We start from the raw sequence: 115,343 nt of genomic DNA on the forward strand, positions 1-115,343 counted from the left end.
AAGTAACCGCTCACGATGTGGATATTTTTGACCGAGAAAAAGCCTTCCTCGATACAGTGCTTGCTCCTATTGTTAATGATTTCCCAAATCTGAAAATAGTGTTAGAACACATCACCACCGCCGATGCTGCCGAGTTTGTACAAAATGCGAACCAGAATGTAGCGGCAACGATCACGGCGCATCATCTACTGTATAACCGTAATCACATGCTTGCTGGTGGTATTCGCCCTCATTTTTACTGTTTGCCAATCCTTAAGCGCAACACGCACCAGCTTGCGCTGATTCAGGCAGCGACATCGGGCAATAAGAAATTTTTCTTGGGTACTGATTCTGCGCCTCATGCCAAAGGCAAAAAAGAAGCCGCTTGCGGCTGCGCTGGATCGTACACAGCGCACGCAGCCTTGGAGTTATACGCAGAGGTGTTTGAGCAAGTTGGTAAAATTGGCAACCTTGAAGCGTTTGCCAGTCACAATGGCCCTGATTTTTACGGCCTACCCCGTAATAACGACACCGTTACTTTGGTCAAAGAAGAGTGGCCAGTTGCTGAAAGTATGCCATTTGGCTCAGATATTGTGGTGCCGATCCGCGCCGGTGAAACGGTCGCGTGGGCAGTAAAATAACCCATTAATGCATCAAAAAGGGAAGCCGCGGCTTCCCTCTCTTTATCATTTTTGCACCACACAGCGCTTATCTCGGCTTAGGCTGACGCTCTAACAGCACCATCACTTCGCTATGATCGGTATGTGGAAACATATCAAACCATTGCAGTTTTTTGGGTAAGTAGCCCAACATACCTTGCATATCAGTGATTAGCGTTTGCGGGTTACAGCTTGAGTAAATGATGTGTTTGGGTGATAAAGCCACCAATCGCTCAACTAATTCAGCTCCTAAACCACGACGCGGAGGGTTGACTAGCACCAGCTCAGGCGCGATTGATTGAGCCTGTGAGAATTGGGCAGAATCCAGCGCAGCAAAGTCTAAATTGGTAATGCCCATCGTCTTGGCAGAGCGTTTAGCACTGGCGATCGCTTCTGGTTCAATTTCAATGCCTGTGACTGTCGTAGTTGGACTGGCACAATGTAGGGCAAAACCGCCCACGCCACAAAACAGATCCCACATGTGACTTGGGTTTATCTCTCTCACCCAATCACGCGCCGCCGCGTACAACTGCTTCGCTACATGCGGGTTGGTTTGGAAAAAACTTTTCGGGCGGATAACCATAGGCACCTGATTAAACTGCTCAATCAAATACTCACACTCGGTTAAAAAAATCTCTTCTTCACCTTCTAGGCGCGCCATGTGGATGGGTTGAAGGTTAACTGAGACGACGCGAATGGTTGGAAACTGCGCCTGAAGCCGCGCGAGGTTTTGCTCAACTCGGCCTAAAGCTTCGCGGCTTCTCAATACGAAACGCAGCATAAACTCACCTGAATATTCGCTGCGTGTGAGCAATATGTATTTGAGTTCGCCTTTCTTCTTGGCTTTATTATAGGGAGGAATGCCCGAGCTACGGATCCAATCTTGTAGATAAGTTAATAGCGCTTGTGTCTCTTGTGGGTAGAGAGCACATTGTACTAACGACACGGGCGTTGATAGCCCATCAACCATGGATTCAACACCCAAAATCGGTGCATGAGCCGCACCAAGAGCCACCATTTTCGCTTTGTTACGAAAACCCGTCTCTTCACTTATGACAGGTTCTAGCCACTGCTGTGGCATCTGCGTTGAAAACAGCGCTTTTAGTGCCAAATCTTTGCGCTTCACCTGCTCTGAATAAGAAACCGCGCAATGAGTACAAGAACGGCACAGCTGTTGATCAAAAAACGCACACTGCATAATGGGAACTGCCAAAAATGAAAAGCGCTAGTCTATTCGTCTGCGGGCAAATCACCATTCAATATGATTATCATCACCATAAAAAAAATTAATGGGACGGTTTCAATTTACTCACCATCCCCCACACTGCAACCACAGCCAGCCCGGCGAGTAAGCCAACGAAACCATTAAGCAAGGTTGGCATCACTACTGCTAATAAAGAGAGTTCAGCAACGGCTGCAATCACAGGTTCAAGCACGTGGTGAATAAAAGGGACGTTGTGCACCACAATGCCACCGCCCACTAAAAACATCGCGGCGGTACCCACTACAGTTAATGCTTTCATGAGCTTAGGCGCGAAACTGATCAACCTTTTACCAAAGCGAGCACGCAGCCCTGCGCCATCTGAAGTGCGCTCTAGGTAGAAACCTAAATCGTCCAATTTCACAATGCCTGCCACCAAACCATAAACACCGATGGTCATGACCACTGCAATCAAACTCACCACCAAAATTTGTGTCACCATGCTATGGCCTTGCACTGTCCCCAACGCAATCACGATGATCTCGGCCGATAAAATAAAATCGGTCCGAATCGCCCCAGCGACTTTACGTTTTTCATAGTCATCAATCGATACGTCAGTGAGCATGCGCTCATCCGCGTCAGCGGTGCTGTGATGGTTGGTATGAAACACTTTTTCTAAGATTTTTTCTGCCCCTTCAAAGCAGAGAAAAAGTCCACCGACTAACAAGAGCGGCATTATCAGCCAAGGGGCTAATGAGCTCATCAGCAAGGCAGCGGGAACCAAAATTAATTTGTTGCGAAATGAGCCTTTAGCCACTGCCCACACCACTGGGATCTCTCGTTCAGCGGCAACACCAGACACCTGCTGAGCATTGAGCGCCAAGTCATCCCCCAATACGCCTGCCGTTTTTTTCGCGGCCATTTTTGACATCAACGCCACATCATCGAGCACGGTTGCAATATCATCAAGAAGGGTAAGTAAGCTCGCGCCTGCCATGCAAATTCTCTCTTATTCATTTTTATTATTCAAAGCGTGACAAAATGTAACACCAAGCGCTGATGAAGGGAAACACAGCGATGAGAATCCCACCAACAGCGCTGATGCTTCAAGTAGCAAAGCAGTAAAGAACACTAGCTCAGTGACTGAGTATATTCGGCTGGCAATTGAGCCAGAGCGCTCTGTAACGCGGCGAAGCAGTCAGGATCAATGGCAGTATGTAGATTCTCTTGCATGATCAAAAGTGCTTTATCAATTGGCATCGCGGAGCGATAAGGGCGTTCCGCGCTGAGAGCATCAAAAATATCGGCCGTCGTGATGATTCGAGTCATCACGCTGATCTCATCACCGTTTGCACCACGCGGATAGCCAGTACCATCGAGTTTCTCATGATGTGCCCCTGCCATACGTGCCAACGTCTTAAAGGGCGATAATTTCTGCAAGATTTGTTCAGTAAACGCGGCATGTGCCTGAACGGCTTTCCACTCCATATCGTCTAACTTACCGAGTTTATCTAAAATGGCATTACTGACCCCTAACTTACCAATGTCGTGCAGTAATGCCGCGCGTCTCAACCAAGATCGATCAGTTTCCGAAATGGCTAATTGTCGTGCGATTAAATCAGTATACACAGCCACTCGTTCACTGTGCCCTGCGGTATAGGGGCTTTTTGCATCAACAATTTTGCCAAATGCCGTGACGATACAGTCTAAATACGCTTCATCCAAAGGCTGATGCGCTTGTGCCGGTGGTAAATGCATCACTCGTTGGCTGATATCAGAGGCTTTGAGGCTGGCCACAAAGTGCGGGTTATCCACCAACTGTTCAATAATCTCAACCAGTTGTGGGTCAAACCATCCACCACTACGCTCTGTAACCTCGCGTATTGCTTCGTCCAAATCATGTTCCATTTGAAAAACATCAAATACTTGAGCTAATAACGCAATCCGCGAGAAAAGGGGGATAGCTTCACCTTTTAGCTGTTGAGGACGCCCTTGACCATTCCAATGTTCATCCAGTGAGTGGATCCCATGCGCGACGACTTCGCTAAATCGCAACTCTCGCGCCACATCAGCCCCACGAGTACAACGAGTTTGAATAAGCTCTTGTGCATAATCATTACCATTTTTCAAAATGTCGATGGTAGTTAAAATACGTTCTGCCCAGCTCTGCTCTGAACCGGTATTTTTGACGATAAAGTTAATAACACTCGATAGACTGGTTCCGACGGTTTTATAACGCCGTTTGAAAGCGAGATCATCAGTGGCATACAACTCGCAAATTCGCGCGGCGTTGCTACTGCAGCCCGCATCTTTCAATAGCAAGGTAAAAAACAGATCATGCAGCTCAGCCTGATCGAGCTCTAATTGCATGCCAATATGCATACCAACCCAGCAACAACGAATGCAGTGCTCCGGTGGTTGGCCTTCCGTCATGTCTAAGGCGGTCGTTAGCGAAATCATTAGTTCAGAAAGGGGGAAACTATTCTCCAATCGTGTTCTCACTCAATTGCATTAGTCTGGTTGCAGTTTAGATGTGACCGTTCGGTTTAGCCAATGATTTACCTCAGTTATCAGGCCAGAGTTGGACTATTTCCTTGCTCTAACAAACCTGCATTGCCCAAAAACAGGTTGAGGTAATGAACCCTGTTAACGGGCTCTGGTAAATCCAGCTTGGTATTTTTGATTGCTCTTGACACTCACACCTCTTACTCTGTGGGCAACTAGTCAGAAAGGAACCCTCATGTACTCTGTTTATACTTATCCTATCGGTACGCCAGGCACACCTTGGCAAGCAGCAGAACGCGAAGCGTGGCTCGCGCAAACGACGATTAAACGAGAATATCAGCAAGAAGTCGTGCCGAAAATTAACGCTTTGGCAACGGATTTTGAGATAGAGCAATACGGTGCACTATCAATAGACAAAGATCGCTACCCATTATTTGCCTTAAAAAGTCGCTCATGGAACCCTGACAAACCAACGGTGTTGATCACAGGTGGCGTACACGGTTACGAAACCAGCGGAGTGCACGGCGCGTTGCAGTTTTTAGCGACTCAAGCACAGCAGTATCAATCTCATTTCAACATTGCCGTTGCCCCGTGCGTAAGCCCTTGGGGCTATGAAACGATCAATCGTTGGAACCCATCAGCGCTTGACCCTAATCGCTCATTTTACGCCAATAGCCCAGCCGAAGAGTCGGCAAGCTTAATACGCTGGGTCGCAAGCTTAGGTGACGTGCTGGTGCATATTGATTTGCATGAAACTACAGACAGTGATGAAAGCGAGTTTCGCCCTGCACTAGCAGCGCGCGATGGGATTAGATATGAAGCCGATACGATTCCCGATGGGTTTTATACTGTCGGCGATACGGAAAATCCGCAGCCAGAATTCCAAGCAGCCATTATTGAATCGGTACGTAAAGTCACGCACATTGCACCAGCCGATAGTAAAGGCGAGATCATCGGCTCTCCCATCACTCAAGAGGGAGTAATTAACTACTCCATGAAAGCGTTAGGGTTATGCGGTGGCATCACAAATTGCTACTTCGGCACCACCACCGAAGTGTACCCAGATAGCCCAAAAGTCACAGCGCAAGAGTGTAATGACGCACAAGTCGCCGCCATTGTTGGCGCTTTGGACTACGTGTGCCGCTAAAACGATAAAACACCCAACCACCTATGTCATGGATTCATGAGTAATAGACGTTGTAAAAAATTACCAAATTAAGTCTAAGGCACTTCTTTATAGTTTGATCAGGATGAAGTGCCTCCTACATACGCTTAAGCAATATTATAACAAGCGATTTTTATACTGTTCCGGCGTTTGGCCGGAGTATTTTTTAAACATGGTAATAAAAGGACTGGCTTGGTTGTAGCCAAGAGTTAATGCTACCTCTTTCACTGAATGCCCTGTGCGCAGTAAATCCATGGAATAGAGATAGCGTACTCTTAATCGCCATTCGGTAAAACTCATCCCTAGTTCCGTTTGGCAATGCCGCGCTAATGTTCGCTCTGTGGTATGTACTTTTTCAGCCCACAAAGCCAATGTCGTATCATCGGTCGGGTTTTCTTCTACCGCCGCTAAAATCGGGGCTAAATATTTGTGATTAGTGGAAGGCAAAAAATGATGCTGCGTTTCTTGCGTTGCCAATTGGTCGAGCAATACTTGAACTAAACGTTTATCTTGCGCGTTTTGAGCCACACTGATTTCACGCGATCGAAAATCCTCAATGATGGCAGAAACGATGGGCGTCACTTTTATCAAACTGGTGTGCCTGGGAAAACCATGGGTGAGAGCCCGATCAATATTGAGCGAACAATATTCAATTGGCTTACGATTATAGCTGCAGTGTTTCACCCCCGCAGGAACCCAAATCGCGAGATGAGGCGGTGCGAGAAATCGCGTTTCTTGCGCTTCCATTTCCAAAATCCCGCCGGAAATTAGCTGCACTTGTCCCCATGGATGGCTATGAGTTCGCGTTTCTGTGTTTGACAAAAACGCATCGAAATTCATAAAGACATCCGATGGCGCACTGTCAATCGATAGTGAAGGGTGAAGATTTCTGGGCGCTTTTTTCAAACTTGTCTTCCTATCGCTCGCAATGTCGTTTTGGAGATATATATAATTATAGAGACCTGCCACACTATACTTCAAAGCACAATTTGCGACGAGGCTCACATGGTATATCTTCTTCCACTATTCACGGTTCTAATTTGGGGTGGTAACTCTATCATCAACAAGCTCGCCGCAGAAACCATTGAGCCAAGTGCGATGAGTTTTTATCGCTGGTTTGTCGCGATGCTGTTGCTAACCCCCTTTTGCTTACCTACCGTGATCCGCCAATGGGTAACCATCAAGCCCCATTTAACTAAACTGGCTTTTTTAGCCATGTTAGGCATGGTACTGAATCAGTCTCTTGGCTATTACGCAGGGCTAACGACTACTGCATCAAATATGTCGTTGATCACTTCGCTGGTACCGCTGCTCAGTGTGTTCATCAGCGTCCCTCTACTCCATAAGCGCATTTCAGCTTTGAGTGTTGTAGGAGGGATCCTCTCTCTCGCAGGGCTTGCTTTTATGCTAGGTCAAGGCGATATGAGCTTCTTCTTGCATCAAGATATTACACATGGTGATGCGTTAATGGTGGTGGCTGCAACCGTTTACGCACTTTATTGTGTGTTACTTAAACGGTGGAAAATGCCGCTAAGCAATTGGACGCTTATTTATATGCAAGGGTTGTTTGCTGTCTTAATGCTGACACCATTATGGTTGACCAGTGAACATCTCCTGCCCACGGAAGGCTCACTGCCCCTAATCGCTTACGCTTCTGTCGCTGCATCCTTATTGGCTCCGTGGATGTGGGTAAAAGCGATCGATTTAATTGGTGCAGACTCTAGTGCGATGTTTATGAATTTGTTACCTGTAGTGGCGGTTTCGCTTGCCACAACCCTGTTAGGTGAAACAGTGCAAAACTACCATCTTTTAGGTGGAACGATGGTAATTTCCGGGGTTATTTTATCCCAAATAAAACTGACAAAAAGCCGTACAACAGCTATCGAGGGCGTAATACAACCATAAAATTGAGCATCTAGCATCGATTCGAGCTATGTTTATGGAAGAAGAATAAAAATAAACAAAAATGAAATGTATTGAGGGATCCTTTACGTCAGATCCGTTAGGCAACCTAGCAAATTTGGTGGCCAGATAATGATTCTTGATAACATCGAAGATGTGTATAGCAATAATTTGTTTGCCTTGCATGAGCTTGTTTTAAACGAGCTCGGTTCATACGTGTTCGTAAAAAACCGTCAAGGTGAGTATCTGTATGCAAATCAGCTAACACTAAAACTGTTCGGCACAACTTTGGAAGAACTCAGAGGCAAAACTGATCATGATTTTTTTCAAGATGACCTACTCGCCGATATTTTACACAGCGATCAAATGGTATTTGATACCAAATCAGTGAAGAACGTGCACAAGCAAAATTTGATACCAAAGTACGCGTCTACCGCGCAATAAAGAAACCGATTCTAAGTACACAAACCGGTGAAGTGATTGGCCTTATCGGTGTTTCTACTGAGATTACCGATATTGTTGAACTGCAAGAGCAACTACACACTCTGGCCAATACCGATGACTTAACGCAGCTCTACAATCGCCGCAAGTTGTGGCGAGAAGCGTGTAATGAATTTACGTTGGCTCAGCGTGATCATTATCCGATAAGTTGTATCGCGATTGATATCGACAACTTCAAGTTAGTAAACGATACCTATGGCCACCAGCGAGGAGATGATGTGATTTGGCAGTTAGCAGAGATAGCGAGAAAGCACACACGCCATGGCGATGCCTGCGGTAGAATTGGTGGTGAAGAGTTTCTGATTGTTCTGCATAAGGCGAATGCGCATGAGGCCTTTCAAGTGGCAGATCGTTTACGTAAAGAATTTTATGCATACGCATTTTTTGACAACGGCGCACACTTTAGTATCAGTTGCGGTATCTCTGAAATTGCGGGCAACGATGCCGATTTTTTCGAAATTTATCGCCGCTCAGACAAAGCACTTTATAAAGCCAAGCTCGCTGGACGGAATCAATGTGCCACATTCCAAGAAACATAACTATGTTCCATAAAGGGCCTATAATGTTCGTTTAATGTGAATTATCACTTAAAACGAGCAAATACTCGCGTATCCCATTCACTAATGATTGAATTTGGTCGATTAAACCGTACACTCACAAAGTCGTAGTGCCTTACGCACAATAAGCATTCAAGGTATTGGCCTATTTAAGCTTCAATGAATAAGGATATTTAAGGTGAAAGCAGTTAAACGCCATCAAGAAATTATCGAATTAGTTCAAACACACGGATTTGTGAGTACTGATGATTTAGTCGAGCGATTCAATGTCAGTCCACAAACCATCCGCCGAGATCTCAACGAACTTGCAGATGCCAATAAGTTACGACGCAATCACGGCGGCGCCACCATCGCGTCTAGTTCTGAAAACTCCTCTTACCACACTCGCCAAGTAACTTATCAGCAAGAAAAAGAGAAAGTGGCTGCCGAGCTAGTCAAACACATTCCCGATGGCGCAACGCTCTTTATCGACATAGGTACGACACCTGAAGCTATCGCTCGGGCATTAATGCTCAATCACGAAAATCTGCGCATTGTCACCAACAACATTAACGTGGCGACGATTTTAATGGCCAAACCGGATTTCAATGTCATCTTAGCGGGCGGTGAAGTGCGCAATAAAGACGGTGGCGTGACGGGTGAAGCCACTTTGGATTTCATTTCACAATTTCGTCTCGATTTCGGTATTTTAGGGATTAGCGGCATTGACTATGATGGCTCACTTTTAGATTTCGATTATCACGAAGTGAGAGTCAAACGGGCGATCATCGAAAATAGTCGCTGTGTTTATCTCGGTGTCGACCACAGCAAATTCGGACGTAATGCCATGGTTAAGCTAGGCACAATTGCCGACGTAGATTTGATCATTACCAATGCTCAACCACCAGAAGAAATTGATGCATTCGCTCGTGAAAATGAAGTAACCATTCAGGTGGTATAGATAGATTGAGGCCAAAACCGACATTTGAACTAGATTTTCCCGCCAAATAGATAAACTATTTCATTATTTGCTCGTACTGTTACGGTTTTTTTTGATATAAATGCCAATATAGTACGACGCAATCTAGAACTTTCGGCTTATGTACAAAATTCTGAGACTGATCCAAGAGAACCAACAAATCACTAGCCACGATGATTTGGAAAATGTACTCAATGGGCTCAATAACTTAATTGATCATGAATTTTTCCTCTTTGGCCTCTCTTTTCAACCCACGTTAAAAACCAGTGAAACGCTTGTCACGGACAATTACCCCAATAGCTGGCGACAGCAATATGATGAATCCGGCTTCATGCATATCGATCCAATTGTCAAATACAGTATTACCAATTTTTTGCCCATTCGCTGGGATGACGCTAAGCGGGTCAATGATGATGGACGAGTCATTTTCGAAGAGGCGCGTTGCAATGGACTCAAAGCGGGATTTAGCATTCCAATCCATGGGCTTAGGGGGGAATTTGGCATGGTAAGTTTTGCAACCTCAGATACCAAGTCTTACGATTTGAATCAACAAAGTATCCATACCTCACAGCTCATTGTACCGTTACTGGCTCATAATATTGGCAACATCACCCGTTACCATAAAGACGCAAAACCGAGAGCGGTGCTCACCGCACGTGAAGTACAATGCTTAGCTTGGGCGGCCGAAGGCAAAAGCGCATGGGAAATTGCCACGATTATTAATACGTCAGAACGTACCGTGAAGTTCCATTTCAGTAATGCTTGTAAAAAGCTTGGCGCGACGAATCGCTACCAAGCGATCACTAAAGCTATTTTAGGTGGCTATATCAATCCCTATTTATAAGGCTTATGCATTGACACTTGCACGATATGCTTCATTCATTGGAATATGCAAAGCGACAGAACGTGTACTTCCCAAAAGATGCACTTTTTTATCACCGAGTCTTTCGCATGGGATCCCCATTCGCTTAATCAATTTTTCCACACTGGCCGATGTGACCGTTACATAGGCATTGATGTGATATTGCTGGGCGTGATGATACAGCGACTGAAACATCTGCAGCGTAACATTACTCACGCCGCCCAATTGCGCCGAATGATCTTTATCGACCGCAAAACGACTCAGCTCATAAATCTCCTTTGCTTTGGGTGCTTGCTGCACACCGAGTAATTCCGAAAAAGTATCTTTAAGCATATAACGCGACGTCGTTGGCAAAATTCGCCAACACCCCACTAAATGACCCTGTTCCTCTTTGGCATACAAATAGTGTGCTTCTGGGACGTCGTACTCATCAGTCTCCATTCCTCGATTTGTTTTTAGCTCCCACTGCAAGCGTTGCGAAAAAACTTTATAGCGTAACTTCAGCAATGACACATAATCAGCTTGAGGGACACTTTGAAAGGTATGTGAATAAATTGAAATAGTCATGTGACTTCTCCTTAGGTTATTGGAGAAATCACGCTAAACAATCTCATCAGAGATAGAACCTGTTCGATCGAACAGTTACGTCGAAATACTGTTTAAACTATTATTAACGCAACTGAATAACTAACGCTCAGTTGGCTCAATAAGGTACAACATAAAGTAAATAACTCGTACCACTCGGCTTTAAAAATCCTCTTAGGCAACTAAGAGGATTTTTTATATCTGCTGCATTCAAAATAATATTGCAGTTTGGTTAACGCTTTGTTATTTATGATTCCGTTAATAAAAACAAGGATTCCCCAATGAGTAGTGGCCAACGTGCAATAACTTTGCGTTTTTTAGCAGAGCCCGGTGATGTGAATTTTGGTGGTAAAGTCCACGGTGGTGCTGTCATGAAATGGATAGATCTAGCGGCCTATGCGTGCTCAGCAGGCTGGAGTGGTAAATATTGCATCACCGCTTATGCTGGAGGGATCCGCTTTGTCGCTCCTATCCACGTAGGGAACCTCGTTGAAGTCAGCGCAAAAGTTATTTATACGGGAACGAGCTCAATGCATATTGCCATTGATGTGCAAGCGAGCGATCCAAAAGAGTTGAAAAACCAGCTGACTACCCATTGTATTGTCATCATGGTGGCTGTCGATGGGCAAGGCAAGCCTACCCCTATACCCGAATGGGTGCCGCAAACAGCAGAAGATATTGCCCTACGCCAATCAGCGATACGCTTAATGAACATGCGTAAAGAGATAGGGGAAGAGATGGAAGCTCACGTTAAGTACTTAAAATAACCACCTATGATACGCTCAGTTGTCATTTTTTCTTCATCTTTATCTGCTTAAATCGAGCCCTCTGAAATTTTGCATCGATGATAGGAAAAGACTTTGACTCTCAGAGAGATTACCTTGAGCGAATCGACGTTAGTCGACCCAAAGTCAATTGAGTATCACTGGGTCCGAACGCTTTACGTTGAAGGCTACCAGCCCCAAGAAATTAACCACTATATCCGTGCCTGCTTTGGCGGAGATGATACCTTCGCCGATTTGTTTCGCCGCGTTGCGCTGCAGCAAGAGAGTTTGTATGTCCTTTTGCAATACTTAGGCTGCGCCCCTTCTAGCCGTGAGTTCTGATTTTTTAGCCTTCCTTTACGACGTTACACAAAGATTTCAGATGTGGGTCGCATCCAAACACCATTTCACTTTTGAGACATTCAATTCATCATATACTGCATGTGCATTACCAATAGCACCCTTTAATACAGATATAAAAAAACCCAAGCAATGCTCGGGTCTTGGTTACAAAAACTGTTAGTTTGTTGGATAGTAAGGAATAAAGCTAACAGCCAGCTATGCGTAACGCCAGATTTGCATATTACTTAACTGATCGGCGGCCAAACCAAATACGTTAAGCTAATACAATATGGGCGACCTCACGGTCGCCCTATCGTTATTATCCTTTCACACCACCGGCCGTAAGTCCTCCGACTAACCAGCGCTGTGCAAGCAAAAAGACGACAGTGATAGGTAAAGCAGACAACACTGCTGCTGCTGCAAAATCTCCCCACAAATAGTTCTGAGGATAAAGATACTGCTGCATACCCACCGCTAATGTATATGAGTTTACATCAGAAAGTAGCAAAGATGCCACTGGTACTTCACCAACCACCCCAATAAACGAGAGAATAAACACAACCGCAAGAATCGGCACAGAGAGTGGTAGCAGCACCAGTCTAAAGGCTTGCCATGGTGTAGCTCCATCTAAAGCAGCCGCTTCTTCTAATGAGTTATCTATCGTTTCAAAATAGCCTTTGATCGTCCATACGTGCAGTGCGATACCACCTAGGTAGGAGAAAATTAAACCACCATGCGTATTTAAGCCAAGAAATGGGATGTATTGACCTAATTTGTCAAACAGTGCATACATCGCAACCAGTGCCAGTACCGCTGGGAACATTTGAAAAATCATCATCGCTTTTAAGATGGTGTCTTTACCTTTAAAACGCATGCGCGCAAAGGCATAAGCAGACGTTGTCGATAGGGCCACAATGAGCACTGAAGTAATGCCTGCTACTTTCACTGAATTCCATAACCAAGTCAGAACCGGAAATGGCGGCGGTGTAACAGAGCCATCAGCATTAGTGACAGCAAAACCTAATGCCAATTTCCAGTGTTCTAGAGATGGGTTATCTGGGATCAAACTGCCCGTGGCAAAGTTCCCTTCACGAAATGAAATCGCAATGACCATCAATAGTGGAAAAATGATCAGCGATAAAAATGCCCACAGAGCAACATGAGTCGCCCATAAGCGATATTTGAGAGATTGACCTTGTACCATCGCCATAACGATTACTCCTTAATTCTGTGACAGCTTCGTAAAACGTAAGTTGAGTAGTGCTAACCCACCAACCAGTAAGAAGATCAAGGTTGCGATGGCACTAGCCAAACCGAAGTCTTGACCACCAGCTCCTTCAAACGCAATACGATAGGTATAGCTTACGAGTAAATCGGTGTAGCCGGCTGGCTCTGAAGTACCAATCATATTCGGGCCACCTTGTGTCAGAAGTTGAATCATCACAAAGTTGTTAAAGTTAAACGCAAAGCTCGCAATAAGTAACGGAGTCATTGGTTTGATCATGAGCGGCAATGTGATACGGGTGAAGTTGTGTAAAAAGCCTGCACCATCAATCGCCGATGCTTCATATAAATCCTCTGGAATCGCTTTCAAAAGACCCATACACAAAATCATCATGTAAGGAAAACCAAGCCAAGTATTGACGATCAGCACCATACTTTTAGCGAGAAAGGGATCTGAGAACCAGCTAGGACTAATGCCAAAAATACTGTTGAGCACCATATTGATCTCACCAAAGCTTTGGTTGAACAAGCCTTTGAAGATCAAAATAGAAATAAAAGCAGGAACAGCATAAGGCAGGATTAATAGCACTCGGTAAACGGCGCGGCCTTTAAGCTCTTCCCATTGCACAACACTAGCCAACACTAGCCCTATCATAAGAGTGAAAATCACGGTTAAGGTTGAGAAAACGACCGTCCAGATAAAGATATTGATGAAAGGCTCTTTAATACCGTCATCTTTCCATACACGCTCAAAGTTATGTGTACCAATTTTCACTACAAAACCAGGCGATACTGTCACACCGATAAACTGACCACTTTCGTCCACTGGTTGATAAAAGCCAACATCCATATTCGGCCGTAGTATTTCGCCTGTTTGATTATTGACCAGCGTTTCGCCATCATCTTGCATGGTGTAAAGCGGCGATACGGCGGCAAACTTGCGCAAGCCACTCATACGTACATCTTCACCACTAGGGAAATGCAGATCAATTGAGCTCAACGTAGCACGGTGATTAATAATGGTTTTAATCGGCTCTTTGGTGCCCTCAATACCCTCAATAGGTTGAAGATCCATATCGGTCACCGATAAACCCGTTAAGGAAAATACGTCGGTAGCGAGCGTCTGCTCTCCATCTTCGATTGCAATTCGATAGCCACTTTCCGTTTTGTATAGAGTGAAAGGATAGCTTTCCCCGCCCTGATAAGTTCGATCCAACAGCACGGTTTGTGCACGTTCTAAAGAGAGTTGGTTTTTAGCACTGTAGTTAGTAAAAGCCAGACCAACGGTGTAGGCCAAAGGAAAGAGGATGAATAAGATCATTCCCGCGATACCCGGATAAATATAGCGGTGTGCGTAAGTATGTTTACTGCCGAAAATATAAAGGGCCAGAGCGGTAAGAATGAGAGTAAGCAGCGCAAAGGCGAGCTCACCGCGAGAATACATAAGAATAGTGGCGTAACCGTTAACGATACCAACCGTACCTAATAATGCCCATTTAATGAGCACATTTTTACTGGAAGGAAGTGCCGTTTCGGGTGCTGACAAAGCATCTGTACCTTGAACTGACTGCATAGAAGAACCTGCTAGCGATATAAACGTAAAATGAAGGAGAGGTTACCCTCTCCTTAAGGGCTTGACCAAAACCGAATTATTTAGTCATTTGTTTTTCTGCATCAGCCAGTGCGGCATCGACAGTTTGGCGGCCATCTACAATATTGATAATTGCACTTTTCGCGCTGCCCCAAAATGCATTCATCTGAGGGATGTTCGGCATAATTTCGCCATTCATTGCGTTATCCATTGTCGCGGCGATGCGTGTATCTGCATCAAGCTCACGTTGGAAAGAGTTAAGAGCCACCGCGCCAAGAGGTTTGTCATTATTGACCATGCGCAGACCATCATTGGTGAGTAAGTAGTTTTCGATAAACTCAATCGCGAGATCTTTATTTGGAGAAGCGGTGCTGATACCAGCCGTCAATACGCCCACGAACGGCTTGGAAGATTGCCCGTTAAATTTAGGTAATGTCGTCACACCGTAGTTAATGCCTGATTTTTCAATGTTGCCCCAAGCCCACGGACCGTTGATCGTCATTGCCGTTTTACCTTGGTTAAACGCAGCTTCAGAAACAGAGTAGTCCATATCCGGAGAGATCACGCCTTTGTCCACTAAGCCTTTCACGAAGTTCATCGCGTCTTTTACGCCTTTATTCGCGATACCCGCATCTTTCACATCATAACCATCAATCGTATATTTGAATGCGTAACCGCCATCAGCCGCCATAAGAGGCCATGTGAAATACGGTTCTTTCAAGTTCCACATGATGGCTGTTTTGCCCTCTTTCTTAAGTTTGGCGTTCAACGCTTCCACTTCTTCCCAGCTTTTCGGTGGGTTTGGCACAAGATCTTTGTTATAGATGAGAGACAAGGATTCTACCGCGACTGGGTAGCCGATGATTTTACCGTTGTATTTCACCGCATCCCAGGCAAAATCCACGATACCCTCTTGAATCGCTTTTGAAGGTTTAATTTCAGCCAGCAAGCCAGCTTCTGCATAACCACCAAAACGGTCATGAGCCCAGAACACAATATCAGGTCCATCACCCGTTGCTGCGGTTTGTGGGAATTTATCTTGAAGTGCGTCAGGGTGGGCCACGGTCACTTTGATACCCGTGTCCGCCTCAAATTTCTTACCCACTTCAGCCAAACCGTTATAGCCTTTATCACCATTAATCCAAATGGTGAGTTGTCCTTCTTCAATAGCAGCATGTGCACCAAACGAACCAAGAGCAACTAGAGTACTTAGCGCGACTGTGCTTAGGGCGTTTTTCATGTTCATATCCTTTTTATTTTTGTGTTGTAGGGCTCACCAACAGGTTTCGCCGTATTTCGTCATATATAATCAGAGAAAACCTAACTTGACTCATCCTCCTACGCCCTACGCCCTCGATATTATGGACTATTTTCGTGATCATCATCGCTCAAGGTTAGAGAGCTCAATCACAAAAAAATACCTTTTTGTGACATGCTTCCACTTAACAGCCATTAATTATTTGAACTGGATCTAACTCAGCCCTTAAACCCCTCCTCCATCGCATCCATCGCTACTCCCCCCTATAAAAAACTCAATTAGGAGGATGTATCAAACACACACATCACACAAAATACAGTCATCCCAGAGTGGATAGTAAGAGCCTTTTCCAGTAACTCATCGTTTACTGGCTTACATCGCTAGATTGGTTTGCTGTCATAAATGAGCGTTCGTGGTAATTGATTTTATAACGGGGGAGACGCTCAATGTGCAGGGGAAGTGAACTAAATCATTGGCATGGATGGGTGATGCTTTCTTCAAACTCCCTTAATTTGAAGACATCACCCTTTTTCTTACATTATTAACCACCTTACCCAATTCCTGCTGTCATTGCCTGCAAGAAAACTCATATAATGATGGGCAGTGATTTATAAAAAATATTGATCGAGGACGAGCTCTATGGCGAGTGTCACGTTAAAAAATGTATGTAAAGCATACGGTGATGTATTAATTTCTAAAAATGTCGACTTAGAAATTCAAGAAGGCGAATTTGTCGTCTTTGTCGGTCCGTCAGGTTGTGGGAAATCCACCCTACTGCGTTGCATCGCAGGCCTAGAAGATATCACCTCGGGTGACTTGTTTATTGGCGATAAGCGAATGAATGATGTTGAACCTTCTAAACGTGGCGTCGGCATGGTATTTCAATCCTATGCGCTCTACCCGCACCTTAATCTTTTCGACAACATGTCTTTTGGCCTAAAGTTGGCCAAAGCCGATAAAAAGGAGATCGAGCAACGTGTTGAGCACGCCGCCGATATTCTCCAGCTCAGCCATTTGCTTGAACGTCAACCTAAGTCTCTTTCAGGTGGCCAACGTCAGCGTGTCGCGATTGGGCGTACTTTAGTCTCACAACCGAATGTATTTTTGCTTGATGAGCCGCTGTCTAACCTAGATGCAGCGCTGCGCGTACAGATGCGTTCAGAGATAACCAAACTGCAACGCAAATTGGGCTGCACTATGATTTACGTTACCCATGACCAAGTCGAAGCAATGACAATGGCTGACAAAATCGTGGTCTTGGATGCTGGTTTCGTATCACAAGTAGGTAAACCACTTGAGTTGTATCATTACCCAGAAAATCGTTTCGTCGCAGGCTTCATCGGTTCTCCTAAAATGAACTTCATGAGCGTATTCATCGAAGATGTCGAAGCCGAACGCGTGAAAGTTCAACTCTCTAATGGAACCTCATTTTGGATTTTGGTCGATGGCACCACGATCACTCGCGGCGAGCGTATGTCATTAGGTGTGCGTCCAGAGCACTTGCTGAGCGCTGAAGATGGCGACGCGAAAATTGAAGGCAAGGTGATGATGGTTGAGAAACTCGGTAATGAAACACAAGTCTACATGAACTTGAAAGGCTCTGATTCTGATGTAATTTACCGCCAGCCTGATACTTTGGGCGTTGAAACAGGTGATACATTGACAATTGGTATTCCTGGGCATCGCTGCCACCTCTTCCACAGCGATGGACGTGCATGCCGCCGCCTTTACAAAGAAAAAGGCATCGAAGCCGAATAAAAAGAAATTCAGTTAAGAAAATAAGACAGCCCCTATCAAAGGGGCTGTCTTATTTAAAAATAAATAAAATTTAATTAAACTCTTCAATACCAATATTATCTTTTGCCCATAATAATGCCTGAAGTCTATTTTTAGCATTTATCTTTTTAAATACATTATGTAAATGTGTTTTTACTGTATTTTCACTTACAAACAACTCATCTGCAATTTGCATATTAGATGCACCACAGCCAAGTAGCTTAATTATTTGCTGCTCTCTTTTCGTTAATTTAGCATAAGCTTGAGAGGTAATAGATGAATTACCTGCACGATAATGCTGTATATATTCCTGAGCCAATTTTCGATTAAACCACATTTCATCATCAAGCACTTTTTCCATGCCCTTAACTAAAGATTCAAGCTGATCATTGGTATAAAATACACCCACAAGATTCTGCCATTTAAAGAGCATTTTAGGTTCAATATCTAGCGGGCAATTAATAAGCACTTCTTTTGCATCAGGGCAGGATAAGCGTTTAAATGCTGAGTAATCAGCAAAATTATTTTCATCAACGCGAGAATAGTCGATAATAACCAATTGAATTTTATAGGATGATAGACTGTTATCATTCATCCACGTATCGCAAAGCGGAGAGATATCAATACTAATCGGCAACTTTGACTCTAGCGAATCTTTAAGTAAGCGAGACTGCATACAAACATCAGAAAGCAATCGAACGTTAATTTTTTTTTCTTCACTCATTTTAAACTCCTAGATCATACCGCTCACTTGATAAAACTAACGTTAAGCGACTATAAGTCAATATCTCAAAATAACCCGCTCTCATTTTAATAAAAAACCTAATGAATAAATCCATTTAATTCATGAAGTTATTGTGCATTCTTATTTATGAGAACAAATGACTGTTTTATTTATATACCTTACTACTTGAAGTGGTTTGGGTGTAGTAGGCCATTCTATAAAAGGTAATGGAATAAAAAGATAAAGAATCGAGTGTCATTCCTGACGAATGAAAAGCACCACGCACTTCTGGTTTTGAGAAAAAGCGTGGCATTCACTGCTCATTGGTTATTACTTTAAAAATCAACGTCGATGAGAAAATCACCCTATTGAGGCTAGGTCCGATATAGAACTTTTACAACATGCCAACCAAACTTGGTTTTCACCAAATGAGGTGTCAGTACCTCTCCAGTGAAACAGATTTTATCAAATTGAGGGACCATCTGCCCCTGACGAAACTCACCCAGATCGCCCCCTTTTTTACCCGAAGGGCAGGTAGAATATTTTCTGGCTAATGTTTGAAATTTCGCTCCCTTTTTTAACTGAGCGATAATATCTTCAGCTTGTTCTTTATGCTTCACTAAAATGTGAAGAGCCGCTGCCGTTCTTGCCATCATTTTTCTCAATAAATTTGCTACTGCAAATAGTGTAACGGATGCTTTTCAAGAGTCCAACCCCAATGTAAGAGTGCAAAAGATCAATAAACATACGGTTATACTGTTTATTTGCATTTAACGCATTGCCGTCAGTAAGAGATCGTTTAGTATTAAGCATAAGAAACAACGTTGAGTAAGGTGTTATGGCTAAAACCCCCAGTAAGGCAAACCAATCCCAAGGCATGTTGATGTTCACATTGAACACTCAGAAACAGCTTTTTGCTATCGGGACTCTGAAAGTACGAGAGATTGTCCCTTACATGCCAATGACACAAATCCCATATTCTCATCACCATGTGATCGGAACGGTGACTATCCGTAACTTGACGGTACCTGTCATTGATATGGCTGCCGCCATTGGCTTTAGAGCAATTCAACCTAGCGAATATAAACAATGCTACTTAATCGTGACGGACTGCCTGCGAACCGTAGTTGCGTTTATGGTACGTAGCATTGAAAAAATCATCGAGTGTGACTGGCGAACAATCGAGTCTTCACCTGCAGTGGCGGGAAAAGACGTTTTTGTCACTGGCATAACCCGCTATCAAAAACAGATTGTGCAGTTACTTGACGTCGAATTATTACTTTCAAAAATTTATCCACAGTATGAATCAACTAAGATCCCGATGCTGACTGATATTGAACGTGAACGATTAAAAGCACTGCGTATTTTACTGGTGGATGATTCATCTATTGCACGTAAACAATTGTCAGATGCCTTAGACAGTATCAACATCCCTTACCAAATCTGTAAAAATGGGCTTGATGCCATTGAGCTGATGCGTCAAGACGCTCAACATCAACGTGCGATCGATTTGCTGGTCAGTGATATTGAAATGCCGGGCCTTGATGGATATGAACTGGCCTTTGAGGTTCAAAATGATCCAATGCTGAGCCATGCTTATTGTATTCTTCACACCTCGCTTTCCAGTGAGATCTGTTTGGATAGAGCTCACCAAGTCGGAGCCCACGAAGCTTTGGAAAAATTTAACGCGACAGAATTGATAGAAGCGATGCTGCGTGGCGCAAAAAAACTGGAACAACGTAAGGATACCGCTTAATCAAGTTTTGCTTGCACAAACAGAGCCTGAAGCGCTTCTCTATCTGATTTTTTCAGTTTACTCACTACAAGCTGATAAGAGCGTTCACATAATTCCTGTAACATCATCTGGTCCACATCTCCGTTTAACTTAACGGAGATCCAGTGTCTTTTATTCATATGATAACCAGGACGAATAGCGGAAAAGGCACTGGTCAGAACTTCACCATCTTCGGGAGTGCACTTCAATGTCACAAACGGCTCTTCTCTCGACTGAGAAGTATAGGCAAACATTTTACCGCGAATTTTGAAAACCAACGCGTCAGGACCAAACGGATAGCTACTTTCTACCTGAGGTAAAATATCCAAAAACGATTCAATATCATACATCTCCATCTATTACTCCTTGATTCAGTAACCAACTTATTTTAATCATTCAGCGATTCAATATATAAAAAACCCCCTACTATGTCTGTCTATTGTGTTTGATCTACATCAAGAATCGATTGTTCACCGTAAATAAAAATTCAACTTCAAACTTTAGTTGCATTTTTTTAGCGCATAACTTTGGGATATCCGCTAATCTTAGCGGTATGAATATCTGTGACTGTCTATTAATTTTACGATAATGACCAGCGACGACTTTAAGAGATCTACAGCCAATTTAAAAAAAGCAGTACCGTTGATGATGAAAAATCATGTGGCGGCGACACCTGCTAACTATGCACTTTGGTATACCTATGTTGACAATGCCATACCTCAACTCAATCGAGAACTCGATTCTGTATTGGAAAACTTTGGCCTTTGTCCTCCCGCGGCAAGCTCTCAACTCTATAACAGCTATGTCGCATCGCGCTCTGAAACCAGTTTAAGCACGCTACGCAACAATATTGAAGTGTTAGTCAATGAAGTCGCAAGTTCAATGTCAGATACCCTAACCGATACCAGCGAATTTGCCAGAGTGATTGATAAAAGTTTTAGTGAATTAGAACGAGTCGAAAACGATGATTTATCGATCGAAGAGGTGATGAAAGTGGTTCGCCAATTGGTCACTGAATCGCGAGATATTCGCCATTCAACTCAGTTTTTAAATGGTCAACTTAATAGTGCCAGTAAAGAAATTCATCGACTGAAAGAGCAGCTTGCCGAGGTGCAAAAAGAGGCTTTATTCGATGGATTGTCCGGTTTATATAACCGCCGTTCGTTCAATGATGATCTCTTTACCCTAATAAGCGCGCAGCAACCAATAAGCCTGATCTTATTAGATATCGATCACTTCAAATCTTTTAATGACAATTACGGCCACCTATTTGGTGACACCGTCATCAAAGGCATCGCTAAAAAGCTTCAGAGTAGCTGTCGAGATGGCATTACCGCCTACCGATTTGGCGGCGAAGAGTTTGTTTTAATTGTTCCAAATAAAACACTGCGCATTGCCAGACAGTTTGCAGAATCACTGCGCCGTTCGATAGAAAAAATGAGCGTGAAGGATCGCCGCTCAGGAAACCAAGTTGGTAATATTACCGCCTCTTTTGGTGTGACAGAGTTACAACTAGGTGATACGTCCGAGTCTTTGATAGAAAGAACCGATAAACTGCTCTATGAAGCAAAACAATTAGGCCGCAACCGTGTTATGCCACTTTAATCGCTTCAACCTCTTATGGGTAGCTGAAAAGCAATCACAATTTCCATAAACCTCAATTTATGGATAGAAAAGTAAAAGGGGCGCCACGCCCCATTTAATCCCAATACGCATCTATAACCTAAGCAAGGTTAAAACTGTAGTTTAAGTAATAGTCTTCACCATCTTTTGCGGTGTACTCCTTATCTTCACTACAAGCTTGAGGCTTACCCTTTTCATCACCTTTGACTAGGCTTACCCAGTGGCGCATTGCGGCGCTGGGCATTTCTTCCACCGATTGGGTAAATGTGGTACACGTTTCTAACTGAATATCATTAATCTCTATCAGTTCAACGCGCCCAGTCCCTTTAGTGCAGCCTAACATCACTTCAACATGGCTACCACTTCCATCACGGAACAAGATCGAACATGGTGACTCCTTTTCACCATTGAAGGCAACAAAATGTTTGGGGTGCTTCAAACCACTATGACGCCCATCCTTGAAATAAGCCAACACATGTCGGTAATCGATCACATAACTGGTCACATCTTGATGAGAGCCCGTCGCCAAAGGGAACAATCTATCGAGTAGTTGCTTCGCTCTACTCTGCTTTTCATTTTGTTGATTAGCACTGATAGTCTCGACGGCGAAGACGGCTTCAGCGATAAAGGGTTTATCTAGTTTTTGGATTTCTGTTTTATCGAATGTCAGCATATTCATCGTCTTTTCCTTATAGGTAACTCAACATTTTGTGTTCTAGAGCAATTATTCCAAACTTGCGTTTAACCTTTGTGCAAATTTGTGACCTTGCTTACTTGGTAGAGTAACCAATTTTTTACTACAATTTCACAACAAAAATTTTACAGTGTGAATTTTACAAAATGGCCTTATCAAAAAGCTTAGTTCGTCAGTCACATTTCTTAGGGACAAAAGTCAGAAACTTAAGAAAGCGTAATCACCTAACGATGGAAGACTTATCGGCACGCTGTATTCGTATCAACCCAGAATACGCCCCCTCCGTTTCATACCTTTCGATGATTGAGCGTGGAAAACGGGTGCCTAGTGTTGATATGTTGGAGGTCATTGCCCAAGTTTTCCAAAAAGATCCCGCTTGGTTTTTAGATGATGAACCAGGTCAAACGGATATTACTCCTGACAAGGGTAACAGAGGTGGGATCAGCGGTATGGCTCTTGAACCTAGCTTTTTATTCTCAAATGATATTTTACAAATCGCGATCCCAGAGATGCTTTCCCAAACCGGGATCACTGGCAAACAGTTTGCTCATCTATTGATCCGTGCTCACCAAGAGAGTTTACAAAACCACTTCCCAGATCTTGAGCGAGCAGCAGAAGAAGTGGGTTTAAAACGCTTAAACTTAGCTGTTGAAGATCTTATCGACATCGCCAAAAGCCTTGGTTTGGTTATCCGCTGGGTCACGAGAACCCCGCAAGATGTTGTTGATGAGCTTGGTGTTAGCGCCAAACAACTTATTACCTCTTTTTTTGAACCACCATGCACGATCTACCTCAATCAAATTCTACGTGAGTACCCAACTCGCCTAAAGTACGACCTCGCGGTGTATATTGGCCACAATATTCTGCACAGCAAAGAGGGACTAAAAAGTGTCTTAACGGTTGGCCACACAAACAGTTGGGAAGAAACGCCTGATGCCACCGCCACCTGTGAATTAAATTCCCAAGATATCCTTCAGGCATGGCGAGATTTTGAATCGAGTTTTTTTGCTGGCGCACTACTGTGCCCCAAAGTGCCTTATCGACAACTTCTTGATCGCAGCGGCTACGAAATCGATGTACATTTGAAAGCAGGGGTTTCTCCTTCTGTTGCGATGAGACGCATGACGGTCGTGTCACCCTATCCGCATTGGCACTATTTCGATGCTTATGGTGAAGGCAAATTAAAAGCGGTTTATCGTGGCAATGGGATCCCTCTACCGTGGGGGAATATGCGTAAAGTGAATGACCCTTGCCAGCATTGGGCCGTGTTTAGACGTCTTTCAGAGCCGCAAAGTGGCAGCTCTGCGCAAATTTCGATTTTGAATGTAGGTGATGAGCCGAGAATATATTGCTGTGAATCCGTCAATATGATCGATCCAGCAGGCAATAATCGAGTGCTATGCGCAGGAATAGATTTGAATCCAGCCATCAATGCACAAGGTGGGGATGCTCACTCAATTGCTGAGGAGCTCAAAGCGTTATGCGTCAGCAACGGCGGAAGCTCTCTTATTCCAAGACATATTAAAAAAGATCTCACGACTATTGCTAAAATTCTTAATATTAATTGGATTGAACGCGGAATTGAAAATAATGCGCGCTTAATCTGCTCACGCGGTGCTGTCTGTCCAAGAAAACCAAGCTGCTATGAGAAATGTGCTGGCTAGTTGCAGAGCGTAAAAATAAAAAAAGCCAATCACAAAAAGTATGATTGGCTATTAATAAGTGTGAACAAAAATAAGGTTCACTAACAACGTCAGTTGGCTAGGTGACCCTCGGCTTAGAAGGGTCACTTACTATATAGCAGGATGCATGCCAACTTTAAAACTGCCAAAAAACACCTTATCTGTCTACTTTATGAGCGGTTTCATTACAACGTGTCGCATAATAAATTTGCATTTTGCAATTAAATTTCAAAATGCAAATCTGAATAAATAATTTAGTAGTACTGCTGCCTCTTTTCTTGATACATCCGCTCATCAGCCAGTTTCAACATCGCATCCACATTATCAAATTCTGGGCTAAATGCGGCTGCGCCTACACTGACATGTAGGTTAATTAAGTGCTGCTCATAAATGACTGGCGCATTACACAACGCACTTTTTATTTTGAGACTGATCCGCTCAATATCATCGTTGTCCGATACTCGAGACAGCAAAACCAGAAACTCATCACCGCCAATACGTGCAACTAAATCCGAAGAACGCAATACGCTTTTCACTCGCTCCGCACAAGCAATCAACACCTTGTCACCCGCCGCATGCCCATAGGTGTCATTGATCGATTTGAACTTATCAATATCAATGTTGAGGATGACAAAACCAGCCGATTGGTCCATTTTTATAGCCTGCTCAAAATATCGATCAAGCGTATACATGAAGTACCGACGGTTAGGAAGCTGAGTTAATTCATCATGAAGTGCTCTTTCATTAGCAATAGAGTACAAGCGATATATCGTAATAAACGCCGCAACCAACAAGATTAAGATCGGATAACCTAACAGCCGTACAATGTGAACCTGATACCAAGGCACTTGACCTAAAACATCGCTTTTCTGCGCAACAGCAATTTCCCAGCCGCCATAGGGAAAATGAACACTTTGTTTTGCAAAAGCTTTCGTGAACACCTCTTGTTCACCAAAAAATACCTCGCCTTCCGAACCAGTACTGTCTACCCCACGTATCGCCAAATTAAAGCGGTGAGTAAAACGTTCAACGCCAGTGGAAAGTAATAACGAATCTAAATCGATCACGACACTGCATACTCCCCAATATTGTTGGTTATCAGGAGGGTCAGTAAATATAGGAATCCGAGCAACAAGGCCTCGCCCACCTTGAACTAGGTTCACAGGGCCTGCAATGAAGATCTCTTGGATCTCCCTTGCTTTTAAGATCGTGGCCCATTGTTTGGGAACGGTACGGTAATCTAAGCCTATCGTTTTGTGATTTCCGCTCAATGGATAGGTGTAACGAATCACATCATCAGGCGCAAGCCCAATCACGCGCAAATGTCTACCTTCATGTAAAATATTAGCCGCAATCTTTTCCCAATCTTCGAACTGAGAATGGGCGTTAATCGCAATTAAACTGGTTAACCCATTTGCTACATAGATGTCAGACAAAATGGCAGCTTCTAACTGAGCTCGAATAATCGAAAGCTCTTCCTTTGCTCTGGTTTGAAGATTATCTCGGATAAAACTTCGTTGATTGAAATTGATAATTTCGATCAACCCTCCACAAAAAATGATGAAGGCAACGAGAAGCAAATTGACAGACCACTGTTTGCCTGAGATATGTCTCATGCAACTCTCCCTCACTAGCCTGTAGCGATCACTACATGTGTATGGTTTTACTTGCTCTATTTAGAATAGTGCTTCTTACTTAAGATTAACGTAATTAATGGGGGAATACCCAAATTAATTACAAATTTGTTGATATAACCAAATGAACTCGTAGCTTTTTGCTAACATAGCAATATTTTGATTCATCAATTTGCATAGCGTAAAAAGCACAATCAGCTAAACGCATTATCCTAACGACGGCTCAAAGCGGTCATTTTACGCACACCTGACATATCACCAACAATAATAAATCTATGAAATGCTAATATTATTATGAATATTAGCTTAGAGGTGTGTTTTCATCATGTTATTAAAAAAGAGTGGCCTATTTCTGGGATTAGCTATTGCATTGTGGTTGCCTGCTTCTGGCTATGCAGAGCCGGCGTCAACAACGAATAACACTTTTTCTGAATCTGCGGAGCTTATTCGTCAAACCTATGAAGAGCAACTTTTCACATTGCCGGCATTCAAAGAGGGGCACTATGGGTTACGGATGTATCGCCAAACTCTAGACCCTAAATATTCAGCAGCGGTGTGGAGTGATCTTGCTCGCGTAGCAAGCCGACTTAATCAATTTTCCGCAGAAGTTTCAACTGCTGAACAGGTTTTTCTCTACTCTGAGCAACGTTTGGCTGGATACCTCGATGACGAAGATGAACGCAGCCAATTACGCTATATCGCCACTAAACATATGCCAGAATACCTCTACTTAGGCGTCGACCTATTAGGCTCTATGGCCCGTGCCAACGAATATGGTTTGAAACATAAAGAAGATCAGCTTTTGCGCCAAGTGATCCGCCGTTATGATTTTACTAAGTACGCCACTGATGAAGAAATGATTAAAGCGTGGGCCGCACAACTTGCTAACCAAGTCTATTGGTTACGCCAGTTAGGTGAACAAGATGTCGTACAACCATTCATTGATAGCTTTAGGAAAACATACCCAGATTCTGCTGATAAAGCACTCTCCGCGCAACAATATGGCAATAAGCTGTATGGCATGACACACATTATTTTTGCCGATTCGGAATACTATCAAAATCCCATTAAAGAGCAGCAGCATCAATGGATCTTCGACTACTTTCGCAATAATATCGATACCATTTTGCTAAGAGCGAAGGAAGATGTGGTTGCTGAAGTTGGGATCACTTTTCTACTCGCAGGTTTAGAAAAGGATCCTGTTGTAGAAAAAACTCGCCTCGCAATTCAACAAGCGATTGATAAAAAGAAAGGGATGATCCCCTCTACCTCAGGTGTGTTTGACCTTGCCGACGGAGAGCACCGCAATGTACTTGCCATTATGTTACTTGACTGGCAGAAAATCAACCAAGCGCCCACAGTGAAAAATAATCCTAAGGTATTTTCTAGCCTGCCTTATGGGCTCATCAGACAGTAGCAATAAGCGGGTTAAGCTGATTTAAGCTGGTTTGACGATACTGAGGATTTAAATAGCTTCGGGATAAGAATTCCGGTAAAAGTTGCCATCACAATCAAGCCCAATCCTACCATTTGTGTTGGCAAGTACTGTACATTAAAAAACAACTGTTGCCATAAAGCGGTAAAAAGCAAATTGGTAAAAATTAACGGAGCGAGCTGCGAGCCAGAGTGTGCCAGACGGTAGGCTTTGGCTCGAAAAATTTGAGTGTTAATGACTAATATAGAGACTCCGATCAAGGCAATAACCACAGCTAACTGCTGCAAGCTGCCCCAGGTTTGTTGGAGTACATTCGCGTCTACGGTAGGAAGAAATAACAAAGGCAGTAATAAGATTGATGCACACACAAACGTCCAAGCATTGATATCAATAGATCGCATATCACTTTTCGTCGCTCGATATAAGCTTAACTGCGATCCCGCATTCAGCGCTCCCGCAAGTAAACCGACCAATAACTCCATCCGTAAATGGATGCCCGAAACATCGCCAGCCAGCAGTAACACCCCGATAAATGTAATGGCCAAGCTCACAACCGTGCCTGCTTTCATCACTACACCAAATATTAATTTTTCTAACAAAGGAATAAACAGTGGACCAGTGCTAAACAATACAACACTTTCCACCAAAGAAAGATGCTGAAGTGAGTAAATAAAACAGAGCTGACAGCCTGCAATACATACTGAGCGAACCCACAGAGCCCGTTTCATACCTTTGGGAGGAAAACGGAAATGAGTTAAGCTCATTACTCCCAACAATATGAGCGCGGGGAGTAAAAATCGGAGAAAACTGAGACTTTGTAGCGGTATCTCATGTGCAAGAAACTTAGACAGTAGCCCTGTCAATGACAAGCTAAATGTGGAGGACAACATAAATAATGGAGCCAAAATTCGTGGGTTCATACAACTCTCCTCTAGTACAGCCATCATAGAACAATGACGAAAGGAAAAATAACGAGTAATATTAACCAAACCTGTAAGAGAAACTTACCAATGCGAAAACTACCTCCGCTCAAGTCACTCTACTCATTTATTGCCGTAGCAGAAACGGGCAGCATGACGGATGCAGCAAAGCACCTTAATGTTAGTCATTCAGCCGTCAGTCAATCAATAAAAGCATTAGAGAACCAGCTAAACCAGCCGCTATTCAATCGCGTTGGGCGTCACGTCGTACTCAATAATACTGGTCAAAAATACTATCGGAGCATTGCGCCTGCTTTGGAGCAAATCGTTGAAGCAACTGAAGTGCTTATAAAAGATGAGCGCCATAACCGACTGACACTCAACATGGTCAACTCATTAGCGCTGCACTGGTGGATACCACGAGTTAACCGCTTTCAAGAGCATGCGCCACATATAGACGTGAGAATATCGAGTTTAACAGGCACTTTTTCTCTAACATCAGAGAACGTTGATATCGCGATTGTTCATGGTAAACAAGATGAGTGGCAAGACTACTATTGTGAGAAACTTGCCGAAGATGAATTGGTGCTGGTATGCAGCCCTGAACTCATAAAACCTGACCTCATAAAGCAAGGTGATAAGCAGACGCTTTCATCCATACTTAAATGCCACCCAGCGATTATCGCTGTGAACGAGCGCCGCAAAAAAGACTGGCAAATTTGGTGCGATGCTTATCAACTTACCATGCCAGCAAGTCGCAAAAACCTATCATTTGTCTCTTCAGCACAAGCTGTACAAGCTACTATCCGCCAATTAGGTATTTTCGTTACCCATCGCCTCTTTGTAAAAGATGACATCAAGTTAGGCCTACTACAAGAACTCGGTTCCGCAGTGACTAATCCCTATCAAGACTACTACTTCGTTTGTGCCAAAGAGCAACTGAAACAAGAGAGTATCTTAGTGTTAAGAAGTTGGATCAAAAAAGAATTTGTGATGTGACTAAATTTGCGATGTAACTACAGGATGGCTTAGATTTTTTTGCTATATCCACATTTGCTTATATTCATTTTTTTATAAAAAAATAATGGCTTAAATAATGGCTTATTTGAACAACGTTAAAATAATCGACAAAACATGCTGATAATACAACAAGTTATAAGACCATTGATCACCGATTATTAATAGCCTAATGACTTAACGAAAACGCCAAATGATTAGCCATTGTATTTTTCAACTTACTCCATGCACTTCGTCCGCAAAACTCTGTTATTTATTCTAGACTTAACTCGGTATCTAATACTTTAGGATAGCATCGAGATCGAGTATGACTGAACTGGTAGGTAGACATTTAGAAGAGATGGCCAATATGCGAGCGTCACGCAAGCGTAGGGTCGTTGCCTTATGCTCGTTTGTGTCTGTGCTACTTTTCGCCTTTTATGGCATTCTTCATTTTCTTGAACAGCAATATTACCTGAGCACTTTTAATTTATTATGCTTGATCGCCATTGCCTCTAATTACCTTTATTTCTACCATCACTCTGATAACACCTCCTATGCCGATTTATTCCTCAGTGCCATCTTGTTAACAAAAGGGGTCATATTACTACTATATGGACAGCATATGGTCGGCAATGTGCTGTGGTTGTTTCCAATTATTGCGGCGGTGATCTTCATTAATGACTTTCGAATAGGCTTAGTTTTTAGCTGTAGTTTCTTTATGCTAATTGGCGTCTCAGTACAACTCTCCGGTGCCGATATTCTTCCTCAATATCTCCCCATAGATCGGTTTTTTCTCAGTCTCATCGCACTCTGTTGCATGTGTCATATTTCCTCTTACTACTACAACAAAGCGGTTTGCTATATCCAGCATCTTTATCAAGAGGGAATTGAAGACCTTGCCTACACCGACCAACTGACTGGGCTCGCCAATCGTTGGAGTTTCGAAACTTGGGCACGTGAAAAACTCTCCCAGCAGACTGATAAAAAAACCATCACCGCACTCGTCTTTCTAGACATTGATAATTTCAAGTCCATTAATGACAGCTACGGACATGAGGTCGGGGATCGAGTCTTGCAATATTTCGCCAATCGTTTAAAAAACAACGTCCGAAATAAAGACCGGAAGACCGATAAACACGATTACTCCATCGCGAGATTTGCCGGAGATGAGTTCGTGCTACTACTTTACGATATCAAAACGGTTAAGGATTTGGATGGCGTTCTCAACCGGATTTGTTATCTGTTTGAGGATAAATATCAAGGCTCAGAAATGATCAATAACCTCACCGTCAGCATCGGCGCTGCTTTGTTTCCTTCTGATGCTGATAACTTGGCCGAGCTGACTCGGTGCGCAGACAAAGCGATGTACGCAGCAAAACACAACGGCAAAAATCAATATCAGTATTACCAACATATTTCACTTGACCATACTGACGCATCTACTGCAACCCATTCAGCAACAGTGACACCAATAAAGAAAGCTAGCGAGTCATATACATAATCCACAAACCTACTGCACATACCACCACCATCCATGCGGCGTAGCGTGCTGTATTAGGTTTATTTGGTTTAGGGTGAATCACTGGCCTCATTGCCGCACGCCTTGCTGCTTCAACAATGGAAACGTCTTTATCACTGAGCTGTTCAAGCGTATCGCGATTTTTCTGCGCTTGATTAGCCACCTTGGTAAATCGGTGCATCTGCTCAAGCGTAAAATCCTCTTTGGGATCATAATGCGGATTCTGATCTTCATGTTTGGGCAACATAGACATTGGGCATCCTCCTCGTGATCCAACCTACTCTAATTATAGCCCCCCTCAAGATATGTTCGAATTTCTCGACGAAGACCTTCAAAACACAGCGCTCTTCTTTATCAGCACCTTGTCTTAGACTGATGTTATACCGACAAGGAGAATCATTATGCTAACGCAACGTGAAATAAAACAGATAATCCCCGCACAACCCACTTCGGATGGAGATGGCGTAAAAATTAGCCGCGTTGCTGGCTTTAATAACGCTAATTTTTCACCATTTTTAATGCTCGATGAATTTAAATCTGATCAAAAAGCCGATTATATTGGCGGATTCCCTCCTCATCCACACCGAGGAATCGAAACTCTCACTTATATGCTAAATGGGCATTTCCAACATCAAGATCATATGGGTAATGTCGGTGAATTACGCTCTGGTGGTGCCCAATGGATGGCCGCAGGAAGAGGTGTTATTCATAGCGAGATGCCAATCATGACTGAAGGTCAGTTGCACGGTTTTCAGATTTGGATCAATCAGCCTGCTAGCCAAAAAATGGCGCCAGCGCAATACCACGACTTTCAACCCGAAACCATTACCGAATACCACTCCCAAGAGACTGGCCTGCTGAGAGTACTCGCGGGTGATGTCACTTGTGGCAACCAGATAGTAACAGGCCCATTAACAAAAACGGGCGTTAAATTGAGTGTGGCCGACTGGCAAGCAACACCGGGTAGCAAATTAGAGATCGTCACTCCGAATCACTTTAATGCCATGGCATTTACCTACAAAGGCAATGCACAGCTAGGCAGTAAAGTGTTGGAGCAAGGCGAGCTAGCGTTGCTCTCAAAAGGTGAGTTCTTAACATTAACAGCCAATGATACGAGCGGAGTATTGTTGCTAATGGGGCAACCCATTGATGAACCTGTCGTGCATTATGGGCCGTTTGTAATGAACTCATTTTCTGAGATAGAACAAGCAATTAAAGACTACAACTCAGGTCTGTTTGAACAGTATTAATCATAGGGTAGCCATCCGGCTGATCTTAAGTGTCATTTTGGGGTTCTCAGAAAGTTTGCCTATACTCAAGTAGTAAATTTGACGAGAGGCACGAAATATGTGGGTATTGACTAGAAATATTCTCATTTCATTGGCAGCAGTGCTGATCAGCTCAACGCTTTTTGCTAACACCCTTAAAGCTGATTTTAGGCATCGACCACCAGAAATGGTGATCAGTCCAGATGGTCAAAAAATCAGCGGTCCATTAAAGGAAATCATTGAAGAAGCAGCAAAAAATATAGGCTTCGATATCGAGTGGCGAAACATTCCATTTCCTCGCAGCCTTGCTACTTTAGAAAATGGTACTGTTGACATTGTTCCACGTGTCATACGAACAACAGACAGAGAAGCATTTGTTCGCTTTATCGGTCCTATAAGTGAGCAAACACGGAATATTGTTTTTGTCACTCGCAGTGATGGGCCAGCAATCAACAATTATCAAGATTTACGAGAGCTGAATGTCGGTGTGAAAAGAGGTACCGCTTATTTCGAAGCGTTTGATCAAGACAAAGAGATAAATAGAACGGTTGTTAATGATGACTTCAACCTAGCAAGAATGCTAGAGGCAAAGAGAATAGATACCGTTATCGTATTGGATTTACCTGCGCTAGAAGTGGAATTAAAAACAATCAATTTTAGTAACTACCAAGTAGCAACCTACTACTATCCAAACACTATCGGCAACTATTACGGTATGCCTAAAAACCATCCACAAGCGGATGCATTACAAAACGCTCTGTCTGAAATGGTAAAAAGTGGAAGGATCGAAGCTATCTATGCAAAATTTGGCTTAACAGCTCAATAAGAAATAGGGCTTTTAAGCCCTATTTCAACTACAAATATTCGCACAAATAAGCTGTTGCTTCGGCAACTTTCAAATCAAAGGACGAATTCTCAGCGACTTCAAAAGATTCATTCGCTTTAAATGTAGACCAATGTTCATCCCCTAAACGCTTTATCGTTAACGAACCTTTGATGACTGTCATACGCTCAGGAGCGGCCGTGCCAAAGGTGTATTCGCCAGGAGCCATTACTCCCACCGAACTGTCACCACTTTGGTGAGCAAAACCTAAAGATTTAACAGCCCCATCGAAGTATGTGTTTTCTTTGATCATTTCTCTTCCTTGTAAAATAAACCACCAAAATATGGTGAATAACACGTTTGTAAGCCGTTTTATCTGAAATCGTAAAAATACACAAGTGGCAATTGGGATTAAACAAATAGTGAAACGCGACCTATACTGATCGGTAAGTCAACAAAATTCATGATGCAATGTTCATCTTGTCATCCATTAGTACTGGTTTTGGAAAAAAGATCATATTTTCCAGTGTGACATTTGCTAAACCACACGACATATTCCACTCTCTAACCTTGTTTTAATTGGTTAGCCTTATCGGTACTAGTCGCTGATTGCTTACGTTATGGAGTGGGAATGGCAGTTAAGGGTTTCACGCATGCAAATAAAGACTCTTCAGGTCACCCCATGAAAAAAAAATGGGTATTAAAAAGTCTTTTTTGGATAGTGCTGTTCACTATCGCTGCTGGTTTTGCCACTTTACTTTTAGTGAGCTATCAAGAGTATACAAGCCCCAAAAATGTCTATGGTTCATGGATCGAAATCGGTACACCCAGTTATAGCACTGAGGTTCTAACTCTCAATTCAAATGGCGTGTTTCGAAATAATCGCTTAGTCAGCACTCAGTTTGAATATGATGGGGATAAAATTGTGATTAACACTGGTAGTGGCGTGACCATTTACCAACTTGCTGGGACAACAAACTCCCCTCAACTGAAGCGCATTGAACCTGTCATGCCTTTACAACGCTTTATCAAACAAGGCTATGAAAGCACTGTAGAAAACGATGAAAACGGCGACCCAAGTAAAAATCGTCGTTCAGCATTATCTGAGCACTTTTCACAACCATAGTGCTTAAAGTGACGCGATCAGAGTTTAGTCTAAGCCTAAATAGAAAAGCCCCCAAATCGGGAGCTCTGTTGATACTTTATATTATAGAGTGACGCCATATTTAGCGTGCGCGACGCGCCTCTACGGCACCAGCCAACTGACGCAATACCACTTCAGTGTCATCCCAGCCAATACATGCATCCGTAATCGATTGACCATAAGTGGCCGCACAACCATCCACGAGATCCTGACGTCCTTCAACGAGATGAGACTCAATCATCACACCAAAAATAGCATGTTCACCCGATGCAATCTGCTCGCTCACATCTTGTGATACCACAAGTTGACGCTGGTACTGTTTAGAGCTGTTTGCGTGGCTAAAGTCAATCATCACTTTTTGTGGTAAACCGGAGATTTCTAGTTCCTGCTTGATAGCCGCGACATGTTGAGCGTTGTAGTTTGGCTCTTTACCACCTCGTAGAATGATATGGCAATCAGGGTTGCCTGCCGTTTGAATGATGGCCGAATGACCATACTTAGTGACCGACAAGAAATGGTGCGATGCACTGGCAGAGCGAATCGCATCAGAAGCGATTTTGATATTGCCATCTGTCCCATTTTTGAACCCAACCGGACAAGATAGACCCGATGCGAGCTCACGGTGAACTTGAGATTCTGTTGTACGAGCACCAATAGCACCCCAACTGATAAGGTCAGCCACATACTGCGGTGTGATCATATCCAAAAATTCGCTCGCTGTCGGCATCCCCATATCGGTCAAATCAAGCAGTAACTTACGCGCCATGCGTAAACCATCGTTAATTTTATAGGTATCATTTAAATAAGGGTCGTTAATGAGCCCTTTCCATCCGACGGTTGTACGAGGTTTTTCAAAATAGACACGCATGACAATTTCAAGGCGATCACCTAGTTCATCACGTAACACTTTAAGACGTTTTCCATATTCAACAGCCGCTTGAGGATCATGAATTGAACATGGGCCAATGATCACCAATAAGCGATCATCTTTATCTTGTAGAATATTATGAATGGCTTCTCGAGCCTGAAATGTGGTTGAAGAAGCAACTTCTGTTGCTGGAAACTTCTCTAGAACCGCAACAGGGGGTAATAACTCTTTAACTCGTTTAATTTTTACATCATCAGTCTGAAACATTGCTTACTTCTTCCTTATTCTTTTCTACTGCCTACCGAACAATGGACAGGTTGGATCTATACGCAGCCTTGCTTTCGGCTCTCCCCTGTAACTTATCTACTAAAAACCACAACTTCAATCATTATTTTCAACAAAAGGCAATATTGGCTACTTTTTTACAAAATTATCATTGCGTAAAAAAATAGTTACACCCTTGAGCTGGAACCCACAAATTAACGCTAATATGAGCTTCGTAGGTGCATTATCTCGTTGATATTGCTAAGGTAGGTGATAACAAAATAGCAACAAGATATTCAACCATGAATGCGATAGAGTTTGAAAAAGTAAACAAGTGGTACAATAATTTTCACGCTTTGAAAGACATTACTCTTCAGGTTCGTCGAGGGGAAATCTTAGTCGTTTGTGGCCCTTCAGGCTCAGGAAAATCAACATTAATCCGAACGGTCAATGGGTTAGAAGCTATCACCGCGGGCAAGATCACCCTGAACTCTAACCATTCCGACATCACACAGCCTGCCGGAAAAATCGGTATGGTTTTCCAGCATTTCAACCTTTTCCCTCACTTGACGGTGATTGAAAACCTTATTTTAGCTCCAATTCGTACACTGAAATTGAGTAAGCAAGCCGCAAGACAAAGAGCGAGCCATTTTTTACAGCGAGTGAATATTCTTGACCAAGCTGACAAATATCCGGTGCAATTATCTGGCGGTCAGCAACAGCGTGTTGCCATTGCACGCTCACTCTGTATGCAACCAGAAATTTTATTGTTTGATGAACCCACTTCAGCTCTCGATCCTGAAACCATCCAGGAGGTGCTGGATGTCATGGTAGATCTTGCTCAAGATGGCATCACCATGATGTGCGTCACTCATGAAATGGGTTTTGCCCGAAAAGTAGCGGATCGCGTCATTTTTATGGATGAAGGAAGAATTCTCGAGATCGCTACGCCGGAAGAGATATTTCGTCAGCCAAAACACCCAAGAACTCAACAGTTTCTCAACCAAATATTGAGCCATTGATGATAAAAGTACTGATAAAACCGATCTTCTCCGCTCTAGTACAGATAGTTCTATTGCTTGCGGGGATGGTATGGCTACTTGATTCTGGCGCACATGCTATGGGTTACCAGTGGCAATGGTATCGTGTGCCTGATTTCATCGCTTTTTACGACGAGGGTGAATGGTGGCCCGCGGAACTGCTCGAAGGGTTAGCCGTTACGGTGCAAATCTCAACGGTCAGCCTATTTTTTACGCTGGTCATTGGCTTAACAACCGCTTTGTTGAAGCTTTCCAATTCAGTGGTAGGGCGTTGGTTGGCCAATATTTATATTGAGCTTATCCGCAACACGCCGCTACTGGTGCAGATATACCTGCTCTATTTTGTGTTTGGCCCAGTGCTGGGCTTAGATCGCTTCTCTACTGCCATTTTAGCTTTGGCACTGTTTCAAGGCGCTTATACTGCCGAAGTGTTTCGTGGTGGTTTAAACAGCATTCCGAAGGGACAGTTTGAAGCGGCACGAACATTAGGGCTTTCTCGTTTTTATACCTATGTTGATGTGATCTTACCGCAACTTATCCAACGTACATTACCTCCACTGACCAATGAAGTCGTGTCATTAATTAAAAACTCGTCTATCGTCAGTGTGATGGCTATTTTTGACTTAACCACTCAAGGTAGAAATATTGTCTCAGAAACGGCGATGCCATTTGAAATATGGTTTACCGTCGCTGCAATTTATTTACTGTTAACTCTTTCTTTATCAGGGTTTTCAGCATGGTTAGAACACAAACTCGGGGCGCAATGGCGCGCTCAATAATCATCCTTAAAAGGAGAACATCATGCAGCAATCTGCACCAAAAGCGTGGCAACGCGCTGGGTTGAAGGCTATCGCCGCTCTATCGCTCGGGTTAACCATGTTACTAGGGATAACCATTTCCATACCCGCCTTTGCCAGTGAAACGCCTAGCCTTGATAAAATCACTGAACGAGGCACATTGCGTGTGGGTATGTCTACGTTTGTGCCTTGGGCAATGCGCAACAAGCAAGGCGACCTAATTGGCTTTGAAATTGATGTTGCCAAACGTCTTGCTGAAGATTCAGGTTGGAAAGTGGAATTTGTACCTACCGCGTGGGATGGCATTATTCCAGCACTCTTAGCACAGAAATTTGATGTCATTATCGGCGGCATGTCTATCACGCCAGAGCGCTCGAAAAGCGTGCTCTTTACCACCCCCTACTCACATTCAGGCGTGCAGCTTGCTGCCAATCAATCCTTAGCTAATGGCTTTTCCACCATTGAAGACTTCAACTCTCGTCGAGTGACTATCGCAGCGCGACGCGGAGCATTTACCGTTCAAGTCGCTCGTGAAACCTTCCCCAAAGCCAAAATTCTGCAATTTGATGACGATGCACAAGCCTTTCAAGAAGTATTAAACGGCCAAGCACACGCCGTGATTGCGTCAAGCCCTAAACCTGAACATGAAACAGTGAAACACAGTGACAAACTGTTCATTCCTTTCAATGAACGGTTGTCCAAAGGGAACGAAGCGTTTGCCGTTCGCTTAGGTGAGGAGGACAAAAAAGCCTTTTTTGATCAATGGATTATTGAACGAACCAATGACGGCTGGTTAAGTGAACGCTACGAATATTGGTTCTCAACGCTAGATTGGCAAAACCAAATCGTCTCAGGGCAATAGCCTGAGGGGCGGATGTGAATAGAACAAAAACCGTACTGTATGAAAAACGGAGCCTTAAACCATGGCTACGATTATCGCTCAATAAGCTCGATTATGCGTTACTCGTAGCACTGTTAGGCTTTGTTATTTGGTTAACGCACCGAGCCGAGCTTGGGGTGAATTATAATTGGCGTTGGCAAGAAGCTTTTGCTCTGATTTTCACCCCAACGAGCCATGGTGCTATCCCTTATTTCTTTCAGGGGTTAGTTGCTACTTTGCGCTTAAGTGTCTGGGCGATGGTGCTGGCCCTTGTGTTAGGCACACTGCTTGGCGTAGCACGCCACTCTCAGTTTTCGTGGTTCAGAATTCCGGCTAACGCTTTTGTGCAATTAGTTAGGAACATTCCGCCGCTGGTTTTCGTGTTCATTTTTTATTTTTTTGTCTCCAATCAACTGATCCCGTTGTTGGGCCTAGAAAACCTACTACGGGAACACCATGAGCCAACCAATGTCATTCAGCATTGGCTGTTTGGTCCTTCTCATCTATGGGAAAATTTGTTCTCTGGAATTGTGTGTATTGGGATGCTTTCATCGGCCTACATCGCTGAAGTTGTTCGTTCAGGTTTGGCCGGAATCGCTCAAGGTCAATGGGAAGCAGCGCACTCTTTAGGGCTGTCTCGATGGGTAAAATACCGATACGTCATTGCCCCTCAAGTATTGGCGGCGATCACGCCAGCTTTAGCTGGGCAAGCGATTTCTTTGGTCAAAGATTCTTCGATTGTATCGCTAATTTCAATTCAAGAAATGACGTTTGTTGGCACAGAAATCGCTAACTCTTCTGGGCTTATTTTTGAAATATGGTTGTTAGTGGGCGGTGCATACTTGGGTTTATGTTTAAGCCTCTCTTTACTGTTTAGGCGGCTCGAGCTACGCAGTTTACGCCATCTCTCGCTTCATCACTCTAACTAGATAACACGGAGTTTGTCAGCGTCAGTTGCGCAACCAATCAAAGAGAAGCAACACGTGATGAGAAACAAAATAAGAACGATGTTTAGCGATTGCGCCCCCATTATTGAGAATGAATATCAGTTAGAATCAATTCAACATGAATGTAAGAAGGTGAAACCATGATGCAACACGTTTCCGAATGGTTAGAAAAAGATCCCGATCCTAAAACTCGCCAAGAACTACAAGCACTAGTCGATCAGCATCAGTTAGATGAGATAAAAGATCGCTTTCAATCACGCCTTGAGTTCGGCACCGCAGGTTTACGCGGCATGGTGGGATGCGGCCCTAATCGTATGAACCGTCTGGTAATTCAAGAAACGGCAACGGGTTTAGGGCACTACCTCATTCAACAAGTCAGCAATGCCAAAACACGTGGGGTGGTGATTGGCTATGATGGCCGGCCAGATTCTCAGCAATTTGCACATGATACCGCCTCCGTACTCGCCGCGCTGGGGATCAAAGTGTATCTCACGCATAAAGTGGCACCGACCCCAGTAGTCGCTTTTGGGGTAAAACACTTTAATGCCGCCGCCGCAGTCGTAGTCACCGCCAGTCACAACCCACCCGAATACAATGGCTTTAAGGTGTACTGGGAAAATGGTGCACAGATTATCCCGCCCCACGATTCTGGTATTGCAGCAGAAATCGACTTAGCGGCAACGCGAGCTATTTCTCTGATGCCGTTAGACAACGCGCACCAACAAGGCCTTTTGCAATGGCTAACAGAAGAGTATTACCAAACTTACCGTCGTACCCTCAACCAAAGCCCATTGTTGAGCCACCACACTGATCCGCAATGCCTTACCATTGCGTATACCGCGATGCATGGTGTCGGCGCTGAGATGGCTGAAACTTTGCTGCATGACGCTGGGTTTACCCATGTCATCAGTGTGAAAGAACAACGCGAACCAGATGGCCGTTTCCCGACCGTCAACTTCCCGAACCCTGAAGAGCCGGGGGCGATGGATATGGTTATCGCGTTAGCCCATGCCCAAAATGCCCAGTTGGCCTGCGCCAACGACCCAGATGCCGACCGATTTGCCATTGCCGTACAACGCGCGGATGGTCAATACCAAATGCTGACTGGCGATCAAGTTGGCACACTATTTGGGGACTATTTGCTCTCCAAAACCGATGCCTCAAAACAGTTGGTTGGCAACACCATCGTCTCATCCAGTTTACTCGGTAATATTGCGCAGGCAAAAGGTGCAAAATACTACCAAACCTTGACTGGCTTTAAATGGTTGACCAACGTGGCGATGCAACAACAAAGCGATGAACAGCAGTTCTTATTCGCCTATGAAGAAGCATTGGGTTACACCATAGGGCAAACCGTTTGGGATAAAGATGGCCTTTCGGCCATGGTGGCATTTGCACAACTAGCGGCCGAATTATACAGCCAAGGTAAGACTATTTGGGATCAACTCGAAACCATTTACCGTCAGCACGGTTTTTACATTAATGCACAACGTAGCATTAAGTTAGACCCTAACTCACCGCCGATCGGTGACAAGCTTCGCGCCACACCACCAACGGAAATCGCCGGTAGAAAAGTGCTCATGACCGACGATCTCAAATCACTCACACGTTATATTGCCGATGGAACAACGCAAGCGATTCAACTTCCTGCTAGCGATGTATTGACCTATCACTTGGAAGGCGGAGCGAGAGTGATTGTGCGCCCGTCGGGCACTGAGCCTAAATTGAAATGCTATTACGAGGTCGTCGGAGCCTTCGAAGCAGAAGAAGATTTTGCCAGCGCCGAGAAAAAAGCCGACGAGCAAATGGCGATGCTCATCGCAGAACACCAACACAGCTTGTAGCGCTCATTGCCGGACAAGCACAGCGAAATAACAGGCCGTCTTCAGTTCATTGTTGGCGGCATTTTTATTTCATCTGTTTAGGTGAACAATGCCTGCGACTACAACGCTCTTTTCCCTTCAGTGGATGACAGTTGTATGCGCAATTTTGTACAATCGCTTGACCCAACCTTGTGGCTTGATAGATTCATCACTTCCAGCAAAGGAATTACTATGGATAGCACACTATTGAACCACGTACATTTGGAACCTCGAGGTCGCCTCTTTGGGCAAGGCGCACTGGCCATGCTACCGCTGAGTATTGCCGTTTTACCATGGGGCTTATTGGCAGGATCATTTGCGATTGAAAGTGGCCTGACCGTATTAGAGAGCCAAGCACTCTCTGCGGTTTTATTTGCAGGCTCAGCGCAACTCGTCGCCACGGGGATGTTTAAAACAGGTGCAGGGCTGTTGACTCTGCTGATCACCACATTTTTCATCACTTCTCGCCATTTTCTCTACAGCGTTTCCATGCGCAGCAAAATCAGCCCACTCCCGACACGTTGGCGTTTAATTCTGGGTTTTCTGCTCACTGATGAGCTGTTTGCGGTCTGCGGACAACAAAATGAAAAACAGTTTAACCGTTGGTACGCGCTTGGTGCGGGTTTAAGCTTCTATTTAGTTTGGAATTTGGCCACACTGGTCGGCATTATTGCAGGCAGCTACATCCCCGCTTTAAACGAGTTGGGGTTGGAATTTGCAGTCGCGGCTACTTTTATCGCCATTGTCATTCCGAACATTAAAAACATACCGATACTCGTTGCTGTCATCAGTGCCCTAGTGTTATCGGTAAGCCTGACTCTTTGGCAAGTTGAAGGTAGCTTAATGCTAGCAAGCATTGGCGCAATGTGTGCAGGTTATGTTTCTGAAGTTTTACTCTGTTCGAGCAGGAGGAACCAACGATGATTCTGCTTTCTATCCTCGCCATGACCGCTTTGGTCTTTATGAGCCGTTATCTGTTCTTAGAGCCTAAATTACCGCTGCGTCTCAACCCAGTTATCCAGCGCTTACTCACTTATTCTAGCCCTGCTGTATTAACTGCTATTTGGGCTCCGATTGTGTTCCTGCCAGAGCAAACACTTTGGCTTGATCGCCATAATCCCTACTTGTGGGCCGCAGCATTAGCGGGGCTGATTGCATGGAAAACCAAGAATGTCCTGCTGACCACGATCATCAGCATGGCGACTTTCTTTTTGCTAAATTTAACGCTCTTAGCCCATTAAAGACAGAGGCTGCGGTGAATACTGATAATAACCGCAGCCCGAATAGCGCAAATCAGTTTTATTGCGCTAGCCATTCAATCTCGATTAAGGTCTGCTCTCCACATTTAAGACGCCCTAAAAAGAGATCGCCACAATGCACTTCTCCAACTCCTTGTGGCGTTCCGGTCATCACAACGTCACCATCACGCAGCGATGTGTAAGATTTCAGCTCTTCTAAAATGATGGCGGGTGAATAGATCATTTGGTTTACACCGCCGCACTGAACCCGAACACAGTTGATGAATAGCTCTAACTGCAACTTATTGATATCGATACCATGCAGTGGCACAAATCGGCTAAGTACAGCCGAACCATCAAATGCTTTCGCCCGCTCCCAAGGTAAACCTTTTGCTTTAAGCTGAGATTGCAGTACCCGCTTAGTCAGATCTAACCCCAAACCAACCGCGCTATATTGACCTTTTTTGATCAAAAAACAAATTTCAGCTTCATAGTGAAGCGTCTCTTGGTGAAACGAGGATAGAGTGGTTGTGATGCTCGTATTGGGTTTATTAAATACCACCATTTGTTCTGGTATTGTGTTATTAAGCTCTTGAATATGTTCAATATAGTTCCGACCAACACACAACACTTTAGACGGGGTTATCTTCTGTTTATCCAAACGAACCGAATACATATACTCTTCCTTGAGATGACTAAGATCGTCGAGTTTACCTCATCTACAGCACGAGTGAATGGATTTGCATCTTCATTAGATAAAAGTAAGATCTTCGACTCAAAATTCATGGCACCTTGACTATTTTGAACATCACTACATAACATTCTCTTTAATAAATCATCAATAAAAACAACATGTAAACATCATGAATCAGTAATTAAACATTCATTTAAAACATCTACTTTACTCACATCAAACCGTTCGAGCACTGAAGCTCATTGATTATGGATAAGGTAAATAAAATGAAAAAAGCAACAATCGCAACCGCAATTCTTACAGCATTGGTATCAGGTTCTTCTTTTGCTGCGACCGTTTACAAAGCGGATGGAAATGAGCTTAAAGTTGGTGGACGTGCAGAATTTCGTGGCGATTTCGGTGGTGATGACAAAGGCAAAGAAATTGAAGGCACGATGAAAAACAAAAGCCGTGCGCGTTTGAACATTACAGGCTCAACAGAAATCTCTGACTCTTTGAAAGGTTTTGCAACCTATGAAGCAGAGCAAACGGTTAATTCCTCCGCCAGCAACGATAAGAATTCTGATTTCAACCAACGTTACCTATTTGCAGGTTTACAAGCTGATTTTGGTGCTATTTCTGTCGGCCGCCAAGATACGGCTGGCGTGCAAATTTCTCAAATGTCAGACATCGGTATTTATACTGGCGCTCAAAAAGAGTTCATCAACGCAGGTAATGAGCAAATCAACAACACCTTCCTCTACGCAGCTACATTTGATGCCCTCAATGTGAAAGCAAGCTTTATTGCAGGCGAAGAAAAAGACACCGATGGCTTTGGTCTTTCTGCAATTTATAACTTACCTATCGGCCTTGGTTTAGGCTTGGGCTACGCAAGCAACGATAATGGCACAGGCCAAGGTGCGGCGAATCAAATTATTGCCGGTGTAAATTACACGTTGGACGATTTGTACTTAGGCCTGACCTATACACAAGGGGATTTGGACGATAAAGCGAAGAGCGAATTCAACGGGATTGAATTTGCTGCGCAATACAAAATCACAAGTAACTTCCGCTTGATTGGGGTGTATCAAAAAACGGAAAATGAAACTGCAAACGTCACAACGACGAAAAGTGATTTTGCTGAGTTGACAGGGCGTTATGATTTCAATAAATCAATCTACACTTACGTTGCCTACAAAATGAACAACCTCGATAAAAAAGACCTCGGCACTGCGTATGATGCAAAAGACTCTATTCGCCTAGGCCTACGTTACAACTTCTAATTTCAATCATACGAACGCATATACTCCCTAAGGATATCATCCTTTTGGCCAAGCACTCGCTTGGCCTTTTTTATTTGACGGCATTGCACCACGATAAAACACATTGCACTAGGCTAGACCATCCCTCATAGAGCCAAAAATATAATTTCACTATTTTTCAATAAGTTAAATGTGGCACACAACCTGCTATAGAATAAGTACAAATGCATGGCAGCGTTTGTGCTTCTTTTCAGTGCTAAGGCAGAGCACTGGCCGTTCATGTTCTTTCGCCCTCTTTTTAGGGGGCTTTTTTTATCCCATCACCACAGCCCATACGCAAAATGTTTGGCGTTTCAGACAAGTGGGAATCAGCAGGGATAACACTTGCTCAAATTTATTGAACCACTCCATTCATTTCAGAGATTGGTTTAACGCTGATAAGTCAGTATGATTCAACGACTTTTTCTATAACCCTCTTCTCTATGACCAAAATACTTCACCACCCAATCCAAGGGGCAAGTTGGATGCTAATCGCAGGCCTCGCCTTTGCGATAGTCAATAGCCTTGCTCAAGTCGCCAGTATCAATTATGGCCTGTCATCTACCACGGTGGCGCTGGTTCAATATGCCATCGCGTTAGTCGTTATTTTGCCGTATTTATCAACGTTAGGGATCCGCTACTCGCTGCGCACCGAGCATTTAAGCATGCATATTTTCCGTGTGTTTTTATCTGTGATTGGCATACAACTCTGGTTATGGGCACTCGCCTATCCCGTACCCATTTGGCAAGGTATTGCACTGCTGATGACCTCTCCTCTGTTTGCCACGATTGGCTCAGGCCTTTTTTTAAAAGAGAAAGTGGGTACAGCGCGCTGGGGAGCAACATTAACTGGCTTTGTCGGGGCGATGATCATCCTTGAACCTTGGGCTGACGATTTCAACTGGGCATCGTTGCTGCCTGTTGGCGCGGCATTTTTTTGGGCTTGTTACTCTTTGATGGTGAAAAAACTGTCTGCCCATGACTCACCGTCTACTATGGTGGTCTACCTTTTGGTACTGATCACACCGTTCAATCTACTGCTCGCTTTACCAGATTGGCAAACACCTCAAGGGAGCACTCTATGGCTCATATTGCTTTTTGCGGGTGCGATGACAGCATTGGCTCAATGGGCGATCGTTAAAGCCTATGCGGTGGCAGATGCGTCTTTTGTGCAACCTTTTGATCACGCGAAGCTGCCACTGAATGTTTTGGCGGGTTGGTTAGTGTTTGGCTGGGCACCACCCGGGCGATTATGGCTTGGCGCTGCCATCATTATCGCTTCAGTGGCCTTTATTACTCACTGGGAAACAAAAAAATCTTCGCGTTGAAATAAAAAGTCACTCAACTCTTTCCTATTCTCTAAGCAATGCTTCTTGAGGAAAACACGATGGCAAAACCGATAAAAATCACACTATACCGATGGGCTGGAAGTTGGGGCCCATTTAAAGTCACCATCCCTTGCGGCGAGTGTACGCTCACCAAGGACATTTTGACTGACACCTTCAACAGTGAACTGGAGGGCATTCCCATCGAGTTAGAAGTCAAAGACTGGCTATCGTACTGGTGGGAACCCTTGAAACTTGGCGCATGGCACGCCCCAATATTGGTCGTTGAAGGTAAAGTGATCAGCCAAGGAGAAGCGTTAAATCGAGGTGTTTTGGTTCAATCGGTGATCAAAGAGTGGGCACAACGTGACGAGTTAACTGGCAATATTGTGTATGGAAAAGCCACTTGCCCATACTGCGTCAAAGCAAAGAAATTGCTGGATGAAGCGGGAATTCAATACACCTATCATGATGTCGTCAAAGAAAGTGCGGCGCTGTACCGGATGATCCCAGAAGTTAAAGCCATCATCGGTCAAAAAACGCCCGTCACCGTGCCACAAATTTGGCTAGAAAGCCGCTATATCGGCGGGTGTGATAAATTGGAAGATTGGCTAACCAAAAAAAGTCAGTAGTGCCCCAGAGCATCTGGTTACTTTAGAAGAAAAAGTACTGACGCCTCAGAAACCGCCGACTCTTTAGTCAGTAATGGTATACGGGCTCTTTGTGGACGAATGGTGGACGAATTTGCACCGTCATTTTTACCCCAGTAAATAAAGCAAAGCCCCAGCTTGTTACCAAGCTAGGGCTTTTTGATTCTTAGGCATTCACTATTTGCTGAATTTCTTCACTAGCGTTTTAATGAAAGACTTTTTCTTTGCTTGTGGTTTGCCATGCATTGCATCATACATCGCTTTTTTTGCGATCAATTGACCAACGTAAGCACCACCTAATTCATAACCCATGAATCACCTCAACATGTAATTTATTTACCTGACGAGGTTTATATTAGTCTAAAAAAGAACAAAAACAAGACTTGAGTCACAAAATAAAGTAATTAATTTTCAGTTAACCGCGTTTAGGCTGCTTATAGGTTTTACCAGCAGCCAAGTAAGTTTTTTTCTGCTTAACTTCAAACATAGTTTCAAAAAACCAAGCAACAAACTTAATAACGTCATCGCCTTCATTCATAATGTGTTCGACAAACTCTTCTTCTTCACCTTGCTCATTTTCTTGCAACACGACGTGGTAAATGCGTTGCTCCCCATCCACTTCGGCTAAAGCAAACTGACCCACTAGCGATAAGGCTGCTTCAGCAATATCTTGATCTTCACATACTTTCAGCATATCTAACGCTTGAGGAAGTGTTTTTTGCTCGCACAAGCTCTTGACTAATGCTTGAAATTCATCTTGTTGCATTGATTTTTCCGTCGAATTAATGTCGCCGAGATTATACCTCAAATTATTTCTCTTGTGCCGACATGTACGATGTAAATGCACCACTAGACTTAAACCGCTTCAAACCGGAAGGGTATAAACAGCATTAAGCGAATTTGGTTTGACGTAAGCGATAGGAAGAACACAACACCAAAAACATAGCGCAACTGGTTGCTAAATAGAACCAGCCTAGCGACATCTGACTCGTGATCCATCTTTCCACCAAGTATCCTCCTAAGAATCCAGCTAAGCACATTTGAATGGAGCCAGATAGAGCCGCAACGGAGCCCGCTTGAGTTTTGTGTGGCCCGAGCAGCATGCTGGTGGATAATGGAAATGAGATACCTTGCGCAATCGTTAACCAAGTAAATCCCCACACTAAATTGAACACGCTCATCGGTGTTATCAGTAACCAAACACCGGCAAAAGCCATAATGACAATTGCCAAAGCAAGTAAACGTTGGGATGAAAAACGATCATTGAGTAAGTTAACGGCAACACTGCCTATCATCAAACCCGCGGAAGGGACGATCATTACGGTTCCATAATCGGCAGCCGTTAACCCCAACTTGTTTTGTAAAAGAAAAGGCAGCACAGACAGAGTCACTAAGCTAGATAAATAGCTGATCCAGTTGTAACTGGCGCTGGTCAGCACTTGGGAATTTTTCAAGAGTAGCAAGTAGTTATGCAATACGGCCTTCGGTTGAAACCGATGTTTCGCGTATGGCAACGTTTCTGGCAATATCCACCAACCTAAAATAAAAATGGTACAGATATACACTAATACGAACACAAACACGGACTGCCAACTTAAATGAAAGGCAAGCCACCCACCGAGCACAGGGGCAATAATTGGCATAATTGAGGCGGTGATGGCGATGTAAGAAAGCGCCTTTGTTAATTGCAGACCATCATAACTGTCACGCAGCACACTGCGGCCAAGAACAGAAGCACTTCCCGCGCCAAGCCCTTGCAGTAGGCGACCAGCAGCCAACGCATGAAAATTATCCGAAAAACAGACACACAATACTGTACCGGCCAAGTAGATCCCCTGCCCGAGTAAAAATGTCGGGCGTCTACCAACCGCATCAGACAATGGCCCGTAAAAAAGCTGTGACATTCCAAACGCCACTAAAAAAAGCGTGACGAGCCATTGAATACTGGCTTGGTCAACCATTAAGTCTCGGCTGATCAACGGCAGTGCAGGTAAATAGATGCTCACCCCAACTTGGCCCGTGGCAATGATCATCATCGCCAATAACATCGGCGTCTTTTTAAATGGTGTGCTAGCGAGAGTTTTCATGGGTTGCTAAGTGAGCTCTTATCGTCGGTAGATGTGGTGTCAAAATACGTTTTCAGTATATATTGGCAACTCAGATTTGATAATAATGCACTCAGGAAATGAATTAGTTCCAATGAGGAATGAGTAGGGTAACGATGGATTGGATACAAAATGTAAAAACATACATGCGAGTGGTTGAAGAAGGCAGCTTTAACGGCGCGGCACGTAAGCTCAATACCACCAGCTCAGCCATCAGTAAACGAGTACATTGGCTGGAAGAGAAAATTGGCGTGCAGTTACTTAAGCGCACCACACGAACGGTGACACAAACCGAAGCGGGTGCTCTCTTTTATGAGCGAGCAAAAGCACAACTTGAAAGTTGGCAATCGGTGGTTGATGAAACACGATCTGTCAGCCAAACTCCCGCTGGCCTGCTAAAAATTGGGGCGACACTCTCTGTGGGCTCAAAATTTTTGGTGCAGTATTTAGATGAATTTCTACACCGCTACCCTGACATTCGAATCCAACTGACCACAACAACTCCGGGGCAATTGCCCGAACTTCACCTTGATTTATTCATCAGCCGAGAAATTGACCAACTCAACTCCCTCAGTTTTAAAGCCTCACCCCTATTTGAACATAAGGCCGGCTTTTATGCTTCTCCTAACTATATTGAAAAATATGGTATGCCCAAATCTGCCGAACAGCTTCAACAGCACAATGTCTTGATTTGGGGAGAACACACAACGCGCGAATTAAAAACCTCAACAGGCAAACGCCTAGCGTTATCGGGTAATTTCGCGACAACAAATCCAGAAGCACTTTTCTATGCAGGCAAAAATGGCATGGGAGTGATTGTCACCAACGACGTGATGGTCAAAGAAGAGCTACGTTTGGGCAATCTGGTACGTTTGCTACCCGATATCACCGTTGATCAAGCAACGGTTTACGCTTATTACCCTAAACTTGATTATCAACACACTCGAACTCATTTATTTCTCAACTACTTAAAAGAAAAATTAACGAATGAAGCTAGGTAACTAAATTGGGGTTACGTCTATTTCCATCACAAAATTGTCCACCAGAGCAAATTTACCCTAGACAAAAAAGTACTCATAAAACTCTGCAACTAAGCCGCTGAATAACCAATATTTTATTTTTTTACGTCTCAAGTACCCATCATTGCGAGTGGCAAAACTGCGCAATGTCGACCATAGTCACTAAGTGCATATTCTAAAAAAACAGAGTACGACATATGACTAAAACATCATTGGCTAGGGATGCAGTTAGTCTAAACACCATTAACGAGCTCATGCTGCTCGATGGCTCTGAGTTACATGATCGGGCCACATTGGTGCTGCATACACATTTTCAAACCTGCTGTACATGCATCGTCGAGTTAGACAAATGGCATTACAGAGCTCACACCTTATCTCATGCTGGTGAGACGCCAGACAACAACGACACGGGTTATCCGCTCAGGGGAACACCGTGTGAGCAAGTGTGGAAATCAAAACAGGAATACTGTCTGTTTCCATCACAAGTGACCAAAATTTTTCCTGATGACAAGTTTCTAATTGAAAATAAGATTGATGCCTATATCGGTATTCCCCTACGTGCCAAGAATGGCGAAATACTCGGAATGCTCGTGTCTACCTTCTATTCTCCCATCGAAGATGAGGAATTCGTGATTGGCTACCACCGAATCATTGCGAACATAGTCGTTCACAGCCTGCGTAATAAGTGGTTGAGCGAACGCTCTGACAGCTTGGTTAATCAACTTAGCTATGAAGTTTCTCACGACAACCTGACTGATTTAATGAACCGCAGTTATCTAGCTGACAAATTAGAACGCTTAGTTGAAACAACCAATGAACCGTTCACTCTTGCTTATTTAGACATCGATAATTTTAAATCGATCAATGACTTATATGGGCACTATATTGGCGACCAAATCATTAAGTTTGTGGCTAATGCCATCATTAAAAGCGTTCCGGAAGAGAATTTGGCATTTCGAATCGCAGGGGATGAATATGCGTTTATCACCTTCTCTAATGATCCGTTGCAAATCTGCCGCTGTATATTGGATAAGCTAAATACAGGTTATGTCGATGCATCACATCGCATTAAAATTAGCTTAAGCATTGGCATTTCAAGGAAAACTCAAGAGACAATCACGGCCGATCAACTGATACTCAATGCCTGTTTAGCACTCAAAGAGTGTAAGCAAACTCGCGGCAGTAATATCCGTTGCTATGATACCCATCTGAGTGACCAATACCATCGTCAAACCCAAATCACAGAAGCTCTACGCCGTGAACTCAATAAGTTAACCAGTAAAAATAGTGAGCTATTTGTGGTGGCGCAACCGATCGTCAGTCGTCACCAAGAACAGTGGAACTATTTTGAGATTCTCACTCGCTGGAATAGCGAAACTCTGGGTGCGATTTCACCGATTGAGTTTATCGATACTGCTGAGCAGTCAGGTTTAATTGTGGAATTAGGAGAACGCATTGTTGAGCTGGCATGCCTAGCAAAAGTTGAGCTAGAGGAGGGCTTAGGCTACAAGGTAAAATTAGGACTTAACTGTTCGGCACATGAACTGATCAACTCCAAGCGCTATCTCGAACACTTAATGCAAACCATTACTCAATACGGCTTTGAGCCTAATGAATTTACAATTGAGCTCACCGAAACAGTACTACTTTCACAAACCAGTGAAGTTAGATACATCTTAGATAAGCTCAGACTACTTGGTTTTACCATCGCGCTTGATGACTTTGGCACTGGCTATTCGAGCTTGAATTACATCCATAGCTACCCCATCGATTGCATTAAAATTGATGCCACTTTTATCAAAAACATGGTGTGTAACGAAACAGCGGAGCGCGTAGTTTGGTTGATTATTCAATTAGCAAATCAACTTCGAGTTGATCTCGTCGCAGAAGGGGTGGAGAACCAAGAAGCTCTGGAGAAACTCTATGCTATGGGCTGTGAACAGATCCAAGGTTACTATTTTTCAAAGCCAGAAACACCGCACTCTATCGTGACTCACTGGAACAACATGAGCCATGTACGGCGCGCATAAAAAACCCTCACTCTGAAAGTGAGGGATTACTAATATCCATTATGCTATCACATTAAGACTCTTGGTCAGCCGAAGACTCACTGGTGGCATACCGCAGTTCTTGCTGCTGAAGCATAGAATCGAGTTCATTACGCCTTGCAACAAACCCCGCCATCTCTTTTTTAGGCACTGAGTTTGCCATTGGTATGTTGGCGGTCATGGCATTCACTGCGCGATCTCGAACCATCAGCTCATAATGCAGATGAGGCCCAGTGACTCGGCCCGATTGCCCAGATAAACCGATCCGCTCACCTCGCGATACTTTCTGACCTTTACGCACTAAAATTTTACTCAAATGCAAATAGCGTGTTTTGTAAGTACTGCCATGTTGTATTACCACGTAATTACCCGCATAAGGGTGCTTACGCGTCATGATCACCGTACCATCGCCAGTCGAGAATACCGGAGTACCGACTGGTACACCAAAATCAGTACCATTGTGCGGAGCCACTCTTTTTGTGACTGGGTGCAGGCGATGCGCATCAAAGTTAGAGGTAATGCGTTTATTTGTCGTCGGATAGCGTTGAAATGCGCGCTGTAAACTATCGCCATTTTTGTCATAGTACTGCCCATCACGGTGTAAATAAGCAGAAACGTCTTTGCCTCGGCTGTAGATTTTAATCGCTTGGATTTCACGATTGCCCGTCAATTTCTCACCGACAAATTGACGAGATTGAACCACTTCAAATCGATCGCCAACCCTAAGATCACGAGAGAAATTGAGTTTATCTTTAAGTAAAGAGACGATCTGTTCTATCTCAGCGCTGCCTAACCCTATCGAATTGACCGACTGAGAAAAGCTGCCTTGGATCTCGCCAACCATGGCGAACTCTTTCCATACACCCGGTATTTTAACATCTTGAAACTCATAGGTACCATCATCTAAACGTGAATATACCGCGCGCTCGACTAGGCTAAATTCTAGCTCCATTTTGGAAAGCGCATTTCCATTTTGCGCTTTCCAAAACCTGAGGATGTTGCCAGGTTTTAACGTATCCAGTGCGAGGTAGTTTAAATCGGTTTCCATAATCTTCATCAAGTCTTGGTAACCAAAGCCAAGTTGATTAAAGATAGTACTTAAATTGTCACCAGATTTAATCTCATATTCAAAATCCGGAAGATTTTTTACCTCAATAGCATCAGATAAAATCGACTGAACAATTTGAGTTTCGGTAATAGAGAGCTCAATTTGGCGCTGTAAGGAGCTATCCTGAATAGACGAGGAAAATGCGATGGCCGCGACAATCGGTAGGCCAATAATCGACGCTTTTTTTGGAAGTGAAAGCTCAGAAAAGCGCAGAATGAGAGAACGAGGAAGCACTATCTATCCTGTGGATTAAGTCAAAAGAGCCTCAAGATTAAGACTTTCTGTTTCAAAAGTCACCTATATCGTGTGATTCTATGGTCAAAAAAGGCACCGGAGTGCCTTATAACAAATCAACAATTACACGTAAAAATGAGTACTGTCCTAATCATATTTCACGCTTTCACAAGATTTATCAACAACCTATTGATAAGTCGTCACTAGGCTATTTTCCTCGCCAAAACCATTGGCAATGTACTGGTCAGCGCTAGGATCGTTAACCCATTGTTGGTCATCCAACAAGTAACGAAATTGAAATTCAGCATCTTTAGGTAAACGGGTTTTAAATTTAAAACTATTACTTTTCGCCACCTTTTTCATCGGTTCTGGTTGCCAGTCAAGAAAGTCCGCTACTATCGCAACATTGCCAGCCGTATCTGGGACGTCCACTTCAAAGGTCACTTCGACTTCTTCTTTTGTTTTAAAAAAACGTTTATTGATCATCACAAACTCCATCTCTGTATAAAAAACATCCTACCTAATGAATCATAAGAAAATAGACTCACATCCACAACTCTAAATAGTAAAAATTCCGCCGCCGAACCACTATATTTATAACCTCAGTTGAATATTCACCCCTCTTTACAGCATTTTAAATGAGCGTAGAATCCACCGCGCTTTCTATTTTCCCCTATTTTCAATAAGGTTATCAATTATGTTTGCCGTATATGAATCCTATAAAGCCGGTCTGCTACGACCAAAACAGTGGCTAAATAATATCAGTGCAGGTTTGATTGTAGGGGTTGTCGCTCTGCCACTGGCGATGGCATTTGCTATTGCTTCTGGCGTGAAACCGGAGCAAGGGATATACACCGCCATTATTGCAGGCATTATCGTTTCACTGTTTGGCGGCTCGCGAGTGCAGATAGCTGGCCCAACGGGTGCTTTCATCGTGATACTTGCTGGAATTGTTAGCCAGTATGGGGTCAGCGGGTTGCAGATAGCCACTATGATGGCCGGTGTGATTCTATTGGTTCTGGGGGTCGCAAAACTCGGTAGCATCATCCGCTATATTCCTGACCCCGTAATCGTCGGCTTCACCAGCGGTATCGGTGTCATCATCTGGGTTGGGCAATGGCAAGAATTCTTCGGCCTCCCCAAGATCGAAGGTGAGCATTTTCATCAAAAATTAGTGTCTATTTTCCATGCCTTTCCGCAGATGGATTGGGCCACCACAAGCCTTGCATTATTTTCACTCACGCTGGTTATCTTCGGCCCTAAGATCCCGAAACTCTCGAACGTACCAGGGCCGCTGCTTGCTCTCGTCACCGTTACCGTGTTGCAATATTTTGTTGGCTTTGAAGGGATCCGCACGATTGGATCGGCTTTTGGAGGCATACCTCAAGGACTGCCAGAGTTTTCGCTTCCAGAAGTTAGCTTCTCTCAAATTATTCTATTGATTGGCCCTGCTTTTGCGATTGCCATGCTAGGTGCGATTGAATCATTGCTTTCGGCGGTGGTCGCCGATGGTATGGCGGGCACCAAACACAACTCAAACCAAGAATTAGTCGGCCAAGGTATCGCTAATATCGTTGCTCCTCTCTTCGGTGGTATTGCAGCAACAGGCGCCATTGCACGTACTGCAACCAATATACGCAACGGGGGGACAAGCCCACTTTCGGGCGTGGTGCACTCGCTCACTCTGGTCATTATCCTTATTGCACTTGCACCATTAGCCGTCAATATTCCACTGGCAGTACTCAGTGCGATTTTGTTCGTCGTAGCATGGAACATGAGTGAAGTTCCCCACTTTATTAAATTGGTTAAACGTGCACCCAAAGCAGATGTGGTTATTTTGTTGCTAACCTTTGGATTAACCGTGTTTGCTGACTTAGTTGTCGCCGTCAACATCGGGGTGATCATCGCTACCCTTCACTTTGTAAAACGTATGGCATCTAGTGTTGAGGTAAAAGCCAGTACACACCATGAGCTCAGTGCTGAGCTGCTTCGTCATGGGCAAACTCAGTTACCAAGAGAGCTCGCCGTTTATGCCTTAGAAGGCCCATTTTTCTTTGCTGCGGCTGAAACCTTTGAGCGTGTGATGAGCAGCATTCAAGAGCAGCCAGAAATTTTAATTATTCGCCTTAAATGGGTTCCATTTATGGACATTACTGGCCTGCAATCCATTGAGGAAATGATCGAAAACTTCCATAAAAAGAATGTGCAAGTGTTGATCTCTGGTGCAAATACTCGTGTTGCAATGAAACTGAAAAAAGCGGGGATTGTTGATTTGGTCGGTGAAGATAATTTCTTTAGTCAATTCGATGATGCGCTTAGCGTTAGCCTACAACGTTTGAATATCAGTACAGCTCAATAAAGCTCATTGGACCTATACATTTATGGCCTTTAGCCTTCGGTTAAAGGCCTTTGACTGACCCGTCCCTCTTACCTTAACCGCCCAATTTTCCTCAGCCCTCCTTAACTCTTTTTAAAACGCACGCCTCAACCACCAACAGATTATTAACCAATGCAACAATAACAAAACAAATGACCATGTTATCTGAGAATAACAGCTCTTTTGTTTGAATACTTAACCTTGATTAATGAATAGTATTGCAAGCCATCGTAAAAATAGATATTCTTGCCTGCAATGACTAAATAGAGCTATTTAGTGCATTTTTATGCCACCAGTTGGTGACTATTGACCCGCAGTAATACGAGACACGACATGCAAGATAACGCTCAAACTATTGAAGCTCCTGTAGCACCAACACAAAGTAGCTTTTGGATGTTTTTCATCCCTTCGTTAATTGGTCTATTTTTGTTTATGGCGCCAATTAGCTACCAAGGTGACTTAACCATTCCAGTTGCCGTCCTTGCTAAATCTATCCAAGCTATTTTGGGCGATTACCTTGTTGCAATAGTGACAGTGATCATCGCCTTTATGTCTGCAGCTTCCATTTTATGTAAAATTTTTCAACCTGCATTCATTACAAAGAGTCCTTTCTTAAATGGGCTTTTTAATCCATCTGCTCTTTGGTTAGCCGTCCGTGTATTTGGTGGTATCGCCGTCATCATGACGTTTTTCCAAATCGGCCCTAAGGCTATCTGGGAAGAAAACACTGGCGGTATGGTTCTTGAGGGTTTATTACCCACTTTATTTTCTGTATTTATTTTTGCAGGGCTTTTGCTGCCTTTACTGCTTAACTTCGGGCTACTGGAGCTATTTGGTAGTTTATTAAGCAGAATCATGCGTCCAGTTTTCAACCTTCCAGGCCGTAGCGCAATCGACTGCATGGCTTCTTGGTTGGGCGACGGTAGTGTCGGTATTTTGCTGACCAGCAAACAGTACGAAAGCAAATTCTACACACAGCGTGAAGCCGCTATTGTTGGTACAACGTTTTCTGCCGTTTCAATTACCTTCAGCTTAGTCGTTATTGCGCAAGTTAAGCTAGAGCATCTGTTCCTACCTTTTTATGGCACGATTTGCCTTGCAGGCTTTGTTGCAGCGATCATCATTCCTCGCCTGCCACCATTAAGTTTCAAAAAGAACACTTATATTGATGGTACCTCTCCAGCTAAAGATGCCGATGCAGTTCCAAGCGGCCATACCTCGTTATCATGGGGGATGGAATTAGCACTGGCGAAAGCAAGCCAAGTTAAATCTGCAAAATCGATCTTCGCTGAAGGCATGCGTAACGCTGTTGATATGGTGTTTGGTGTGCTACCTGTCGTGATGGGCTTGGGTACTCTGGCTCTGATTGTTGCAGAATACACCTCTGTATTTTCTGTATTGGGCCAACCGTTTATTCCTTTTCTAGAATTACTTGGTGTACCTGAGGCTGTTCAAGCATCTCAAACCATTGTGGTCGGTTTTGCGGATATGTTTATTCCCGCGATTCTTGCAGCTTCCATTGATAATGAAATGACACGTTTCGTGATTGCGGCCATGTCAGTGACTCAGTTGATCTATATGTCTGAAGTGGGTGCATTAATGCTAGGCAGCAAAATTCCTGTTAACATCCTTGAGCTGTTTGTCATATTTATTCTGCGTACGCTCATTACACTGCCAGTGATAGCTGGTGTAGCACATCTCATTTTTTAGTAAACAATGCAGCAGTAACGGCACTAATAACATTTCAATATGCAAGTCCCCACTTATGTGGGGATTTTTTTGTTCTAAACTAAAGATTGATTCGACCAAATTAACAGAAATATAAATAGAAAATAATTTCATTGATTAAATTATCACCTTATACTTTTAGCCTATGCTCTAAGAAAAAAGCAGAAGTAAATAAGGTAGTTTATGATGAGATGGATAACCGCTTTACCACTTATTTTTTTCAGCTTATTTGTTCATGCTGCAAGCTTAACTATTACCCTCCCAAACCAAGATCGGGTTACTTATTCTCTTGCACAATTGGCAGAGATACTGCCTCGTGAAACCTTCACGACTCAGCTTCCTTGGTTACCAAAAGAAAATACTTTCACTGGTTTTAAAGTTATTGATTTAATTAATCATTTGCAAGTTGGACAGGTTTCTTCTGTATCATTTTTGGCCATTAATGATTACGCCGCTAATATTGCAATTGAAAACTTAACTCGCTATGAACCCATTATTGCTTATCACATGAATGGCGATGAAATGAAAATAAGAAACAAGGGGCCGTTTTGGCTGATCTACAATCTAGATAAATATCCACAAATAGACAATGGCATTTATTACACCCAAATGGTGTGGCAGTTAGAAAAACTATTGATTCACGGTAAATAATGAATTTTACAAAACACAGCACTTTACACCCCTTGCTATACCGGGCAAAAACACTGTTGATTGTCCTGTCAGCCACCTTGATCGTCGCTAATTTGTATATACTTTCGACCACACGCTCTTTAGCCAACTCCTATACCGACCAACGTAACTATGCAACTTGGTATTTATTCCAGCTCACCAAAGAGTATTCTGAGCTGGTTGCTTCGATTCCTTATTACTTAGATTCACAGGAGAAGAGATCGCACACTTGGCTGCAGTATGAGCTGATTTGGAGCCGTTTTGACTTGATTCTAACGAGTAAGGAATCGGATAATTTTATGGGCAGAACGGATTCCCAGCATTTCTTTAAGAACAACTTTGATGATTTCAAAATATTAGAAAGCTTATTGCTGGCCGTTAAAGATCAAAAGTCATTGGCTGTATTTGAAAAACATACCCACTTGATTTACGACCAGATTATCGGCTATGTAAACCAAAACTTTCAACTGCAAAGCCCTATCTATCTAGAGCAAAAAGAAAAAGCAAATAGGCTAACACAGGTACAATTTCTGCTGATGTTCTTGATGCTGGGTTGCATTGGCTTAGTTAGCTATATTTTTCATAAAGAAGCGGTTGCTCAGCGTACCTTAGCGTTAACTGACCCTCTAACTGGACTTGCAAACCGCCTTGCGATGTTTGAAGAGCTGAATCAAATTTCTGCCAACAACCCCTTCTCTCTCTTTCTTCTCGACTTAAATGACTTTAAGCCCATTAACGACCAAAATGGTCATAAAGCAGGGGACAGTGTGTTGCAGCAAGTAGCGTTTCGCTTAACACATTCGATTCCAACCTTTGATTATTCGGTATTTCGTATGGGGGGTGATGAGTTTGCCCTGATCATCCATAGCGTAGATGCGATGGAACTGAGCATTATGCAACGCCACATTAAAGCGTGTTTTAAAGAGAATTTTTTCGTGGATAATGGAGTGGGAGCAAAGCTTTCAACCAGTATCGGTATTGCCTCTTTTCCTAAAGATTCAGCCAATATTAATCAATTAATACATATTGCGGATAAGAATATGTATGCCATGAAGTTTCTACAAAAAAGCCCCTCTGTATGAGGGGCAAAGTTACCATCGCTTTATAGTTATAATGAGTCCGCTATTATTCCAGGTTAGTCGCTGCAATAAGTGATTAGCCGAAATCGCCATTGACATATCCCATGGTTCTATCATCTTTAGGATTGTTGAAAATCACTTGTGTATCATTGTGTTCAACCAATTCCCCCATTAAGAAAAACGCTGTGCGATCAGAAATACGACGCGCTTGCTGCATTGAGTGCGTGACAATAACGATGGTGTAATTCTTTTTCAGCTCTTCCATCAATTCTTCAATTTTGTGTGTTGCAATCGGGTCAAGGGCGGACGTTGGTTCATCCATCAAAATCACATCCGGCTCCATCGCTATCGTACGTGCGATGCACAAACGCTGTTGTTGACCACCAGAGAGGCCAAACGCATGTGACTTCAAACGATCTTTTACTTCATTCCACAACGCCGCGCCGCGCAATGAGCGCTCAACCACTTCATCGATGTGCTTTTTATCTTTAATCCCTTGTGCACGTAACCCATACGCCACGTTTTCATAAATACTCATTGGGAACGGATTTGGCTTTTGGAACACCATTCCCACTTTGATACGCAGATCTGCAACATCAATATTGCCGTAAATATCTTGCCCATCCATCGCCAATTTACCGGTGATAGTCACGCCTTCAATGAGGTCATTCATTCGGTTCAAACAGCGTAATAAAGTCGATTTTCCACAGCCAGAAGGGCCAATCAGCGCTGTCACTTGACGAGTTGGAATAGGCAGGTTGATTGATTTTAGCGCTTGGTTATCGCCATAAAAAAGGTCTAGGTTTTCAATATTAAATTTGTTCATTCTTGTTATCTCTCAAAATTCTGTAAATCGCACCCAACGCTCTGCTTAATAAGAAGCGGTATTAAATCGTCTTGCGATTAGCTTCGTCACCATGTTGATCAGTAGCACAACCACAATCAGCACGGTTGCTGTACCGTAGGCTTGATTCCACTCTTCAACCGTGAACAGCTCTGTTGTGAGTTTGTAAAGGTGAACGGTTAGGGTGCGGCCTGAATCGAGCAATGAATCAGGAATACGTGCCACCATTCCTGCGGTTAAAAACACAGGAGCCGACTCACCAATAACACGACCAATACTCAAAATAATTGACGTGAGGATGCCGGGCATTGCACTTGGCAAAATCAGACGCCAAATGGTGTATATCTTTGAGGCTCCAAGACCATAAGAACCTTCGCGATAAGTTTGAGGAACGGCCATCAACGCTTCTTCTGTGGTCCGAATGATCACAGGCAAAATCAAAATGCTGAGCGTTAGCGCACCCGACAAAATAGAGAAGCCTAAGCCTAGAATCACCACAAAGAAGGTCATGCCAAATAGACCAAAGATAATGGAGGGGATCCCCGCCAAAGATTCGGTACAAAAGCGGATCACTTTCACCAAGCGACTACCGATTTTGGCGTATTCGGTAAGATAAATCGCCGTCATAATACCCAACGGGGCGGCCACCGAAATAGAAGCGATCACCATATAAATCGTCGATATGATCATCGGGAAGATCCCGTGTTCATTGCCAGTACGGGTGTAATCGTCAGTAACGAAATTCCAATCTACGTGTTGTAGCCCGTTAGAAAGGATGTACCAGATAATCCAAAATAGGAAGCCGACTGTTACAGCGGCCGCAATCCAAATAGATATTTTCAATACGTTATCTTTTAGCTGGCGGGCACGTTTTAGTTTTACTGTATCCATCACTATTATCTCGCTCTCTCACGGTTTAAATAGAGCAATGTGGCATTCAAGATCATGATGAATGCCAATAGCACAACGCCTGTTGCGTAAAGCGCACTGGCATGAACACCACTTGCGTAAGACATTTCAATCGCAATATTGGCTGTCAGCGTGCGTGCTGAGTCTAAAATACCTTCAGGCATCGCTGGCGCGTTGCCCATCACCATAATAATGGCCATGGTTTCACCGAGCGCACGCCCAATTCCTAAGATGACGCCAGTCATAATTCCGGAGCGAGCTGCCGGTACCAGCAGTTTGAAGATAGTAAAAATACTGGATGCACCTAATGCCAAAGAACCTTCTTTGTACGCATGAGGGACCGCGCGAATAGAAGTCTCGGACACGGTAATCACCGTCGGTAAGATCATGACACCAAGCACAACAATGCCCGCGAGAATGGTATTGCCCGCAGGAACTTGGAAAATGTCCTGAATCAAAGGAACAATAATCACAAGACCAAAGAAACCATAGACCACGGAAGGAATACCAGCGAGCAATTCAACGGCTGGGCGAATGATATTCGCGACACGTTTTGGTGCGACTTCGGCAATAAAGATAGCGGTGAGTACGCCCACAGGCACACCAACGATAACCGCACCAAACGTTGAAACCACAGAAGCGACAATCATAGTTGCCACACCATACAGAGCTGGCGGCAACCAATCTTGTCCAAGGACGATACCCGAGATACCCACTTCTTGAAATGCGGGAATACTTTCGCGGAAAATGAAGTAGGCAATGATGGCAAGAGACACAATGCCAATAATGGCACTGGTAAGAAACAACCCGTGGAAAATGCGCTCTTTCCAGTCCACACGCTTTTTAGCACGAAGTGCACGTTTGGAAGCTTGCGTAGAAACGTTGTTCATAAGCTTTTCACTATTTGTTGCGATGGTCATAGTATCAATCTCACTATTCGATGGAATCGACGTGGATAGAAAAGGCTCAGCCCCAACGATGGGCTAAGCAAACTTTTAAAGTTATTTCCCCAAACAACTTGAAGTGGCGGCTAAACAGCAAGTCAGTGAATTCCCATCCACATGGATAAAGCATGTGATTGGGCTGAACGAAACAACGCCGCTGCAACTTCAAGTCGAATGGGAGAGTCAATTAGTTCACTGCGATATAGTGATGTTCTGCAACGAGTTTTTGAGCTTCAGGCGTTAGCATCCAATCAAGGAACTGTTGCGTTTGAGCGGATGGTTGGCCTTTTTTGTACAGTACAAGGAAAGGACGAGCCACTTTGTATGAACCATTTTTCACGTTATCTACCGATGCATCAGTACCGTCTACCGCTAAGGCATGAACCGTGTTATCAACGGTGCCAAGAGAGATGTAACCGATGGAATAAGGGTTAGACGCAACCATAGTTTTCAAACTACCGTTACCGTTAGCTACTTGAGCTCGTTGAGAGATAGCAGATACCGTCTTGTCTGAGATTTTTTTTGTCAGTTTCATAATCTCTTCGAATGCACCACGAGTACCTGATGCGGTATCGCGAGTAATTGCAACGATAGGTTTGTCTTCACCACCGACATCTTTCCAATTCGTGATCTCGCCTCGGTAAACGGCAGAGACTTGTTCAGCACTCAACCCTTTTACTTTATTGCTTGGATGCACAACCACCGCTATACCATCAAGCGCGATCTTTTCTTCAACTAATGATGCTTCTTTTTCTGAGCTTTTTAGGCCACGTGAAGACATACCAATATCCGCACTGCCGTTCTTAGCGGCTTTAATACCGGCAGAAGAACCTGGGCCTTGAACCTCAATAAACACGTCCGCGTTTTTCTTCATATATGTTTCAGAGAAAACTTCCATCAATGGCGTTACGCTGCTAGAGCCAACAGCAGAAATGGTTTCTTTTGCAAAAACTGGGTTAACTGCCAATGCACCTAAAAGAGCGATTGCACCGATTACTGTCTTTTTCATCACAAATATCCTTAAGAGGCTTTATTGCCGTTGTGTATTGAACGAAACTCACTTTAGGACGCAAATATGACAGTTGTGTTTCACTTAGTTTAAAACTAGATGACACAGTAAAATATTTTAGGAAAACAGAGGAAGGGCAGCGCATTTTTGAGTGCATCACTTAAGATCAATCTGAAAAAATTGGCAAAGTCATTAGGTGCCGCCGCGAGTCAGAAATTATCCATTGATTACCCAACCACCAGCAGAGCACCCCATTCTAAGTTCGGTTTATAGGGGTGAATTTTATGAACGCTCAAATACCGGTTTCGCCAATTTTCTCAGCAGATTCGGCTTTTTCACCACCAGATAAACAGCCGTAACGGCAAGGCAGAAGCCCGCAACACCAAACCCATCCAATGATTCATCAAAAGCAAGCCATGCTTGAATGGCGGTGGTTGGTGGTACAAGATAAAACACCGAAGCCACACTTGAGGCCGCACCGTGTTCAACCATATACAACAGCAATAAAATAGAGACACATGACAGCACCACAACCAGCCATACCAGTGTCATGATAAAGGTCGGTGTCCATTGCACTTGCATGGTTTCAAAGCTCCAAGCCCAAGGTAAAAATAGGCATAACGCAGCCACATATTGCACGGTAGCGCTGCCAATCATATCCACACCTTGGCAAAATTTTTTCTGATATAAGGTGCCGAGCGTGATGCCGAGCAGAGATAACAAACACAAACTAATGGCAGGCCATTTGTGTACTTCCGATTGCCACTCAATGTTACCCATCAAGACGAGACTTATCCCAGAAAACCCAAGAGCTAACCCTAACCACTGCGCCAGATTAAAGCGCTCTGTACTCATAAAAACCAGCAGCAGCGCAGTCAAAATGGGTTGTGTCCCCACCAGCAGAGCACTTAAACCTGCTGGCATTCCCCAAGAAATCGCTTGGTAGGTTCCGCCCAAATAGCAACCATGAATCAACACACCCGTTATACAGGAATGCCACAAATGGCGACCACGCGGAATGCGCCTTTTGAGCAATAACAACAAACCAATAAAAAGCACCACGTTCGCCACCATGCGCAGCGTGAGCAGCGTGGCAGGTTCCGCATACATTAAGCCAAACCTTGCGCCAACGAAACCAGATGCCCATAGCACGACAAACAAGAACGGGCTCATTCTTACAAACATCACAAAATTCCTAGCCACAATCGATTCTATGCTGCTACTTTATTTGGGTACAGTTATGCGCAAAAGGCACAGATTTGAATAATTTAGTGGGTACAGAATGAAAAGTAAGCTTAAAAACACGGATCCTAAATATACTGAGGTAAAACGTCATCTTAAGCAGACCATCGACGATGGTTTATTCCACGCACACGATAAAATGCCTTCCATTCGCCAGCTATGCGAACAACTGTCTGTCAGCAAAAATACCGTTATTCGTGCTTATCAAGAGTTAGAAGCGATGAATGTCGTCTACTCTCAGCCTCGTTCAGGCTATCGAGTCCAAGGTGCGGTAACCCCTTTGGAGATTCCGTTACCACAACCCAATAGCATTGACCTTCTCTCTTTATCTAAATCAATTTTGGTTCAACCCACAGTGAAACATCACATGCCCGCAGGTTCAGCGCATCCTAATACGCAAGGCGCCGCGATTCGTAGTTTGTATGCAGAAATTGGCCGCCACAGCCGCCAGCAAACGCACATTCCTAGCCACTATCAGCTACCGCCAGGTAATAGCCATTTAGTCAAACAACTGCTAAAAATATCGCAAGATTTGGGCCTACAAATCAAAGCACAAGAAATCGCCATTACGCATGGCGGTCAGCAGGCCATCAGCCTCGCATTTCGTGCATTAACCAAGCGCGAAGACATTGTGGCCGTTGAGTCACCTTGTTATTTTGGCACGCTGCTGTTGCTTGAATCATTAGGCTTAAAAGTGGTGGAGATCCCCAGCCATAGTGTCGAAGGCATCGACATCAGCGCCCTCGAACAAGCGCTATCTCAATGGCCGATTAAGGCGATTCTCGTCACGCCTAATTTTAACAACCCAACCGGTTCACAAATGCCTCTGGAAAAACGTAAACAGCTTTTGGCTGTCAGTGGTGATACACCAATTATTGAAGATGATGTGTTTGGTGGCCTGTATTTTCAAAAGCCGATACCTTGCTTGAAGATGCTGGATGGCAAAGGCCGCGTTATTTACATCAATTCGCTCTCCAAAACCTTGGATTCACGGCTGAGGATCGGTTGGATCATCGCGGGAAAGTATCAAGCACAAATAGAAAAGATATTGCTCAGCGAGAATATGGGCAGCTTGAATTTAATCCAATCAGCCGTAGCGGAATTTCTCGAAAGTGGTAAGTACCGTCAACATCTAGCCAAAATGCGCCGCACTTACCAACTGAACCAGCAGCGCTTTGCCAAATTGCTCACCACCTCGCTCAATCACTACCCGTCGCTGCAAGGGCAGTTTCAATTAAGCCGACCTGAAGGTTCATTTTTATGCTGGCTGACTCTTCCGCCATTCATCGATAGTTTTGAGCTTTATCAACGTGGCCTGCAAAACAAAATCAGCCTCCTGCCGGGGCATCTTTTTGCAACACAGGGGCAATTCCAACACTGTATCCGTTTCAGTGTAGCGAACTTTGAAGACAACATGGCATGGCAGGAAAGCATAAACAAACTGACCGAACTGATTCATCTCGCGGCATCAGATCACAAGACGTAAGCGTACGCATTTTAAAAAATTGCTGACTAACCACTTGTATTGCAACAAAGTCGGCATAAGATGAATGCCTTAGTTCAATGAAGGTTTGCTATGAATAATCAATTATCATTAAGAGCGTTAGAGCGCGGTGACTTACGCTTTATCCATGATCTCAATAACAACCGCAACATTATGTCTTACTGGTTTGAAGAGCCTTATGAATCTTTTGATGAGCTGGAAGAGCTGTACAACAAGCACATTCACGATAACGCCGAGCGTCGGTTTGTGGTTGAGAACCGAGATAAGGAACTGATCGGTCTCGTTGAATTAATTGAAATTGATTACATTCACCGCAGTGGCGAGTTTCAGATCATCATCACGCCAGAGCACCAAGGAAAAGGGTTTGCACAAACCTTGATCAACAAAGCCTTAGACTACTCTTTCACCATTTTGAACCTACACAAAATCTACCTGCATGTGTCGACGGAAAACGAAAAAGCCATCCATTTATACCAAAAAGCCGGCTTTGTTGAGGAAGGGCACTTAGTTGAAGAATTCTTCATTAATGGCCAATATCGTGACGTAAAGCGCATGTACATTTTGCAAAACGCGTATCTTAATAAGCCCGCGTAACGTCATAGGAGTGAATAATGGTCACTTGCAGTCAATATGATTACATTGAGCTCGCGTGTTTGTTTCATTTGCCCGTCAAGCTCACCTTAAAAAATGGTCTTACCTATTCAGGTACCGCGATGGACACTCTGCGCAATGAACACCAACAAGAGTGCATTGTGTTGAAAAATGAACAAAGTGAACACTTAATTGAAACCAATGCCTTATTGATGATGGAGGCATTAAGCTCACATCCTCATTTTACCTTGATCAAATTTGACTGATAAAAGAGCGTGGCAGCACAAAAGCCACGCTTACTTATTAGCTTTTTTGCGTTAACTGGCAATATCGAGCTTGTTGCCTGTCACGCCATTAATGCGAAACCACCCAGCGATGCTGAAACGCTCAGCATTGGTAGGTTGTACTTCATGCGGAAAACGTTCGGATAAAAAGACCAGTAAACGCCCCGCTATCGGCGTAACCGTCGCGAGATACTGATCTTCAACATCGTAAATAACCAACTCACCGGCATCAGCACCACACCACCGATCATTCATATAAAATACCGTCGTCAGTTTGCGGCTGGCGTTGCCTGTAAAGGCGTCGAGGTGTTTTTGGTAGAATGCTCCTATTTCATATTTGGCAAAATGAGCTTCGTATTCAAATAGCCCAAGAAAAAAGTGGCGGTTAACCTCTTGCCGAATTTGCTCCATACGTTGCAAATAGTCTTGCACAGGCAGGCCCATGCTGTTTTCAATCCACTGGATTTTATCGTTGCGTATTTCAACCTCTAATTGCAAGGCATCGTGCCTGCCAATTCGCGCCACTTGTAACTGCGGTGGCGTACATGCTCGTAGGTTTTTGGTTTGCTCTGGTGTTAAAAAGTCATCCCATATGTACCAACCTTGATCGGCAATTGCGTCCATCAATTTATCTAACGACATTTTTACACTACATATAACAAAAGTGCTGTGGTTATATCGATAGCAAGCCATAACAACAAATCGGTGTTTCGATGCTTAAGACAAGGCGAATTTGTGGAGGCGGAGAAGCTGGCAAGAAAAGACTAGAAACAAACACCGTGGTTGTTGAACAACCTATCGTTGAATACCCTCCTACATAACAAAGGGGCACCGACTCGTGCCCCTTTAAATTTAATCAATAAAGATGATTAATCCAGTCTTAACGTTACACCACTGTAGTTACTATAGCCTTTGAGCATCACATGATAGGTGGTTCCTGGTGTTGCAGAAATTGTGCACTGTTCATTGTTGCCCGATTTGTAAGGGCGACAATCCCACGAAGAAGTGGTTGGTTTGCTGCCGGCTTTGACATACAAATCAGCATCACCTGAGCCCAAACTGATCGAAACTTTAGCGCTGGTTGAGCTTGCGACCGTAAAGGTATAGAAGGCTTCGGAGCTTCGCGTACCTTGTAACCCTATTACTGGTTTGCCTTTTTCTAGCACATTCCCCGTTGGAGGCACTACGCCACAGCTAGCATTTACGCCCACTTGGTTAAAGGCATCAACCACATCCGCTTTGTTATAACCTAAGTCTTGTGCCGCTTTTGCGACGCCACATCCACCTTGGTCAAAGGTACTGTTTGCTGTCCAATATAACTGGTTAGCGACGGTGAACACTTCAAAACCTTTACGAACCGACCAATTGGCTTTGTTGGCTAGCAAATAATACGCGCGATTAAACACACCACTTGAATAGTGAACATTTAATCCATTGTAGTATTGAGAAGCGTGATCGATAGAACGGCCATCTTTTGACGGTTGATCAAAATAACGTAAGCCACCGGAAGATTTGAAAATGTCGCTCCCGACCACCCAGTCAACGCTGCCTTTCATATAAAATTCAGCTGCTTCCCCAGCAATATCAGAGAACGCTTCATTGATACCACCAGACATATTTTGATAAACAAGCCCTGAGTTCTGCTCGGTAAAGCCGTGGCTCACTTCATGCGCGCTGACGTTGATATCCACTAATGGATAAAATGTATTTTGGCCATCACCAAAGGTCATGGACGATCCGTTCCAGAAGGCGTTTTCATAGTTGCTATCATAATGCACACGCATAGTTAGCTGGAAGGTTAATGGAGTGGTGTTCATCCAGTCTTTGTACATATCGAACACCACTTTGCCAAAGTAGTGTGCGTCATTAAGCGGTGAATAAGCGCCATTAATCGCTTTGTAATCGTTGTAATTACTCGCGTCGGTACATGAATAGCTGAACGTTGAACCACCCGATGTCGCATGCTTCATATCCACGGTTTTTACAGCGCTATTCATCATGCTGCAGGTGTTGCCTACTTTATTTATCACTAACCCTGGGAAATCTGTTCCGTACTGATAAAAACCTGTCTTCTGATTTCCACCAGGTCCAGTACCCGTCGCCTCTGCATGGTTTAACCCTTCCCAAGTTTGTAATACGTCACCAGAATTCGCATCAATAAAGAAAAATGGCCGTGCAGGCTCATTGGTTGCAACAAAGAAGTCGACTAAATAAACCATTTGAGCCATTTGGTTTTCGTCCAAACGCACCATCAATTGAGCACGCTCGTTTTCTGTAACAAGATCCGCACTCGTTAGTGATGGGTTTTGTTGTTGGTAATGCGTAAGTGCAATACTAACCGCTTGCTTTTGTTCAACTTGTGGTGAAGTACTTACCACATCAGAATCAATTTGCTGCGCCATCATGCCGTAAACTTGGCCGATACCTTTCTCAGTTTGCGTTGCTACGACTGACGTATTAAAGACCGGTAAACCATGATACATCTGCTGGTAACGGACTTTGACTTTACCATTAGGTAGAGTGACGCTTTTTACCACCTGAAAGCCATTTTGTGTTGGCACAATACTGCGAGCCTGCATGGATAAAGCTTGTTCTAGTAGACTTGGATCATCAACCTGCACCATTTTCGCGGCTGATACTGGTAGTGCTGCGCTGATAGAGGCTGCGAGGAATAGCCACTTCATTTGACGTTGTACTTTTTTCATTTCTCAATCCTAGAGAGTTATTATTAGCATCCGCTGACGACTTACATCCAATCAACCACCAGCGACGTGACTGCGAATAATTCGCTCATTGAAAATGGATCAAGAAAACCAACCTCGCCAGTAGCACGGAAAAATAGTGTAAAACGAGCGTCAAATAAAATGGTCACAAAAAAGACAATAGCCAAAATAACTCGAAGAATTCTTATAATAATTAAATTTAATATCAACAAGATAAACATAAATGATAATTATATGTACATTTAATAGTGCACATAACTATCAATATAATTTTTGCTTGAAATTGAAAAAGGCAGCGCTCGCTGCCTTCTATTAATCACCTTGCTACCACTAAAACTTATAACCAGCGCCTATCATAAATACCCAAGGATCAATGGTCACATCGGTTTTTTGCTCAATGCCGCCAAACTTATAAGTCGCTTCAGTTTCAATATCGGCATACCAAACTGACGCATTCAAAAACCACTGTTCGTTGAGCATATAATCAAAACCAGCATTGGCCGCTAAACCCCAAGAATCTTTGAGTTTGAGATCCGTTAAGGTTGCACCACTTCCCGTACTGTTAAAACCTTCATCGAAGAACATGGTGTAGTTAATGCCCGCTCCAACATAAGGACGGAATTTCGATGACGCTTCACCAAAGTAGTATTGCAACATAAAAGTTGGCGGTAGATGTTTTGTTTCAGCAATGTCACCTAAGTTCAAAAGATTGGTTGAAATAGTATGGCTAAAAGGTGTAGCCGCTAACACTTCAAAGCTAATATTGTCGGTGATCATATAGCCTATTGTTAAACCAAGCTGAACGTTTGAGTCCACAGCAAGCTCTTCATTTGAGCCTAAAATACCATCGCTGCTATCATTGGGCACCACAGCGGCAAGACCGGCACGCACAATAAAGTCACCTTCTTTGTGGGCAAAAACATTCGTAGAAACAAGAGCAGAAAGCACGGCAAGGCCGCAAAGTGTTTTTTTCATTGTGATTTCCTTTTTGTAGGGCGAGGTAATAGTTTTTATTTGCGCGCACAGTAGCACATAAAAACCACACTTTTTTGATGGAAATCAATTTGTAAAATTTATCGCCGATCAGCTTACAACTCTGCAACCTTGATCACTTTTCTAGGCATAAAAACACACAGTCATGTAATGCGTTTTTTATGTGCATCACACCTAGCCTAACGTTGAAATGGCTTTGTTATTTATGGTTAAAAACTGACAATATTGGTAAGAAATAGTAATAGCGTTTTATTGTCAGAATAAATCATCATAATTTATCACGCACCTAACAGAGCTTGACGGACTCCTCACACCACAATTGTTAATATGAACTCCTCAGATTAACCCTTTCTGCTTTTCTAAAAACAAAGGACAACTCAATGAAACGATTTCTTTTACCTCTATTTGGTTTGCTCGCGTTAGCGGGGTGTGATCAACAAACACAAACAGAAAGTACTAAGGCTCTAGAGCCCACCGTGATGGTGACGGAAACAGATGCCGTACCGTCACCCATCTGTGCAAGCGAGTTGATGCCGGGAGGTTGGCAAGCGACAAAAATTACCGACGAAGCTAAAGAAGCGTTGAAGAGCGCTTTAGCACAAATGGAGAGCAATGCACAATTAAAGGACATTATCGATGTCCGTTCACAAGTGGTTAACGGGGTGAATTATGCCATTGAGTTTGAAATGGCGGATGGCAGCATTTGGAATGCGATAATCTATCGCAGTTTAGAAGGTGATTACTCGTTAACCCAACCAGCAAAACAAGGCAAATTGTGTGAATAACCCCATCTCATAAGCCATTATTAAACCAGAGTTAGAGAGTAAAAAGAGGCCATGGCCTCTTTTTACTACTCGATACTATAGCTATTTAATACTATCGCCATACACCCCATTCACCCGTAGTTCCGGGCTCTTCATTTTTTGTCCACCACTGCGCGGTCCAAGTTTGCTGATTGTGCATAACGACATCACCGGACGTATAAATTTTAGTCGCATTCCAAGCATTATCGGAGACAGGTGGCTGTGGCGTTTCCTCTTTTAGCAAAGAAAGCTGATAACTATAAGTCGCGTTTGGAGCAAATACACGATTAGCATACAGATTCTGACTATCGTACATATAGTGATTCATTTCTTGGTGCCAAATCCCAATAAACCACTCCCCTTTTTTCACTTGGTTAAACTGACCTGCCATTTCCGCTGGCCACGTTGCTGTATTATTGGCTGAAATCGCTAAGCTGATATCGGTCGTTTCATTGCCATTGGCATCGAAGGTACGCAAACGAACCGTATCGCCAGATTCAACAGGACCGAAACCTTGTGAAAGATAACCACCAAGATCGCTGAGATTCTGCGCAGGTTCTGATGGGTCTGTCGGATCCGTTGGGTTTGATCCACCACCGCTAAAACTAATATCACTGCAGTTATAAAAACCTTCGCCCGCGGCATCAATACGCTGCCAGCGAGTATAAAGCACAGCATCACCACTTCTATCGGCAGGCAGGGTAATCTTTATGCGATATTTTTTATCCGTCCCCACGGTGATATTACCTTTGGTATCAATAAGATCCAGATCATCCCAAGTTAATGGGGCCTCACCGGTATAAGTCGGTTTAGAGAGATAAAACTCCCAATAAGAGGGGTTATGTGGCGCGGTAGCATTAAAGACTAATTCGATTTGTTGATTAGCGTCTAAATTCACGGCCGTTTTTTGCCAATGAGGTGAAGCAACATCTAACCCTGCTTTCGCGTTGCTGCCTGCGGAACACAACAAGCCGTCGCGAACAACAGCTTGAACATGAGCCATATCACGATAATTTGCCACATTGGCCGCCACTTCATTGCGTTGTACAAAAGGATAAGCTCCAGACTGATCAAAAGCCGCTTGGCATGCTGCATTAGGGATCGTATTACTCCAGAAACCACCATCTAGGTAACAGGTATTTTGCCGCGCGCTCGGAAATTCAACCCAACCATGAGCTTGTGCATGAGCAGAAAGCAATCCGCTCAATGAAAGCAAACCCAACACACTGACTTTATTAATATTATTCATCATTCTTCCTTTTTGTATTATTAACATCAATGCCACAGAACGACACTCTGTAACACATAAATTGCCAATCAAAGCTAGCAAGAATTATCAATAGGCAGTGTCAAATCTGGGCAGGAATACTGGACTATTTGCTTATTTTGCCACTCTCTTTCCAATCAAAAAGGATATGAGTCATTGAACTCACAGTGAGTTTCGAGTGACTTCATGGTTTAACAATTTTTGCCAACTTTCCTTATCTGCGATTCAATTGACGACAAAACAACCAAAAACAAACATCTCGCGAACAAAAGTGAAAACGATTACATCTCAATTTAATGGCACTAACCATGAAAAAATGAAAACTAATCATTTGTTTTTATGCACAAATTAATTCCCTTGTAACATTTGTCACAGAAATACATTCGGTTGCACACGACAATGCCGTTCTCTTTCGAATGAAACATTTTTTATCGTTCGAGCTTTAGAACCATCGCACTACAATAATGAGGTCAACTATGTTTGGTATCTTTAAACCCCAAGCGCATATCGAGAGGCTCGCTACTGAGCGGCTCGATAGCACTTATAGCCGCTTGCGCTGGCAGTTATTCATCAGTATTTTCTTCGGCTACGCAGGCTACTACCTTGTTCGTAAGAACTTTAGTTTGGCGATGCCTTATTTGATTGACCAAGGTTTTAGCCGCGGTGATCTCGGGGTAGCTCTTGCCGCCGTATCGATTGCTTATGGCCTATCTAAATTTTTAATGGGGAGTGTTTCTGACCGCTCTAACCCACGCTACTTCTTAAGTGCAGGCCTTTTAATGTCTGCGTTAGTGATGTTCTGTTTCGGTTTTATGCCGTGGGCAACAGGCAGCATTACTGCGATGTTTATTTTGCTGTTCTTAAACGGTTGGTTCCAAGGTATGGGCTGGCCTGCTTGTGGCCGTACCATGGTTCACTGGTGGTCACGTAAAGAACGTGGGGAAATTGTTTCTGTATGGAACGTAGCTCACAACGTCGGCGGTGGCTTAATTGGTCCTCTTTTCTTGTTTGGTCTTTGGGCATTTAACGATGACTGGCGCGCCGCATTTTACGTTCCTGCCTTTTTTGCGACCTTAGTTGCCATTTTCATTTGGATGACACTGCGCGATACGCCGCAATCTTGTGGTTTACCACCGATTGAAGAGTACAAAGATGACTACCCAGACGACTATGATAAATCTCATGAGAATGAGATGACCGCGAAGGAAATCTTCTTTAAGTACGTTTTCTCTAACAAATTGTTGTGGTCTATCGCTATTGCCAACGCTTTTGTATATCTCATTCGTTATGGTGTATTGGACTGGGCTCCTGTTTATTTGAAAGAAGCTAAAGAGTTCACCGTTGATAAATCTTCTTGGGCGTACTTCTTGTATGAGTGGGCAGGTATTCCGGGAACGCTATTGTGTGGTTGGATATCTGACAAAGTATTCAAAGGCCGTCGTGCACCTGCGGGCATCTTATTCATGGTTCTCGTTACTTTTGCGGTACTCATTTACTGGTTTAACCCTGCTGGTAACCCAGGTATCGACATGGCGGCTCTTGTTGCGATTGGTTTCTTAATTTATGGCCCAGTAATGTTGATTGGTTTATACGCACTGGAACTGGCTCCGAAAAAAGCAGCAGGTACCGCAGCAGGTTTAACAGGTTTGTTTGGTTATCTCGGCGGCGCAGTAGCGGCAAATGCGGTATTGGGTTACACCGTTGACCACTTTGGTTGGGATGGCGGCTTTATGATCCTAGTCGCTTCGTGCGGTATTTCTATCCTTTGTCTGCTGTATGCCTACATTGGCGAGCGTGCTCACCATAAAGAAAAAGACAGAATTGCGGAAGAAAAAGCGTCAACACAATCATAAATCTGACACCTAAATGTGTTGAATTTACGTTACGCACTGTTCACTTTGAATCAAAACTCTCCCCCTGCAACGTCAGGGGGAATTTTTAAGGATAACAATATGAAACTGACACTACTCGCACTTTCCATGGCTACTTTAGCCAGCTCGGCGTGGGTTCAAGCAGAACCATTGGTGATAGCGCATCGCGGCGCTTCCGGTTATCTGCCTGAACATACCCTTGAAGCCAAAGCGCTTGCTTACGGCATGAAGCCTGATTTTATTGAACAAGATGTCGTGATGACCAAGGATGACCAATTGGTGGTTCTGCACGATCACTATCTTGACCGCGTCACTGACGTTGCAGAGCGTTTCCCTGACCGTGCACGTGGTGATGGCCGCTATTACGCCATCGATTTTACGCTGGTAGAGATCAAAAGCCTGCGCGTAACTGAAGGTTTTAATATCGATGACAAAGGCAATAAAACCGCTGGTTTCCCCAACCGTTTCCCTCTTTGGAAATCAGACTTCACCGTCCCAACCTTAGCGGAAGAGATCGAGCTGATCCAAGGGCTGAACAAAACGCTCGGTTACGATATTGGTATTTATCCAGAAATCAAAGCGCCTTGGTTCCACCGCCATGAAGGTAAAGACATCAGTAAAGCGGTACTGAAAATGCTGAAGGAATATGGTTACGACAGTCAAGAGTCGAACGTTTATCTGCAATGTTTTGATCCTATCGAGCTAAAACGCATTAATGATGAACTGCTTCCAGCAATGAAAATGGACCTCAAGCTGGTTCAATTGATGGCCTACACCGATTGGAATGAGACCATGATCTATGATGGCGACCAAGCACAGCCATACAGCTATGATTGGATGTTCGAAGCAAACGGCATGAAGCAAGTCGCCACCTACGCCGATGGTATTGGCCCGTGGAAACCTATGTTGGTTGACGACGCTTCTACCAAAGAAAACATCGTCATCAAGCCATTGATGAAAGCCGCTAAAAACGCCGGATTAGTCGTTCACCCTTATACTTTTCGCGCAGAGCCCGATCGCATTGCACCTTATGCCGACAGCTTTGATGGGATGCTCGATGTGTTCTACAACACTGTAAAAGTGGATGGTTTATTTACGGACTATCCCGATAAAGCAGTGGAGTTTTTGCATTCAACTCGCTAAGTAAGCGTGATTAACCTTACCACTTTGGCACGCTTTATCCCCAGTATCATCATGCTGGGGATGTTATTTTGGGTGACTTAATGCCTTCACCACCTTAAGCACATGCTTATTTAAGTTACTGGCTTCCCAAAGCACCGCAATTTGGCTGTTAAAAGGCATCTCCTCGATGGGAGTGATCACGGCAGAATCATCGATATGTTCAGCCAGTGATTGGGGTACAACAGCTACGCCAAATCCCGCTTGAGCCATTGCAACCATCGACCTCAACTGTGGAGCCGAAAAACGTTGATCGACACGGATGCCCACATCGTCAAACAGCGCTTTCATACCATCATGCAATGCTGGCCCCGTTTCACGAGGAAACAACAAAACGTGCTCATTTTTTAACTGAACTAAAGTAAGGCGATCTTTTTCAGCCAAGGGATGCCCTAAAGGGATCACCGCGACAAAAGGCTCTTCAAATAAAACCACCCGCTTTAAAGACTCACTGGCATAACAAGGTAAACGCACCAATGCTATATCCAACTGCTTAGCTTTCAACTGCTCAACCAACTCTGGCATCGCTTGCTCAACCGCGGTGAGATTCACGTTTGAAAAACTGTCCCTTATCTCCCGCACTCGGGATAATATTTGGGTATTCATCGCAACCGAAGTCGCAAAGCCCATCCGCACTTCATTTTTTTCTCCACGCGCCAGCTGTTTTACTTTCGCCTTCGCTCGATCCACATCATTTAAGATGGTGACCGCATCGACATAAAACATTTGCCCAGCCTCGGTCAGCTCTACCCCACGTGGTAACCGCTTGAATAACAGCGTATCGAGCTCATGCTCCAATTTCTTTATCTGCTGACTCAACGGCGGTTGAGCAATACCTAACACTTCAGCCGCTCGTGTGAAATGGCGAGTTTGTGCCACCGCCACAAAATACTTGAGATAGCGAAACTCCATATATTTTCCATATAGAAATAAATCTTATTTATATTGGATTTAGCCACGTGGAGAAGTCAATCTAAATATACACTTTATTGCATAAATGGTTATTCTCATGCGTGGATTCTACACTCCGCTTTGTGCTTGTTCTCTCGATGTAGCGAAAGAGTTTGCTGAATATCATCATGTAACGGGGGATGGAGAGATTTACCAAACTTCGTTGATGAGTGCGTTGATTGCTGGCGTTTATGAAGGCGCAACAACGGTTGAACAACTGCTGCAACATGGCGATTTTGGCTTGGGCACATTCAATCAATTAGACGGTGAACTGATCGCGTTTGATAAAGAGGTTTTCCAATTAAAAGCCGATGGTTCGGCTAACCCCGCACACTTAGCGCAGCAAACTCCCTTCGCCGTCATGACTTTTTTCACTCCTGATGTCGAAGTTCCCATCACCTCTAAAATGTCTCGTGCTGACATTCATCATCTGATTGATGAGCTAGTACCCAGTGACAATATTTTCTGCGCAGTACGCATTGACGGTTTATATCAGTTTGTCAGAACGCGTACCGTGCCGCGTCAAACTCGCCCATTTCGCCCAATGTTGGATGTTGTAAAAGAGCAGCCAACATTTAATTTCACCTTAAAACAAGGCGTTATCGCCGGTTTTAGAAGCCCGCAGTACACCACAGGTATTAACGTTCCGGGGTATCACGAACATTTCATTACCGAAGATAGAAAAGGCGGCGGCCACATACAGGACTACTCTATTTCGTCGGGCTTTTTACAAATTGGCAAAGTATCGCGCTTGGTAATTGATACCCCGACTTCGCTAGATTTCCTTAAAGCCAACTTAGCTCCCAATGACATCCGAACCGCGATTGAAAAAGCGGAAAAATAGCGCTGAACAGGAGAAAAAGAATTGAATTGAAAAAAGCCGCCAGATAGCACCACCACTTCGTGAAGAAGTGTCAACGTCAGTCAACAATAAGGGTATAAAAATGAATACAAAACCTACCACTAAAAATGGCGCTCAATTAATCGCTCAACAGCTGGAATCTTTGGGTGTCCGCTATATTTTTGGCATTCCGGGGGCCAAAATTGATCGGTTATTTGACGCCATTGAAGACACCAATATTCAAATGATCCCAGTGCGTCACGAAGCCAATGCGGCCTTTATGGCCGGCGTCATCGGCCGTTTAACCGGCAAAGCCGGAGTCACTATGGTGACCTCAGGCCCGGGCTGTGGCAACTTGGTTTCAGGGGTTGCCACTGCCAATTCAGAAGGTGACCCGCTGGTCGCTATCGGCGGCGCGGTCAAACGAGCAGATCAACAAAAGCAAACGCACCAGAGTATGGATACCGTCAGTATTTTCCGCTCTATCACAAAATCCAGTGCAGAAATTCAACATGTTGATGCCGCCAGCGAAGTGATGGCCAATGCCTTTCGCACGGCAGAATCAGGCCGACCGGGGGCATGTTTCGTTAGCATTCCCCAAGATGTGTTATCCGACCACACTCTCACCGATATTATTGTTCCATCACGTAATGCTCATTCAAGCCAAGCCAGCCCAGAAGCGATCGAAGAAGCCATTACCCGAATCGAGCAGTCACAGCGCTGCGTCGTTTTACTCGGCTTACACGCCAGTCGCGCTGAAAATGCTCACGCCATCAGCCGTTTTTTGCGCACCACTCAACTGCCTGTAGTCGGAACCTATCAAGCCGCTGGGGCAGTTGATATTAACTATTATCACCATTTCGCTGGCCGCGTAGGTTTATTTAACAATCAGCCCGGAGATGTATTGCTGCAAGATGCTGACCTGATTGTCACTATTGGTTTTAACCCCATCGAGTACGACCCAGAGCTTTGGAACGCAAAACAGTCCCCAATAATCCACTTAGACATTGAACCAGCAGAGTATCAGCTCAATTACCAACCTTGTGTGGAAATTGTCGGCAATATCGTTCAATCACTGGATGATATGATCGATTGTGTCACCAATTTCGCACGCCTCTCTCCCAAAGCCTTATCGATTTTAGAGGAAGTGGCACAACAGCGGCAGATAATAAAATCCTACCCTACTCGTCAATCTCAACATGGGTTTCATCCATTAACCTTAATCAAAGCGATGCAATCCATTATTACCCCAGACACCACCTTGTGTCTGGATATGGGCAGCTTCCATATCTGGATTGCGCGCTATTTAAGCTGTTTTCGCGCCCGTCAAATGCTGATTTCAAATGGTCAGCAAACCATGGGCGTTGCCCTACCTTGGGCGATTGGTGCAAACCTGCTTAAACCCAGTACCAAAGTGGTCTCTGTTTCTGGTGATGGCGGCTTCATGCAATCAAGCATGGAGTTAGAAACGGCCGTCCGCCTAAAATGCAACATTGTACATATCATCTGGGTCGATAACGCCTACAACATGGTCGAGATACAAGAGATGAAAAAGTATCAACGCCCGTCCGGAATAAAATTTGGCCCGATAGACTTTAAAGCGTATGCCGAATCATTTGGCGCGCAAGGCTTTGCCGTGACCGAACGTCATCAACTGATGCCTATGCTGCATCAAGCCATGGAAACTCAAGGACCTGCTGTCATCGCTATCCCCGTTGATTACAGCGACAACTACAAGTTGATGCTACCCAGAACACAAGAAAATCGAGATCCAATTTTTGAGCATATCGAAGGAGAAACAATATGAATGGTTTAACCCATAAAGTCGCTTTAGTCACGGGTGCCGCCAACGGCATCGGCTTTGCGATAGCACAGCGTTTATATGATGAAGGGGCCAATGTAGTACTGGCCGACTGGAATGAAGAGCAACTCGCCACCGCCATCGAAGCTTTTGACTCAACACGCGTCGCGGCGCAAGTGATTGACGTCTCCGATCCTAAAAAAGTAAAAGCCATGATCGATAACGCCGTATCACGCTTCGGTAAGCTCGACATTTTAGTCAACAATGCGGGCATCCACATCCCCGGCTCCGTCTTAGAAAGCAGCGTTGAAGATTGGAAGAAAATATCAGCGGTGAATATTGATGGCGTCGTGTATTGCTCTAAATTTGCCTTACCTGAACTGCTAAAAACGCAGGGGACCATAGTCAACACCGCTTCAGTCTCTGGCTTAGGTGGCGACTGGGGTGCCGCATTTTACTGCGCCAGTAAAGGCGCGGTAGTCAACCTCACTCGCGCCATGGCGTTAGACCACGGTGCCGCTGGCGTGCGAATTAACGCCGTGTGCCCAAGCTTAGTTAAAACCAATATGACCAATGGTTGGTCGCAAGAGATTAGAGATAAATTTAACGAGCGCATCGCTCTAGGACGCGCCGCAGAACCGAGCGAAATTGCCGCCGCAGTGGCCTTTTTAGCCAGCGACGATGCATCGTTTATCAATGGTGTCAATTTACCCGTCGATGGTGGCGCTACCGCTTCCGACGGCCAACCTAAAATCGTTTAACCACGAAAACTCAGCCAGTACCCAAACCATTTTCCGTGCTGGCTGATATTTTAAAACCGCATAATTCAAAACAAGCCCCATAAACCTTTCAGCCCTAAACGGCCTCCTTTTTCACAATTAGTACAACTCCAACAAACACGAAACTAATTGGGGAGGGTTAGGGTGGGGTGTTTCTTGGTTGCTGGCAGTACCCCCTCCTAACCTCCCCTAAAAGAGGAAGGAACAGAACGGTATACAGACCGAAGGCATGCTTTACATAAGTTGGCACTCAAAAATAGTGTGAAATAGTCAAATAGCGGGCACGGATGTGCTCTATCAGCAAGCGGACTTTATTCGGGGGTTGGCGAGTAAAGGGATACACGGCGTATATACCCAATTTTTTGCCCACTTGTTCCGGGAAAATATCCACTAGTTGGCCGTTACGAAAATCATGATAAACCAAACAGCGCGGTACATAAGCAATGCCGTGGCCGCCTAAAGCCGCTTTTCTCAATGCCGTGGCGTTATCCGTAGAAAAGCAGCCCGACACTGTGACAATGTAGTTTCCTTTGCGGCCTTTAAATTCCCACTCGCTGGCGCCTGTGGTTTGGTAGGCATATTGAAAACAGTTGTGGTTGACTAAATCTTCCGGTTTTAACGGTTTTCCATTTTTCGCAATATAAGAGGGAGAAGCGCACACAACCCACTGTGAGTCTAAAATATGCCGCGCAATTAGGCTTGAATCTTCCAAGTAACCAGTGCGGATCACTAGGTCAAAACCTCCTTCCACTAAATCAACAAAACGGTTATCAAGCGACATGTCTACCGTTAAGCCGGGGTGTAAATTGCAAAATTCCGCAACCGCGTCGGCCAATATTAGATCGCCTGATATAGTGGGTACCGACATTTTGATGTGGCCGCTGACATTTTCACCAAACCCAGCCACCGCATCGACGGCTTCTTGAGTGGCAAGCTTCACATTTTTCGCACCCTGTAACAGTGCCTTGCCTGCTTCGGTCAGGGTTAATTTACGCGTAGTTCGATATAATAGCTGCACGCCTAACTCTTCTTCTAAACGCGCCATTCTTTTACTAACTACTGAATTTGTAAGGCTATTCTGTTCTGCTACTTTACTAAAACTTCCCAGTTCCATCACTTGTGAAAACAATATTAGGTCGTCTGCTCGCATCTTATTATGTCAATTTTGGAATTAATTATTTTCATTATTTCCCTATATCCATAAAAAATAAAGGAGTAAATTCACCCAGAATTAACAAAAACATCACAAATATAATAATTTAGCTACCCGACGTGGCCGAAAGGTCTGTAGCCCCTACAGGATGTCTGCTCCTCAACTATCCTACTATTTAGAGCTAGTACGAAGAGCACACTTTACGAGGAAGTATCCAATGAACGAAACTTTACTGGCACTAGTGGCCTTCTCCCCCATTGTGGTGGCAGCGATTCTTTTAGTCGGGCTCAACTGGCCTGCGAAAAAGGCGATGCCCGTGGCCTTTGCATTAACTGTGGCCATCGCCCTCACCTTTTGGGATATGTCGGCAAACCGCGTGCTCGCTTCTGTTTTGCAAGGGTTCGGCATCACGATTTCCGTGCTCTGGATTGTGTTTGGCGCAATCTTCCTACTCAACACCTTAAAACACACTGGTGCTATCACCACCATTCGTAACGGTTTTACCGATGTTTCGGCTGATCGCCGTGTGCAAGCCATTATCATTGCGTGGTGTTTTGGCTCTTTTATTGAAGGCGCTTCTGGCTTTGGTACACCGGCGGCTATCGCGGCTCCGTTGCTAGTTGCGATTGGTTTTCCTGCGTTGGCTGCCGTATTGATGGGGATGATGATCCAATCCACTCCTGTCTCTTTCGGCGCAGTGGGTACGCCCATTATTGTTGGGGTAAACAAGGGGTTAGATACGCACAACATCACCGAAACGCTGATCAGCAACGGTTCAAGTTGGGATGTGTATTTACAGCAAATCACCGCCAGTGTCGCCATCACCCATGCGATAGTCGGTACATTGATGCCAGTATTAATGGCGATGATGTTGACGCGCTTTTTCGGTAAAAACAAAAGCTGGACCGAAGGGTTAGATATTTTGCCTTTTGCGATTTTCTCTGGCTTGGCTTTTACTGTGCCTTACGCGCTAACGGGCGTCTTTCTTGGCCCAGAATTTCCCTCATTAATCGGTGGCTTGATCAGCTTGGCACTGGTTGTCACGGCCGCGAAAAAAGGCTTTTTAGTACCCAAATCACAATGGGATTTTCCAGAAGAGAAATCGTGGCCCGCAGAGTGGCTAGGCTCATTAAAAATTGATATTGAGGAGATCAAAGCTAAACCGATGGGCCTTGCATTGGCTTGGACTCCCTATGTTCTGCTCGCGGTTATCCTTGTGGCAAGCCGTGTGAGCAGCGAATTTAAGTCACTGCTGGCTGGAGTGAGCCTATCCTTTAACAACATTCTGGCTGAAACAGGCATCAGCACGGCCATTCAACCGCTTTATCTTCCCGGTGGCATCTTGGTTTTTGTCGCGTTACTGGCAGTAATATTGCAGTCACGCAGTGCGACACCACTCATCAAAGCATTCGGTGAATCAAGCAAAACGCTGATCGGTGCGGGCTTTGTGTTGGTATTTACTATCCCTATGGTGCGCATTTTTATTAACTCTGGCGTCAATGGCGCAGAGCTTGCGAGCATGCCTGTCACTACCGCCAATTTTGCGGCGGGTTTAGTCGGTGATGCCTTCCCTGCATTAAGTGCCACCGTTGGCGCACTTGGGGCGTTCATCGCCGGCTCAAATACAGTGTCGAACATGATGTTCAGCCAGTTCCAGTTTGAAGTGGCACAAACACTCTCTATTTCCAGTGTGATGATCATTGCGCTACAAGCTGTTGGCGCAGCAGCGGGCAATATGATTGCGATTCACAACGTCGTCGCGGCATCAGCAACGGTCGGTTTATTGGGCCGTGAAGGAGCCACGCTGCGCAAAACCATTATTCCGACTTTCTACTACCTTGTGATGACTGGCCTTATCGGTTTAGTGGTGATTTACGGCTTTAATATGACCGACGTACTAATGACCCAGCAACCCTAAGTTTGGTGATGTGATTTGGTATCAACTTGGTTTTTATAACCATTAATCTTGTGTAATAAATGCAGAGCTCGCTAGGCGGCGGCTCTGTACAAATTAGGATTCAATCTATGATTATTTCAGCCTCCACCGACTATCGCGCTGCCGCGAAAGCGAAATTGCCTCCTTTTCTGTTTCATTATATTGATGGTGGCTCATACGGTGAGCACACGCTCACACGCAATACCGCGGATTTAGCCGACATCGCACTGCGCCAACGCGTGCTTAATGACATGTCAGAGCTCAGTTTAGAAACACAACTGTTTGGCGAACAGCTTGCAATGCCGATCGCCCTTGCCCCTGTAGGTTTAACTGGTATGTACGCGCGGCGCGGCGAAGTGCAAGCGGCGCGCGCGGCTGAAAATAAAGGCATTCCTTTTACACTGTCCACCGTATCGGTTTGCCCGATCGAAGAAGTATCATCGGCGCTGGCTCGACCAATTTGGTTTCAACTCTACGTGCTTAAAGATCGCGGCTTTATGAAAAATGTGTTGGAGCGCGCCAAAGCCGCGGGGGTAAAAAACCTCGTGTTTACCGTGGATATGCCCGTTCCCGGCGCGCGTTACCGCGACATGCATTCTGGCATGAGCGGCCCTAACGCGGCGATGCGCCGAGTGTTTCAAGCGATGAAACACCCAAGCTGGGCGTGGGATGTCGGCTTGCTCGGCAAGCCACACGATTTAGGCAATATTTCTGCCTACCGTGGCACGCCGACTAAATTGGAAGACTACATTGGTTGGCTTGGTGAGAATTTTGATCCTTCCATTTCATGGAAAGATTTAGAGTGGATCCGCGACTTTTGGGACGGCCCGATGATCATTAAAGGCATTCTAGATACAGAAGATGCCAAAGACGCGGTGCGCTTTGGCGCTGATGGCATTATCGTATCCAACCACGGTGGTCGCCAGCTTGATGGGGTATTGTCAACCGCCAAAGCCTTACCTGCGATTGCTGATGCGGTGAAGGGCGACCTGAAAATTCTGGTCGATTCGGGGATTCGCACTGGGCTTGATGTGGTACGCATGCTGGCACTGGGCGCGGACTGCACGCTGCTGGGTCGCTCGTTTGTTTATGCATTGGCGGCGCAAGGTCAAAGCGGCGTTGAGAACTTGCTCGATTTATATGAAAAAGAGATGCGCGTTGCCATGACCTTAACCGGAGCGAAAACCATTACCGATTTGTCACGAGACTCGTTAGTCAAACTTTAATCTCATGATGACAAACCAACGGTAGCCGCACGTTAACCTATCCACAACCTCAATTTAAAATGGGAAACAATGATGGCCAGCACTCTTTCAGACGCCACCTATCGTCAACTGGAAACGCAACTCGCTACGCGCATCGACCCTGAGCGCATCATCACGCAGCAAGCAAAACGCCTTGCTTATGGCACTGATGCCAGTTTCTATCGCTTGGTGCCGAAAATTGTGCTGCGCTTACAAAGCCTTGATGAGGTCATTTTTGCCATTAAAAGCTGCCGCGAGCTTGGCGTTCACTGCACGTTTCGCGCTGCTGGCACCAGTTTATCTGGTCAGGCAGTTTCTGATTCGGTCTTGATCGCCTTAACCGATGACTGGCGCGGCCATCGCATTCACGATGAGGGCAAAAAAATCACCCTACAACCAGGGGTCATCGGAGCTGATGCCAACAAATACCTTGCCCCTTTTCAACGCAAAATCGGCCCAGATCCAGCCTCAATCAACACCTGCAAAATTGGTGGAATCGCCGCCAATAACGCCAGTGGTATGTGCTGCGGCACTGCGCAAAACTCTTACCGCACTGTCGATAGTATGAAGATCGTCTTCGCAGACGGTTCCGTGCTCGACACCGCAAACCCAGAAAGCATCGCTGCATTCAAAATCGCTAAACCCGAATTGATTGAAGGTATTGCTCAACTTCATGCACAAACGGCGCAAAATCACACACTATCAAAGCTTATTCACCACAAATATCGCCTAAAAAACACCACTGGCTACGCCCTAAATGCTCTCGTTGATTACTCTGACCCGATTGAAATTATTGAACATTTGATGATTGGGTCGGAAGGCACACTCGGTTTTATTGCCGACATCACCTACAACACCGTCATTGAGCACGCGCACAAAGCCTCGGCGCTGCTTGTCTTTGCTGATATTGAGCAGGCTAGCCAAGCGGTTACGACCCTGTCCAAAACCCCAGTTGCGGCAGTCGAAATGATGGATGGACGCGCGATGCGCTCTGTCGCTGACAAAGCTGGCATGCCCGTATTTATTGCGCAATTGGATCTAGAAGCCACTGCGCTGCTAATTGAGTCTCACGCCAGCGATCACGCAACACTTCACTCACAATGCAGCGCCGTGATGGCAGCACTAAGCGACTACCAGATCATCGAATCCGTACCATTCACCTCCGATGCCAAAACAGTGGCAACCTTATGGGGCATTCGCAAAGGGATGTTCCCTGCCGTGGGCGCGGTGCGCGAAGTGGGGACAACCGTCATCATTGAAGATGTGGCGTTTCCGGTAGAAAGCCTTGCTAATGGTGTGCGCGACTTGCAGGCTTTGTTTGATCACTACCACTATCACGAAGCCATCATCTTCGGCCACGCTCTGGAAGGCAACTTGCATTTTGTCTTTACACAACGCTTTGATAGCCAAAGCGAAATTGACCGCTACGGCGCATTTATGGATGAAGTGGCCGAGCTAGTGGCAGTGAAATATCAAGGCTCACTCAAAGCCGAGCACGGTACGGGCCGCAACATGGCACCGTATGTGGAATTGGAATGGGGCAAAGACGGTTATGCCTTAATGCAACAAATCAAAACCCTGTTTGATCCACAAGGCTTGCTCAACCCCGGCGTTATTATCAACGATGATCCGCGTTCCCACTTAGCTAACCTAAAGCCGATGCCAGCGGCTGATGCCTTGGTCGATCGCTGCATCGAATGCGGGTTTTGCGAACCTGTTTGTCCATCTCGCACACTATCACTCTCGCCCCGTCAACGAATCGTCTTGTACCGCGAGCTACAACGTCGACGCGCGCAAGGTGAAACGGTAGAAGCTTCTGAGCTTGAAAAAGTCTTTGAATACCAAGGATTAGACACCTGCGCCGCAACTGGCTTATGCGCTGAGCGCTGCCCTGTTGGCATCAACACTGGCGATTTAGTGAAAAAGCTGCGCACCGCGAAATACCAAAAATTCATCCCCATTGCTACATGGACAGCGGATCACTTTGCCGCCACCACAGCCGTGGCTAAAATCGGCCTCAGTGCCAACCAATTGGCGAGCAAATGGCTGGGCGACAAGTTAGTCGGCGGCGCAACCAACGGCTTGCGTAAACTCAGCAAAGGCAAAACGCCTATTTGGTATCCACAACTGCCGCAAGCCAATCATCAGAACTTAACCATTGCAGTAGAAAACCTGCCGCGCCGTGAGAAAAAAGTGGTCTATCTACCCTCTTGTGCGAGCCGAAATATGGGCCAACAAAACAGCGCGGGCGATCAGCGGCCATTAACCGAAGTGACCTTATCGCTGCTTAACAAAGCAGGATATGAGGTGATCCTACCTAACGAGCTCAACAGCCAATGTTGTGGTATGCCCTATGACAGCAAGGGAATGAATGAGCTTGCACAGTCAAAAGCGCAGCAGTTAGAATCCGCGTTATGGCAAGCTAGCCAACAAGGGCGATATCCGGTATTGATGGACACTAGCCCGTGTGCAAAACGCAGTATTGAACAATTTACTAAACCACTGGAGATCTTAGAACCCGTCGGTTTTGTCAATAAGTATCTGCTGGATTCTTTAGCGATCAAAGCCAAAGAAGAAACTGTGATGCTGCATATCACCTGTAGTGCGCGCAAAATGGGGTTGGAAGCCGACATGCTCAAATTGACCCAAACCTGCGTCAGCACAGTGATTGTGCCAGAGCATATTCAATGCTGCGGCTGGGCGGGCGATAAAGGCTTTACCACGCCAGAACTGAATGCTGCGGCCGTTCATCCGCTCAAAGAGCAAGTCCCTGCTCACTGCGAACGCGGATTCAGTAATAGCCGTACCTGTGAAATTGGCCTATCACACCACAGCGGTATTCCATATCAATCCATTTTGTATTTGGTTGATGAAGTGTCTAAACCGCTTTGATCTACCCTCAATCTTAAAATAGCTCATTGGATAAAATGGGCTGTTTTTTTGTCTCTTTATCTAGCGTACCTTTACCTCGTATACCAAGAGTTTGTAAATACGCTTTGGGGCTTAAACCAAACTGACTGCGAAAACGTTGATTAAATCGCTGTTCCGATTGGTAGCCGCAACACTGTGCCAATATCGCTATATTTCGTTGGCCACTTTGCATTAAGTTCAGCGCGTGATTCACACGCACTTCAGCCAAAACCTCACGGTAACGGGTGCCATGTTGCTTTAAGCGTCGAATTAAGGTCGCGCGGCTCATGGCAAAGTGCGTTGCTACCCGCTCAAGTGGATGTTCTTCTTCTGGTGCCTGGGCGAGGTAGTTTCTCAGCTTCTGCTCAAAGGGTAGAGAATTACTCTCAAAGAGCCAATGCAGCGCACCTTGCTCAGCCAATTGTTGGTATAACACCATCAGTAGATAGGCTTGGGTTTCTTGGCTGATTAACGAAAGATCGAACGAGGCGAGCGCATTGAGCGAACTTTTCAGTGAGGGGCTGGTTGAAATCACAGGCCACATAACTGGGCGATCATGACTTGCGCTTAACGCAAGCATCGCCTCGGTAGGGCGGTAGGTGAAACTGAACAGCCTTGAAGAGAAGTAACCGTGTTCTGGTAAATTTTCGAAACTGAGCGAAGCTGAGGCCTCACACAACAATAACGAAGTGCTCGATAGATTAATGGCCTCTTCCTTATGAAACAGTTTTTTACTGCCAGATTGGATCTGAATCAAGCTTGGAGAGTGAATCCTCACATTTCTCAGCCTTTGTTGCTGAGCGGCTCGAAAGGTGGTGACTTGGTATTGGTGATTCATCACTCCCCCATGAATTAGCGTGTATAGGTTGCGGTCAGCGTCGCTTTTTCTAACGCCAAACTATTGAGGGTAAAACCAACCACCGCAGGTGATACATCGGCCGCCAAATTGAGTTTTTCCGTCGGGAGAGCCCATACCGTAAACTGGTAACGGTGCATTCCGTGCCCTTCTGGCGGACAAGCACCACCAAAACCAACGCTGCCATAATCGATACGTGTTTCTATTGCACCGAGCTTTTTGACTTCAACCCCACGTGCTAGCTCACTCACTGTCGCTGGAATATCCAGCGCAATCCAATGCCAAAAGCCACTTCCTGTCGGAGCATCTGGATCAAAAGCCGTAATAGCAAAACTTTTGGTTCCTTGAGGTGCATCAGTCCAAATTAAGTGCGGCGAAAGATTCTCCCCAGAACAACCCCAGCCTGAAAATTCAAAGGTTTTTGCCATCGGGTGGCCTTCTTGGATATCACGGCTGCTGAGTTGCAGAGCGTTTGCCATCCCTGTAAATAATAGGCTGGTGGTTAACGTCGTGGTGACGATGGCCGAGCTAAAAATCGTCGAGTTCATTGTTTTCTCCTATGAATAAGTTCATGAACAAGTCTAGCAACATCACCCATACAACATCCGACAGAAAGTATCATTTTGACGCTTTAAATATTGAAAAGTGATACTTTTTGTTGAGTCTATGCCTCTACCATCATCGAGAGACTACTGGAGAGGACTGCTATTGACAATATTACGCACAATTAAGTTTACACACATATCGAGACTATTTTTGAGCCAATACTCTCATAGGCTCATATGCTTTATGAGGCATTTATTGCCACATAGAGGAGATCAAAATGCAATTATCAATACGTCTACTTGGCTTAATAGCAGCAGTGGTGTTGAGTTCTACTCAAGCGACTGCTTCAATAGAAAAAGAATCACTCCCCACCATTGCGGATAAAGTAATCCATCCGCATTCTTTAACAACCCACCAATCTCTAACCACTCACTATCCAATCCATTCGCCGGGAGCCAGCTTTATTAAGGTCCACTTTGATAAGTTTCAACTCAGCAAAGGGGGAAGCGTCACACTACGCTCTCCACACAGCAATGAAAGTATCACCTACGACAGTTCAGAGAACGGGCCTTTATTTGCCCGCTCGATTAATGGGGATAGCGTTATCGTGGAGTGGAAAACCGGTGAACATCCTGACCAAGCACAGATCTCAATTGACTATTTTATGGCAGGGAATGAAAGTGCCACGTTATCACAACCGAACCTAGCCGCTGATAACTCTGGGTTGTTTTCAACCTGTGGCATCAATGAAAGAAAAGATGTTGCTTGTTGGAGCGACTCACACCCTGAAAAAGTGGCGTGGAGTAGCGCCGTAGCAAGGCTACTGATTGATGGCCGTAGCTTATGCACGGCTTGGCGTGTCGGGCCCAATAATCACATGATCACCAATAACCACTGTGTATCAACAGCCTCTGAACTAAAAAATACTGAAGTATGGTTTAATTACCAACGCACGACTTGCGGCGGTAGCTTGGATACCACAGTAAAAGTCATGGGCAATCAGTTATTAAGCACCGATTATACCTTGGACTACACATTATTCACGGTGGCTAATTTCGAGCAGCTAGGACAATTTAGTTACTTAGGCTTAGACAATTCAGAGCCCAGCTACGGCACGGGTATTTATATTCCACAACACGGCGCTGGTAACCCCAAAGAGTTGGCGATAGAAAGCGATCAAAATGGCTCTGGCATGTGCCAAATTGATATAGCCTCTACCAATGGTCGCGGTGCCAATACCGACACAGGGTATTTTTGTGACACTATTGGCGGCTCTTCTGGTTCACCTGTATTGGCCTCTGAGAGCCATAAAGTCATTGCACTACACCACTTTGGGGGATGTGAAAACCAAGGGGTCAAAATCAGCAAAATCTGGCCTCAGGTTGCACCATTCTTTGATAACCAGTTGCCCGTAGGGAAAAAAGGAGGCACTCAACCTCCGCAAGATGGCGTCATCCAACGTGGGCAAAGCATTACTGGCATCACCTTGAGCAAAGGCCAACAAAAACGATTCATTTTACCTGCATCAGAACGCCAAACAGCGGTGAAAATTTCGATAACCTCTGGGCAAGGCGATGCCGATCTCTATACCCTTTCAGGCAATCCACCGACCAAAAGAGTCTTTGATTGTCGGCCTTACCAATCAGGAAGTAATGAGCAATGCTTAGCAGAGCCAAATGCTGAGGATCTGCATATCATGATCGATGCATACTCGAATTTTTCTGATGTAACATTACAGGTAGAATAAAACAGAAAATTAGCTGACCAACCACTTGCAAGTCGCAAGTGGTTGGTCATAGTTTAAAACTCTTGGTTCATTTTTAGCAGGCTGTTGAGTAATACTGTTTCTTCGTTTGCATCCAAGTATCTCGTCAGATCTTTCACTAACTCCACATGCAACTGATTATGCTGGCGATGAATTTTCTGACCTTCCGCGGTTAAAGTCACGACAATCGATCTTCTGTCATCCGGGTGCGCGCCGCGTTCAATCAACTTGGCATTCACTAACTTCTCTATTTGAACGGTGAGCGTACCAGTTGTGATACCGAGTTTTTGCGCTAACTCTTTCATTCTCATCGGGCCATGAATACCTAACACCTCGATGGTGTGGATCTGCGCCAGGGAGTAGCCTGTTTCTCGCACCACAGATTGCTCCCATGAGGACATCTTGTCGTAAAATTCCGTTAATTGTTGATTCAGTTTTTCGATATTACTCATCATGCCATCGGGTGAACTTCAAGGGTAAGGTGGTGGATTTTATCAAACTTCGCCAGTATTTGTTTATATTCTGCCACGGTTTTATCAACATGAGATTCTAAGATAATCGCAGCTGAGTAGTGATGACCACTGATTTTCCAAATATGGAGATCTTTAATCACCGCAAATGCGGCTAGCTCTTCTTCAATTAAACGTCGATAGGGTTGCTCGATGCTTTCATCTAATAAAATGGGGCTAGTCTGCTTGATAAGAGCTATTGTCCACTTAGCAATCACGGCAGCGCCGACGATGCCTACAACAGAATCTAACCAGTTCCAGCCATAATATTTTCCAAACAATAGCGCCACAATCGCCAGAAGAGAAGTCAAGGCATCGGCAAGAACATGCAAATAGGCAGCTCGTAAATTGTGATCGTGATGGTCATGGTCATGGTCATGGTCATGGTCATGGTCATGGTCATGGTCATGGTCACTATGATGGTGGTGATGGTTATCATGCAACAATAGCATGCTCACTAAGTTCACCAGCAAGCCAATGATGGCGACAATAATCGCTTCATTAAATTGAATCGCTTCGGGATTGAATAAACGATGAACCGATTCCACCACCATCAGCAACGCCACAATACCTAATGCAATCGCACTGGTGTAGCCTCCCAACACACTCACTTTACCTGTACCAAATGAGAACTTCTCACTGTGTGCATGCTTTCTAGCATAACGGTAAGCAAACAGCGTAATGCAGAAAGCAGCCGCATGAGTACCCATATGCCAACCATCGGCAAGTAAAGCCATCGAACCGAAAATAGTACCAGAAATGATCTCCGCTACCATGGTGACAAGCGTGAGCAAAAGAACGTAAAACGTGCGTTTCTCATTTTGGTCTGCGCTAGCGATAAAGTTATGACGATGCTCGGTAGTAAACTGCAAAATCCCACCCACTTAGTTTGATAATCAAAATATTTGATTTAAATTTAGTTTGATTGTCAAACATTGTCAACAAACTCTGTCTATTAGTACCGAAACCATTGGGGGAAATAGGCTAAGTGGAAAGTAGAGGTAGGAAGGGAGAACGAGAGCCCTCCTCCGTTGAGAAGGAGAGCTGGAAGGAATTACCACATCAAATCATCAGGGACTACGAAATCCGCGTACGGATCATCTTCAGCAGGTAGAGATTCATCGGCAGTTTTATTTTCGATAATGCTCTCTTCATCACGCATGAAGATTTTATCCGCTACCACACCCGGGATGACAGCATAGCCATCTTCATAACGCGCGATAGCCAGGATTCCTTTACTCAGTTGATCACGAACCAATGAATCGACATAAAGTGACTTCACCAACTTACCATCAACAAAGTTGTATTTGATTTCACCGTGTTTTAGATCCAGCTTATTCATCTCAATCAGTTGTTTTACTTGAGCACGAATTTCTTTGCTCAACAACTGCTCTTTTTGCTGTTTATTCAGTGCCTTGTCGCGCTCTTGTTGCTCGACTTTATTCGCTTCTACTGCCGCTTTCACTTCACGTGCTTGCACGCGCGATTTTTTAGAGCTCTTTTTCGCTTTGCTGAGTTTTTTGGCGTTAACTAAACCCGCTTTTAGCATTTGCTCTTGTAGAGATAAGGTTGCCATGATCAATCCAAGTCAGTTATTTGCTGGTGAGTTTAACGGTTCATGGCGAGTGAATAAAGAGCGCTGTAGTTATCTTATTCATCCTAACGAGCAAAAAATGCTTTTCTAAACTCATAACGCTGCTTTGCCGCGTAGCGCACCCATTCTTCTGTCGAAAGGGTGGCATAGGCTGTCTTTCTCTGGTTTGAGAGCGTCTTTTCTAACTGCGCTAACGCTTGCTGGTAGTCAATGACTTGAGCAGCCTGCGCTTGTTGCTCGATTTGGCGATGGGCCACCTCACTGCGCTCATGTTCATTTAAGTAAAGTTCGGCCAAACCTTGTTGTACTTCTAAGCGCTGTTCTAACGATAAATGTTGAGGGATCAGCCGAATCGCTTGTTCATAGCGTGCATTACCTGTGTTTAATGAAAAGGCATCCCATTGATATTGATGCTGTGTAAGCCGCTGTTCAATGCTCTGCAACGCCTCTTCTACGGAAGCAATGCCTTCGTAGTCATTGGGTTGCTGTACAAAATCATCATAAGCGTACTGATCAGCAAACAAGATATCCGCTTGTCGCCCCCATACTTGTTGATCAATCGATTTTACATAAGCCATTTTGTCACCTAATTCCGTATCCTGACTGATGAGTTCCATTCCAAGCAACGCGTCACGTTCCGCCTGTTTTTGCCAATAGAGTGCAACCAGCTCATAGCGTTCATGGGGCAACTGCGTTTGTAATTGTTGTAGCCGCGCAGCGCACACATTTTGCTGACGACACTGTTGCCAAAACTGCTCTATTCTCTCTCTCAGCGCTTTGCCTATTTCTGTTTGCAGCGTTTCACCAACGAGTGTCCACTCTTCATGGGTTTGATGATCGCGATTAGCCAGCAAAGCAACGCTACTTTGCTCTGGCAAACGCACCGTGCCCGGCAATGCAACCTCAATTCTATTGGGGGGTGTTTGGATAGTGGGAAACTCATCCCTCTTCACCCACCAATAGCTTGCGCTGCCGGCTAAGGCAACGCAGATCAATAACCTAACCCAACGCATCTAGCGGATCTCAGCTTTAACCGGAAAGTGATCCGATAAATTGTAATGCTGCCATAAACGCTCGTCCGTGGTTCTTGGCACCAGCACAGTATTGCGGTTTTGTTGTTCGCTTGGTTGTGCAAACTCTTGGCTTACCACCACATAATCGAGGTACTCCACGTTTTCACCACCGGATAAGGGTTCTCCTGCAAAATCATTGATGCGCGGATCAAACGTTGATTCGGTATAGCCTGCGTAGCTAGGTTCGGTTGACGCAAGATTCGCGAGCATGTTTTGATAGTCATCGGCAAATTTACGTTTATTCACGTTAAAATCACCGCCATAAATCACCGTTTCTGTGCTGGGAATAGAGAACGATTGCGCAAAACTGCGCATCTGTCTGAACTGACGTTGACGATAATCGCGAGCGGTATCGGTATCAAACGAGGCAGTATGCGTTGCAAACAGATGATAAGCCTGACCATTTTTGATGATTTCAGCATAATTCACCCCTTTATCAGCAAAACAGTCAGTTCCCGAGCAATCAGGGAAAACATATTGTCCTTGGTTAACAATTGGGTAGCGGCTGACGATGATCACTCCGCCGTCATGGATATTCACCCCAGACTTATCGAGCATTTTCGTTTGGTACGGATACTCTTTTGCCAGCTCTCGAAGAAAGGCATCACGCCCCGCAGCAAACACTTCTTGCAGCATTACGGCATCATATCCTTTGATATGTTGAGGGATGATAGCAAAACGCTCGGCAATATTTGAAGCAATCACAGGTAACGCCCAAACGTTATAGGTCATCACTTTTAAGGTCTCAGCATCGGGTGTTTCTTCTGTATTCGTTGGCGTAATGGTGTAATAAATATCGTCGTAACGAGTGGTGCTGACGGATTTAAACGCAAGCTCGGTTGGACGTTCAATCAACTGCGTTGAGTAATAACGGTGAACCGCACGATCATTTTGCCACTGAAGAGGAATATCTCGTGCTTGTACCCCATGCTCAATGCTTGAGTTATACCAATGACCTTCCATCTTCTGCTGTAAAGAGAAAACCTGCCCTTGCGGCAAAGTCACCATGGTTTCAAATTGGTACGTTTTGCCAGATTTCACCCCTTGCCAGCGGTTAAAGCTGAGCACCATTTTAGTTTCCCACGGGCCTAGCGTTTCACTGTGTTGCTGCCATTCACTGCCTTGTTGCAACTGATCAGATCCGGTCTGTTTCACGGCAATAGACATTGGCAGCGCAGAGTTATTGGTTAAATAAATATCGGTGTCCGCCAATGCCGCATGAGCAGCAAGAGACAACCCAAATAGAATGACTTTATTAATAATCTTCACGTTTTCATCCTTTAACTGTGAAAAAATAAATTAAGCCATCCCCCTATGAAATATTGATGTAAGAAATACGACAGTTTGAGTACTCCAAGAAAGGTCACGAAAAATATAAAAACTATTGAACGATTTATCGATATTTTTTCTTTCAAGGCAAATTTTAGCGTTATACTGCCCGCCCCAAATTGTGAGAGGATTTTTTGTGGAACGTGAAATGTCAGTGATCATTGGTTTGTGTAACCCTAAAAGCCCAACCAACGTAGGTGGTGTGATGCGCGCGGCAGGTTGCTACCAAGCATGCGCGGTTCGCTACAGTGGTGAGCGTTATGATCGCGCAGTGAAATTTCAAACCGACACAAAAAACATTCAAAGTAAAATCCCGCTCACCGCGATGGTAGAGATCACGCAGGACTTGCCAAGTGAGATGAAAATCGTCTGTGTTGAACTGGCAGAAGGGGCGACACCACTGCCCGAGTTTATTCACCCGGAAAAAGCGCTGTATGTGTTTGGCCCTGAAGATGGTTCTATTCCACAAGAGATAGTTAACCAAGCCAGTGAGGTTGTATACATCCCAACAATTGGTTGCATGAATTTGGCCGCGAGCGTCAATGTGCTGCTGTATGATCGATTGGCAAAATCCAAGCTCGATATTGATCACAGCCAACGTATTCTCGATAGCCGAGATGTGAAAAATCGTTTGAAGTTTAAACGTACTGAACAACCTGCCACTTAAGGCTGCAATCGAAGCCAATGAAACAAGCGAACGTTCTTCACTCAATAGAGCCTAACGCTCACTTATTTCATTGGCAGTCATAACGGCCAACTCTCGCTAGCGAATATCCAACTGTTTAAGAACCGATGGATAACCCCACCCATCTTCACCAACTTTAACTTCGTCTCCCGTTAAATAGTGATAAAGAGTGGGCGCAAGTGAGCCATTTTCGACTGAACCGAGCGGCGTGGCTTGATTGCCAATTGGACTCCCCCAAAAACCGATAAAAGCATCTTTTTCTAGATAGCTTTCACCCGCATGACGCCCCGGAACTTTAGTATTAAAGCCAACGCCCTCTTTAGGAAATAGGTTAATGGTGCCCGCACGGTCGTCTTCATAAATAGCAGCGAGCTGATTAACCGAATCTGGACGGGGCGTAAAACGTGTTAACTCTCTCCACTGCGCACTTGAGCACCACGTCTCAACTTGATTCGCTTTAGCGTGATAAACGCAACGTTCGACGAGTTGTGCATAATGTTCTAGCTCGTCAGATGAAGGAGGCGACAAATAAGCATTTAGCTGCTGAACGCCAAGCAGCAATGGCTGTTCCGATTTAGCAAAATAGCGCAGTTTATCACCCTTTTTTTCAATCCATTCATCCACTCGTTTACCTTGCCGCTCGCCAACCAACCGTACAGAACAGTCCGTTAAATCACATGGTTTTTCTCTCACAACTAAATAATCTAGGCTTTCAGCAAGTCGCGCTACGGTTTCATCGATCACATCAACCTGCTGCCCTGGCTTAGAATGGATCGGTTGCCAACGGATCAACTCTTGATAAACCGGTTGAACTTCCCATCCAGCTTCTGCATTAAAGAAATCCATCATAAAATTTCCACCCGCAGTGGAAGCGACGACCACATCAATCCCTTTGTTTGACGGCGCGTTAATCGCATTCGTCATTTTTGGCCCTTCTCCCTCATCCGATGAGATTTTCTTCACCTTGAGTTTTATTCCCAGTTGTGACGCTAGCGGTTCAAAGATCTGTTTTTCTGGGTTGAGGGAGAAATAAACAGGAGCTAAACCATGATCGCCAGCCATGCCCCATAACGTGCGGTCATATACTCCCGCGTCTTGATAGGTTGCTTCTATTTGCGCTAGCCAGTAATCGAGGCGGTTTAGTTCCCCAGTAGGCATGATGACTTCATCGCTGAATGGGCCGCTAAAATGAGCAAAATGATCCGGCCATGGATTATAAATCAGCGTATAGTCGGGCATTCCTTTCAGTTCTTTTTGTGCAAGTTGTTTCAACTGGTGAGCAAGCACTTGATGGCGAGTCCAGCGAGTATAAAAATCCCACTTGCTTATCTGCTGATAGCGCGAGACCTCTTCAACTAATGTCGCTCGCAACTGTTGAAGTTCACGTTCGACAATCGCGCGCTCTTTCAGCTCACGCACACACCGCTTTTCACCAAAATCACGTAATGCCTCACCCGCCCCCAAATTCACTAAACCATCATAAGTGGTGTGAGCATTCCAATCGTATTGTGCATTGCAGTTGAGGGTGTTGAGGTAAGCGAGGCGATCAAACATCGTTTGTACTTGGTTTTTAACCAGTAAGCGATCAAGCTGCAGTGCATCATTACCAAAAAAGTAATAAGCTCGGTCGGTTGGGCGATCAACAAAGTGGAAATTGGGTATGCCAGTACCACCTTGGCCGGACACCTTAGCTCCTGTTTTTATGATCGGTAGATTACGCACACTGATCGTTGGTGTTGATGAAATGCCCACTTGAGTAATAGAAGCGCGATGATCACGATACAAGCGTTTAAAAAACGGCAAGTAATGTGGATCGTGATAAGGCTGCTCAGCCAATATCTGCATGAAACGTACTTGCTGCTGATGTTCGGGTTGAACCACCGCCATTGAAGAGGGCTTAGTGCTCAATCGATTGTTGTGATCTTGGTGAGCTTTGCGGATAAATGGCTTACTCGGGTCAACCAAACCTTCGATCAGCCCTTGTTGCAAACCATCCACGGTGATCTGCACTGCCATACGACGTTGTTGCTGAGAGCGGAGAAACGCAATCAATGCTTGAGGATCATCATCAAGTGCTTTTTGTAACCAGGAATTTAGTGCTTGTTCACGCTCTTGCTGATAGACAAATTGGCGGTAGCCTTTTAATACGTTCATACGCACAAAATCAATCAAAGTAACCGTGATTGCCTCTGCTTTGTTGTTCACACGTGCTGTATTTTCTGGCTTTGCATCTTCTAATACCCCAAAAAGGGCTTGCTTCATCTCTCCTTCATCCATCCCATTAGCAGCCTGACTAATAATTTGGATCACTATCGGTTGGATTTTATTAATCAGTAATCGATCGGGTTCACTTGACGTCAGATATTGATAGTGATCCGGCAATCTCTCAAGCTGTTGCCACTCACCAATTTCAACCAAGGCATCATACACAGTCACCATGGCCGCAATAAATTGGGCATCCACTTTAATCCCTTCATGATGCCCTTGATCTTTAATATTTTCTTTTTGTTCACTCACCACCTCTTCCCCATAATGGTAGAGGCTATGCTCGAATCCCTTTAAAACCTTTGCGTCATAAACAGCACTTAAATACTGTTTAAATACATCATCATTTTCTAACCCCGTATAACGATCATAATATTGATATAAAAAATAGCCCAGCGGGATGGCGTAAGTTGGGTTAGAAATTTGTGCAATAACGCGAGCTTTTGTTTTTGCATCTAAAGGCAACATAAGGATATAGCTATCGAGTGTTACCCCGGCGATGGTAAATAAGGTCGAATCACGGGCAAAGCGCGTTGAATAGCTTAAAGACGACGCCATTTGATTTTTCAATATTTGCGCCGAATTGAACAGCCCGCCAACCACAGGCGCATCACTGATAGCAGCGAAAGAGGTTGATGAAAGTAAAGAAGTTAAGAGTAACGCGATGGGTTTTAGCCGCCCAAAAGAATAAAATATCATACTGTTTTCCCTACAGTTATTGCATGCGCACATTGTGGCAAGCTTACTCGTAAGGTCAAGCCGTAAGTTATATTTACGTTATAAATCGGCCATATGTCCACATCAAAAGTAATGATACCAATTAGGTATTCTATACTGGTTAATTCTATTGCGTTCTTAGCGATTTGAATCTATAACAGTGGAAACAAAAATAATAAATAACACCCTCATCTAACGCTAGGAAACTTGGCTTAATTTGTTTTTAACTTATTTAATTCGAGGTAATCATGCGTACCAACCAACCTGTCACACAAAAAGAAGTCAAGTTTCCACCTAGCTATAACTTATTATCGGTCACTAAACCAAGCAGCCATATCACTTATGCCAGTAAAGAGTTTTGTGAAGTGGCGGGCTACTCATTAGAAGAGCTTATCAACCAGCCTCACAACCTAGTTCGTCACCCAGACATGCCAGCAGAAGCGTTTAAAGATATGTGGGAGCATTTAAAACGCGGCCAATCTTGGATGGGTATCGTCAAAAATAGATGTAAAAATGGCGATCATTATTGGGTTGATGCGTTTGCTTCTCCGATAGTCGAAAATGGCAAAACGGTTGAGTTTCAGTCGGTACGTTTGTGTCCAAGTCGAGAACACATCACCAACGCAGAAAAAATCTACGCGCAGCTTAAAGCAGGCAAAACACCCAGGCAGTTAAAGCTGCCTCGGACTCGCCTGTGGCAACGTTTGGCCATCGCCTTAGTTCCGATTGCAGGCATCAGCTTTGTGGCTGACACTCTTCTTCCGGGAATAGGCTTAGTATTGATGTTATTACTGTCCATGGTTGCAGGTTATTATTTAACTCGCCGTTTAGAATCGCTCAGTGCCGAAGCACGCAAGATATTTGATAACCCACTAATGGAATTGGTGTATAACGGCCATATTGATGACATTTCTGAAATCAAACTTGCGTTAAAAATGCGCCAATCCGAACTCAATGCTGTGGTGGGACGCATTCAAGATTCAAACCAACAAATTGGTGAAGCGGCCAATTCATCTTCAAAAAACTGCAAAACAACTGCGACCAATTTAGAAGGTCAAACACGAGAAACAGAACAAGTTGCCGCCGCGATCAATGAAATGCACTCTACCGCGAATGAAATTGCACAAAATGCGCAAAGTGCATCAGACGCAACAGAGAAAGCAAAATTGGCCGCCGAAGAAGGTATGGATTCGGTAAAAGATACATTGAATGCAATGCAACAGCTCGCAACCCAACTAGACAGCGCTTCATCGGTTGTCACACAATTGGCAGACCACGGAAAAACCATTGGCCAAGTGTTAATTGTGATCCAATCTGTCGCTGAGCAAACCAACCTGCTTGCACTTAACGCCGCTATTGAAGCTGCTCGGGCTGGCGAGCAAGGCCGTGGATTTGCGGTCGTCGCCGACGAAGTTCGCACCTTGGCACAACGCAGCCATGAGTCCACTAAAGAGATCCAAAATGTCATTGCGCTGATTCAAACCAGCACCCACCAAGCTGTCGATGCGATGCATGAAGGCGCACAGTTATCTAAATTATGTGTTAATAGTGCTAATGTCTCTGGCGATAAACTCAATATGCTACTTACACAAGTGATTGATATTACGGATAGAAATAAACAAATTGCCACCGCCGTAGAAGAGATGGCACGCGTGACTGAAGATATGAATTCAAGCGTTCAATCGATCAGTGATGTCTGTGTTGCGACCAATATTTTGGCCAGTGATACACGAGATGAATGTGAGGATTTAGTGGTAAACCTTAGCTCTCAAGGCACATTAGTTCGCCAATTCCGACGGTTATAATTTCATGTCCGACTAGCCCTCTAACGAGGGCTTTTTATTAACGGTAGATAGACTTTGTGGACTCTCGCACAATTAAATCGATAGGGGGTAACCTAGCATCGTGCCTCTCACCACTGAGCAAGTTGAGAATGGAATGCGCACACACCGCACCGATCTCTTCAATTGGTTGGCGCAATGTCGTTAGGGCCGGAGTGAAATACTGAGAGACAGGTAAGTCATCAAAACCAATCACTGAAACATCATCTGGCACTCGCACTCCGTGGTCAGTTAACGCCTTAATGGCACCATAAGCCGTTTGATCATTAGCAGCAAAAATCGCCGAGAAATGGACTTTCGACTGCAACAGTTCAACCGTCTTTTCATACCCACATTCAGAGCTAAAGTCACCTTGTTTAATGAGTTTAGGCATAGGCTTAATTCCCGCTTCACGAAGCGCTTTTTGGTAGCCAGTGAAACGGGCGGTTGAATCAGGCTGATTAGCGAGCCCTTTTATATGAGCAATGTTCACGTGCCCTAATTGCAATAGGTGCAAGGTGGCAATATAACCGCCGAGTACATTGTCCACATTAATGCAACGTACATTATTACTAACAATTTGATGGCCGACAGCAATGATGGGAATCGATTGAGCATATTTGAGGATTTGATCGCTTTTTAAACTGCCTGTCACTATGATCATTCCATCGACATTGCTTCTAGCAAGATACTCCAGTGCATGTGCTTCCAAGTTTTTCTGCCACTGACCTGTGGCAATCACCAGTGAATACCCTTGGGTCATTAATACCTTCTCCATGTCATTCAGAATTCGACTGGTGTGAGGGCTCTCTGCGTGCTGCACTAATACACCAATAGTCATCGAACGCTTATTGCCTAGATGACTGGTTGGGTAACTAGGTTTGTAGCCAAGGGTTTTAATTGCACGTTCAATATTTTGGCTTTTTTCATCCGATACGTAAGTTGTGCGATTCAAAAAACGAGAGACAGTGCTTGCCGAAACTTCGGCAAGCTTAGCGACATCATAAACAGTGGGTGCTTTCTTTGATTTTCTCATGGCGATGTTTGGCCCTTTAGAAGCACTCCTTCTCCACACAGAGAAGGAGTCTATCGTTTCTTTTTACTGTGTATCCCAACATATATTGGCGATCACAAATTGACACTCACCATTAGTAAATAATGAGAAGGGCGTGTCGAGATGAGTAAAACTTAATCCCTGCTCTGAGAAATGTGAACAAGCAATGTTCACGCGCGTAAAGCTATCATTGATGGTGGAAAAGTAGTGGCTGACGTCCACTTTAACCACGTTATCAATATCCCCCAAACATCCAGGAACAACGGCGCGTTGCAGTGCCAAATAAACAGGTTCTGTTGCCGCTCTGAGCACTTTAATCTCAAAACTGACCACACCATGCGCATTATCGTAATGGCTGAAATCTTCCGCTTGCCCTAGCCCCGTTTGCGCATAAACCATTGCTCCCCCCCCCAGAATTTCTACCTCAACGGCATCTTGCTGCTGCTGGTAGTTATACGGCTTAGTTCGGACAGCACCGAGTTTCATCACGTTGTTGCGTGAGACATCCACGCCCATCCAATGTTCAGCATCCGACACTTTAAGTTGATAATCGCCTATCGTCGCCATAATGCCATACAGATGCTCTGCACGTGTTGCTTGCCATTTTGCTTCTTCTGAGTCGATATCTAAATCAAGGTTATCAAAATCTCGAGTTTGTTTTTTTTCAGCGTAATTAAGCCCATAACCGTATTCAAATAAAGGAGCATGTTCCCCAACCGGAGACTGCTCACATTCAGGCACGACATAGTTGGGAATATGAGGAGGAATACGGTTCACACAGGTGCTGCGCTTTTTATTCGGCCAACTGAATGACAAGGTACCAGTGAAGTCGATATTAACTTCACCATTCTCTTTAGCCACTAAAACATCAGTAATGCCACGTCCTTCGCTGCCGGGTAAAAATGCCGCAACAAAAGCATCAGACAAGGATATTTCTTCATTGACAAACAGTGGACGACCGCTAAAGAAAATCGATACCACTTTTACGCCGCGCTTATGAAATGCTTTGATTTTTTCGCTATCTGCTCGGTAGCGACGTTTCAAGGTTGAAAACTCCAAAGATTGCCACGCTTTAATGTCACCCATCATTTCAGAATAAGGATCTTCACCAAACACCACAACCGCAATATCACCCGCTTGCCAATCACCTGTTAATTCTGGATCGTAGCAAACATTATCTATGCCCAATTCGGCTTCTAACGCCATTTTCACTGTGGTGGCTCCGGGGAAATCGGCTAAGTTATTTTCATCCCCTTGCCAAGTGAGGTTCCACCCGCCCGCTTGCTTTTGCAAATCATTGGCACCGCTGCCCGTTAACACAACCTTGCACCCACGTTTGAGCGGTAAAATACCCTTGTTATTTTTCAACAGTACCATCGATTGCTGCACGGCTTGGCGAGCGATAGCACGATGTTCAGAGCAACCAATCAGTGACTGCTGACCAGCCAAAGCTCGCGCTGAAGGATGCGGTTTTTTCCATAAACCCGCGCGCATTTTCACCCGTAAAATACGCGTCACAGCATCATCAATTCGGCTCTGGCTCAGTACTCCACTTTTTGCATCGCTCACCGCCTGACGATAGGCCGATTGCCAATGCTCACGGATAGGGATCATTAAAATATCGTTACCCGCATTGATAGCGTAAGTCGCATTACCATCGGTACATTTACTGACTTCAGAATGACCATGCCAATCGGTTACAACTAATCCATCAAAGCCCATTTGATCTTTCAAAACATCAGTGAGTAGGTACTTACTGCCATGAATTTTGAGGTTGTAATCACCTGAAATGTGCGGTGCGTGATCGTAGTTCGCTTGGTTATCCCACGAATTAAATGAAGACATCACCACTTGCGCACCGGCATTAAGGCCACTGAAATAGCCCATGGCATGCACGTTACGCAGCAGATCTTCACTGTAAGTATTGCTGCCGCGATCAACACCATTCACTGTGCCGCCATCGCCCACCCAATGTTTGACGTTTGAGATCACATGATGCTCACCTTGTAAGTCAATGGCGTCACCTTGCAAACCTGCGACCATTTCACTGGCATAAACATAAGTCACTTCGGGGTCTTCAGAGTAACCTTCATAGCAGCGCCCCCAACGCAAATCACGAGGGGTGGCTACGGTTGGTGCAAAGGTCCAATCAATACCCGTCGCGGCGATTTCCAGCGCGGTAATACGGCCAATTTTGCGAATTAAGGCAGGATTGCGCGCGCACCCCAACCCAATATTGTGCGGAAATACGGTTGCACCAAAGACGTTATTGTGGCCGTGTACTGCGTCAGTCCCCCACATAAACGGAATATGAAATGGGCGACCTTCATAAGCTTTTTCTGCGGCAAACCAGTATTCATCTGCTTTCGCTACCCATTCACTGGCTGGTGCATGTTTATTGCTGTTTGGCCAAGAGCCACCACCATTGAGTACCGTACCAATCTTATAATCGATGATTTCTTGCGGCGTAATATCGCGGATTTCTGGTTGGATAATCTGGCCAATTTTTTCTTCTAAGGTCATCAACCCTATGATTCTTGCTACTTGCTGTTCAATTTCAGGGTCAGCTTTGATTGCTGATTCTATTTTGGGCCAAACGTCGAAATAAGGGGCTTGCTTTATTATTGTCATCGTCTTGTTCACCATTAAAAACTGGCCAATGAGTTTTCACTCAGCGCATCAAAAATATGAATCGCATCTAGGTCGAGATAGAGTGTAACCTTCGTCACCTCTACCTCTGCCGCTTGGGTTTCCACCATCAAAGGCTGGCCTGCAACATGGGTTTTCAACAAAATACTCGCACCGAGCAACTCTTTATCTTTGAGCGTAACGGCGATTGGCAAGACGCGTTCATGGTTAACTTGTTCTGCACGTAAGTGAATATCGGTGGGACGAATACCGACATGCAATGCGAGGTTTTTAGACGCATGCGCTTTAAATCGCTCGGGAAGCGGGATAAAGATGTCACCCAGTTGGATAAGCCATTCGCCATCTTGCTGGATAAGTTGTGCATCAAGCATGTTCATCGAAGGGTTACCAATAAACTGCGCCACAAATTTGTTCGCCGGGCGTTGAAACACCTCTGTTGGCGTACCGACTTGCGCAACATAGCCATCTTTGAGGATCACAATGCGATCAGCGAGCGTCATGGCCTCAATTTGATCATGCGTAACATAAATAGTGGTGGTTTTAAGCTGACGATGTAACTGCTTGATCTCTTCGCGCATCACACCACGAAGTTTGGCATCTAAGTTAGAAAGTGGCTCATCAAACAAGAACACTTTTGGCGTACGCACCATGGCACGCCCCATCGCCACGCGTTGGCGTTGACCGCCGGATAACTCTTTAGGCTTACGCTCAAGGAGCGGGTCAAGCTCTAACATTTTTGCCGCTTTACGCACTTCCTTATCGATTTCAGTTTTTGGCATGCCTTTTAACTTCAATGCAAACGCGATGTTTTCATACACGCTCATATGTGGGTAAAGCGCATAACTTTGGAACACCATCGCTAAGTCTCTATCTTTGGCATCTACGTTATTCATCCACTTGTCACCAACGTAAATATCACCGGCCGTAATCGACTCCAGCCCCGCCAACATGCGTAATGTGGTTGATTTTCCGCAACCCGATGGGCCAAGAAATACCACAAACTCACCATCATTCACCGTGAAATCAAAATGCCTAACAACATCCACATGACCAAACGACTTCTTAATGTTCTTAAATTCAACTTTTGCCATAATTTTTCTCCTTCACACTGCGCCTTCTTTCAACAAAACCACGCCAGCATGAGTAACTAAAATGAGGGATTGAAGGCTAATCAGCCTTTTACTGCACCGGATGTTAAGCCGCTTATCATCTGTTTGGACGCAAAGAGATAGATAGTCACCAGTGGCAATATAGAAATGGTGGTGCCAAGCATCACCGCACCCCAAGGCGTATTTGGAATGCCTTGCACGCTACGTAACGCCTGAGTAATGACGTAGTTTTCTGGCGATGTGAGCACCACTAACGGATTCATAAAGCTGTTCCAGAAAAAGACAAACTGTACAATCGCCAGAGTTGCCAATGCAGGTTTCATCAACGGCAAAACAACGCTCCAGTAAGTACGAAACTCTCCCGCGCCATCGAGTTTGGCCGCTTCTAATAACTCTTTAGGAATAGAGGCCATCACGTGTTGGCGCATTAGAAAAATCCCGAACGGAGTAGTGGTAAACGGCAGCCAAACTGCCATGTGGTTATCCATCAAACCCAGAAATTTCACGATCATAAAATAGGGGATCAAGCTCAAGACGGGTGGGATCATCATGGAAGCCACCAACATGCCAAATAGCGCGTTCTTACCTTTGAACTGAAACACAGCAAACGCGTAACCGCCCATACTGCAAAACAACAGTGAGATAGTGGTGCCTAAAAAGGCAATGTAGATAGAGTTAAACATCGCCTGCCAAAACGGCATAATCTGCAACAGCTTTGCATAGTTAATGGCTAAGCTATCCCCAATGGCAAAGCTGATGCCTGAACCGAAGATTTCCGTACGATCGCGCGTTGACAGCAGCGCCGACCACAAAAATGGGAAAACAGTGATCAACGCCGAGACAATCAATACAACCGCCAGTAGCGCCATCATTACTTTAGTGATGAGTTCAATGCTGCGATCACTGAGTTTTAAAGCGTGGATTGACATGCTATTACTCCCCCAACCCTTTTTTACCAAAGAAGAAAAACTGAATCGCAGTACAAGTTGCAATCAGCGCAAACAGCAGCCAAGAAATAGCGGATGCCGTGCCCATCTCTAGCCACTCCCAACCCACTTTGTAGAGATACATTGAGATGGTTAAGCCTGCTTGGCCTACGCCTCCGGTGCCGCGCGTTAATACAAACGGTTCTTCAAACAGTTGTAAGTTGCCAATGATGGTCATGGTGACGGCAAAGAAAACGAAAGGGCGAATCATCGGCAGTGAGATATTCCAAAAACGGCGAAAAGCGTTAGCGCCATCCATCCGCGCGGCCTCTAAAATTTCTTTGGGAATGGTCATTAAACCTGTGGTGTACAACACGATGTTAAAACCGGTGTATTTCCAAAAAACCATGATGGCAATCGAGGGTTTGATCATGTTGGCATCATCTAACCAACGGATAGGCTGATACTCATTAAGCCAAGAAAATGCCCAGCCAAAGACACTGCTATCAGCTAAAGCCATTAAGCTTTGATTGATGATGCCCGAATTGGGTGAATACATATTGAAGAAGATGAGCGACGCCGCCACCGTTGAGGTAATGAATGGCAAAAAATAAGCGGATGTCAGCCAATGACGCAGCCGATCGCCCAATGAAACCAAAATATAGGCCACTGGAATAGCCACTAAATGTTGAGCGACGCCCGAGGTTATCGCCAACCACAATGTATTGCTTAATGAACGCCACAACCAAGGGTCGGTCAATGCAACTTGGTAGTTATCAAATCCCACATAATTCATGGCGGCAACCCCTTCGACGGGGTTCCACGCATGGAAAGAGAGATAGACAGAAAACAGGAGAGGAAAAACTCCAAAAACAGAAAAAATAATCAAAAACGGCAATAGAAACCCGTACGGTGTAAGCGCTTTCAAACTCAGGTGAGAAAAAAAACGTCGACCCGATGGCGCTTGCACAGCGTTGCTCGTAACGTGATTCATAATAACGACCTCTTAGGCATAACATCATGCCTTCTATAACTTACGCTTAGTGAACCACCAGCACCGCTGGCGGTTCTTTTTTAATGATGACCGTGCTATTGCATATTACGGGTACGACGCTGAATTAAACGTTCTGCATCTTTCAGTGCGGCTTTGATGTCTTTGCCTTCATCCAACACTTCCATCAGTGCATTTTCTAAGATGATAGAACGAGCCACATGGTCGCCTTTCGCAGGCGCGACTGGTTTGATGTTTTTTGCCACATTCGCAAACAACAAACGCGCTTTTTGACCACCTAGAAATTCAATTTCTTCATTGAACATTGGGTCATCGTAAGTCGTGACATTAGAGGGGAACGCGGCAATCGTTTCGAACGCTTTAAGCTGCACATCACGGTCGGTTGTCATGTACTCAATCAGCTTCCACGCGTCATCTTGATGTTTTGACTGAGTAGGGATTGAGAGAAATGAACCACCCCAACTGCCGTAAATACCATCAGGAAGGTTTGATACGGCCCATTTGCCTGCTGTATCTGGCGCAATCCAGTTTTTCAGATGTCCGAGTAACCACGCACCAGAAAGCTGAGTGGCAAAAGTACCGTTACGGAAACCTTCATACCATTCGTTAGACCATGCCAAAATTCGGCCATCTAGCCCTTTTTCACGAATCGTTTTTGCCACTTCAAATGCATGTACAAAACGTTCGGAAGTGACGACTGAATTTCCCTTACTATCAAAATACAATCCTTCGCCGTCAGGAACCGTGGTAAAAATGATCGCTTGTGCTACATCAGCGGCGGATGCAATCAGCTGTACGTTTTGTTTCTTCAATATTTCACCGGCTTTGATGTAAGAGTCCCAATCTTTTATCGCTTGATTGATGTCAATCCCCGCCTTTTCAAACACATCGGTTCGGTAGTACATCACGCCTGGGCCAAGGTCGACAGGAATGCCATACATATGGCCATCGCCACCCTTGCCTTGTGCCCAAGCATAAGGTGCGAAACGGTCTTGGAATTTGTCCGCGCCATATTTTTCCGACAAATTGACTAAGCCACCGGAGGCAACAAAGGGGCCAATTTTCTCTACATCAACCACAATCACATCCCCCGCTCCGGATCCTGTGGCAAGGTTCGTCGTCAGCTTGGTGTGGTGGTCGCCGTGGTTATTCATTAAATAGTCAACCTTGATACCACTCTTTTGTTCAAAGTCCGGCAATAAGACTTTCAAACTGCTATCAAAGTCGGGGAAACCGTCTAAACGGATGGTGTGGTCGGCAGCATATGTAAGCGAAGAAAATCCTAAAGCCACGGCGCTTGATAGCACTAAGGTCTTAAATTTCATGATTCATCCTTAATATCTTTATTGTTAGGTTTATAGGGTGTTGAGTAAATTTTTGACGGAGTCTCGTATCACCAACGAAGGGGATAATTTGAAGTTCACGTCGCGTTTGTTTTTGTGCAGCTTTTGAATAACGAGCTGAACCGCTTCTAAGCTCATCTGTTCAAGAGGGAAATTCACGGTCGTTAACGCTGGGGTGAGGTAACGCGCGAATAAAATATCGTCAAATCCAACCAAGGATATGTGTTGTGGTATTTGCAACCCGACACGGCGCAACTCTTCAAATGCACCAAATGCCATATGATCGTTTGAAGCAAATACGGCGCTAAATTCACAGTGACGCATCAGTAATTTGCGCATCGCTTTGACGCCGGATTCTTCGGTAAAACCAGCTTCAGACACGAGCGCTTCTTCATAGTCAAGCCCAGCCTCTTCCAACGCTTTTCGGTAGCCTTGCAAACGGCCTCGCGCATCAGATTTATCCAATGGCCCAGTAATACAAGCAATTCGTTGATGACCCTGACTGAGTAAATACTGTGTCGCCAAAAAGCCACCTATCTCGTTATCAATGTCGATACAGCTGCTGGCCATTTCAGGAATAAAACGGTTCACTAGCACCAAATGAACCCCTTGTTGATCCAATTCAATCAAGTAGTCATCGGTTAGATGTTGAGTATGGAGAATTAATGCATCGACTCGGCGACCTAGCAGAAATTGCACCGACTCTTTTTGCCCTTGCTCGGTGTTCGAGCCTGCCGTCACGACGACGTGGTAGCCAAACTTACGCAATTGCTCTTCAATGTTGTGCAAAATGCTTGAATAAAAAGGGCCCCCTAATTCCGGTACTATGATGCCGATGCTCCCCGTACGGCTTGAGGCCAGTGCTTGAGCAATAGAATTGGGGCGGTAACCAAGATCTTTAATCGCCTTTTCGACTCTGAGTTTTTTATCGTGGCTAACACGGCTAGTTCCATTAATCACCCGCGACACCGTCGCTTGCGATACACCTGCATGATCAGACACATCTTTAATTGTCGCCACTCTCGCCTCACAACATTACTGACAAAACCAACAAGAAACCGCTTTCATGAGCTAGTATTCAAGATATCCCCTCGCTTTAGCGTGAGAGAAATCACATCGAACTAGGCACACAAATGACAATTATCTAAACATTGAAAGCCACAACAGTTTCCCAAGCAGCCATGAAACTGTTTCATGGCAATCGGAAGAGAGAAAAAGATGGTGGCCGATTACCGTAAATAAAAAAGGGCCACTAATGTGGCCCGAAAGCGTAAGTGTATCGCTGGAGGTTAAAAACCACGGCAGGCATCGAGCGAGCCGTGAAAAAAGAATGGACAGTTAATGATCAAATATGGGGTTACCACCACGCTTCCCACATCGCGCCAATCGTTACCGTATCTGGGTTACTTGCGGCTTTAAATAGGCCGTCTTTGTCGATCACAGTTTCGTTATCGGCATCACCCAAAGTGGCATAGAAACGGAGCATTGGTCGAGCGCCTGCACCTTTACCAAACGAAATGTTCTGCGATAGTGTCACTTTCCAAGAAGAGTTGGTGGCGTCGATGTTGTCAAAATCTACAACATCATAGCCAGCTTCTAACCACGTTGAGTTGGTCTCATCCCAAAAATACATCGGGCGGACCAACACGTTGTAGTTAGTACGGTCATACTGTTTGTATGCGCCATCTTCGTAGGCTTGATAAGCCGCTAAGTATTCGATCGCCGCATTGTCTCCCAGCGCCTTACTCCCATCAAAGCTCACCAACAACGCTGATTGATTCTCCGTTTTCCAAAAAACACTGTCTTTGGCGTTATCAGCATAACGCACCACCAAACGGTCATCCCCAAACTTCAATTCACCCGCCACTTGAAACGCGTTGAGTTTTTTGGCCGTTGGATCCGAATTATCATCAAAGCCGTAGTTAGCATAAATGCTGAGATTGGTTGTATCAGAAAATTGAATGCCGTGGATTTTGGTGGTCAATGCGTAATTACCATCTGGATGATCGCTAGGAGAAGCCCCCGTTGCACTAACGACACTGGCGTCGAATTTAATGCCTCCTAGATTAAGGTTGTAGAAACCACCACCTTGCCCATCATGCGTCATCCAAAAATAGTCGTTCAAATTCGTTGAAATACGTTGGTGAAAGTCTCGACCAGCCCATACGTAAAGTTCAGGTTGGCTTTCAAAAATGTTGGTTCCGCCAGCGTAAGCTTTAGGCACACCCACCTCATCACCCCAATGGTTGAACATCACCACCACATCCCAAATAGCACCGCTGTCACTGACGAATCCTTTACCAAATTGGAACTCACCACCGTTACCTTCGTTTCCTAAACGGCCTGTTGAGTTACCGTTTAAACGGCCATTGGTTTCAACCAGTTTGACATCGCCATTTTGGTAGGCTGCGCCATAACGAGCATAACCAGAAAATACGATACCCGCGGGAACGTTTATATCTGGTGTCAGCACCAGTGGTTGTTGATCTTGATCCAACACCTCAGGATTTGGCATTGGATCGTTGGCAAAAGAAGGAGCAGAAGAGAGTACGGCAGCCACAGCTAGGTATAGAGGTAGAAGCTTATAATTTTTCATGTTAAGTCCTATTAATCACTTGGTTTGTTTTTGTTCTGTGGTCAGTTTAAAAAATGAAACAAGTGAAAATTAGGTGTCGCTTCACAGCGCGCTCGACTGCTTTTGGCGATGAAACTGAGGAAGACCGTTATTGTTATTTTTTATTAACACCATCAATACATTAAACGAAAATTGATTCACAAAACAGAAATGAAATCGGTTTCATTTCATAGAAATAGGACGAGTTCATCACGAGATTAACGCTCAAGAATTCACCAAATGGCTAGGTTTTTATGAAATATTTCATCAATATGATGATTTTCATGTCATTGCACGGAACAACTCGATGGGGATGAACGTCGCTCTCTTCACGTATAGCTGTTAACATACTCAACGCACATAACGTACAAACCATTCTGAGCTTGTTTTTCACCGCAGAGGCCACATATTAAAACCTCTACCCATATAGTTGAGCCGAGCAATGTCAAACACCACTCCGTTATCTCCACCTTCACTCACGCGCCAACTCTTGCAAATGACTTGGCCGATGATGTTTGGTGTGCTGTCCCTCATGAGCTTCCAACTGGTCGATAGTGCGTTTATCGGCCAACTTGGCGTGTTACCCCTTGCCGCGCAAGGGTTTACATTACCCATTCAGATGATCATTATTGGCCTTCAGGTTGGGCTTGGCATTGCGACCACAGCGGTGATTGCTCGCGCATTGGGTGCGAACCAAATTCGCTACGCGAAGCAGCTTGGTGGGTTAGTCGTCACTATTGGCAGCATTGGGGTTGCTCTGTTTTCAGTGATTATCTATTTACTGCGTCACCCCATCTTAGCGCTACTCAGCGCTCCTGAATCTGTGTATCAGATCGTCGACAGCTACTGGATTTATTGGTTAGTCAGTGCTTGGGTGGGCGCGGTGCTGTACTTTTTATACAGCCTGTGTCGAGCCAATGGCAATACCATGTTGCCGGGTACTATGATGATGGTCACCAGCATTTTAAACCTGATTTTAGACCCTATTTTTATCTTCACTTTTGATTTGGGTATTGAAGGCGCGGCGCTGGCGACTATTTTAGCCTTTGGGATTGGCGTGTTCGTGGTTACGCCCAAAGTGTCGAAAAGGCACTGGATGCTGTTTGATTGGTCAGATTTGGATGTAGGGAAAAGTATTCGCTCTATCAGCCATATCATGGGGCCGGCCATGATAAGCCAGCTTCTTCCACCGCTTTCTTCGATGCTGGCAACCAAACTATTGGCCAGTTTCGGCACCGCAGCTGTCGCGGCATGGGCGTTAGGATCTCGTTTTGAGTTTTTTGCGATGGTAGCAATATTGGCATTAACTATGTCGATGCCACCGATGGTGGGTCGTTTGCTTGGCGCATGCCAATTACAAGACATTCGAAAATTGGTTCGTGTTGCGTGCCAATTTATTCTTGGGTTTCAGCTCATCATCGCCGTAGTGACCTATCTATTATCCGGCCACCTTGCAGCGCTGATGACCAGCGAACAAAGTGTCGAATCCATTTTGCACTGGCACTTAATGATCGTGCCAATCAGTTTAGGGCCGCTTGGTATCTGCATGTTAATGGTCTCGGTTTCTAATGCGTTGGCAAAATCATACACAGCCTTAACCATTTCCGCGCTGCGCCTGTTTGTGTTCTTCTTGCCCTGTTTATGGGTTGGCGCTCAAATAGCGGCACTGCATGGCCTGTTTATCGGGGCGTTGGTCGGTAACATCCTCGCAGGCCTTGCCGCGTGGGCGATGTACCAACGTGCACTTCGGCAAGTTGAGCAGCAGAAAAACCATTGAGTTTAGGTAACACAGAGCCAAAACGAGCAATCTAGTCTCAAAAATATGAATCTGGTCTATAGTTAACACACGTTAAGTTGATGAATATTTTCGATAACTATGGACAACAAACCGGTTTTCGTAATTGCGGCGGAAGTGGCAGCAGAGCTAAACCAAAGCGTACTCATTGCAAAAAAATTACTGCTTGTCGCCAGCAATGCCAGAGCTCTGGCTCTGCGTGCGGGCGAAAGTGCCGCAGGTTTTCGGCCAATTACTGATTCGATTGATGATTTAGTCCGCGTCACGCTAGAGGCGTCGCACACCATCAACTTGAAGGCGCAGCGTATCAGCCAACTCGCAACTGCAAGGACTCGTGCACGCGCTGCGCTTGAACGTTTTGAAAATGTGTATATACAAGCGCATAACGCTCGGCATTTACACAGTTTGGATGCCGTACATCATCAAAACCAAGAGGAATATAGCAAACTCAGTCACAGTTTCTACTCTGAAGCTCAAAACCTGCACGAGTTATTGCAAACCTTATACGACAACCTGCGCATTGCACAAATCATCTCGATCATGCTGAGCGTGGAAGCCTCTCAAGCAGATGAGCGATATCAAGCTCAACTGCAAAGCATTGCGAATAACGTCGCTGAACTGGCAAAAGAAATTCAAGCTCACGTCATGCTATCGCTCAAAACATTCTCTCTCTTTTCTCAGGTGAACTATGCAATCAAAAATACTATTTGAACGCGGCCATCATCGCTGGGTGATGTTTGCTCGCGATCCAAACAAACCAGAAAAAATCATTGATACCAACCAATATATGATAGTCAATCGTGATCAAGCGATATTGCTAGACCCCGGTGGCATTGAACTGTTTTCGGCGATGCTCGGTTGCGTCGTGAAAGAAGTGCCGATTGAACATATCAAGCATCTTTTTGCCTCTCACCAAGATCCAGATATCATCTCTTCCCTCGGTTTATGGGATAAAGCACTGCCCAGTGCAACATTACATTCACCTTGGTTGTGGGAAGGGTTTATCCGCCATTTTGGTATGGAGTCAATTCAATTCTCCCCCATCAAAGATGAAGGTGGAAAAGTGTCCTTATCAGGTCACGACCTGCACTTTATCCCAGCACATTACATGCACTCTTCTGGTAACTTTTCGGTTTACGACCCTGATGCAAAAATATTGATGTCTGGCGATATTGGTGCCGCGCTCGACAGCCCTAACGCCTCTTTTTTTGTAGAAGATTTTCAAAGCCATATTCCAAAAATGACTTATTTTCATCAACGTTGGATGCCATCTAACCGCGCCAAAAGTGATTGGATTGAGCGAGTCAGCCAGCTGGATATTGAGATGATGTGTCCGCAACATGGCGCTATTTTTCGGGGCGATGATGTTCAACGATTTTTGGAATGGCTAGATAAGCTGGAAGTTGGCGTAGCGATAAAAAAATAGCGATGTTAAGGCTCTCGATGAGAGCCTTACAAAAAGAACAAATTAAGCTTGAGTAATGGGTTCACGCTCGACCGTATCGGGCTGATGCTCTGCGACCCAGTAAAGCCAAATCATCACTAGGCACAGCACAAAGCAAAGGCCAAACAGCCAATTTGAATTGAGGTATCCAATCACCGCCCCCCCAACCAGTGGCGCAATCGCAAAACCTAACGAATAAAGCGCGGCGGCACCAAAGTAAGAACCACGCAAATGGGCGGGAGCCATGCGGTCTATTTGTACGTTTAAGGTTGGAAAAGCAATGACTTCGCCCATACTCAAAACAAAGCAAGCGAGCGCCCAACCAATCGGTAAATCTGCAGGGGTAAACAGAAAGCCGAGTTGCGCAAGCCCCATCAATAACATGCCGATCCGAGTTCGTACAAACAGCGGGACGTTTTCCAACCACTTCAGCATTGGGAACTGGAAGATGATAATGGTCATGGTATTTACCAGCACTAACCCTGCGACAATTTGCGCTGCATCGGCGGCACTGGTGCGTACAATCACTTGTGGAATAGACGATTCTACCTGCCCATAGATGAACATCATGATGAAGTTCGCCACCATCAACTTCACAAAAATATTATCTTTACTGATCACTCTTAGCGTCGAAGAAAAATTAGGCAAACCAGAGCGATCGGGCTTGGTGTAGCGCCCTTTACGTTCAATACCGAACAGCAGCCAAAAACCAAACAATAAATACGTGCCGCCGGTAAAGAAAAAGAGAGTTTGTGGGTGAGAAAGCCCAAACGTAATCCCAAGCAGTGGCCCAATGGCACCACCTAGATTGAGTAGGAAATAGCGGATGTTGAGCGCCAGCTCGCGATCTTTCAAATTCGGCAAGTTATCACCAATCACTGCTTTGCCCGGCGCTTCAATCATTGGTCGCATTAAACCAGTAAGGACAATAAGCACGTAAAACTGCCAGATTTGATCAGCCACACCAATGCCACTGTAGGCAAATGCAGCCATCACACTGCCAAGAACCATCACCCACTTGCGACCAAATTTGTCGGAAAGATACCCTGAATACAACCCAGTAATTGCTCCTACAACAGCAGAGGTCGCCAGCATTCCACCCACTTCAATCGGCGATGCACCATAATCTTGGTAAAGAAACACGATCAAAAATGGCCATGCCATGAAAAAACTGGTACGAGCAATCAATGTTCCGGTTAATACCGTCCACACTGAAAAATTAAACCTTTTTACCCTTTCTAAACGAAATAAGCTTTCCTCTTTCGCCATAAAAACACTCCTTACTTTCAGCCACTTGACCATGCGTTCACACGATGAACATCACATTTCTAGTTCTTATTGGGTCAATATATGAAGATAATGTTAATAAAGATAGTGTTTTTTATACGAGGGAGATCGAATCATAAAAACAAACAGATAACCCCAAAAAACCTAGTTATTTCGGATGGTTAGATATTCTTTGATTCATAAAAAAACCGCATAACCTTTCGAGTTATGCGGTTGAGACTAGGAAATAGTAGTCGATTTATAGTTTGAAGAAGGCGAGCTGCGCTTTTTGCTTCTCGGCCAATTGTGACAGTTCGGCACTGGCACTGGCGCTCTGGCTGATACCCGTTACGTTTTGATTTACAAGCTCAGACATATTAACCACGTTACGGTTAATATCTTGCGTGACTTGCGACTGCTCTTCTGCCGCAGTCGCCACTTGGGTATTTGAATCATTGATGTCTGAAACCGATTCCGTGATCCCAACAAGTGCATCATTTGCTCGTTGCGTTAACTCACCGTTACGCGCAAGCATCTCAATGCTGGTTTGCATACTATCGTTTGCAAGAATCGATTGGCTTTGCAGCTCTTCAATGATAACTCGAATCTCTTTAGTTGAACTCTCAGTACGTGCAGCAAGCATGCGAACTTCATCAGCCACGACCGCAAAACCACGACCAGTCTCACCTGCACGTGCCGCTTCAATAGCCGCATTCAGTGCCAATAAGTTGGTTTGCTCAGAGACACCTCGGATCACTTCAACGACATCGTTGATCTGCTCTGATTGCTCTTTTAGACGCAGAACTACGCTCGCAGCATGATTCAGCGCTTCTGACATTTGTAAGCTCGCTTGGGCGCTCTCTTTAAAAATAGCTAAGCCTGATTTAGCAAGTTCATCCGCTTCGCGAGCGGTT

The 115,343-nt window shown here is 44.7% G+C and carries 103 protein-coding genes and 2 pseudogenes (2 of these 105 cut by a window edge); 52 read left to right on the plus strand and 53 right to left on the minus strand.

Going from position 1 to position 115,343, the window contains the following annotated elements:
- A protein-coding gene (pyrC, locus tag AACR75_RS08335) for a dihydroorotase (protein WP_047687739.1) crosses the window boundary here: on the plus strand, positions 1-620 show its 3' portion. It extends 409 nt beyond the left edge of the window; the window shows 620 of its 1,029 coding nt (coding positions 410-1,029); the start codon falls outside the window, past its left edge; its stop codon occupies positions 618-620.
- A 67-nt stretch (positions 621-687) separates the two neighbouring features.
- Here the strand turns inward: pyrC and rlmC are convergent, their stop codons facing one another.
- The 3 genes from rlmC to AACR75_RS08350 all read right to left on the minus strand — a co-directional run bounded on the left by rlmC (position 688) and on the right by AACR75_RS08350 (position 4,299).
- Positions 688-1,836 (minus strand): 23S rRNA (uracil(747)-C(5))-methyltransferase RlmC, encoded by a 1,149-nt coding sequence (gene rlmC, locus AACR75_RS08340; protein ID WP_047687740.1) that lies wholly within the window; start codon positions 1,834-1,836, stop codon positions 688-690.
- Positions 1,837-1,924: 88 nt separating this feature from the next.
- Positions 1,925-2,836, minus strand: coding sequence for a DUF808 domain-containing protein (locus AACR75_RS08345; RefSeq protein ID WP_047687741.1), 912 nt, complete (start codon positions 2,834-2,836; stop codon positions 1,925-1,927).
- Between the two features lie 134 nt (positions 2,837-2,970).
- Positions 2,971-4,299, minus strand: coding sequence for an HD-GYP domain-containing protein (locus AACR75_RS08350; RefSeq protein ID WP_156117080.1), 1,329 nt, complete (start codon positions 4,297-4,299; stop codon positions 2,971-2,973).
- A gap of 280 nt (positions 4,300-4,579) precedes the next feature.
- On the opposite strand from AACR75_RS08350, the gene AACR75_RS08355 reads away from it, so the two are divergent.
- The gene (locus AACR75_RS08355; protein ID WP_052190310.1) at positions 4,580-5,491 is read left to right on the plus strand and encodes a M14 family metallopeptidase; all 912 of its coding nucleotides are present in this window, start codon (positions 4,580-4,582) and stop codon (positions 5,489-5,491) included.
- Between the two features lie 135 nt (positions 5,492-5,626).
- Here the strand turns inward: AACR75_RS08355 and AACR75_RS08360 are convergent, their stop codons facing one another.
- The gene (locus AACR75_RS08360; RefSeq protein WP_026027854.1) at positions 5,627-6,415 is read right to left on the minus strand and encodes an AraC family transcriptional regulator; all 789 of its coding nucleotides are present in this window, start codon (positions 6,413-6,415) and stop codon (positions 5,627-5,629) included.
- 99 nt (positions 6,416-6,514) lie between these two features.
- Between AACR75_RS08360 and AACR75_RS08365 the strand changes: the two genes are divergently transcribed.
- The 4 genes and pseudogenes from AACR75_RS08365 to AACR75_RS08380 all read left to right on the plus strand — a co-directional run bounded on the left by AACR75_RS08365 (position 6,515) and on the right by AACR75_RS08380 (position 10,271).
- Positions 6,515-7,414, plus strand: a complete 900-nt coding sequence (locus AACR75_RS08365; protein ID WP_047687744.1) for a DMT family transporter — start codon at positions 6,515-6,517, stop codon at positions 7,412-7,414.
- A gap of 129 nt (positions 7,415-7,543) precedes the next feature.
- A pseudogene (locus tag AACR75_RS08370) lies at positions 7,544-8,451 on the plus strand (sensor domain-containing diguanylate cyclase).
- A gap of 196 nt (positions 8,452-8,647) precedes the next feature.
- Positions 8,648-9,409: a DeoR/GlpR family transcriptional regulator gene (locus AACR75_RS08375; RefSeq protein WP_013868063.1), complete on the plus strand. Its 762-nt coding sequence runs from the start codon at positions 8,648-8,650 to the stop codon at positions 9,407-9,409.
- Between the two features lie 139 nt (positions 9,410-9,548).
- Positions 9,549-10,271, plus strand: coding sequence for a helix-turn-helix transcriptional regulator (locus AACR75_RS08380; protein ID WP_017046001.1), 723 nt, complete (start codon positions 9,549-9,551; stop codon positions 10,269-10,271).
- Positions 10,272-10,274: 3 nt separating this feature from the next.
- On the opposite strand, the gene AACR75_RS08385 is transcribed toward AACR75_RS08380, so the two are convergent.
- Complete coding sequence (locus AACR75_RS08385; protein WP_013868065.1) at positions 10,275-10,856, minus strand: acyl-homoserine-lactone synthase; 582 nt, start codon at positions 10,854-10,856, stop codon at positions 10,275-10,277.
- A gap of 299 nt (positions 10,857-11,155) precedes the next feature.
- On the opposite strand from AACR75_RS08385, the gene AACR75_RS08390 reads away from it, so the two are divergent.
- Together AACR75_RS08390 and AACR75_RS08395 are read left to right on the plus strand one after the other, a co-directional pair.
- Positions 11,156-11,641, plus strand: coding sequence for an acyl-CoA thioesterase (locus AACR75_RS08390; RefSeq protein WP_026027856.1), 486 nt, complete (start codon positions 11,156-11,158; stop codon positions 11,639-11,641).
- A gap of 93 nt (positions 11,642-11,734) precedes the next feature.
- Positions 11,735-11,980, plus strand: coding sequence for a hypothetical protein (locus AACR75_RS08395; protein ID WP_017047197.1), 246 nt, complete (start codon positions 11,735-11,737; stop codon positions 11,978-11,980).
- Positions 11,981-12,299: 319 nt separating this feature from the next.
- On the opposite strand, the gene malG is transcribed toward AACR75_RS08395, so the two are convergent.
- The 3 genes from malG to malE form a co-directional block, all read right to left on the minus strand.
- Positions 12,300-13,190: a maltose ABC transporter permease MalG gene (gene malG / locus AACR75_RS08400; protein WP_010317575.1), complete on the minus strand. Its 891-nt coding sequence runs from the start codon at positions 13,188-13,190 to the stop codon at positions 12,300-12,302.
- 12 nt (positions 13,191-13,202) lie between these two features.
- A complete protein-coding gene (gene malF / locus AACR75_RS08405; RefSeq protein ID WP_047687745.1) occupies positions 13,203-14,777 on the minus strand; it encodes a maltose ABC transporter permease MalF in 1,575 nt (524 codons plus the stop codon).
- Between the two features lie 76 nt (positions 14,778-14,853).
- Positions 14,854-16,035, minus strand: coding sequence for a maltose/maltodextrin ABC transporter substrate-binding protein MalE (gene malE / locus AACR75_RS08410; RefSeq protein WP_026027705.1), 1,182 nt, complete (start codon positions 16,033-16,035; stop codon positions 14,854-14,856).
- Positions 16,036-16,692: 657 nt separating this feature from the next.
- Here malE and malK point away from each other — a divergent pair.
- Complete coding sequence (gene malK / locus AACR75_RS08415) at positions 16,693-17,811, plus strand: maltose/maltodextrin ABC transporter ATP-binding protein MalK (RefSeq protein WP_017045996.1); 1,119 nt, start codon at positions 16,693-16,695, stop codon at positions 17,809-17,811.
- 70 nt (positions 17,812-17,881) lie between these two features.
- Here the strand turns inward: malK and AACR75_RS08420 are convergent, their stop codons facing one another.
- Positions 17,882-18,553 (minus strand): LuxR C-terminal-related transcriptional regulator, encoded by a 672-nt coding sequence (locus AACR75_RS08420; RefSeq protein ID WP_013868071.1) that lies wholly within the window; start codon positions 18,551-18,553, stop codon positions 17,882-17,884.
- A gap of 374 nt (positions 18,554-18,927) precedes the next feature.
- A complete protein-coding gene (gene ppiC, locus AACR75_RS08425; protein ID WP_026027858.1) occupies positions 18,928-19,206 on the minus strand; it encodes a peptidylprolyl isomerase PpiC in 279 nt (92 codons plus the stop codon).
- A 185-nt stretch (positions 19,207-19,391) separates the two neighbouring features.
- Here ppiC and AACR75_RS08430 point away from each other — a divergent pair, with 185 nt between their 5' ends.
- The gene (locus AACR75_RS08430) at positions 19,392-20,309 is read left to right on the plus strand and encodes a chemotaxis protein (protein ID WP_013868073.1); all 918 of its coding nucleotides are present in this window, start codon (positions 19,392-19,394) and stop codon (positions 20,307-20,309) included.
- Here the strand turns inward: AACR75_RS08430 and AACR75_RS08435 are convergent.
- The gene (locus AACR75_RS08435) at positions 20,306-20,683 is read right to left on the minus strand and encodes an MmcQ/YjbR family DNA-binding protein (protein WP_047687746.1); all 378 of its coding nucleotides are present in this window, start codon (positions 20,681-20,683) and stop codon (positions 20,306-20,308) included. The genes AACR75_RS08430 and AACR75_RS08435 overlap by 4 nt on opposite strands.
- A gap of 232 nt (positions 20,684-20,915) precedes the next feature.
- Between AACR75_RS08435 and AACR75_RS08440 the strand changes: the two genes are divergently transcribed.
- Positions 20,916-21,932, plus strand: a complete 1,017-nt coding sequence (locus AACR75_RS08440) for a GGDEF domain-containing protein (protein ID WP_017045993.1) — start codon at positions 20,916-20,918, stop codon at positions 21,930-21,932.
- Between the two features lie 118 nt (positions 21,933-22,050).
- On the opposite strand, the gene AACR75_RS08445 is transcribed toward AACR75_RS08440, so the two are convergent.
- Complete coding sequence (locus AACR75_RS08445) at positions 22,051-22,629, minus strand: malate synthase (RefSeq protein ID WP_013868075.1); 579 nt, start codon at positions 22,627-22,629, stop codon at positions 22,051-22,053.
- Positions 22,630-22,790: 161 nt separating this feature from the next.
- Between AACR75_RS08445 and AACR75_RS08450 the strand changes: the two genes are divergently transcribed.
- A complete protein-coding gene (locus AACR75_RS08450; protein WP_081989621.1) occupies positions 22,791-24,308 on the plus strand; it encodes a DUF3612 domain-containing protein in 1,518 nt (505 codons plus the stop codon).
- Between the two features lie 272 nt (positions 24,309-24,580).
- Here the strand turns inward: AACR75_RS08450 and AACR75_RS08455 are convergent, their stop codons facing one another.
- On the minus strand, positions 24,581-25,957 hold the full coding sequence (locus AACR75_RS08455) for a diguanylate cyclase (RefSeq protein ID WP_017045991.1): 1,377 nt from the start codon (positions 25,955-25,957) through the stop codon (positions 24,581-24,583).
- Between the two features lie 328 nt (positions 25,958-26,285).
- Between AACR75_RS08455 and AACR75_RS08460 the strand changes: the two genes are divergently transcribed.
- Complete coding sequence (locus AACR75_RS08460; protein WP_047687748.1) at positions 26,286-27,377, plus strand: DUF3541 domain-containing protein; 1,092 nt, start codon at positions 26,286-26,288, stop codon at positions 27,375-27,377.
- Positions 27,378-27,388: 11 nt separating this feature from the next.
- Here the strand turns inward: AACR75_RS08460 and AACR75_RS08465 are convergent, their stop codons facing one another.
- Positions 27,389-28,315, minus strand: coding sequence for a DMT family transporter (locus AACR75_RS08465; RefSeq protein ID WP_047687749.1), 927 nt, complete (start codon positions 28,313-28,315; stop codon positions 27,389-27,391).
- A gap of 90 nt (positions 28,316-28,405) precedes the next feature.
- Here AACR75_RS08465 and AACR75_RS08470 point away from each other — a divergent pair, with 90 nt between their 5' ends.
- Both AACR75_RS08470 and AACR75_RS08475 read left to right on the plus strand, forming a co-directional pair.
- A complete protein-coding gene (locus AACR75_RS08470; protein WP_047687750.1) occupies positions 28,406-29,314 on the plus strand; it encodes a LysR substrate-binding domain-containing protein in 909 nt (302 codons plus the stop codon).
- Positions 29,315-29,639: 325 nt separating this feature from the next.
- Positions 29,640-30,815 carry a GGDEF domain-containing protein gene (locus AACR75_RS08475; RefSeq protein WP_047687751.1) on the plus strand — a complete coding sequence of 392 codons (1,176 nt, stop codon included), beginning with the start codon at positions 29,640-29,642 and terminating at the stop codon, positions 30,813-30,815.
- On the opposite strand, the gene AACR75_RS08480 is transcribed toward AACR75_RS08475, so the two are convergent.
- Entirely contained in the window at positions 30,796-31,086 is a 291-nt protein-coding gene (locus tag AACR75_RS08480; RefSeq protein WP_013868082.1) for a hypothetical protein, read from the minus strand. The two genes, AACR75_RS08475 and AACR75_RS08480, sit on opposite strands and share 20 nt — an antisense overlap.
- Before the next feature lie 148 nt (positions 31,087-31,234).
- On the opposite strand from AACR75_RS08480, the gene AACR75_RS08485 reads away from it, so the two are divergent.
- Positions 31,235-32,083, plus strand: a complete 849-nt coding sequence (locus AACR75_RS08485) for a pirin family protein (protein WP_047687752.1) — start codon at positions 31,235-31,237, stop codon at positions 32,081-32,083.
- Positions 32,084-32,180: 97 nt separating this feature from the next.
- Positions 32,181-32,927 (plus strand): substrate-binding periplasmic protein, encoded by a 747-nt coding sequence (locus tag AACR75_RS08490; protein WP_047687753.1) that lies wholly within the window; start codon positions 32,181-32,183, stop codon positions 32,925-32,927.
- Between the two features lie 28 nt (positions 32,928-32,955).
- On the opposite strand, the gene ppnP is transcribed toward AACR75_RS08490, so the two are convergent.
- Entirely contained in the window at positions 32,956-33,237 is a 282-nt protein-coding gene (ppnP, locus tag AACR75_RS08495; protein WP_026027338.1) for a pyrimidine/purine nucleoside phosphorylase, read from the minus strand.
- A gap of 369 nt (positions 33,238-33,606) precedes the next feature.
- On the opposite strand from ppnP, the gene AACR75_RS08500 reads away from it, so the two are divergent.
- Positions 33,607-34,050, plus strand: coding sequence for a DUF2850 domain-containing protein (locus AACR75_RS08500; RefSeq protein WP_026028663.1), 444 nt, complete (start codon positions 33,607-33,609; stop codon positions 34,048-34,050).
- A gap of 100 nt (positions 34,051-34,150) precedes the next feature.
- Here AACR75_RS08500 and aroG read toward each other — a convergent pair whose 3' ends face one another.
- Entirely contained in the window at positions 34,151-35,203 is a 1,053-nt protein-coding gene (gene aroG / locus AACR75_RS08505; protein ID WP_013868087.1) for a 3-deoxy-7-phosphoheptulonate synthase AroG, read from the minus strand.
- Between the two features lie 299 nt (positions 35,204-35,502).
- Between aroG and AACR75_RS08510 the strand changes: the two genes are divergently transcribed.
- The 7 genes from AACR75_RS08510 (at position 35,503) to AACR75_RS08540 (ending at position 41,967) form a co-directional block, all read left to right on the plus strand.
- Positions 35,503-36,222, plus strand: a complete 720-nt coding sequence (locus AACR75_RS08510; protein WP_047687789.1) for an amino acid ABC transporter ATP-binding protein — start codon at positions 35,503-35,505, stop codon at positions 36,220-36,222.
- On the plus strand, positions 36,222-37,019 hold the full coding sequence (locus tag AACR75_RS08515; RefSeq protein WP_029189977.1) for an amino acid ABC transporter permease: 798 nt from the start codon (positions 36,222-36,224) through the stop codon (positions 37,017-37,019). The genes AACR75_RS08510 and AACR75_RS08515 overlap by 1 nt, the downstream gene beginning before the upstream one ends.
- Positions 37,020-37,116: 97 nt before the next feature.
- Entirely contained in the window at positions 37,117-37,899 is a 783-nt protein-coding gene (locus AACR75_RS08520; protein ID WP_170899086.1) for a transporter substrate-binding domain-containing protein, read from the plus strand.
- A 35-nt stretch (positions 37,900-37,934) separates the two neighbouring features.
- Positions 37,935-38,846 (plus strand): amino acid ABC transporter permease, encoded by a 912-nt coding sequence (locus AACR75_RS08525; RefSeq protein ID WP_443089061.1) that lies wholly within the window; start codon positions 37,935-37,937, stop codon positions 38,844-38,846.
- Between the two features lie 158 nt (positions 38,847-39,004).
- Complete coding sequence (locus AACR75_RS08530) at positions 39,005-40,708, plus strand: phospho-sugar mutase (protein WP_047687757.1); 1,704 nt, start codon at positions 39,005-39,007, stop codon at positions 40,706-40,708.
- A gap of 210 nt (positions 40,709-40,918) precedes the next feature.
- Complete coding sequence (locus AACR75_RS08535; protein WP_026027571.1) at positions 40,919-41,650, plus strand: AzlC family ABC transporter permease; 732 nt, start codon at positions 40,919-40,921, stop codon at positions 41,648-41,650.
- Positions 41,647-41,967 (plus strand): AzlD domain-containing protein, encoded by a 321-nt coding sequence (locus AACR75_RS08540; protein ID WP_013868095.1) that lies wholly within the window; start codon positions 41,647-41,649, stop codon positions 41,965-41,967. The genes AACR75_RS08535 and AACR75_RS08540 overlap by 4 nt, the downstream gene beginning before the upstream one ends.
- Positions 41,968-42,025: 58 nt before the next feature.
- Here the strand turns inward: AACR75_RS08540 and AACR75_RS08545 are convergent, their stop codons facing one another.
- On the minus strand, positions 42,026-42,640 hold the full coding sequence (locus tag AACR75_RS08545; RefSeq protein WP_013868096.1) for a fumarylacetoacetate hydrolase family protein: 615 nt from the start codon (positions 42,638-42,640) through the stop codon (positions 42,026-42,028).
- 284 nt (positions 42,641-42,924) lie between these two features.
- On the opposite strand from AACR75_RS08545, the gene AACR75_RS08550 reads away from it, so the two are divergent.
- The 3 genes from AACR75_RS08550 to AACR75_RS08560 all read left to right on the plus strand — a co-directional run bounded on the left by AACR75_RS08550 (position 42,925) and on the right by AACR75_RS08560 (position 45,895).
- Complete coding sequence (locus AACR75_RS08550; protein ID WP_047687758.1) at positions 42,925-43,920, plus strand: porin; 996 nt, start codon at positions 42,925-42,927, stop codon at positions 43,918-43,920.
- A 461-nt stretch (positions 43,921-44,381) separates the two neighbouring features.
- Positions 44,382-45,266, plus strand: a complete 885-nt coding sequence (locus AACR75_RS08555) for a DMT family transporter (protein ID WP_013868098.1) — start codon at positions 44,382-44,384, stop codon at positions 45,264-45,266.
- A 59-nt stretch (positions 45,267-45,325) separates the two neighbouring features.
- Complete coding sequence (locus AACR75_RS08560; RefSeq protein ID WP_171817112.1) at positions 45,326-45,895, plus strand: glutaredoxin domain-containing protein; 570 nt, start codon at positions 45,326-45,328, stop codon at positions 45,893-45,895.
- A gap of 195 nt (positions 45,896-46,090) precedes the next feature.
- Here the strand turns inward: AACR75_RS08560 and AACR75_RS08565 are convergent, their stop codons facing one another.
- The 3 genes from AACR75_RS08565 to AACR75_RS08575 all read right to left on the minus strand — a co-directional run bounded on the left by AACR75_RS08565 (position 46,091) and on the right by AACR75_RS08575 (position 48,000).
- Positions 46,091-46,225, minus strand: a complete 135-nt coding sequence (locus AACR75_RS08565; RefSeq protein WP_013868100.1) for a hypothetical protein — start codon at positions 46,223-46,225, stop codon at positions 46,091-46,093.
- A 103-nt stretch (positions 46,226-46,328) separates the two neighbouring features.
- Positions 46,329-46,679 (minus strand): hypothetical protein, encoded by a 351-nt coding sequence (locus AACR75_RS08570; RefSeq protein ID WP_047687759.1) that lies wholly within the window; start codon positions 46,677-46,679, stop codon positions 46,329-46,331.
- Positions 46,680-46,803: 124 nt separating this feature from the next.
- A complete protein-coding gene (locus AACR75_RS08575; RefSeq protein ID WP_013868102.1) occupies positions 46,804-48,000 on the minus strand; it encodes a multidrug effflux MFS transporter in 1,197 nt (398 codons plus the stop codon).
- Positions 48,001-48,134: 134 nt separating this feature from the next.
- Here AACR75_RS08575 and AACR75_RS08580 point away from each other — a divergent pair, with 134 nt between their 5' ends.
- Together AACR75_RS08580 and AACR75_RS08585 are read left to right on the plus strand one after the other, a co-directional pair.
- Complete coding sequence (locus tag AACR75_RS08580) at positions 48,135-49,019, plus strand: LysR family transcriptional regulator (RefSeq protein ID WP_197056778.1); 885 nt, start codon at positions 48,135-48,137, stop codon at positions 49,017-49,019.
- 215 nt (positions 49,020-49,234) lie between these two features.
- Positions 49,235-51,067: a putative bifunctional diguanylate cyclase/phosphodiesterase gene (locus tag AACR75_RS08585; protein ID WP_013868105.1), complete on the plus strand. Its 1,833-nt coding sequence runs from the start codon at positions 49,235-49,237 to the stop codon at positions 51,065-51,067.
- Positions 51,068-51,119: 52 nt separating this feature from the next.
- Here AACR75_RS08585 and AACR75_RS08590 read toward each other — a convergent pair whose 3' ends face one another.
- Both AACR75_RS08590 and AACR75_RS08595 read right to left on the minus strand, forming a co-directional pair.
- Positions 51,120-52,427, minus strand: coding sequence for a peptidoglycan DD-metalloendopeptidase family protein (locus AACR75_RS08590; RefSeq protein ID WP_017050287.1), 1,308 nt, complete (start codon positions 52,425-52,427; stop codon positions 51,120-51,122).
- Between the two features lie 186 nt (positions 52,428-52,613).
- Entirely contained in the window at positions 52,614-52,913 is a 300-nt protein-coding gene (locus AACR75_RS08595; protein ID WP_026028657.1) for an isoamylase early set domain-containing protein, read from the minus strand.
- 211 nt (positions 52,914-53,124) lie between these two features.
- Here AACR75_RS08595 and AACR75_RS08600 point away from each other — a divergent pair, with 211 nt between their 5' ends.
- The 4 genes from AACR75_RS08600 to AACR75_RS08615 all read left to right on the plus strand — a co-directional run bounded on the left by AACR75_RS08600 (position 53,125) and on the right by AACR75_RS08615 (position 58,283).
- The gene (locus AACR75_RS08600; protein WP_047687761.1) at positions 53,125-54,786 is read left to right on the plus strand and encodes a SulP family inorganic anion transporter; all 1,662 of its coding nucleotides are present in this window, start codon (positions 53,125-53,127) and stop codon (positions 54,784-54,786) included.
- A gap of 351 nt (positions 54,787-55,137) precedes the next feature.
- Positions 55,138-56,514, plus strand: a complete 1,377-nt coding sequence (locus AACR75_RS08605; protein WP_047687762.1) for a YjiH family protein — start codon at positions 55,138-55,140, stop codon at positions 56,512-56,514.
- A 201-nt stretch (positions 56,515-56,715) separates the two neighbouring features.
- Positions 56,716-57,183, plus strand: coding sequence for a molybdopterin-dependent oxidoreductase (locus AACR75_RS08610; RefSeq protein WP_013868110.1), 468 nt, complete (start codon positions 56,716-56,718; stop codon positions 57,181-57,183).
- Positions 57,183-58,283 (plus strand): GGDEF domain-containing protein, encoded by a 1,101-nt coding sequence (locus AACR75_RS08615; protein ID WP_047687763.1) that lies wholly within the window; start codon positions 57,183-57,185, stop codon positions 58,281-58,283. The genes AACR75_RS08610 and AACR75_RS08615 overlap by 1 nt, the downstream gene beginning before the upstream one ends.
- A 73-nt stretch (positions 58,284-58,356) precedes the next feature.
- Here the strand turns inward: AACR75_RS08615 and pstB are convergent, their stop codons facing one another.
- The 5 genes from pstB to AACR75_RS08640 form a co-directional block, all read right to left on the minus strand.
- Positions 58,357-59,106: a phosphate ABC transporter ATP-binding protein PstB gene (pstB, locus tag AACR75_RS08620; protein WP_013868112.1), complete on the minus strand. Its 750-nt coding sequence runs from the start codon at positions 59,104-59,106 to the stop codon at positions 58,357-58,359.
- Between the two features lie 45 nt (positions 59,107-59,151).
- The gene (gene pstA, locus AACR75_RS08625; RefSeq protein WP_026027681.1) at positions 59,152-60,015 is read right to left on the minus strand and encodes a phosphate ABC transporter permease PstA; all 864 of its coding nucleotides are present in this window, start codon (positions 60,013-60,015) and stop codon (positions 59,152-59,154) included.
- Between the two features lie 5 nt (positions 60,016-60,020).
- Positions 60,021-60,953, minus strand: coding sequence for a phosphate ABC transporter permease subunit PstC (gene pstC, locus AACR75_RS08630; RefSeq protein ID WP_047687764.1), 933 nt, complete (start codon positions 60,951-60,953; stop codon positions 60,021-60,023).
- A 211-nt stretch (positions 60,954-61,164) separates the two neighbouring features.
- Positions 61,165-61,986 (minus strand): phosphate ABC transporter substrate-binding protein, encoded by an 822-nt coding sequence (locus tag AACR75_RS08635; RefSeq protein WP_026027935.1) that lies wholly within the window; start codon positions 61,984-61,986, stop codon positions 61,165-61,167.
- 282 nt (positions 61,987-62,268) lie between these two features.
- Positions 62,269-63,171: a DMT family transporter gene (locus AACR75_RS08640; protein WP_047687765.1), complete on the minus strand. Its 903-nt coding sequence runs from the start codon at positions 63,169-63,171 to the stop codon at positions 62,269-62,271.
- A gap of 97 nt (positions 63,172-63,268) precedes the next feature.
- Between AACR75_RS08640 and AACR75_RS08645 the strand changes: the two genes are divergently transcribed.
- The 3 genes from AACR75_RS08645 to AACR75_RS08655 all read left to right on the plus strand — a co-directional run bounded on the left by AACR75_RS08645 (position 63,269) and on the right by AACR75_RS08655 (position 65,589).
- Positions 63,269-64,714 (plus strand): aminotransferase-like domain-containing protein, encoded by a 1,446-nt coding sequence (locus AACR75_RS08645; protein ID WP_047687766.1) that lies wholly within the window; start codon positions 63,269-63,271, stop codon positions 64,712-64,714.
- A 90-nt stretch (positions 64,715-64,804) separates the two neighbouring features.
- On the plus strand, positions 64,805-65,326 hold the full coding sequence (speG, locus tag AACR75_RS08650; RefSeq protein ID WP_013868118.1) for a spermidine N1-acetyltransferase: 522 nt from the start codon (positions 64,805-64,807) through the stop codon (positions 65,324-65,326).
- A gap of 17 nt (positions 65,327-65,343) precedes the next feature.
- Positions 65,344-65,589: a Rho-binding antiterminator gene (locus AACR75_RS08655; protein ID WP_017045964.1), complete on the plus strand. Its 246-nt coding sequence runs from the start codon at positions 65,344-65,346 to the stop codon at positions 65,587-65,589.
- A gap of 51 nt (positions 65,590-65,640) precedes the next feature.
- Here the strand turns inward: AACR75_RS08655 and AACR75_RS08660 are convergent, their stop codons facing one another.
- The 4 genes from AACR75_RS08660 to ompW form a co-directional block, all read right to left on the minus strand.
- Positions 65,641-66,249 (minus strand): 2OG-Fe(II) oxygenase, encoded by a 609-nt coding sequence (locus AACR75_RS08660; protein ID WP_047687767.1) that lies wholly within the window; start codon positions 66,247-66,249, stop codon positions 65,641-65,643.
- 227 nt (positions 66,250-66,476) lie between these two features.
- Complete coding sequence (gene empA / locus AACR75_RS08665) at positions 66,477-68,312, minus strand: zinc metalloprotease EmpA (RefSeq protein ID WP_017047405.1); 1,836 nt, start codon at positions 68,310-68,312, stop codon at positions 66,477-66,479.
- Between the two features lie 41 nt (positions 68,313-68,353).
- A complete protein-coding gene (locus tag AACR75_RS08670) occupies positions 68,354-68,497 on the minus strand; it encodes a hypothetical protein (protein ID WP_197056779.1) in 144 nt (47 codons plus the stop codon).
- Positions 68,498-68,660: 163 nt separating this feature from the next.
- Positions 68,661-69,305, minus strand: a complete 645-nt coding sequence (gene ompW / locus AACR75_RS08675; RefSeq protein ID WP_047687768.1) for an outer membrane protein OmpW — start codon at positions 69,303-69,305, stop codon at positions 68,661-68,663.
- Between the two features lie 398 nt (positions 69,306-69,703).
- Here ompW and AACR75_RS08680 point away from each other — a divergent pair, with 398 nt between their 5' ends.
- The gene (locus AACR75_RS08680) at positions 69,704-70,108 is read left to right on the plus strand and encodes a cystatin domain-containing protein (RefSeq protein WP_047687769.1); all 405 of its coding nucleotides are present in this window, start codon (positions 69,704-69,706) and stop codon (positions 70,106-70,108) included.
- 91 nt (positions 70,109-70,199) lie between these two features.
- Here the strand turns inward: AACR75_RS08680 and AACR75_RS08685 are convergent, their stop codons facing one another.
- Positions 70,200-71,375 carry a lytic polysaccharide monooxygenase gene (locus AACR75_RS08685; RefSeq protein ID WP_047687770.1) on the minus strand — a complete coding sequence of 392 codons (1,176 nt, stop codon included), beginning with the start codon at positions 71,373-71,375 and terminating at the stop codon, positions 70,200-70,202.
- A gap of 494 nt (positions 71,376-71,869) precedes the next feature.
- On the opposite strand from AACR75_RS08685, the gene glpT reads away from it, so the two are divergent.
- Together glpT and glpQ are read left to right on the plus strand one after the other, a co-directional pair.
- Positions 71,870-73,246: a glycerol-3-phosphate transporter gene (gene glpT / locus AACR75_RS08690; RefSeq protein WP_026028652.1), complete on the plus strand. Its 1,377-nt coding sequence runs from the start codon at positions 71,870-71,872 to the stop codon at positions 73,244-73,246.
- 99 nt (positions 73,247-73,345) lie between these two features.
- Entirely contained in the window at positions 73,346-74,407 is a 1,062-nt protein-coding gene (gene glpQ, locus AACR75_RS08695) for a glycerophosphodiester phosphodiesterase (RefSeq protein ID WP_047687771.1), read from the plus strand.
- Positions 74,408-74,470: 63 nt separating this feature from the next.
- Here the strand turns inward: glpQ and AACR75_RS08700 are convergent, their stop codons facing one another.
- Entirely contained in the window at positions 74,471-75,355 is an 885-nt protein-coding gene (locus AACR75_RS08700; protein ID WP_017045956.1) for a LysR family transcriptional regulator, read from the minus strand.
- Between the two features lie 85 nt (positions 75,356-75,440).
- Between AACR75_RS08700 and budA the strand changes: the two genes are divergently transcribed.
- The 3 genes from budA (at position 75,441) to AACR75_RS08715 (ending at position 78,797) form a co-directional block, all read left to right on the plus strand.
- Positions 75,441-76,238 (plus strand): acetolactate decarboxylase, encoded by a 798-nt coding sequence (gene budA / locus AACR75_RS08705; protein WP_052190311.1) that lies wholly within the window; start codon positions 75,441-75,443, stop codon positions 76,236-76,238.
- Positions 76,239-76,338: 100 nt separating this feature from the next.
- Entirely contained in the window at positions 76,339-78,042 is a 1,704-nt protein-coding gene (gene alsS / locus AACR75_RS08710; RefSeq protein ID WP_047687772.1) for an acetolactate synthase AlsS, read from the plus strand.
- On the plus strand, positions 78,039-78,797 hold the full coding sequence (locus tag AACR75_RS08715; RefSeq protein WP_013868131.1) for an SDR family NAD(P)-dependent oxidoreductase: 759 nt from the start codon (positions 78,039-78,041) through the stop codon (positions 78,795-78,797). The genes alsS and AACR75_RS08715 overlap by 4 nt, the downstream gene beginning before the upstream one ends.
- A gap of 268 nt (positions 78,798-79,065) precedes the next feature.
- On the opposite strand, the gene AACR75_RS08720 is transcribed toward AACR75_RS08715, so the two are convergent.
- Positions 79,066-79,965 (minus strand): LysR family transcriptional regulator, encoded by a 900-nt coding sequence (locus tag AACR75_RS08720; protein ID WP_013868134.1) that lies wholly within the window; start codon positions 79,963-79,965, stop codon positions 79,066-79,068.
- A 220-nt stretch (positions 79,966-80,185) separates the two neighbouring features.
- Between AACR75_RS08720 and AACR75_RS08725 the strand changes: the two genes are divergently transcribed.
- From AACR75_RS08725 to AACR75_RS08735, 3 genes are all read left to right on the plus strand, one after another.
- Positions 80,186-81,886: an L-lactate permease gene (locus tag AACR75_RS08725; RefSeq protein ID WP_029189968.1), complete on the plus strand. Its 1,701-nt coding sequence runs from the start codon at positions 80,186-80,188 to the stop codon at positions 81,884-81,886.
- A gap of 107 nt (positions 81,887-81,993) precedes the next feature.
- Complete coding sequence (lldD, locus tag AACR75_RS08730) at positions 81,994-83,130, plus strand: FMN-dependent L-lactate dehydrogenase LldD (protein ID WP_047687773.1); 1,137 nt, start codon at positions 81,994-81,996, stop codon at positions 83,128-83,130.
- A 69-nt stretch (positions 83,131-83,199) separates the two neighbouring features.
- Positions 83,200-86,040: an FAD-binding and (Fe-S)-binding domain-containing protein gene (locus AACR75_RS08735; RefSeq protein ID WP_047687774.1), complete on the plus strand. Its 2,841-nt coding sequence runs from the start codon at positions 83,200-83,202 to the stop codon at positions 86,038-86,040.
- A gap of 13 nt (positions 86,041-86,053) precedes the next feature.
- Here AACR75_RS08735 and AACR75_RS08740 read toward each other — a convergent pair whose 3' ends face one another.
- Positions 86,054-86,896: a helix-turn-helix transcriptional regulator gene (locus AACR75_RS08740; RefSeq protein WP_231564153.1), complete on the minus strand. Its 843-nt coding sequence runs from the start codon at positions 86,894-86,896 to the stop codon at positions 86,054-86,056.
- Positions 86,897-86,910: 14 nt separating this feature from the next.
- Positions 86,911-87,462 (minus strand): YbhB/YbcL family Raf kinase inhibitor-like protein, encoded by a 552-nt coding sequence (locus tag AACR75_RS08745; RefSeq protein ID WP_017044884.1) that lies wholly within the window; start codon positions 87,460-87,462, stop codon positions 86,911-86,913.
- 275 nt (positions 87,463-87,737) lie between these two features.
- Between AACR75_RS08745 and AACR75_RS08750 the strand changes: the two genes are divergently transcribed.
- Entirely contained in the window at positions 87,738-89,207 is a 1,470-nt protein-coding gene (locus tag AACR75_RS08750) for a serine protease (protein WP_047687776.1), read from the plus strand.
- Positions 89,208-89,260: 53 nt separating this feature from the next.
- Here the strand turns inward: AACR75_RS08750 and AACR75_RS08755 are convergent, their stop codons facing one another.
- The 5 genes from AACR75_RS08755 to AACR75_RS08775 form a co-directional block, all read right to left on the minus strand.
- Positions 89,261-89,677 (minus strand): MarR family winged helix-turn-helix transcriptional regulator, encoded by a 417-nt coding sequence (locus tag AACR75_RS08755; RefSeq protein WP_047687777.1) that lies wholly within the window; start codon positions 89,675-89,677, stop codon positions 89,261-89,263.
- On the minus strand, positions 89,677-90,606 hold the full coding sequence (gene dmeF / locus AACR75_RS08760) for a CDF family Co(II)/Ni(II) efflux transporter DmeF (protein WP_047687791.1): 930 nt from the start codon (positions 90,604-90,606) through the stop codon (positions 89,677-89,679). The genes AACR75_RS08755 and dmeF overlap by 1 nt, the downstream gene beginning before the upstream one ends.
- Positions 90,607-90,788: 182 nt before the next feature.
- Complete coding sequence (locus tag AACR75_RS08765; protein WP_026027777.1) at positions 90,789-91,310, minus strand: DUF2058 domain-containing protein; 522 nt, start codon at positions 91,308-91,310, stop codon at positions 90,789-90,791.
- Positions 91,311-91,393: 83 nt separating this feature from the next.
- Entirely contained in the window at positions 91,394-92,341 is a 948-nt protein-coding gene (locus AACR75_RS08770) for a hypothetical protein (RefSeq protein ID WP_231564154.1), read from the minus strand.
- Positions 92,342-93,670: a sphingomyelin phosphodiesterase gene (locus AACR75_RS08775; RefSeq protein WP_047687778.1), complete on the minus strand. Its 1,329-nt coding sequence runs from the start codon at positions 93,668-93,670 to the stop codon at positions 92,342-92,344.
- Positions 93,671-93,866: 196 nt separating this feature from the next.
- On the opposite strand from AACR75_RS08775, the gene AACR75_RS08780 reads away from it, so the two are divergent.
- Positions 93,867-94,397: an RNA methyltransferase gene (locus AACR75_RS08780; protein ID WP_441351399.1), complete on the plus strand. Its 531-nt coding sequence runs from the start codon at positions 93,867-93,869 to the stop codon at positions 94,395-94,397.
- Positions 94,398-94,493: 96 nt separating this feature from the next.
- On the opposite strand, the gene AACR75_RS08785 is transcribed toward AACR75_RS08780, so the two are convergent.
- On the minus strand, positions 94,494-97,412 hold the full coding sequence (locus AACR75_RS08785; RefSeq protein ID WP_047687780.1) for an alkaline phosphatase family protein: 2,919 nt from the start codon (positions 97,410-97,412) through the stop codon (positions 94,494-94,496).
- Between the two features lie 233 nt (positions 97,413-97,645).
- On the opposite strand from AACR75_RS08785, the gene AACR75_RS08790 reads away from it, so the two are divergent.
- Complete coding sequence (locus tag AACR75_RS08790; RefSeq protein ID WP_047687781.1) at positions 97,646-99,202, plus strand: methyl-accepting chemotaxis protein; 1,557 nt, start codon at positions 97,646-97,648, stop codon at positions 99,200-99,202.
- Between the two features lie 37 nt (positions 99,203-99,239).
- Here AACR75_RS08790 and AACR75_RS08795 read toward each other — a convergent pair whose 3' ends face one another.
- From AACR75_RS08795 to AACR75_RS08830, 8 genes are all read right to left on the minus strand, one after another.
- Entirely contained in the window at positions 99,240-100,253 is a 1,014-nt protein-coding gene (locus tag AACR75_RS08795; RefSeq protein ID WP_026027775.1) for a LacI family DNA-binding transcriptional regulator, read from the minus strand.
- Positions 100,254-100,316: 63 nt separating this feature from the next.
- Positions 100,317-102,917, minus strand: a complete 2,601-nt coding sequence (locus AACR75_RS08800) for a glycoside hydrolase family 3 protein (protein ID WP_047687782.1) — start codon at positions 102,915-102,917, stop codon at positions 100,317-100,319.
- A complete protein-coding gene (locus tag AACR75_RS08805) occupies positions 102,917-104,011 on the minus strand; it encodes an ABC transporter ATP-binding protein (protein ID WP_017046900.1) in 1,095 nt (364 codons plus the stop codon). The genes AACR75_RS08800 and AACR75_RS08805 overlap by 1 nt, the downstream gene beginning before the upstream one ends.
- An 80-nt stretch (positions 104,012-104,091) precedes the next feature.
- Positions 104,092-104,958 (minus strand): carbohydrate ABC transporter permease, encoded by an 867-nt coding sequence (locus AACR75_RS08810; RefSeq protein WP_017044900.1) that lies wholly within the window; start codon positions 104,956-104,958, stop codon positions 104,092-104,094.
- A gap of 4 nt (positions 104,959-104,962) precedes the next feature.
- Complete coding sequence (locus AACR75_RS08815; RefSeq protein WP_013868154.1) at positions 104,963-105,949, minus strand: carbohydrate ABC transporter permease; 987 nt, start codon at positions 105,947-105,949, stop codon at positions 104,963-104,965.
- A gap of 95 nt (positions 105,950-106,044) precedes the next feature.
- Positions 106,045-107,292 (minus strand): extracellular solute-binding protein, encoded by a 1,248-nt coding sequence (locus AACR75_RS08820; protein ID WP_047687783.1) that lies wholly within the window; start codon positions 107,290-107,292, stop codon positions 106,045-106,047.
- Positions 107,293-107,322: 30 nt separating this feature from the next.
- On the minus strand, positions 107,323-108,330 hold the full coding sequence (locus AACR75_RS08825) for a LacI family DNA-binding transcriptional regulator (protein WP_017050242.1): 1,008 nt from the start codon (positions 108,328-108,330) through the stop codon (positions 107,323-107,325).
- 337 nt (positions 108,331-108,667) lie between these two features.
- On the minus strand, positions 108,668-109,906 hold the full coding sequence (locus AACR75_RS08830) for a carbohydrate porin (RefSeq protein ID WP_047687784.1): 1,239 nt from the start codon (positions 109,904-109,906) through the stop codon (positions 108,668-108,670).
- Positions 109,907-110,366: 460 nt separating this feature from the next.
- Between AACR75_RS08830 and AACR75_RS08835 the strand changes: the two genes are divergently transcribed.
- The 3 genes from AACR75_RS08835 to AACR75_RS08845 all read left to right on the plus strand — a co-directional run bounded on the left by AACR75_RS08835 (position 110,367) and on the right by AACR75_RS08845 (position 113,145).
- Positions 110,367-111,701 (plus strand): MATE family efflux transporter, encoded by a 1,335-nt coding sequence (locus AACR75_RS08835; RefSeq protein WP_047687785.1) that lies wholly within the window; start codon positions 110,367-110,369, stop codon positions 111,699-111,701.
- Between the two features lie 99 nt (positions 111,702-111,800).
- Positions 111,801-112,430, plus strand: a complete 630-nt coding sequence (locus tag AACR75_RS08840) for a hypothetical protein (protein ID WP_047687786.1) — start codon at positions 111,801-111,803, stop codon at positions 112,428-112,430.
- Positions 112,408-113,145 (plus strand): MBL fold metallo-hydrolase, encoded by a 738-nt coding sequence (locus AACR75_RS08845; RefSeq protein ID WP_013868161.1) that lies wholly within the window; start codon positions 112,408-112,410, stop codon positions 113,143-113,145. Before AACR75_RS08840 ends, AACR75_RS08845 begins: the two co-directional genes overlap by 23 nt.
- A gap of 42 nt (positions 113,146-113,187) precedes the next feature.
- Here the strand turns inward: AACR75_RS08845 and AACR75_RS08850 are convergent, their stop codons facing one another.
- Both AACR75_RS08850 and AACR75_RS08855 read right to left on the minus strand, forming a co-directional pair.
- Positions 113,188-114,432, minus strand: coding sequence for an MDR family MFS transporter (locus AACR75_RS08850; protein ID WP_047687787.1), 1,245 nt, complete (start codon positions 114,430-114,432; stop codon positions 113,188-113,190).
- Between the two features lie 256 nt (positions 114,433-114,688).
- Positions 114,689-115,343 (minus strand): annotated as a pseudogene (locus AACR75_RS08855) (methyl-accepting chemotaxis protein); it runs 977 nt beyond the window's last position.

The organism is Vibrio sp. ZOR0018 (assembly GCF_963865925.1).
Classification (GTDB): domain Bacteria; phylum Pseudomonadota; class Gammaproteobacteria; order Enterobacterales; family Vibrionaceae; genus Vibrio; species Vibrio anguillarum.

Bases quoted from the DNA above. Each gene is read 5' to 3' on its own strand.
- rlmC (WP_047687740.1), bottom strand. From the start codon at position 1,836: ATGCAGTGTGCGTTTTTTGATCAACAGCTGTGCCGTTCTTGTACTCAT.
- AACR75_RS08345 (WP_047687741.1), bottom strand. From the start codon at position 2,836: ATGGCAGGCGCGAGCTTACTTACCCTTCTTGATGATATTGCAACCGTG.
- AACR75_RS08350 (WP_156117080.1), bottom strand. From the start codon at position 4,299: ATGATTTCGCTAACGACCGCCTTAGACATGACGGAAGGCCAACCACCG.
- AACR75_RS08355 (WP_052190310.1), top strand. From the start codon at position 4,580: ATGTACTCTGTTTATACTTATCCTATCGGTACGCCAGGCACACCTTGG.
- AACR75_RS08365 (WP_047687744.1), top strand. From the start codon at position 6,515: ATGGTATATCTTCTTCCACTATTCACGGTTCTAATTTGGGGTGGTAAC.
- AACR75_RS08380 (WP_017046001.1), top strand. From the start codon at position 9,549: ATGTACAAAATTCTGAGACTGATCCAAGAGAACCAACAAATCACTAGC.
- AACR75_RS08385 (WP_013868065.1), bottom strand. From the start codon at position 10,856: ATGACTATTTCAATTTATTCACATACCTTTCAAAGTGTCCCTCAAGCT.
- AACR75_RS08390 (WP_026027856.1), top strand. From the start codon at position 11,156: ATGAGTAGTGGCCAACGTGCAATAACTTTGCGTTTTTTAGCAGAGCCC.
- malG (WP_010317575.1), bottom strand. From the start codon at position 13,190: ATGGCGATGGTACAAGGTCAATCTCTCAAATATCGCTTATGGGCGACT.
- malF (WP_047687745.1), bottom strand. From the start codon at position 14,777: ATGCAGTCAGTTCAAGGTACAGATGCTTTGTCAGCACCCGAAACGGCA.
- malE (WP_026027705.1), bottom strand. From the start codon at position 16,035: ATGAAAAACGCCCTAAGCACAGTCGCGCTAAGTACTCTAGTTGCTCTT.
- malK (WP_017045996.1), top strand. From the start codon at position 16,693: ATGGCGAGTGTCACGTTAAAAAATGTATGTAAAGCATACGGTGATGTA.
- AACR75_RS08420 (WP_013868071.1), bottom strand. From the start codon at position 18,553: ATGAGTGAAGAAAAAAAAATTAACGTTCGATTGCTTTCTGATGTTTGT.
- ppiC (WP_026027858.1), bottom strand. From the start codon at position 19,206: ATGGCAAGAACGGCAGCGGCTCTTCACATTTTAGTGAAGCATAAAGAA.
- AACR75_RS08430 (WP_013868073.1), top strand. From the start codon at position 19,392: ATGGCTAAAACCCCCAGTAAGGCAAACCAATCCCAAGGCATGTTGATG.
- AACR75_RS08435 (WP_047687746.1), bottom strand. From the start codon at position 20,683: ATGGAGATGTATGATATTGAATCGTTTTTGGATATTTTACCTCAGGTA.
- AACR75_RS08440 (WP_017045993.1), top strand. From the start codon at position 20,916: ATGACCAGCGACGACTTTAAGAGATCTACAGCCAATTTAAAAAAAGCA.
- AACR75_RS08445 (WP_013868075.1), bottom strand. From the start codon at position 22,629: ATGAATATGCTGACATTCGATAAAACAGAAATCCAAAAACTAGATAAA.
- AACR75_RS08450 (WP_081989621.1), top strand. From the start codon at position 22,791: ATGGCCTTATCAAAAAGCTTAGTTCGTCAGTCACATTTCTTAGGGACA.
- AACR75_RS08460 (WP_047687748.1), top strand. From the start codon at position 26,286: ATGTTATTAAAAAAGAGTGGCCTATTTCTGGGATTAGCTATTGCATTG.
- AACR75_RS08465 (WP_047687749.1), bottom strand. From the start codon at position 28,315: ATGAACCCACGAATTTTGGCTCCATTATTTATGTTGTCCTCCACATTT.
- AACR75_RS08470 (WP_047687750.1), top strand. From the start codon at position 28,406: ATGCGAAAACTACCTCCGCTCAAGTCACTCTACTCATTTATTGCCGTA.
- AACR75_RS08475 (WP_047687751.1), top strand. From the start codon at position 29,640: ATGACTGAACTGGTAGGTAGACATTTAGAAGAGATGGCCAATATGCGA.
- AACR75_RS08480 (WP_013868082.1), bottom strand. From the start codon at position 31,086: ATGTCTATGTTGCCCAAACATGAAGATCAGAATCCGCATTATGATCCC.
- AACR75_RS08485 (WP_047687752.1), top strand. From the start codon at position 31,235: ATGCTAACGCAACGTGAAATAAAACAGATAATCCCCGCACAACCCACT.
- AACR75_RS08490 (WP_047687753.1), top strand. From the start codon at position 32,181: ATGTGGGTATTGACTAGAAATATTCTCATTTCATTGGCAGCAGTGCTG.
- ppnP (WP_026027338.1), bottom strand. From the start codon at position 33,237: ATGATCAAAGAAAACACATACTTCGATGGGGCTGTTAAATCTTTAGGT.
- AACR75_RS08500 (WP_026028663.1), top strand. From the start codon at position 33,607: ATGAAAAAAAAATGGGTATTAAAAAGTCTTTTTTGGATAGTGCTGTTC.
- aroG (WP_013868087.1), bottom strand. From the start codon at position 35,203: ATGTTTCAGACTGATGATGTAAAAATTAAACGAGTTAAAGAGTTATTA.
- AACR75_RS08510 (WP_047687789.1), top strand. From the start codon at position 35,503: ATGAATGCGATAGAGTTTGAAAAAGTAAACAAGTGGTACAATAATTTT.
- AACR75_RS08515 (WP_029189977.1), top strand. From the start codon at position 36,222: ATGATAAAAGTACTGATAAAACCGATCTTCTCCGCTCTAGTACAGATA.
- AACR75_RS08520 (WP_170899086.1), top strand. From the start codon at position 37,117: ATGTTACTAGGGATAACCATTTCCATACCCGCCTTTGCCAGTGAAACG.
- AACR75_RS08530 (WP_047687757.1), top strand. From the start codon at position 39,005: ATGATGCAACACGTTTCCGAATGGTTAGAAAAAGATCCCGATCCTAAA.
- AACR75_RS08535 (WP_026027571.1), top strand. From the start codon at position 40,919: ATGGATAGCACACTATTGAACCACGTACATTTGGAACCTCGAGGTCGC.
- AACR75_RS08540 (WP_013868095.1), top strand. From the start codon at position 41,647: ATGATTCTGCTTTCTATCCTCGCCATGACCGCTTTGGTCTTTATGAGC.
- AACR75_RS08545 (WP_013868096.1), bottom strand. From the start codon at position 42,640: ATGTATTCGGTTCGTTTGGATAAACAGAAGATAACCCCGTCTAAAGTG.
- AACR75_RS08550 (WP_047687758.1), top strand. From the start codon at position 42,925: ATGAAAAAAGCAACAATCGCAACCGCAATTCTTACAGCATTGGTATCA.
- AACR75_RS08555 (WP_013868098.1), top strand. From the start codon at position 44,382: ATGACCAAAATACTTCACCACCCAATCCAAGGGGCAAGTTGGATGCTA.
- AACR75_RS08560 (WP_171817112.1), top strand. From the start codon at position 45,326: ATGGCAAAACCGATAAAAATCACACTATACCGATGGGCTGGAAGTTGG.
- AACR75_RS08565 (WP_013868100.1), bottom strand. From the start codon at position 46,225: ATGGGTTATGAATTAGGTGGTGCTTACGTTGGTCAATTGATCGCAAAA.
- AACR75_RS08570 (WP_047687759.1), bottom strand. From the start codon at position 46,679: ATGCAACAAGATGAATTTCAAGCATTAGTCAAGAGCTTGTGCGAGCAA.
- AACR75_RS08575 (WP_013868102.1), bottom strand. From the start codon at position 48,000: ATGAAAACTCTCGCTAGCACACCATTTAAAAAGACGCCGATGTTATTG.
- AACR75_RS08580 (WP_197056778.1), top strand. From the start codon at position 48,135: ATGGATTGGATACAAAATGTAAAAACATACATGCGAGTGGTTGAAGAA.
- AACR75_RS08585 (WP_013868105.1), top strand. From the start codon at position 49,235: ATGACTAAAACATCATTGGCTAGGGATGCAGTTAGTCTAAACACCATT.
- AACR75_RS08595 (WP_026028657.1), bottom strand. From the start codon at position 52,913: ATGATCAATAAACGTTTTTTTAAAACAAAAGAAGAAGTCGAAGTGACC.
- AACR75_RS08600 (WP_047687761.1), top strand. From the start codon at position 53,125: ATGTTTGCCGTATATGAATCCTATAAAGCCGGTCTGCTACGACCAAAA.
- AACR75_RS08605 (WP_047687762.1), top strand. From the start codon at position 55,138: ATGCAAGATAACGCTCAAACTATTGAAGCTCCTGTAGCACCAACACAA.
- AACR75_RS08610 (WP_013868110.1), top strand. From the start codon at position 56,716: ATGATGAGATGGATAACCGCTTTACCACTTATTTTTTTCAGCTTATTT.
- AACR75_RS08615 (WP_047687763.1), top strand. From the start codon at position 57,183: ATGAATTTTACAAAACACAGCACTTTACACCCCTTGCTATACCGGGCA.
- pstB (WP_013868112.1), bottom strand. From the start codon at position 59,106: ATGAACAAATTTAATATTGAAAACCTAGACCTTTTTTATGGCGATAAC.
- pstA (WP_026027681.1), bottom strand. From the start codon at position 60,015: ATGGATACAGTAAAACTAAAACGTGCCCGCCAGCTAAAAGATAACGTA.
- pstC (WP_047687764.1), bottom strand. From the start codon at position 60,953: ATGACCATCGCAACAAATAGTGAAAAGCTTATGAACAACGTTTCTACG.
- AACR75_RS08635 (WP_026027935.1), bottom strand. From the start codon at position 61,986: ATGAAAAAGACAGTAATCGGTGCAATCGCTCTTTTAGGTGCATTGGCA.
- AACR75_RS08640 (WP_047687765.1), bottom strand. From the start codon at position 63,171: ATGTTTGTAAGAATGAGCCCGTTCTTGTTTGTCGTGCTATGGGCATCT.
- AACR75_RS08645 (WP_047687766.1), top strand. From the start codon at position 63,269: ATGAAAAGTAAGCTTAAAAACACGGATCCTAAATATACTGAGGTAAAA.
- speG (WP_013868118.1), top strand. From the start codon at position 64,805: ATGAATAATCAATTATCATTAAGAGCGTTAGAGCGCGGTGACTTACGC.
- AACR75_RS08655 (WP_017045964.1), top strand. From the start codon at position 65,344: ATGGTCACTTGCAGTCAATATGATTACATTGAGCTCGCGTGTTTGTTT.
- AACR75_RS08660 (WP_047687767.1), bottom strand. From the start codon at position 66,249: ATGTCGTTAGATAAATTGATGGACGCAATTGCCGATCAAGGTTGGTAC.
- empA (WP_017047405.1), bottom strand. From the start codon at position 68,312: ATGAAAAAAGTACAACGTCAAATGAAGTGGCTATTCCTCGCAGCCTCT.
- ompW (WP_047687768.1), bottom strand. From the start codon at position 69,305: ATGAAAAAAACACTTTGCGGCCTTGCCGTGCTTTCTGCTCTTGTTTCT.
- AACR75_RS08680 (WP_047687769.1), top strand. From the start codon at position 69,704: ATGAAACGATTTCTTTTACCTCTATTTGGTTTGCTCGCGTTAGCGGGG.
- AACR75_RS08685 (WP_047687770.1), bottom strand. From the start codon at position 71,375: ATGAATAATATTAATAAAGTCAGTGTGTTGGGTTTGCTTTCATTGAGC.
- glpT (WP_026028652.1), top strand. From the start codon at position 71,870: ATGTTTGGTATCTTTAAACCCCAAGCGCATATCGAGAGGCTCGCTACT.
- glpQ (WP_047687771.1), top strand. From the start codon at position 73,346: ATGAAACTGACACTACTCGCACTTTCCATGGCTACTTTAGCCAGCTCG.
- AACR75_RS08700 (WP_017045956.1), bottom strand. From the start codon at position 75,355: ATGGAGTTTCGCTATCTCAAGTATTTTGTGGCGGTGGCACAAACTCGC.
- budA (WP_052190311.1), top strand. From the start codon at position 75,441: ATGGTTATTCTCATGCGTGGATTCTACACTCCGCTTTGTGCTTGTTCT.
- alsS (WP_047687772.1), top strand. From the start codon at position 76,339: ATGAATACAAAACCTACCACTAAAAATGGCGCTCAATTAATCGCTCAA.
- AACR75_RS08715 (WP_013868131.1), top strand. From the start codon at position 78,039: ATGAATGGTTTAACCCATAAAGTCGCTTTAGTCACGGGTGCCGCCAAC.
- AACR75_RS08720 (WP_013868134.1), bottom strand. From the start codon at position 79,965: ATGCGAGCAGACGACCTAATATTGTTTTCACAAGTGATGGAACTGGGA.
- AACR75_RS08725 (WP_029189968.1), top strand. From the start codon at position 80,186: ATGAACGAAACTTTACTGGCACTAGTGGCCTTCTCCCCCATTGTGGTG.
- lldD (WP_047687773.1), top strand. From the start codon at position 81,994: ATGATTATTTCAGCCTCCACCGACTATCGCGCTGCCGCGAAAGCGAAA.
- AACR75_RS08735 (WP_047687774.1), top strand. From the start codon at position 83,200: ATGATGGCCAGCACTCTTTCAGACGCCACCTATCGTCAACTGGAAACG.
- AACR75_RS08740 (WP_231564153.1), bottom strand. From the start codon at position 86,896: ATGAATCACCAATACCAAGTCACCACCTTTCGAGCCGCTCAGCAACAA.
- AACR75_RS08745 (WP_017044884.1), bottom strand. From the start codon at position 87,462: ATGAACTCGACGATTTTTAGCTCGGCCATCGTCACCACGACGTTAACC.
- AACR75_RS08750 (WP_047687776.1), top strand. From the start codon at position 87,738: ATGCAATTATCAATACGTCTACTTGGCTTAATAGCAGCAGTGGTGTTG.
- AACR75_RS08755 (WP_047687777.1), bottom strand. From the start codon at position 89,677: ATGAGTAATATCGAAAAACTGAATCAACAATTAACGGAATTTTACGAC.
- AACR75_RS08765 (WP_026027777.1), bottom strand. From the start codon at position 91,310: ATGGCAACCTTATCTCTACAAGAGCAAATGCTAAAAGCGGGTTTAGTT.
- AACR75_RS08770 (WP_231564154.1), bottom strand. From the start codon at position 92,341: ATGCGTTGGGTTAGGTTATTGATCTGCGTTGCCTTAGCCGGCAGCGCA.
- AACR75_RS08785 (WP_047687780.1), bottom strand. From the start codon at position 97,412: ATGTGCGCATGCAATAACTGTAGGGAAAACAGTATGATATTTTATTCT.
- AACR75_RS08790 (WP_047687781.1), top strand. From the start codon at position 97,646: ATGCGTACCAACCAACCTGTCACACAAAAAGAAGTCAAGTTTCCACCT.
- AACR75_RS08795 (WP_026027775.1), bottom strand. From the start codon at position 100,253: ATGAGAAAATCAAAGAAAGCACCCACTGTTTATGATGTCGCTAAGCTT.
- AACR75_RS08800 (WP_047687782.1), bottom strand. From the start codon at position 102,917: ATGGTGAACAAGACGATGACAATAATAAAGCAAGCCCCTTATTTCGAC.
- AACR75_RS08805 (WP_017046900.1), bottom strand. From the start codon at position 104,011: ATGGCAAAAGTTGAATTTAAGAACATTAAGAAGTCGTTTGGTCATGTG.
- AACR75_RS08810 (WP_017044900.1), bottom strand. From the start codon at position 104,958: ATGTCAATCCACGCTTTAAAACTCAGTGATCGCAGCATTGAACTCATC.
- AACR75_RS08815 (WP_013868154.1), bottom strand. From the start codon at position 105,949: ATGAATCACGTTACGAGCAACGCTGTGCAAGCGCCATCGGGTCGACGT.
- AACR75_RS08820 (WP_047687783.1), bottom strand. From the start codon at position 107,292: ATGAAATTTAAGACCTTAGTGCTATCAAGCGCCGTGGCTTTAGGATTT.
- AACR75_RS08830 (WP_047687784.1), bottom strand. From the start codon at position 109,906: ATGAAAAATTATAAGCTTCTACCTCTATACCTAGCTGTGGCTGCCGTA.
- AACR75_RS08835 (WP_047687785.1), top strand. From the start codon at position 110,367: ATGTCAAACACCACTCCGTTATCTCCACCTTCACTCACGCGCCAACTC.
- AACR75_RS08840 (WP_047687786.1), top strand. From the start codon at position 111,801: ATGGACAACAAACCGGTTTTCGTAATTGCGGCGGAAGTGGCAGCAGAG.
- AACR75_RS08845 (WP_013868161.1), top strand. From the start codon at position 112,408: ATGCAATCAAAAATACTATTTGAACGCGGCCATCATCGCTGGGTGATG.
- AACR75_RS08850 (WP_047687787.1), bottom strand. From the start codon at position 114,432: ATGGCGAAAGAGGAAAGCTTATTTCGTTTAGAAAGGGTAAAAAGGTTT.